Here is a 115,343-nt window from a genome sequence, read left to right as displayed (position 1 = left end):
GGTTCCGAAAGGTCCAGATTCAGTTGATTTTACGCTAGTGAATGCGCTTTCAAAATACGATATTGTCATTACACAGGATTACGGTTTAGCAGCTATGGTTTTGGCAAGAGGCGGTTATCCAATCGATCAAAATGGACGAGAGATGTCTAATGAAAATATCGAACGTTTGCTCGATATGCGCCATGTTGGACAAAAAATTAGACGTGCTGGTGGACGTACGAGAGGACCTAAAAAACGAACACAAGAAAACAATATTTCATTCGAATTGAAATTTCGACAAATTTGTGAACGAGCAATTTTAACTCAAAAAATGGAGGAATCTGAAGGTGGAAAATGAGCGTAAACACGAACTATTTAATCAATTTCCGAGACTAAATGAGTTAGCAAATCATAATACTGTACTTTGGGAAAATACAAATCGAGAAAAAAAGGCGCAAACAAATCTTTTTTCAATAGAGGAAGTTGAGGAGGCAGAAGAAACACTTAAACGCTTTTCTTCCTATTTAACTTTAGCATTTCCGGAGCTTTTGGAAAGCAAAGGGCTTATTGAATCATCTTTACTAGATATACCTTTCATGAAGAAAGCTCTTGAAAAGGAATTTAATGTTTTAATACCAGGTCAATTTATCTTAAAATGCGATCATGCCTTGCCAATTTCCGGCTCTATTAAAGCCCGTGGTGGTATTTTTGAAGTATTAAGGCATGCAGAACGGCTTGCGATCGCTAGTGGCAAGCTAACAAAAGAGGATAGTTATGCCGTGTTGGCAACAGAGGACTTTCAATCGTTCTTTCAGCAATATACAATTGCCGTAGGTTCTACAGGTAATTTAGGATTGAGTATCGGCATTATGGGCAAAAAACTCGGCTTTAATGTCGTTGTACATATGTCGAGTGATGCAAAAGAGTGGAAAAAAGCATTGCTGCGTGAAAAAGGTGCGACAGTTATTGAATACGAAGCAGATTATAGCGTTGCTGTAGAACAAGGTCGTCAAGAGGCTGAACAAGATCCTATGTGTCATTTTATTGATGATGAAAATTCGAAGGACCTATTTGCCGGCTATGCAGTAGCGGCGAAGCGTTTAAAAGCACAGTTTGAAAAGACGAATATTACTGTGGATGCTGCCCATCCATTGTTCGTGTATTTACCCTGTGGTGTAGGTGGAGGACCGGGGGGAGTTGCGTACGGGATACGTGAAATTTTTGGAGAACATGCCCACATCTTCTTCGCTGAGCCCGTAGCATCCCCTTGTATGACAATTGGCTTGATGACAGGTTTACATGATGAGATCAGTGTAGAAGATATTGGATTAGACAATAAAACAGAAGCAGATGGTCTAGCAGTCGGGCGTGCGTCAAAATTTGTTGGCAAAGTGATGGAAACATATATTAGCGGCTGTTATACAGTGAAAGATGAAGAATTATTTACATCACTCGGTTTAGCGATGGAATCGGAAGATCTATTTTTAGAGCCATCTGCGCATGCAGGGATGTTCGGACCAATTCATTTAATGAAAAATGGTCAAAGTTATTTAGAAAAGTATGATTTAGTTAATAAGATGGAGCAAGCTACCCATCTTGTATGGGCAACAGGTGGAAGTATGGTGCCGGTGGAAATGCGTGAGGAATACCTGGCAAAGGTAGTGCAAGTAGCAAGAACTAATGATTAAGGTAGTTAGTTAATAAGAAAACGCAAGAATGCTATTTGGAATTAACATTCTTGCGTTTATTACTTTTAAAGTTATTTATATAAATAGTCTAACGCTTGATAATCTTGCTGATAGCGTCCACCGTCTGCTACTTCAGCGTGATATAGAGCTTTTAAAGCATAATTTTTTTGTAAATCCATTTCGGACATTAACTCTTTTAGGCGATCATGTAATTCACGGTTTTCTTTCACAAGTTGCTGCATTTGTGGTTTAAAATATTTCATTCTTTCTAACTCCTCAATTTATAACGTGCTTATTAGTATAACACTTTTAGCTTTTGAAAATGCACTCATATTCATAATTCTGGCTTTAAAAGATTATTCGGTCGATCATGCCGTGACTTATTATGCCATGATATATATTAATTGGTGTGAAAGCTGTGCGACTCCTGGCCCTCGTGAATGTAATCATAAAACCTCCAAATCATACATAGATTTGGAGGTTTTCCATTAGTTAAAGCTTTACAACTGCAATTGTTTTCGCTGAGCGGTTAAAAATACTTCCTGTGCTGCCCGTACACCTGCACCTGGCTCAAAGTCATATTCAAAGTCTTGAAGTGCAGCTTCCATTAAAGAAACGGCCTGTAAAATATCACTTGGGAAGCAGTAACCCATATGGCCGAATCTGAAAATTTTCCCTTGCAAATGACCGAGTCCTCCAGCGAAATCTAAATGATATTGTTGCTTTAAATGCGACAAGAAGTCACCGAGTGCAATCTCTTTTGGTGCCATAATCGCTGTAATGGTCGGAGAAGCATGCTCATCCGTAGTGAGAAGTTCAATATTAAGGGCATTCATTGCATGACGCACCATGTTTTTCATTAGTTCATGGCGGGCAACTGTATGTTCAAAGCCTCCTTCTTCCTCTATAAGTTTACAAACCTCATGCAGTCCAGAAATAAGTGTCACAGTAGGCGTGTTTGGAGTCATCCCTTTTTCTGCCCAGCTACGATAGCTTAATAAGTTTAAATAATAGGAAGGCGTATTATTTTCTTCAATAACGTTCCAAGCTCTATCACTAACGCTGACAAGAGAAAGTCCTGGAGGTAGCATCATCGCTTTTTGAGATCCAGTAACAAGAATATCGATTCCCCAGGCATCCATTTCTGCAGGAGCTCCACCTAGGCAACTTACACCATCGACAATACATAATGCATCCGTTTCCTCACGTACAACTTGTGCTAATTCAGCAATTGGGTTTAAGATACCAGTGGAAGTTTCATTGTATGTGACAAAAACAGCTTTAATATCTTTCAACGGCTGCAAGAATTCTCGTAACTCCTTAGCTGTGCAAGCTTGCCCCCATTCTTTTTCAAGCTTATGTACATGAAAGCCGTATTTCTCACAAATCGAAACGAAATAGTCTCCGAATGCTCCAACAGTGATGACAACTACATTTTCACCAGCAGAGACAGTGTTAACCGCCGCAGCCTCTAAAGCAGCTGTACCACCTGATGGAAGGAGTAAAATATCCTGCTTTGTCCCAAAAACAGGTTTTACTAATTCAATTGTTTCACGGTAAAGCTCTACAAATTCATTGCTTCGATGACTTATAATATCGCGACTCATCGCAAGCTGAACCTTTTTCGGAATTGGCGTAGGTCCTGGATGTCTTAAAATATTTTCATACACAATCATCAAACCCCTTTGTATTAAAAATTAGAAATTCGAAATTTTCTAACTATAATATAGCATATTTTTTCTGTTATCTAACTTCTTTTTCAAAATTTGATAGATCAAGTGTCGTAAGAGAGTAGAAAATACAACGAATAGTTCTCAATTTTTTAATATGGTAAAATTTTTATATAAGGGGGCTGAGTTATGGAATCGAAAGTAAATTATCCATATATTTATTTTTTATTGGAATCAAATATGGTTTTTGTCTATCGAATTAAAACACATCATTATCTGAACGCATCGGATTTGATAGATAGGAGTGAATGGGAGGCTTATGAATTACAGCATCATGATCAATTTGAAGCATTCAACCATGAAGAAAGTGAAGCAATTGAGGGGTGTGGGTTCTGGCTTGAGCAACATAAATTAAGCGACATAGTAGAAATTATCAATGATTGTATTCAAACACATCGTTCTGTGGACCATCGAATAACAACGCAGGCAGTTCATATTGTGAGCTCTGAATCTGCTGCTGGTTCAGTGAGAGTAGCACTACCACCACCTAAACATGTGATTGGATTCCCTGATTGCTTTTCAATTGGACCATTGTGGAAGCTAGAGGAGAAACGAGGTCAAACATTCCGAAATAATTGGTTATTTGAAAATATTAATGATGGACAGGAAGATGTTTATCAAAATAAGTTTATAAATACTTTGCGTGAAATAGAAGATATTTCTAATCATGTTCCAATCTATATTTGGTATGGTAATAATGGCGATGAACAATGTGGGCTTCGTTTTTTCCTCTATTTATTGCGAGATAAATCAAATGAGATTTTTCTCATTAATACAACAGAACATAGTAAGGCTAATTGTGCGACAAGTCATCTTAGTTCACAGCAATTAGCACAGCTTTTTATCAACATAGAAGAAAAAAAGCCATTAACTATCCATGACCGTCTTATTTTCCAAAATGAATGGGAAACATTATCGCAAACTAACGATATTCTGCGCTTATGGATCAATAATGAAATAAAAGGGGTTCCAGAAAATTATTTTGATCCACTTATTATAGAAACGATCGAAAGGCTACATAATGAACAAGCAACAAAAGATTTTATCAAGACAGGGACAGTGATTACGGAACTCTTACCTTTAATAGAAGAGATTCCTAGTGTCTTCTTTTTAGAATGTAGAATAAGATTTTTAGTCTATAGTGGGGTACTTGCATTAAAAGGTATTCCTAAGTCCATGAGACACTATAGTGTAAAATTACGTGAATAACTAGAAAACCTCTTTACACCTTTAAAAGTGTAAAGAGGTTTTTGTACTTGCATATGTATTATGCAACGAAAGGTTTATTCATTTTTATTAAGCCGTAAATAGCATAGAATAGTCCTAATGTGATGAACGATAAAATCGTATAAAGTACAGCTTTCCCAGTTCCGCCAGTCCAACGATAGAAGAGGCGATATGTGAAGTAGAAAATAAAGCCAAGAAGACCTATTGAAGCAATTATATCCAGAAACAGATACGGAATTAATGAAACAATTGTTAATACAGCGTAAATAATAACATTCTTTATTGCTGCTGAACGAATTGTTGCGTCATCATCACCCTTTGCTGTTAATAAGAAAAGGCTATAAACACCAGCAATTGGAATCCAAGCAATATAAGCTTGTTTGCTAAAGCCATTTGCTTTAGATGCCTGGTAATAAATAAGTGAATTAATTACATAGCTTGCGATACTTATCAATGCAATACAAATTAACATAATAAAGAGGAATGCCAAATCTAAATCATCGAAATCATTGTAATATGAAGAATCGTACATATAAAAACCTCCTTTCCAAAAAAATACTTCACAATAATAACAATACTAAAGTCATAAATCTACAGTTAATTATATCCGGAATTTAATGTTAATGATGTATTTGCACTATTTGAATAGATGTAAATATTGCATTAATGTTCATTTTTTGATAAATGATTGTTGGATCAAAAAAAGAGGTTGGCAAACTAGTAGCCAATTGTTGTAGACGTCACAAAAAATCAGTGCTTGAACAAGACAGCTTACAAATAAATTTAAATTCTACAAGAAACTATCTTGATGAATATTTGAGCACTAATGTAAAAAATGCTAAAAATATCCTCATAAGTATTGGTATAATAGTTTTAGGATTTTTGGCTTATATGAAGTAAAAGGAATAAGAGAGAGGAGAGTAAGTGATGCTAATTATAATTTTTATATTGATAGTAATAAGCTTTTACCTTATGGAAAAAAATTATCGGAAAAGTGTCTATTATAAACTGACAAAAAATAATTTCTTTGCAGTTAAACTCGATAAAGGGAGAAATGGTGAGTACTTAACATCGAAAATTATTGAGAGGCATGCCTTACAAAGTCATAGACAATTATTAAATGTATATATTCCCAAGAGAAATTCAGATGAATTAACGGAAATTGATTTGCTTTATATTGATCGAACTGGTCTATATGTGATTGAATCAAAAAACTATAGTGGCTGGATTTTTGGTAATGAAACACAACAGCAATGGACACAAACGATGCCGAATAAGAAAAAATATAAATTTTTCAATCCGATCAGGCAAAATGGTACGCATATCCGTGCAATTCAAGATTTTTTAGACCTTCCGAAAGAAGCAATTCATTCAGTCATTGTCTTTAGCGAACGCTGTACATTGAAAAAAGTGGGAGTTACTTCCCAAAATGTACATGTTATAAAACGAGAGGATTTAAGGCGTTTTATCCAAACGCAAAAGCAAACTGCAAAACAGTTTTTCTCACAAGAAGATATTCAAGCAATTTACAATAAGCTTGTACCTCAAATGCAAGTATCCAATGAAGTCAAAAAACAACATATTCAAACGATTCAGCAGAAATATGGAAAATAATCGTGTGTTAAAAGGGGGCAATAAGCATGCCAATATACAATAAATTAGTACGTGATTTAATTCCTCAAGTAATTGAAGAAGAGGGTAAAACATGTAGCATAAGAGTATTAGAACAAGGAGAACACTTAGAGGAAATAAAAGTGAAAATGCAAGAAGAAGCATTAGAATTTCTAGAGGCAGCCTCACCAAAAGAGGCCGTTGAGGAACTTGCGGATATTTTAGAATTAGTACATACAGCTATACAAATGTACGACGTGTCCTACGAACAATTAGAACAAATATGTACTCAGAAGAAGAGCCAACGCGGAGGATTTTCGAAAGGTATATATTTAATTGAGGTGAAGGAGTAGGGGGAAGCAGTATGTCGCATGATTTAAAGGTCGGTGAAATACGTGAACAATATGTAACTGAGGATCAGATTTGGCAACATCTGAATAATTTTTACTATCGTTCATCAGTCGCAACTTCTTATAAATATGTGTTTTTTAAAGCATTGCTTGAAAATTTATATAATGTAGACGAGAAGTTAGTACTCAGTTATGATCAAATATTTTATTCTTTCACAAATATATATTGGAATCTGGTAATTCATCACAAGTTAGCACAATCACCTAATAAAAATAAACCTGCTCGTGCCCAAACCATCTTACAGAAATATGCTAATGACAATGCTATCCCTCCAGAATGGCAATTCGATCAGCTTTTAGATTCGTTGCAACTAAAAATCGTCAATGAGGTGAAGCGTGATTGTAAGCAGAACGTTATCGGCGCATTTTACGGAGATACAGCAGGGGTATTCTATGAATTTGACATCAAACATGCACATTTTCGTTTCAACAATCCTGTCTATCAATTCATGAAAAAATACCAGCGGGTTTTAATAAATCTAACAAATTATCATTTAGCCAAATATCTTGAAAAAGTGAATGAAGTCACAAGTACAATGGCGTTGCTTTCGAAAGTAGAAGTGATTTCAAAGCGCAGTTCTTTAGAAACATTTTACAAGGTTCTTACACAATTTGAACAAAATCGATGCTTCTATTGTAATTGTGATTTATCAACTAATCGTCGAAAAACACACGTCGATCACTTCATTCCGTGGAGCTTTATTCAAAATGATAATTTATGGAATTTAGTGTTGGCGTGTAATGATTGTAACTTGCATAAAAGTGACAAAATCACAACTAGATTTTATTTAGAGTCCATGCTCGAAAGAAACTATAATTTAGTGTCAATTGTTAGAGAACCAACTTATTTTTATACATATGAAAATAGCAAACTTGTGGATTTATATGATTACTCAATAATGAACGGATATACGACGTTATGGGAGCCGAGGAAGGTACATAAGTTAAAAAATTAATTTGATTTTATTATGGAAGAACATAGAATAACTCTGACGGATTTTACGTTTCTTAGGAAGTGTAATTATTTCAAGTGTTGTCACGTTTGATTATCCTATTATTTCAAGATATAGTTCTTATTACAGATAAAATAAGGAGGAATAAATATGGCAGAAGTTAAATACGAAATTGTTGAAACAGTTGCGGTATTATCGGAAGGCAATAAAGGCTGGAAAAAAGAATTGAATTTAATTAGCTGGAATGGTCGTGAACCGAAATACGATATTAGAGATTGGTCGGAGGATCATACAAAGATGGGGAAGGGTGTTACGTTGTCACTGTCTGAGCTACAGCTTTTGAAAGAGTCATTAGCTAAATTGTCAGGCTTAGATTAATGTACAGAACTATTCTTTAGAGTTGTTTTAGAATAATTACGCAAATGAGTAGCAATTTTAAATTTTCTGAGGATTTTTCATAGAATATATTTCGTAAAATTGTTAGACTAACAATAGCAACAATTCATAATGCAGGTGGCGGCTGAACTCCCTTTTGAAAGGGGGTGAGGCGGATGACAGTATTTGAAGCATTCAGTTTGATTGTGCAGTGTAGCCTTTTGCTAATTGCGGTACTGACACTGATGCTTAGCATTATTGTCTCTCAAAATAAAAAGAAATAGCCACCCTGCCGGCTAAGTAAGGTGGCGATAGCTACAACTTTAACTTGGTCAGCCGCTATGATTGCGGCATGATTGTTGCTTTGACTGGATGTTGACGCATCCAGTCTTTTTTATTCTATATATAGTGTATCATATTTATTCGAAAAAGAACATTTTTCTTCATTCAGTAGGCATTTCAAGCCAAGCGTAATTGATACAGTCTTTCTCTCTCGATTAAATGAATTTTGCAATGTCATTTAGCGCTAAACGAGAAGAGCCATAAGCTGGTGATGCTGCTTTTCCGATGGCGATTAAGACGATCGGCACTAGATTATCTGTTAATTCAAAGTGCTTCGCAAAAGCCTCTTTATTGAAGCCACCCATTGTAACCGTATCATAGCCCATTTCTTTTGCTAAAAGCATGATTTGCATAGAAATTAAGCCTGCATCAAATGTAGCTATATTTTTTAGAACTTCTTTAGGAAGATTAGAATAAATCTTTAATGAATTTTCGATCATCATGTTTTTTGTTGCTTCATCCATATAGCCAAGATCGAAGTTTTTTGTATAGACTTCTTCAACATTATTGTACATTGCTGTATCGCCTAATACCGCAATGATGGCAGACGCAGTTTCTACTTGCTCCTGGTTATTAGCAATTAAACGTAGTTCTTTTTTTACTGCCTCATCTTGAATCACTAAAAAGCGCCAAGGTTGTAAATTACTTGATGATGGAGCGGTTGTTGCCTCCACAAGTAATTCCTCTAAATCTGATTGAGGAATTTTATAATTAGCTTCATATTTACGAACAGATTTGCGATCATGCATTACTTTATTTAAATAACTTTTTGTTGTAGTCATGTTAAAAAATCTCCTTTATTTTTAATGAGATTTTACTATACGATATACTCTTCAGAATTCCAAGTAAATTGCTCGAATTAGAGAGTTTTGATTAACTTCTTTCAGCGGGTATCCAATACCCGCTGAAAGAAGTTAAAGCCTCCGGCGGATGTCACGGAATCGGAAAGGAGTTCTTTGTGCGAGCACAAAGCCGATTCCGGACGCAATTATGCCGAGGCATAATTGATTATTATTACTTAAATTTAAATGCCTCGAAGTCAACGCTTATATCTTTATTGCGGGATTTCAATTGCTTGGCAAAATGTTTTAGCATTTTTTCAGGGCCACACATAAAAATACTTGTTTGAGGGGGCACTGCAAAATTTTTAAATGAAAGCCTGTCCATTTTGGTAGTATCAATAAAGTTCACTTTGAATTGTTGATTAGTTTCTGCATACTCCTGTAAAAAATCTTTATAGATAGCATTGTTTTGACCATGATAAGTGTAAAATAACTCAATATCACGATTTACGGGCTGTGATTGCAAATAAGATAAAAATGGAGTAATGCCTATACCACCAGCTATCCAAACTTGTTGTTGTGTTCCGTTTTCAAAGTTTAAATGACCATAAGGACCATCAAGTGTAACTGGTGTATTCAGCTGAACTGAATCATATACTTTTTTTGTGAAATCACCTATCGCCTTTATAGTGACAAATATTTTTTTTCCATCGCCACCTGAAATTGAAAAGGGATGAGGCGCCTTTTCTATGCCATCTTGCAAAATCTTGATAAAAATAAATTGTCCATGACGAAATGGTAATTTTTTATCAAGTGTTAGCTCCAGTTCAATAACATTGGAGCCCAATTTTTTAATCCTCGTAATGTTGCCGTTATATTTAAAAAACATATCCTGATACATCGTCAACATATATAATGCTGACATAAATCCAATTGTTGCAGTTATTGCTGTAAAAATTCCTAAAGGTGTAGGCTGCAATAAATCGTATCTGCTTGAAAAATAGGCATGATAAATTCCAAATGTATAAGGGATAAGCATTAACCGATGAAAGATCCGCCAGTGCTCATATTTTAGAAATTTAGCAAAAAGCGCAATTACAATTAGCGCTATGAAACCATATTGCCCAAGTGATCCTAGTTCTTTCGCAAATTCACTGAGTGAAGTTCTTTGTACTTTATCCAAGTGGGGGACCAGACCTTGTAGTTGACCATGAATAACCACTAATACTAGAGAAAGTATTGCTAAATATTTATGATAAAAATAAACATTTTCTAGTCCATGAAACCAACGTTCAAAAATTTTCATTCTTGTTGCTAACAAAAAGACAAGAAAGAAGCCTGTAATGGCCATGCCTCCAATGATGTGACTGAGCCTGTTAACTGCCTGGATAGGTTCTATAGGTGTAGCAAAATACCACAGTAAAGCACTACTACTCATTATTAGTATGATAAACAAAATTCCTTTGATAGATTTCATAAATAACCTCCAATACTCATTTTTATCTCTAATTATTCTATATATACAATAAGAACCTGAAATGTTTCTGATATTTTTAATTTGATATGAAAGTTAATTTTGTTAATAAAAAAGGGATTATACGTTCGGAATATATGTTCCCTTTTAAGCTGAGGTGTGTTAAATTAAGAAGGATAAAAATATAGAGATATAAGGAGCGGAAGTAAATAATGCAAGGGAATACACATATTATCGGGGGCATCACTGCAAGCCTTGCTTTTGCACAAATTTCTAATGATAATCCGCTTGTTTTAGTAGGAGCGGGCGTTATCGGTGCGTTACTTCCAGATATTTGCCATGGAGGTAGTAAAATCGGGAGGAAGTTTCCCATCATATCAAAAACTGTGAATTCGCTGTTTGGACATCGTTCCTTTACACATAGTTTGCTTTTTTTATTTTTGATTTGGATGCTACTACATACATTTATACCGTACGAATCCATTTCACTAGGTATTTTAATAGGGATGGCAAGTCATGTTCTCCTTGATATGGGAACGAAAAAGGGTGTTAAGCTGTTCTTCCCAGTATCCATTTCAGTACGTCTACCTATTACTACAAAAACGGGTAGTAAAGCTGAAAAGGTAGTGTTTATGTTGTTAACGATGCTTTCAGTCTTTTTTAGTTATGAAATTATTTTTAAGTTAATTGAAACTGTGTAAGCAAAGGAACTCAATACGAGAGTGAGATGCTCCTTCTTAGGTAGACAGATAAAAAATCTGTTTATCTAAGGGGAGTATTTTTTTTATTCAGCAGTGAACGTAAAAGGGATATTCATTATAAATGATTTTTGGTAGAAATTTCACTGTTGAACGAATTGCTCAAAAAAACTCGTCGTATATGTAACTTTACTTCGCTAGAGTCCTTACTTACTGCTGCATTTTGCTGTATTTTTAGGGATAGTTTTTTCATTACCGAAAATTTAAATCAAGTTGTTGACCTTTGTGTAACACAAACCTTTATAGTCAATATCAACAGAAATCAGAATCTTTGGAAGATTTAAATTACAAAAGTGAATGGGGGAGCTATTATGAAACGACAAACATTAATGCGAACACTGACTTTGTCTCAAGTTGTATTTTTAGGGATTGCATGGAATAACCCGATGGTATTCTTCAATACATACGGAATAGCAACTGTCACTTCCCAAGGTGTCATTATGGGGGCGTATATTATCGCTTTTCTTGCAATCCTGTTCACTGCTTTTAGTTATGGAAAGATGGCAAAAGCATTTCCAATCGCGGGATCGGCTTATACATTCACACAAAAATCCATTAATCCACAACTTGGTTTTCTTATCGGTTGGACAATCATGTTGGATTATATGTTGACACCAATGGTCACTTGTTTAATGTCTACTGTCTTTTTAAATGCAATGTTCCCTGGAGTCCCTCACGCCCTGTGGATTACCCTATTAACTGCAACTATTGTAATACCTAGCATTTTGGGTGTTAAGTTCACCGCATCCACTGGTAAGATTTTTGTTATTGCACAAGTCGTATTTGTTGTCATCTTCTGGATTTTGACGATCAAAAGTTTAATGGCGGGTGTAGGAGCGGGTACACTTTTCTCCATTCAGCCTTTGTTCAATGCAGAAATCAAATTGCCAGTGATTTTGGCAGGAGCGTCAATTCTTTGTTTCAGTTTTCTTGGCTTCGACTCTCTTACTACATTGTCTGAAGAAACAATCAATCCTGAAAAAACAATTCCTAGAGCGATTATCATCATGTTGTTGACAATTGGTGTCCTCTATATCGGATCAGCCTATTTGGCACAATTGGTTCACCCCGGTTTTACCTTTGAAAACACAGATTCTGCAGCTATGGAAGTTGTCTATTTGGTCGGCGGGAATTTGTTCAAATCCTTATTTGTTACTGCTGTAATTTTAGGTAATTTCTCTTCTGGTGTGGCCTCTACAACAAGCGCGTCCCGCGTGTTGTATGCGATGGGGCGAGATTCTGTACTGCCAAAAAAAATATTTGGACATATCCATTCACGCTTTAAAACACCGTCCACTGGAATTATTGTAATTGGAATCATTTCATTGCTCGGTATCGTGCTGACACTCGATCAAGTCATTAAGTTTATTAACTTTGGAGCACTTATTGCTTTCGCGTCTGTTAATTTATCTGTTATCGCCCATTACTTTATTCGGGATCGTAAGCGCTCTTCTTTTAACGACTACATGCGTTATCTGGTTATGCCACTAATTGGTGCAGGATTTACGCTTTGGCTATGGTCTCACTTAGAGTTGGATGCATTGATTCTTGGAGGCATCTGGATGGCAATTGGCTTGGGGTATCTAATGTATATGACAAAGTTCTTCAAACAGGGACTGCCTGAATTCAGTTTCGATAAGGAGATTATTCCTGAAAATGTTCTTGCAGAAGACATAAAAATGTAAGGGCTTACAAAAGGTAAGACTTCTGTTATTTGCATGTAGTATATGCAATTGAAAGGGGTGAGGCTATTCACAGAAAGGTAGAATTTCGAAAATAAGAACAGCTTTATTCAAGGTTATGAAACTCCTACCACTTATTGTAATCTCTTGTAGGAGAGGTTAAATGTGCATTTAGATAAAATATGGCTAATTTTAAATGGGAGGCTAGTATAATGCTAAATTTGAAATTGTTTATTAATGGTAAATGGTCAGATTCTGTGAACGAGGAAAAACGTAATATTATCAACCCAGCAAACAACGAAGTGATTGCTGAGGCATCGAGAGCAAGTGTTGAAGAAACGCGGGATGCCATTGAAGCAGCACGTAATGCATTTGATTCAGGTATTTGGTCAGACATGCCGGCTTCTGAAAGAGCATCCTATTTATTCAAAATTGCAGATAAACTTGAGGTAAATGCATCTGAGCTGAGTACACTTGAAATGTTGAATACAGGAAAGCCTCTTAGGGAAGCGGAATTCGATATAGGGGATGCTGTGAATTGCTTCCGATATTATGGTGGGCTCATCACTAAACCAGACGGTCAAACGTATTCCGTTGCCGATCCGGTACAGGGGCTTATTGTCCGTGAACCTGTAGGTGTTTGTGGTTTGATTGCTCCTTGGAATTTCCCATTATTGACAGGAGCGTGGAAAATTGCGCCTGCGCTTGCTGCGGGAAATACGATTGTGTTCAAACCATCTGAATTGACGCCAATTACTACGATTAAGCTCTTCGAAATTCTTGAAGAAGTAGGGATTCCAGCAGGCGTTGCGAATTTGGTAACCGGAGGAGGTTCGACTGTCGGTAATGAATTGGCTGAAAGCGATAAAGTCGATATGGTTTCATTTACTGGCAGTACAACAGTAGGTAGATCAATCATGAAAGCGGCATCAGGAAATATTAAGAAAATCGCACTCGAATTAGGTGGTAAATCGCCAAATATCGTCTTCGCTGACGCAGATTTTGAAACAGCGGTCGACTATGCGCTTTATGGGATATTTATGAACGCGGGTCAAGTATGTAACTCAGGATCACGCTTGCTCATTGAAGAAAGTATCCATGACAAGTTCGTTGAAAGCTTGATTAGTAAAGCAAAACAAATACGTGTTGGTCGTGGTGATGATCCAGAGACTCAAATGGGTGCTCTTGTCGGTGAAGATCATATGAACACAGTGCTAAATTATATTCAAATCGGCATCGATGAAGGTGCGAATTTGATTTATGGCGGAAAACGGATTACAAGTGGTGGGCTAGGGCAGGGTTATTTTGTCGAGCCGACAATATTTGTAGATACAACGCCTGACATGGAAATTGTCCAAGAGGAGATATTCGGTCCTGTGCTAGTTGTCCAAAAGTTCAAAGATGAAGCGGAGGCTATCAAGCTCGCAAATGATACGCCATACGGTCTTGCAGCTGGGGTGTTCTCTCAAGATGGTGCTAAAGCTTTGCGGGTTATTAAAAAAATTAGAGCAGGTATTACTTACATTAATGCATACAATCTTGCTTACAATGAAGCCCCTTGGGGAGGGTATAAGCAGAGCGGACTCGGTCGTGGATTAGGCACTTTCGGTTTGGATGAATTTTCGGAAGTTAAACAAATAAATATCAATTTAGATGTCAGTCCAACTAATTGGTTTGAAAGTTAACAAACAAGACAAAGTAAACTCTTAAAAGAAATTTGTTAACATAAGGTCATTTGAAAAATTGAAAGGGGAAATGTTTGATGGTTTGGGATTTTAATTTTAATTTACCGACTTCTATTGAGTTTGGTAACGGGACAGTTAACAATGTAGGGAAAAGAGCGAAAGAGCTAGGTGGTAAAAAGGCGCTGATCATTACTGATAAAGGGCTTGCACAAACGGGGATTTTAAAGAAGGTAACAGATTCATTGGAACAGGAAGGGATTGCTTTTCTTGTATATGATGAAATTACACCGAATCCGAAAGACCTAGATTGCGTAAAAGCCTATGAACGATTTAAAGACGAAAATATCGATTTGTTGTTAGGTCTTGGTGGTGGAAGTTCAATGGATACTGCTAAAGCGATTGGGGTACTTTTTACACATGAAGGGGAGCTTAAAGATCGCTATGGTTTCAATCTGTTGGAGCGCGATATTACACCTCTTATTTGTATCCCAACCACTTCGGGTACTGGTAGTGAGGTAACGACAGGGTCTGTTATCACAGATACGATCACTAAACAGAAAGAAGCTATACTTGATATAAAATTAGCTCCGAAATTGGCGATTGTGGACCCTGAATTGACGCTGTCTTTGCCTAAATCAATTACCTCTGCTACTGGAATGGATGCATTGACGCATGCAATTGAAGCTTACACGAGCAATATTTCTGAACCGATTTCTGATGCACTCAGTCTTTATGCGATTGAAATCATTGTTAAGTATCTTCCGCTCGCTGTAGAAAACGGTAACAATTTAGAAGCAAGGCAAAACATGCTTGTAGGAAGCTTGATAGCAGGTATGGCGTTTACGCACGCCGACCTAGGTGCTGTGCATGCTATGGCTGAACCGCTTGGCGGGCTGTATGATACACCACATGGAGTGGCAAATTCCATCTTCCTCCCTCATGTATTTGAATATAATATTCCGTCCAATCCGGAAAAACATGCGACAGTTGCTTTGAAACTTGGAGCGACCGCGGAAGGGAAGACCTTGGAGGAAATTGCCCAAGAAGGTGTTGTATTGTTGCATGAACTTGCAAGTGAAATTGGCATTCCGCAATTCCGGGATTTAGATAATGTTAACCCTGATGATTTCGAATTTCTTGCTGAAGGGGCATTTAAACATTTGTGTACAATTACAAATTCTCGTCAATTATCGAAAGATGACTACTTGAAATTGTTCCAAAAAACTTATGAGATGACAATGAAACATTCATATCATTAACCTTACGAAATGCTAAAGGGCTCCAGGATATAACTTGAGATTAAATGATAGCAGGGGGAATAATCATGGCTAATCACGATGAGAAACAAATTTTGAATTTGCCATTTACAGGGATATGTACGTTTGGGAAATATCCGATTTGCACAGATTTGGACAAGCTGGATGCCGATGTAGCGGTCATAGGGGTACCGAATGATATGGGTACCCAATGGAAATCAGGTGCAAGAATGGGACCGAGGGGAATTAGGGAAGGATCCACGCTATACAGTTTTGGATTAGAAGGTGCTTATGACATTGAAAATGATATCATGTATCTCGGGCCAGATTGGAAAGTGGTGGACTGCGGCGATGTCGATATGGTACATGGAGATCTAATGCAATGTCACGAAAATACAGAAGAAGCGATCCGTAAAATTGTTTCGAAAGGAGCTATGCCAGTCATTCTAGGAGGAGACCATTCTATCACGGCTGCGGTAGGAAAGGGGCTAAAAGAATTAGGTCCATTTCATGTCATTCAAATTGATGCACATCTGGATTGGGCAGATCACCGCTCAGGAATGCGATATGGCCATGGTAACTGCATCCGCCGTTTATCAGAGATGGATCATGTACAGAAAATATTCCAATTAGGTATTCGTGGAATTAGTAGTAGTAAAAAAGAAGATGTTGATGCTGCAAGAGACTACGGTAGTGTGATCCTATCTCCACGCCAAATGAGAAAAATGGGAATTGAAGAAGTGCTGGAACAAATACCAGTTGGAGAAAGATATTATGTGACAATTGACATCGATGGATTGGATCCATCAATCGCTCCTGGTACGGGTACACCTTCCCCTGGCGGCCTTCTTTACGATGAAGTGAACGAAATATTGGAAGGGATTGCAAAAAGGGGAGAAGTGATTGGATTCGATTTAGTCGAAGTGGCGCCTCCCTATGATCCTACCGGCATCACCGGGCAAGTAGCGGCTCGCATTATGCTAGATTTGCTCAGCTATGTCTTAAAAGAGAAAGAGAATAGAAGGCTAGAATAATAGAATAAAGTACGTGAAATAGGTTGGATGATGAACTGAAATAAAGCATTCAGAATGGTACTTGACAAATAGTCAGAAAAGATAGCATAGTTTGAATTAGAGGTTCGTGAAAATTTTTAACTGAATATTCAATCGGATTAAGAAGGTATGCTATTTGGAGAAATAAAAGTAGGCGAAAAAATAATTCAGGATATAACGAATCACTTATTTTATAAAGTTTATTGAGTGTGTGGTAAACAAATCAAACCTGAAATTTTTTAAATTTGGTAAGTTTTTCTATACTCCTGCGATAAAAATTTTAGCAGTCTATAAATTTTTTAGGAGGTTAGCTGATTGAAAGAAAAACTGACTATCGGTGAAATGGCAAAATTACGAGGATTGACTTCGGAAACATTACGCCACTATGATCGGATTGACCTGTTCAAGCCACAATATATCGATTCACATTCCGGATATCGATACTACTCCATTTTTCAGTATGAAATTCTAGGTACCATTAAAGAACTAAGGCAACTTAGGATGACTACAGATGAGATTAAGGAATATCTTAACGAACGCAATTTCAGTAAATCGTTAGATATTATGAAAATCAAACACGCTGAACTCGTTTCAAATCTGAAAGAATTGAATGAAATGGAGGAAAATATCAGGGAGAAGATTGCCTATTTGGAACAGGTGGAAAGAGAAAATGAACTTCAGAAAGTCATATTCCGTGAAATGAAAAGTAGGCGATTACTTACCTTGCATGAAAAAATTAATAATAACTTCGAACTTTGTTATGGAGTCTTGAATTTAGAGAATATGCTTACGGAGAAGACACCCATTCTTGCTACCAACAGACTTGGCATTATTATCGAAGAAAAGAATCTTAAATTGGGACGTTTTGAGGAACCTTCCACTATTTTCATTGTGGCAAAAAATAAGGAAGATATTCCGAATACATATCAATTGACGATTCCAGGAGGATTATTTGCGTGCATCCGTTACAATGGAGAATTATTGTCGAGTCGTAGTGAAAGTTTAAGAAAAATACTTCATTATCTTAACAAAAACAGCTATCAGATCACTGGTGATGCATTGCAAATCATGCATCTCGATATTACGATTACGGATAAACCAAATGAAATCACCTTTGAAATTCAAGTTCCGGTCCGAAAACTGTGATAAAAGACAAATTCGTAAGAAGTTTATTTTAGCGAGAACGATTTGTGATTAACTTCATTTTGATTGATCTTTTTCAAATTGATTTCAGGACATTAAGCTGTTCTCCTAGTATTCATTTTGGTGTGTTTGCCACTACGAGTAGTAAAGCTGAAAAAGTAGTGTGTATGTTGTTAACGATGCTTCCAGTCTTTATTAGTTATGAAATGATTGTTAGTCTTGGCATGTCCGTATAACTAAAACAGCTGCAGTACGAGAGTTTCTCATACTGCGGCTGTTTTTTAATGGTGAAAGTTTTAGTCAGCCTGTACCTCTTCGACTGTTTGTTCTACTTCTGCTCTTGACATTTTTTCACGACCTTCTTGCATTGCCTTCAATGTTTTATGGGCTAATGCAAGTGGTAAACGACAGAATAATAATACCGTGCGTTTATTAATATCTTTCATATAAAGATCAGCTTTTGCGAGATTTTCCTCCGCATATGCAAATAAATCTTCACGAGTCCAACCATCAGGAACGAAACTTACTCCGCGCTCATCCATATCCTCATGCTGATTGCGTAAAATATTGACTGCTTGGAGACCGCGGCCATAGCCAATAGCTAAATCGCGATCTGTTTGAATGTCAGCACCCCACGCCCAAAGCTCGGACAGCATTGTCCCAACAAGCCCTGCAACGTAGTATGTATAATCATCTAAATCCTCTCGCGTATGCACCTGCCAGTTTGCTTTTGCCCATTTTGCCATCCCAAACGCCATTTCACTTGTTGAAGCTTGGACAATTTTACGTGAGCCTTCAGGACAAAACGTTAGCCAATCTGCTAAACGAAGAGATACTTCAGGTAGCTGATCTGCATATGGCGCTAATAATGCTTCATAAGCTTCAGCATTAAATGATTCCTTTAATAACTCGCTTGTTGCATTAAGTAAATCGAATTTCACGTCATTAGATAGGTTTTCATGATCCTCAATTTCGTCTATAGCACGCATTGCTAAATATGCGGCTGCCACAGACAATTTTAAATCATTTTTTAAAAAAGTAATCGGTATATAAAAAGTGCGACTAGTTTCCTTTAAAACTTGCATCGCTTCTTTATAAAGTTTTTTTTGATCTTTCACTTGTATTCCTCCGTTCAAATGGTAACACATCTATAGTATATCGTATCGTAAAAGTGATGAAAGATAAAACAGATTGTTCAATTTATATTCAACTATTTTCAATTGGTAAAGATTAAGACAAAGAGAGGGGAGATAATCGGGTTGCAATTTCACATGACATTTATCGGAACACTTTCAGCAATTATCGCCCAACTTTTAATTTTTAACGACACCCACTTGCTAGAATCGATGATGCATCGAGTAACATTGCATTTTCACTTCTTTTGTGTTTTTATAGTAGAATAATGTTAAAGTTATAAAAATGCGACGAAAATCGTGTGATTAATAGAAAAAAATTGATATTTTTCGTCTTTTTTTCATGAAAGTTTGCTAAGTTATTGCACATTTATTTCAACAGCGTTAAAGTTTAGGAAGGACAAAGATGCAACTTCACTTTTCGAGTAATTGTTGCTGCCGCTGCGCTTTCGCACAGAAAACATTTGCTGCTGACGCTTCGCTTTCGCGCAGAAGACATTTGTTGCTGCCGCTGCGCTTTCGCGCAGACGACATGTGTAGCTGTAGATTTGCTTTCGGTACTGAAATACAATTCACCGGATTTTGGCACAATAACTCCTTGCAAAATCCGTGACATTTGTGGAGGCATGAACGTTATTCAACAGGCTTCAAACGCCTCTTGAATAAAGCAAAATCTAGTATATATCTCACCTTCTGAAATAGAGATTATACGTAAAGTCAAAGGAGAATGGTATGCCAAAGGCTATAGGTATTGATGCAGGCGGAACATTGACAAAAGTTGCTTATTTAGATGAGCATAATGAGCTCGTTTTAATAACTTTCCCGTCAAATGATTTGCTAGCAGTGCAGAATTGGATTATTAATCATCCAGATATTGAGGATATTGGTGTTACGGGAGGGCGTACAGAACAATTACTGGATGTCATCAAAACAATGAAATCGATTCATTATATAGTAGAGTTTGAAGCCACATTGAAGGGCGTTCGATTTTTATTGCATAAAGAGGGCTACTTCTTCGAGAGAAGTATGATTACTAATATTGGTACTGGTACTTCAATTCATTATATGGAAGATAATACGCATATTCGTGTTGGTGGAACAGGTGTAGGTGGTGGAACGTTGATTGGATTGTCAGCGCTTACAACTGGCATCACGGATTATAATGAAATAAGAGAACTGGCCACTAAAGGTAATCGAGAAGAAATTGATTTACTAGTAAAGGATATTTATCAAGGGATGGACACACCTATTGATGGGCAATTGACAGCTAGTAATTTTGGGAAAGTTGGTATTACTGAATCTGTCAAACATCCAAAAGAAGATATAATTGCAACTGTACAAGGGCTTGTAGGTGAGGTTATTACAACACTTAGTATTCAATATGCTGAAGAAAAAAATGCTCAACATATCGTTTATATCGGTTCAACTTTAAGTAATAACGATCAACTTACACGTGTTATTGCCAATTACACACGTACGAAAAAACATACACCAGTCTTTATAAATGACCACGGTTTTTCAGGTGCAGTCGGTGCATTATTAAATATAACTGAATATACAATTGTCTAACTATAATGTACATTACTAATTAATATTAGTGATGTACATTTTTTTATACTGTAAAAGTTTTAGCAAAGTCTGTAGTAATCCCCAAAGCATAAAACCTTCTATCCTGAGCACATTACATGTAGGAGGTGAAGATCCGTGGCCAATAGAAACACCAATGGAAACAACAAAAACAACAATAAAACAATGAATGTTAGAACGCATAATCCCTTTGATACCTACAAAAAAATAGACCTCGATAAATCAAATAGTAATAACAATAACCCGAATGACAATCTCAATGAAGAATTCGCTGCAGAATTTGATGCGAAAGCAAAAAATAAAGATAATAAAACGAACCATAAGAAAAATCAGCAGTCCAACAAAAACAAATAACCGAAGTATGGAGGCTTAAATAATGGCAAAGAAGAATAAAACGAGCTTTAAAAAGAAAAAGAAAGAAGATACACATAAAAGAAATGATCGTGAAGAATATTCAGCAGAATTTAATCAAGTAATTCATAACAATCCTCAACAACCAAAACAATCCAGTAAAAAATAACAAAAACTGCTCCTTAAGGTTGAGAATACTTAAGGAGCACTTATTTTTTGCAGTTTTGGCTACTTTATACCAAAAGAATATGAAAGGTTGATTAACTTGCGGAAATTTTGTGTGAAACTTGGCATTTTTCTTGTATTGTTTGCTGCATTCATAAACACCCCAACAATTACTTATGCTCAACAGGGAATACCAGCCCATGCTCAATGGGGAAAAGTAGCGATAAAAGAGACACATGCAAAGTACCCTCAAGCAAAAATCCTCGATTATTTGCATGAGGGAAGCGAGGTTGTTGAAGACTCCACTATTGAAAAATTTAAACTTTGGCTAAAACAAAGTGACAAGGAATTCGGTGTACATGTTCGAATCAAATATGTAACCAATACAAATAAAGTAGTGAAAATTGAATTCCAAGAAACCACTCCATAAAATACGAGGATGCCTACTTTCGGGCATCCTCATTCCGTTAGCTTTCTAGCTTTTTAATAAATTCTCGCATTAATCCAGGTAAATCTGGCCATGCATGACCACTAATTAAATTGCCGTCTGTGTGAAGATGAGTATCGATATACGTCGCTCCAGCTACTTGAACTTCGGGCTTGCATGCAATATAGGCTGTTAGTTCACGTCCTTTCAGAACTTCTGGAATGGTCGCGAAAATTTGAGCTGCGTGACATACAGCAGCGATTGGTTTATTTGTTTCAAAGAAATGGCTCACTAGTGCTGGAACATGTTCATTTAAACGAATGTACTCTGGCGCTCGTCCACCAGGAATGATGAGCCCGTCAAATTGTGCTGGATCTACTTCTGCAAAGGATGCGTGTGCTTCTAAGCCATATGCTGTACGCTCGATGTATGTATCGACACCATCAACAAAATCGTGCAATACAGTCTGTAATTTCTTCGCGGATGGTGCTGCAATCGTTACATCATAGCCAGCCTCAAGACAACGGTAATAAGGATAAAAAATTTCTAAAGCTTCAACTGCGTCTCCTGCAAGTATTAATACCTTTTTCCCCATGCTTTCATCTCCTTTTATTTGTAATCTATTAGCTTAATTCGACACTTTCAAAAAATTCCCTTCTGATATTTAGTACGTCGGAGAGAATCGCTGATAATAATGAATCATACGACAGTCGGCTGAGGATCATTGCTCCTACAATGCACCTTCAAACAACTTGCTTTACAACGAAAAAAATGAAGAGTATAGTACTTATTTAGCTAGGTAAATAAATTAGGAGGTTGCTAACATGAATCCTATCTTTCATGCTTTATTCCAAAAAAGTCGTTATTTAACGAATTGTTTAAATGAAGTACTGAAACAGCACAACTTGTATAGCTCACAATGGGCTATTTTATATTGCTTACATAATCACGGGCCAATGACATTAACACAAATTTGGAAGTATTTAAACGTTGAGGCACCGAGTATAACTAGAGCAATTACTCGACTCGAGACACTAGGTTGGGTACTAAGAATTGATGGTGAAGATAAACGTGAAAAAATCGTTACCTTATCACCATATGCAGAGGAACATTTGCCTGCTATCACTAAAACGATCTTAGTTTTTGAGGAAGAAATGGTAGGGGCATTGACTGTCGAGGAACAACAGCAATTTATAATTTTATTGGAAAAAATGAAAGGTTGATAGACGTGCAGCAAGAGGGGAATACAAAAATATGGACGAAGCGGTTTATTAGTCTCTTTTTAACAAATATCTCGGTCTTTTTTGTTTTTTATGGATTGGTAACGACTTTGCCGCTATATGCGATTGGTGAGTTGCACCAGACAGACAAGGAAGCGGGATTGTTAATATCAGGATTTTTATTATCAGCCATTATCGTTCGTCCTTTTTCGGGTAAACTATTAGATGTTTTTGGGAAGAAAAAGCTTTTAGTTATTTCAATTATAGGATATTTTTTATGTACAGTTTTATATTTATTTATTCATCCTTTTGGACTTTTACTAGGACTACGTTTTATTCAAGGGATTTTCTTTAGTATTATTACAACAGCTGCTGGCTCTTTAGCTGCAGATATAGTGCCAGCCAATCGAAAAGGTACAGGTCTAGGCTATTTCGCAATGTCTACTAACTTAGCAGTAGTTATTGGACCATTTATCGGTTTGCTACTTATTCAATATAGTAGCTTCAATGTATTATTTATTGTGATGAGTATTTGTATATTAGCAGGGGGCATCCTAGCTGCAACGATAAAAACTGATGATTTATCCAAGCCTGAACATCAGGGTAAATTGACATTTAAATTTGATGATTTATTTGAACGTCGTGCACTTCCAGTTGCGGCGATTGCTAGTTTAGTAGCTTTTTCATATTCGAGTATTTTATCGTTTTTATCAGTCTACGCACAGCAAAAAGATTTAATGGCTGTAGCGAGTCTATTTTATGCAGTTTTTGCAGCAGCAATGCTTATTACACGTCCATATACAGGTAAACTTTATGATACAAAAGGGCCGCAGTTTGTTATTATACCTGGTATTATACTCTTTGCTATCGGTCTTGTTATGCTCGCATTTGTCTCAGGACCAGCATTATTTTTATTTGCAGCCATCTTTATTGGATTAGGCTATGGGGCAGTAACTACAAGCTTACAAGCATTAGCGATACAATCTACATCACATACACGCAGTGGTTATGCAACAGCAACGTTCTTTACGATGTTTGACCTTGGCATTGCGCTTGGCTCTTACATTTTAGGAATGGTGGCCGTGCAAGCAGGCTATTCTTCTGTTTATCTAACTGGAGCAGGCTTGCTAGTTGTAGTCTTTATCATTTATTTACTACGTTTAGCAAAAATAAAATCGAAAAAAGTAGCACATGTATAAAGAAAAAACAGTTGGGGAATCCCAACTGTTTTTTTATTCACTATATACGACCATATCCAGCAAAGTGTGTTTTCCAATAAGAGCTATTAATGTTAGCAATAGAAACACCACCGTCACTTGCGCTAATCATTTGACCATTTCCAATATAAATGCCTACATGTGAAATACCAGCTTTATATGTATTAGCGAAGAATACTAGATCACCTACTTGAGGTGAACTTACTTTTTTAGCTGTACTGTAAAAACCTGCTGCAGACTTACGAGCTGTCGAAATACCAGCATTATTATATACGTAAGTGACGTAGCCTGAGCAATCAAAACCTGTACTCGGTTTACTTCCACCAAATGTATATTTTACGCCTAATTGTTTTTTAGCAACTTGCACTAGGTTAGTTGTTGGTTTAGGTGTAACTGTTGGTTTAGCTGCAGCTGTTGGTTTAGGTGTAGGTGTTGATATTGTTGCTGATGTGAGTGGGGTATTGAGGTTTAACTTTTGTCCAACGCGAATTGTCGTAGAAGATAAGTTATTCCATTTCATCAATGTTTGATAAGTAACACCATACTGATTGGCAATCTTCCATAAAGAATCACCAGATTTTACTGTATAAGTTGCCGCTGATGCTGTGTCAATTGTTGAAAAAAGTACAGATGAACTTAAAGCCAATGTAGCTAATTTCAATCCCCATCTATACTTTTTATTCTTTTTCATAATATGTATCCTCCTAATAACTTTAAAAACTTAATACATATATGATATTAACATTGTAATATTACAATAGTATGTCAATAAAATAACATTGAGGATACAAATTATACTAATAATAATTGGAAAATATATTGATTTATGGCTTATCATCAAAAATCAGGGGAGATATTTATATATATATGCCAAGTATGTAAGTTAATTGGATGAGGACTTGGCGATTCCTTATGAGCATGGCATATATTTTGTTTATATATGAAAATGAAGATGATAAAAATTAAAATATTGGGGGATATTAAGTATCTGAATGAAGTGAAAGGAGGAGACCGACTCTTGGTAAGACAAGAGGCAGTCCCTATAAATTAATTTTTTTCATTTTGAATCGCTTTACGTGCAAGTGCATCTGCTGCTTTGTTTTGCGTATCTGGAACCCATTTGATGAAAAATAAATCGAAGCTACTCACAAGTGTAAGTGCCTGCTCAAGATAAGGTTTAAATTCCTCATTTTTCACATATTCTTTTTCCATAGAGGCAACAACAATTTTTGAATCTGAGCGCACTGAGACTAGGTTTGAACCAAGCTTTCGTGCTTCCTCAAGACCGCGAACTAAGGCAGTAAACTCGGCAATGTGGTTATTAGTTTGCCCTATATACTCACTGATTTGTATATGATTGCCTTCTCCTTTAATAAATATCCCAATACCACTTGGGCCAGGATTACCTGCACTAGCAGCATCTATATATACTTCTAACATAAAATCCCTACTTTTTGATTTAGATTATACATTAATTGTACATCAATAGTGCTTTTTCACAATATCTTAGTTGATGATCAATTATGCCTCGGCATAATTGCGTCCGGAATCGGCTTTGTCTTGCCTGCACGAGGGCCGACACGATGTCGGTCATTTCGGTAATGCCACAAGACGTAGCGTTTTTACCGATGCAGGTCAGTTAGCCGTTATCGCATGGATGCGATGGTTTTAGGCTAACATCCTCTAAGACTCCTTTCCGATTCCGTGACATCCGCCGGAGGCTTTGGATCACTGCTGAAAAGAAAAGTAGCTCAAATCCGCTTTTATCTCACTACCTATAGAGGTGGGGAACTTACTTACCTGTCGCTACAAAAGAGATTTGCTAAATGGTTAAACAAAATAGTTGCTTGTTCAAAATGTTCACTTCATAATAGTAAGAAGCGAAATTTGGACGTGAAAGGAGCGAGAGTTCAATTTGGATAAAGTGACGGTTATGAAAGATATTGATGAACTACATGATACGTATTGTGCTGATTGCTTAGTCATAAAGCAATTACGAAAAGATCGTGGTAAACCTGGAGCTCACCGTTTCTGTATTGAAGCTTGCACTGTAGGAGAGCGACTACAATTTCTCGGAGAAGAGCTCTTGAAGGTGTATAGTAAATAATGTTTTAAACCATTACAGAAATGTTTTACAACTATGGCAAAGTAATCATAGGAACTAAACAGACTATGTTTAAATAAAATAAAGCTTATTTCATTTTTGCTCAATAAATAATCATATTTACTAAATTCGATGCATAAATAACAATATGTTCGGAAATGATAGTGATGGTTGGTTACCGTGGAAAAAGCTACCTTTATTGTTGGCTCATTGCCGATAATAAAGGTAGCTTTTTTCTATGTAAACTAAAATGCGCAACACACTCTAAAATTGCATAGAGTGTGTTGCGCTATTTTAAGCATTATTTAGTTGCAGCATAGCTACTTAAGTCTTGGTAGTATTTTGTGAGAGAGGAAGCTGAAATATCGAACGTCGCCGCAATTTCTTTTACAGTCAGTGATAACGGCTCGAATAGCTCTTTTTCTTGACCATATCGAATTGCGCCGGCAGCAATGGCCGCCTCTTTGCGCGCAGATGGTTGTCCTTCAATTAAATAGTCCTCTAAAAGCTCTAACATAGGAGCTGTTTCACGCTCATTTTGCTCAAGGAAATCTTTTACCTGTGTGATTACATTGCTCTCAAAGTTCGTGAACTCCTCGCCTTTATAACCGTTTGACACAAGTAATTCCCAGAAGGATAAATGCTCTTCTTTTAAGAATGCTCCAGCCTTTTTCTCAGAAGCCTCAAAATTTTTCTTGAATTGCTCAAATACTTTAGCATGATCTTCTGGGAAGAAGATAAGCGTTGATACAGCTAAATAATGCTCTGATTTTTTTGTACCATCTGGTAAGATGAATGCAAAGACATGCATACCTTCAGGGATTGGTTTGTCATTTTCACGACGAATATTAATCTCTTCATTTGTTAACACATGTGTAGCCTTGAAATATTTTTCTTCTACAACTGACACGGAACCAACAAATAGACGAGGTTGTGACCAGCCTTCTAACACATTTACCGTAGAAGGTCTTACCGTTTTTTTCTTTGTTTTCTTTAAGTAACCTTTCCAAATAGAGGGTTCTTGGTGGAAGAAGAAGTCGTCTAACGCGATCGCCTCAATCAGCTCTCTTTGTAGTACGCTCTCTAATTTAGGTTGCCATGTACCTACATGCTCTATATAGGCACGAACATCTTTACGTTCAGGATATTCTAAGTAAAATGTTTGTAGTACACGCTCTAATTCTTCGATTGCTACAGCTTCTACGGTAACCTGTTGTTTACCTTCACAACATTTTTTATATTTTTTGCCGCTACCGCATGGGCATGGATCATTACGTTTTACCATAATTAGAAACACTTCCTTTGAAAATTGTTAGTAGAATTTTGCTAAATAAATTGCATACAATTAATAATAACGGTACATTTGTACGAAGAAAAATGATTGTCTATTTAGAAATATCAAAAAACATAGAAGGACGGCCTGATTCTAGTATATGTATGTATTTTCCTGCTTAGAACCTAAAAAAAAGAAAACCATCTACGCTTTAGAAATAGCGTAGATGGTTCTCGCTTTGTTTAGCCTTTGACAGCTTCCATTTCAGTCGTCAATCGTTCTAGTTCATCAATAAGTTGACCAATATAAGCAATCGTATCTCGTAGCGGCTGGTCTGTTGTAACATCGACACCTGCCATTTGAGCTAGCTCTACAGGTGATTTCGTACCTCCAGCTTGAAGGACTGCTAGCCATTCATCTACAGCAATCTTACCTTCTTTTAAGATACGCTTAGATACTTGTGTAGAAATTGTTAAGCCAGCGCTATATGTGTATGGATATAGGCCCATATAATAGTGCGGTTGACGCATCCAAGTAAGCTCTGCACCCTCAGTAATATCGACAGTGTCACCCCAGAAATCTTCTAATACAGAGCGTTTTAATTGATTTAAAACAGTAGCATTCACAGCTTCTCCAGCGTCGATTAATTCATATACTTTTCGTTGATAAGCTGCCTCAAGTAAATGTGTGACGAAGTTATGATAATACGTTTTGGATACAATATTTGAAATTACCCAACGTTTGAAGCGAAGATCATCGTTATGGGTTAATAAATAATTAGCTAGTAGCATTTCATTCATTGTTGATGGTGCCTCGATAAAGTATAACGAAGGACGACTGTTAAAATAAGATTGATTGGCATGTGCATTCACAAAATGCCCTGCGTGCCCAAGCTCATGAATTAAAGTAAATACCTCATTCATACGTTCATTCCAAGACATTAAGATATACGGATGACTACCATATGGACTTGAACAGAATGCCCCAGTCGATTTACCTTTGTTAGGTGCATAATCAATCCAGCGTTCGTTAAACGCCTTTTCGAGCATCTCTTTGTAATCTTCACCCAAAACGTCTAATGCTTTTTCAACATATTCTTTTGCTTCAGCCATTGTTAATTTCGGATCATAGTCTGAATCAAGGGCAATCTTTAAATCAGCAAATGTCATTTTTTCAATGCCGTTTGCTTGTTGAATAAGCTTTGCGTAGCGGCGCATATGCGGAGCAAGCTCTTTCGTAATCAGATCTATTTGACGATTATAAAGCGTACGATCAACATCTTGATCAAATAATAAATAGTCAATGACAGAATCAAAACCTCGTAAATCAGCCATAGTTTTTTCTTGTTGAATGTGAGTGTTATAAATTTTTGCAGTTGTGTGCTGATAATCGCGCAACTTATTCGAAAATGCTTGGAAAGCTGCACGGCGAACATTTGTATCAGCGTCAAACTCCCAATCATTTTCGTATAATACAAAACTAAGTGGATGTTTTTCGCCATTGGCCTCAAACTCTCCAAAATGCATATCTACAAGCTTTGTCGTATTATACGTTTCATATGGTGCATCAAAAGTAGAGCTAAATGCAGCTAGTGCTTTTTCTACCTCTGGATGTAGCTGATGAGGCTTTTGTTTTAATAATTCCTCTATATAGACTTTATATTTAGGGCTTAATGTAGCAGCTTCTTCTAAAATAGACTCATCTAGTGCTAGTAATTCACTGCGTACAAAAGAAATTGTACTACTTATTTTTCCGACTGCTGTACCATATTTTGCAGCACGCATTTGGGCTTCATTATCTGTATGATCAGCTTGATTATTTAAGCTTGCATAAGTACCAATAGGAACTATGCTTTCATATAGTGCTTCATAAGCTGTTAAAACATCAATTACCTTTTGAGCATCCGTAATTGTACCTTGATGCGTGCTTTCGAAATTTTTTGCATCTTCCACAAGCTTCGCTAGAGCAGGTTCAAAATCCGCGTCATTTTCAAGTAAAACTGTTAAATCCCATGTTTGTTCTACTGGTACATCTTTTCGTAATGGCAATACCTCCATTAATTAACACCCCTTTTTAGTAAGTGATTCCATTATAACGAAACTATTTCGGAAAGTGAAATAATTATAGAAAATAGTTTCAATGTTCTTAAAAATATAACAATAGAGTGGAAACTTTGTTCGTAATAGCTATAATAGATTTAAAGTTAAAGGGGGGATGTAGTTATAATGCAGCTAGTTTGGGAGAAACCAGATGTATATAAGCTTAGTCAAGTGAATCAAGATAATCTATGGAAGAAGTTAATTGCGGATTTGTTTGAAGATTTTTTGTTGTTCTTTTTGCCAGACTTACATGCAGAAGTTGATTTTTCTAAGCAAGTGGAGTTTTTACAGCAAGAGCTTTTCAAAGAAATTATTGAACATCGTCAAGGGCGCAAGGTAGCTGATCAAATTGCGAAGGTTCATCTAAAGAGTGGGGCAGAGCAATGGATTCTTGTCCATACAGAGATACAAGCAGTAGATGAAGTGCATTTTGCGAAGCGAATGTTTGAGTATTTTTATCGTATCAGTGATCGTTATGGTAAGAAGATTGTGGCCATTGCAATTTTTACAAATACGAGTACCAAAAGCACGAATCAGTATCATGAAAAGTATTATGGTACAGAAATAACTTATACATTTAACAAGTTTGTCGTGTCAGATTTTGATGAAGAAGAATTGAAAAAATCACCGAAGCTGTTTAGTAAAGCTTTACTAGCATCAATTTATTTAAATCAAACAAAAAACGAAATGAGCCATCGTAGTGCTTACAAAAGAGCATTACTAAGAGAAGTATGGTTATTAAGTAATGTTGAACGGACAGAGATACGTGCGCTTCTTTACTTCATTGATTATTTATTAAAGCTACCAAAATCTATGTCTGAGCAGCTTTTAAGAGATGTAAAAGACGAAATTAAAGGGGAGGAAGAAATTTTGCATCTAAATAAAGAAGGTTTACCGCCGACACTTGCTGGAGTTTTGGAATTAGAAAGACAGGAAGGAATTGAACAAGGAATTGAACAAATAATCAGGGGTTTGATTGAAACAGGTGCTGACGATGAATGGATTGCTGAAGTTTCAAAGCTTCCAGTGACAAAGATAAAAGCAATTCGTAAGGAACTGAAATAATTAAAAAGTATTAGATCTAGACACTATTGTTGAAAGACAAATGAAACTACAAAAAATATGTTTGAGAGCTTGTAAGAGCCGTAAAAGATGAAATTAAAGGGGATGAAGAAATTTTGCATCTAAATAAAGAAGATTTACCGCCGACACTTGCTGGAGTTTTGGAATTAGAAAGGCAGGAAGGAATCGAACAAGGAATTGAACAAACTATTAAACAAATAATCAGCGGTTTGATTGAAACGGGTGCTGACGATGAGTGGATTGCAAAAGTTTCAAAGCTTCCAATAACAAAGATAAAAGAAATTCGTAAGGAACTGAAGTAGTCAAATTGTATGATAATCTCTTATAGGTTTGTTGTGATTTTTAAACGTCCAATTAATGTAATCCATCTGTTTTTTAGGGCTGGCTATGTAGTGGAAAATGTTTTGGTTTTGTATTTTTTGTATCTACAGATGACCTTAGAATTTTTTTCAATGAAAAAATGTGTGTATAGCAAGCATACTTTGCAACGCATACTAAAGGCTAGAACAACTGGCACATTGGAGGAGAAATAATGTCACAAAACTTAAACAAACAATTGAATAAACTTGTCGCTACATGGTCTGTACTTTATACGAAATTGCACAATTATCATTGGTATGTAACGGGGAATGCTTTCTTTACACTACATGCAAAATTTGAAGAATTATATAATGAAACAACGTTAAATCTAGATGAAATTGCAGAACGTATTCTTTCGAAAGATGGAAAACCAGTTGCTACGTTAAAAGAACATCTTGAGCTGTCCTTTGTAGAGGAAGCAAAAGGGAATGAGAGGACAGAGGAAATGGTGGCTACAACCATTGCCGATTTCCAAACACTTATGAAAGCTTTAAATTCAACAATGGAGCTTGCGGCAGAAGAAGGGGACGATCGAACAGAGGATATACTAAATGCTATGTATCAGTCCCTAGAAAAGCATACATGGATGCTGAAAGCCTTCCTCGGACATTAATAACCACAAGTAAATGATAGGCGATGGGACTTCTTAATTCACTTCCGTTGCCTATTTTTTGATATTTGAAAGTTTAAGACCATTGTTTCAAAAGGTGAATATGTATTACAGAGATATTACAAATATTACAGTTCGTTAAAAGAATAGGTAAAAAGGTTTTTTTCTTGAATAGGAAGGGTAGATACCAAGTAAGCCATACAAATTAGGAGGAATTGAGCATGATAAATGAACAAAACCAAAAAATTGAAGTGGCCCATACAAGGGAAGAAATGCTTCATATTTTAGAAAGTATGCAATTAGATGCATATCAAATAGAGGATATTTACGTTATTGCAAAGGATCCAAGTAAATTTGAAGGTGTGAAATGGGATGCTAATGTTAAAACACATGAGGTTGGGAATTGGGTTGATCAAATTAAGTCTTGGTTTACCGGTGAATCGGCTGTAAAAGAAGGATTTAAGCGATTTGATCTTACGGAAGGTCAAACAGCTTACTATGCTCATCTCGTTGAACAGGGTGTCATCGTATTATTTGCTGAGCATTCAACTGAACCTATGACGACATAATGTATAGTAAGATGATTGTTATTCGTCTTGATTCACGTGTGACAGGGAGAGTTTCCTTTTGAACAATAAGTAAGTTATAAAATAAACAGAGTGAGTGCACATGCATCACTCTGTTTATTTGTGTTGTAAGAATTAATTTATAGCTTTTTCATGTTTTTTAATAAAGCGTAAAACATGGAGATGCTCTAATTGGGCAACAAGATTACCAATTAGAATAAAGCTACCACCAATTACTATTTTTACCGTTATTCCTTCACCAATAAACATCATGGCAAACATCGCTGCGAAAATTGGCTCTAAGGAAAATATTAGTCCTGTATGTGTAGCAGAGGTAAACTGTTGTGCAACAGTTTGACCTACGAAGCAAAATGCACTACAAATGACACCAAGTCCTATAATAGCAATCCAAGAAGTCGTTGTATTTGGAAGTGTTGGCGTTTCGAAAATGAATGTTAATACAAGTGCATAAAGTCCAGCAAAACCAAGCTGATAAATGCCATAAGAAATTGATTCAACGCTCCGTGTAAATGAACTGTTTAACAGTAAATAAAACGAATAACATAGTGCAGCGATGGCTATTAAAATATCCCCTTTTTGAAAGGCAAATGAACCATGTGCCGTTAAAACTGTAATCCCAATCATTGTACAAATAATCGCAAAGCTAACTGCTCTTGAAGGTAATTTCTTTTCAATAAAACTGCTGAAAATAGGCACTAAGATAACTGTTAGACTTAAAATAAAACCAGCATTTGATACCGATGTAGTTTCTAGTCCGAATAAACTTAGAACGAACACAATGAATAATAGAAACCCTTGTATAGCTGCATATTTTAATGTTTTAACATCGACTTTAATCATACGTTTATAAAAGATAATACCTGCTACGAAAAATGCGATGATACAACGCAATGCCACCACATTATAAACAGCCAATGTTTCAAGCCCCATTACCATAAAAGTATAAGATAAGCCCCAGAACATTGTCACTATAACCATCAATAAATTTGCTTTTCCTTGGATACTCATTATGCTCACCTACTATCTGTGTACTAAAACAGTTTTTATACTAAAATTTACTATATATCTTGTGTTGTGATTAGTAAAACGAATGTTTATAATGGTTAGTATTAAAAAAATTCATGTATATAGAGGACAAGGCGATGAGTTTAGTCAAATATGAGATTTTGAATAAAGTGGCTGAGGTAGCTAGCTTTACAAAAGCAGCGGAAGCATTGGGATTAACCCAATCTGCTGTAAGTCATGCTGTTTCAAGCTTAGAAAAGGAGTTCGGCTTTGCACTCATTCACAGAAGTCGAGCAGGTGTCACGTTAACAAGTGAAGGTAATGTAATGCTAAGAGCAATGAGACATGTCCTCGATGCACAAGAACTGTTACAGCAAGAAGCTGCACATATACTTGGCGTTACTCGAGGGAAAGTGAGAATTGGTGTAATTTCAAGTATTTCTTCAAACTGGATGCCGGAAATTGTTCGTATTATGGACAATCAATTTCCTGGTATCCAAGTCGAATTGCGCGAGGGAGATTATTATGAAATTGAACAATGGCTATTGAGTGGAGAGGTTGATGCGGGATTTTTAAATGGTCAAAAATCTAAGCAGTTTCAGTTTACCGAACTTCAGCAGGATCCATTGCTGTGTATTGTCTCCGATAAAAGTCCACTTTATAATAAAGCCGAAATTGATATTGTTGAACTAGAAGACATGCCATTTATCATGACTTCATATAAAGGCACTAATGATGTAAAAGAACTGTTAGAGCAATATCACGTAAAGCCAAATATTCGCTTTGAACTATCAGAAGAGGTAGGGATCATTTCGATGATTGCTCACCAGCTTGGAATTAGTATTTTACCGAAATTAGTGACGTATAACTTGCCTCCTACGATAAAAGCTATACCTTTAAAACAAGGTGGCTATCGCACAATAGGAATAGCTATGAAAAATCAGGCATCACCAGTGACCAAGAAATTTGCTGAGATATTAAGTTCCTGGTTAAAAGAGCAAAATATGAAATAGTATTAATTTAACTCCAACCTTATAAAAACAACATTGAAGCATAACATAGCATTACGTTAAAATAGTATTTGTATATTTATCTTCATTCAGCAGATCTTTTTTGTACCGAAAGCGTAGCGACAGGTACAGAAGATTCCCACCTCTAAAGGAGGTGAGATGAATGCAATTTTGATTACTTTTTCAGTGGGTGTCCAAACACCTACTGAAATAGAGGAACTCAGCCTAAGAAAGCCACGTCCTGTGGCAATTTATCTGTGCGAAAGCGCAGCGTCAGCAACAACACACGACTGAGTGACCAACATCATGCTGCTGACGCTGCGTTAGCACTGCGCTTTCGCACAGAAAACATTTGTTGGCCCAAAGCCTCCGGCGGATGTCACGGATTTTCAAAGGAATGAATATAAGGATGTTAGCCTAAAATCTTCGCATCCTGCGAAAACGGCTAACTGACCTGCATCGGTAAAAACGCCACGTCCTGTGGCATTACCGAAATGACCGACATCGTGTCGGTCCTCGTGCAGGCCTAGGCACAATTCAAAATCCGGTCGCATTGTTTATCTGTAGCGAAAGCAAAGCGACAGCTACAATTACGCCAAGGTGAAATTGATTAGAAAAAAGGTGAGTGTATGGGGACATTACGAGGTAAGACCGTACTCATTACAAGTGGGGGAACACTTGAAAAATGGGATCGTGTGCGTGGGCATACGAATTTATCGAAAGGGTCGATGGGCTGTTATTTAGCTGAAGCAGCACTAGAGGCTGGGGCAAACGTATTGTATATGCATGGTTATTTTGCACAGCTTCCTGAGAACAAAGATAAAATGCGTACCATTCGATTTGAAGGTATTGAAGATTTAGGTGAGAAAGTTCGACATGCTGTTCAGGAAGAACAAGTAGATATCGTTATTATGGCAGCTGCAGGTTCTGATTGGCTCATTGACAAAGTGTATGATCAATCTGGGAATTTAATGGAGGAAGCAGGTAAAATGCCATCTGATGAGCCACCTATCATTCACTTTAAAAAGGCACCTAAAGTATTAGGTCAAATTAAAGGGTGGCAGCCAAAAGTTACATTAGTGGGCTTTAAACTTGAGGCAACAGATGACGAGGAATTTTTACTGTCCCGTGCACGCCTACGAATGGAATCGGCCAACGCTCAGTTTATGGTAGCAAATAGCTCACAGTCTTTATATGGTGGAGATGAGCCACACTGGATTGTACCGGCTAAAGGCGAACCGATAAAGGTTATGGGCAAGCAAAAGACAGCGAAAGCATTAATGGATCTTTTATAAAATGATTAAAACAAAAACTGTGTAGAGGCAAATTGATCTGCGCAGTTTTTATTTTTTTCCCCTGTAAAGTCTATAGTGATACTTACTGGCACAACTATAGACATACTTCATATTCCTTTATTTCTTAGTAAACAACTAAGTTTTGTAATATTTATATTGACAATGGGTTTTCTGAATTATAGAATTATTTGCAAGAAACGAAATACCGGCAACTTGGCCTAAAAAGAAGCTTTGATAACAAATATTGTAGGTCAAATCCAACAGAGCTATCTAAGGGATAAGTGGGCTATGATTGACGAGTTGGCCTCAAAATATGTTAAAAGAAGGGGTGTATCGGATGACTCAACAGGTAAAGGTAGATGACAAAAAACTGGAGGCAATTGCAAAGGCGATTCAAAATTTGGAGTTTGGAGAAGTACACATTACGATTCAAGATGGTGTCATTGTGCAAATTAACAGACTTGAAAAGCAAAGATTTCCACAGAAAAAGTAAACTGTATAGGAGGCCACAAAAATTATTTCCTTCGTTTTATGTGGCCATTTTCGCAACAGCATAGGTTATTTTATAGAGTTAGCTATTTTAACGAATATGTGAGGTGTATCAGTGTTAGTTACCTCTTTATAAATACCTAGTAAATATTGCGAATTGTTTTTTTCAAAGACAAAAAAGTTAAATAGTTGGTCTTCAAAATAAATCGCTTTTGTATCACCTTGAAGAGTATATTCTTTACCTTTAAAGTTCAATTTGTCTTTGAAGTTTATTTTATTCTCTATTGATCGAATTTCAATTTTATAAATATTTTCTTTTATTTCTTTATTAACAAACATAAGACTCAATGCATCATTCATATTATATTTTTTATCTTCGTAAAATTTCCCAAATTGATGTGTGAAGGAAATCGGTGGCATAATTTGGGGTAACTTTACCGCACATTTACAATGATTTTCAAATTCCTTAACGGACTCTTCTACGGATTTATATCCACCTTCAGCGAATTTTTCCTCAAAGGAAGGAGGAGGGTTTTCGAAATTTGCAGTTACCCATTCATTTGTAGAAAATAAAAAAATAATAGATATCATGAAAAGGATTTTTTTAAACATTTGTAATACACCTCATCTCTTACTTTTTCATCAATCAAACTTATTATTTCGATAAAGAGCTGAAAGATACGTCAAAAAAACAGGATGATTACGACCAATCATCCTGTTTTTTGCGTATATATTTCTTGCCAAAGCCTAATCATAAAAACTATTTGGGATTTCACCAATATGTCTGCGATGGTAAAGTAAGGGTTCCTTCTGTGCATTCTCAATTTCTAGGACCTGCCCGATAAATATCGTATGATCTCCAGCATCGATTTGCTGAGATGTTTTGCATTGTAAAATGGCCGCAGTATCATGTAAAACCGGTAGACCTAAATCAGAGTTTGACCATTTAGCCTGGGCGAAACGATCTGGAATTTTACTTGAAAATAGCGTACATAAGTGTTCTTGATTGCTCGCTAAAATATTTACAGCAAACTTTTGAGCCACTGTAAAATATGGATGTAGCTGTGATTTTTTATCGAGCGACCATAAAATAAGGAGTGGATCTATGGAAACTGACGCAAAGGAATTGACAGTTAAGCCAATAGGTTCACCTATGTCATTACAAGCAGTGACAACTGTAACACCTGTTGGATAATTACCTAATGCTAGTTTAAAAGCAGCTACTTTGTCTGTCATTCTAATCACCTCTTCATTGATTTATGAAAATAAAAAATCTTTTTTGATGAACTACTAGCATCGAAATCCTTTTGTTGCCGAGCATTTTAAAAAAGATATCATAAAATATAGTAAGTTCTAATAATTATAATATTCTAAATTTTATTTTAAACCAACAAAACTAACAGGTAAAGTATATAATAGAGAAAAAAGGGGGTTCAGTCATGACTTTATATTTTGACCATCTAGTTCATCAAGTTCAATCACCAGAAAATACAAAGATTTTCTTAAATAAACGTAATATCCATACAGTTAACGGTGGTCAACATACAATGTGGGGGACATACAATACGTTAAGCTATTTTGGATTAAACTATATTGAGCAAATAGCAATTTATGATCGTAATTTATTTGAAAATGCAGTGAAATTACCTTATTCCTTACATTATACGTTTAAACGTGCTAACGAGCGCTATGGTTTTTCAAGAATTGCATTGCGTACAAAAAATATTGAAGAAGAGGCACAACGTTTACGTTCACTTGGATTTGAAGTATATGGACCAGATGCTTGTAGTCGTACAAGACCAGATGGCTCTGTAGTAGAATGGAAGCTATTGCATTTTGGGAAGCCAGAGCAGGCAATTGATTTTCCATTTTTGATTGAGTGGACTGATACAGATGAGGAACGTATTGCACAATTAAAAGCAAATGGAGCCATTGATACGAATCAAACTATATCGATGGAATCTGTCCAATTTTATGTGAAAGATGTGCAAGCAACAGTGAATTTATGGAGGAAAGTATTACAACTACCAGAGCCTGAACAACAAGAACAGTTTATCTCCTTACATTTACCAAATATTCGCCTGGATTTTTATGACAAAGTCGCTGCAGCTACTATGACACTAGGTCATTTAAATGAAGGGGCGTTTGGGGTAACACTTATGGATACTGACAGAACGAAGGAAACGCTAGTTTTTCCCGGAGCTTTTTATTGGATCAATCGCTGAAGTTATAGTGTTTATAGCGATAGTACATTTAAGAGCATTTGAAAAAAGGAGCCGTTCATCCATCGAACAGCTCCTTTGAGTTTATACTTTTACAACATTTGACGCCTGTGGCCCTCGATTGCCTTCCACCACTTCAAATGATACCTTTTGACCTTCTTCAAGTGTACGGAAGCCTTCCTCTTGGATTCCCGTAAAATGTACAAATACATCTTCTCCATCATCACATTCTATAAAGCCATAACCTTTTTCATTATTGAACCACTTTACGATTCCCTGTTGCATAAGCATTCGCCTCCCATGCGCTTGAATGTAGAATAAAATCAATTAAGTCGTGACATAAATTGTGAAAATGTGAAAAAATGCATTTTCATTTAGAACATACATGAATTGAGCAATGTTGTCAATTGATTGTCGAAATACTTGAATAACTTACTATGATTTTTTTCACAATAAAGTCTATAATGGAATTAACTTCTTTCAGCAAGAAGTTAAGGCCTCCGGCGGATGTCACAGAATCGGAAAGGAATTCTTTGTGTACGCACAAAGCCGATTCCAGACGCAATTATGCCGAGGCATAATTGATCGACATAGAAAGTAGGATGCCAAATGACAACGAAAAAACAACCTCTAACAGATCTAGAAATCGCGAATCAAGCGGTTATGCAACCTATTACTCAAATAGCGAAAGCTGCAGGTATTCCAGAGGATGCACTTGAACAGTATGGTCGCTACAAAGCAAAAATTGATCCATTAAAAATAACAGCACATGGTGAGGATGCAAAGGTTGTATTGGTAACAGCTATTAGTCCAACTCCAGCGGGTGAAGGGAAATCAACTGTAACGGTTGGGCTTGCTGATGCACTTCATCAATTAAATAAAAATGTTGTTGTTGCTTTACGTGAGCCATCACTCGGCCCTGTAATGGGTGTAAAAGGTGGAGCAACAGGTGGTGGATATGCACAGGTTGTGCCGATGGAAGATATTAACTTGCATTTCACTGGTGACCTTCACGCGATTACGACTGCGAATAATGCATTATCAGCCTTTATTGATAATCATATCCATCAAGGAAATGCTTTAAACATTGACCCTCGCCGTATAATTTGGAAGCGTGTAATGGATTTAAATGATCGCGCCCTTCGTAAAGTTGTTGTGGGTCTCGGTGGTCCTGTTCAAGGGATGCCACGTGAGGACGGCTTTGACATTACTGTTGCATCAGAAATAATGGCAGTTTTCTGTTTAGCTACAAGTATTGAAGATTTACGTGAACGTTTAGCAAGTATCGTAATCGGTTATACATTTGACCGTGAGCCTGTATTCGTGCGTGATCTTCAAGTGGAAGGGGCATTAACATTATTATTAAAAGATGCCTTCAAACCAAACTTAGTGCAAACGCTTGAGGGGACACCTGCCATTATTCACGGTGGACCATTTGCCAACATCGCACATGGCTGTAACTCGATTATGGCGACACAAACAGCTCGTAAGCTGGCAGATATCGTTGTGACAGAAGCGGGCTTTGGTTCAGATTTAGGCGCTGAAAAATTTATGAATATTAAAGCGCGTAAAGCAGGCTTTAAACCAAGTGCAGTTGTAATCGTAGCTACAATTCGTGCATTAAAAATGCATGGCGGTGTAGCGAAAACGTCACTAGTTGGGGAAAACGTTGATGCCCTTTTACAAGGAATCGAAAATTTAGCCAAACATGTTGAGACGATTCGTACATTTGGCGTTGAGCCGATTATTGCTTTAAATCGTTTTATTACGGACACAGAGGCTGAGTTAGAAGCAGTCCTGAATTGGTGTCAAGAAAATCATGTTCGTATCGCACGAACTAATGTCTGGGAGGAAGGCGGAAAAGGTGGTCTAGGCTTAGCTGAACAAGTGCTAGCTGTTCTTGATGAAGAAAACAATTTTTCTCCATTATATGACATAACAGAATCTATTGAGGAAAAAGTACGTACAATTGTGCAAAAAGTTTATGGTGGGAAAGATGTGCAATTTACCGATCAAGCGAAAAAACAAATTGCCCAAATTGAAAAATTCGGTTGGGATTCACTACCGATTTGTATGGCGAAAACGCAATATTCTTTATCAGACCAACCAAGTCTTTTAGGACGTCCAGAAGGCTTTACAATCACTATTCGCGAAGTCATTCCTAAACTTGGTGCTGGCTTCCTAGTTTGCTTAACTGGGGATATTATGACAATGCCAGGTTTACCAAAAGCACCAGCCGCTTTGCGTATGAATGTTGATAATGAAGGACATGCGGTAGGGTTGTTCTAGAGTAAGAAGTACAAAAGAATATATAAATGCAAAAGCTGTTCCTTTAAGTTATAAAGGGCAGCTTTTTTAACTTTTGTTATCGGATGTAACTGAACAATGCCGTAGCATATTAGTTATTGTGAAAAAAGGGGAAGAAAATTAATAGCCCCTATATTCACGAAGGAGAAAACTGGCTAACCATAAAAAAATTGCAATTCGAATGATTATATACATTGTATATTCAAAAAAAGAAAGTTTTCTTTCACGTTTTAAATTTTTTAAAAGTCTCACAGAAAAAATTGAACATAAGAGAAGGAATGCTATAGATATTTGATATATGTTTTCTAACAGGTTTACATTTTCTAATAGGCTTTTCAGCAAGATCATCCTTTCATACTAGAACGTATGAGTTGTCTTGTTTTAGTATGCTGATACTTTAGTTGATTACGAAGAAAAATTGGGAAATGTCATTCATCAGTTGAATGGGGTGCGCATTGTATCGGGTCTAGTGACTGATTACTTATTAGCAAAGGAAAATGGCTTTGATGTAGGTAAACAAGAAATTGGTGGCGAATACAAAGATGATAAGCAGTCAAGATTAGATATTGTTGTGAAAACGCAGGATCAGCAAATGATTAATATTGAAATTCAATTGTCTAATCAACACGATATGTTTAAGCGTACATTATTTTACTGGACTCAACTTTATACATCACAATTACAAAAGGGTATGGGGTATCATAAACTGCTACCGACGATTACTATTAATATATGTAATTTCACATTGTTTCCTCAAAGCGCATATTATCACAGTACCTTCCATTTATATGAGGATAAAACATTAAAGCGATTAGTTATACAAGATGATGCTTTGGAAGTGCACTTTATTGAAATGAATAAATTCCTTGAACAATGGCATAGGGGATTTCTTAAGCCACTGGATGATATTTAAGCACGTTGGTTATTGTTATTAGGAATGGTCGATGCACGAAAGAAAAAGGTCTATAAAAAATATATCGTGAAATGGAGGAACTAGCGATGAAGGACGAACATTTATTACAGGCATTTAATGTTTGGGAAGAGCTAAGTTTATCACAGGAAGATGTTATAGCTTATCAATCTCGCTTAAAGTATATCCTTGATGAAGAGGCAAAGTTGGAGGATGTAAAGCATATGGCAGAGCAACTGGGAATAGAGAAAGGAATCGAAAAAGAAAAAGAAGAAACCGCTAATAAACTTTTAGCGAATGGAATGGATATTGATTTTATTCATAAAATAACAGATTTATCTGTGGAGCGTATTGAAGAAATCAAAGAAAGGCTAATTCAAAGTCGTGAAGACAAATAACGAAAAGGTTAACAAAGCTCGTCATGACCCTAAGATCTCACGTGTTCAGAATTTCTTCCTTAGGAATATTTTAGAAGGGGAATAAGGGATAACAAGTAGCAAGGAAAAGGGAGATAGGAAATATATGTCTTTAAAATGGAAATTGAAGAAACAATAAAAGCTGCCATCATCTACAAAAAATAAGATGGGCAGCTTTTATTGTTTCTTCAGCGGGTTGGTATTACATAACATAACTATCGTTTCCTACTTCCTTCATAACTTAATACTTCAATTACGGCTTAAATAAAATTCGGAAAAATTGTTGCCTAAAAAAATTCTCTAGTTTTGTTAGCACGACTCTGGATGATTAGACTTTTCGCAAAATGGCAAGAAATTGGTATGCTATTTGCCATTAATGGGAGGAGTTACGTTCATACATATTCAAGATAATGAATAGAAGAAGGTAACATCGATTAATGATAAAAATATCACACGCTTGCGACATATGCTCAAAGCTTTCTAGGTCGTGATAAGCTTGTTTGTTCACTTATCTCGTCATGTACATTCACTATGCGGGTTAAAACAAAGAATTTCTAAGGGAAAGTGTTCACTTTTATTTGTTTAGATGATTGGTTTTCACTATACGCACGTCATCTTGCAACACAGTATTCAATTTTAAATCCCGCTGAAGTTGTTTAATCTGTTAAAACATAGTTCTTGTACATCACTGAAAAAGTGAGCCTACAGAACAAAAATAGTTGTTCTGTACATTTATCATACAATATTCAGAAAAATTAGTCAATTGAAATTAACTTCCCAAATTGATTTTTTTGTTAAATCTAGAGGTTACTTAATTACCAACAATTCTAAGCAATACCGTATAATAAAGGATGAAGGGACTGAACTAAGAATATGAACAATTTAATGGACAAAGTACGAGGGATTTACGAGCAATTTGATGCTAGTCATGATTTTCAACATATTGAACGTGTTTATCAAAATGCGTTAACGATATTACAAACAGAACCGGAAGCCGATGCAGAGGTCGTGGAAATTGCTGTGCTGTTGCATGATGTTAGTGATAAAAAGTATACCGATAGCAAGGAGCAAGAGAATAAGCTAATTGCCGAGCTGTCTTTAAGCGAGGAGAAGAAGCAACATATTCAAGATTGCATCGCACAAGTATCGTATAATGGTGGCAATGAGCTAGAAGCAACTTCTCTCGAAGCAAAAATAGTACGAGATGCAGATCGTTTAGATGCGATTGGAGCAATCGGTATTGCGCGCACATTTGCTTTTGGTGGAGCTAAGGGTCGAAAGCTTTACGACAAGGAAGAGAATGCACGTACGGATATGACAGAAGTGGAGTACCGCAATAAAAATACATCCTCAGTTACCCATTTTTATGAGAAGCTATTATTGCTGAAGGATTTAATGATTACTGACAAGGGCAAGCAAATGGCTGAAGAACGCCATCAATTTATGGTACAGTTTTTAGAGCAATTACAAAATGAAATAGGTGAGTAATACCTCACGCTACTAAAAAAATCCGTTGTCTATTTCAATAGACAACGGATTTTTAGGGTTAAATAATGTTGATTCATTCATTTGCTTCGGAAGGAGTATTTTTTGATTCAATTTTTTTACGTAAAATCTACTCAAATGTTATTGTGTGAAAATAAGGTTACCTATATTACATAAAAAACCGTTGCATCATCCTATAGCTCTGAAAATAGTAAGTGAGATAGCGTTGTGCAAATAAGCTTGGGATTTTTTTATATAAGACATTTTTTATTTTTGAATACTCTTTCGTTTGTTTGGATAACATATTTTTATCATAATATTATAATTAGTTTAATTTAAAATAGTAAAAGTAGTGAACATAGTCGAAAGGATTAAGGAAATTGCTCATTATGGACAGGTGTTCCTGTTGTAATTAGGCGAGGTCTTAGGAAATAAAACTAAAAATCTCTAGGCGACAGATGCAATGTGGGTAAAAACAATTTCAATAAATTTGGAGGAAGAAAATGATGACAAAAGATTTTTACACTACACTTAAAGAAAGACGTACTTACTACGGAATTAATAAAGAGGTAAAAATATCTGATGAAAGAATTAAAGAAATTGTAGAATTTGCTGTGAAATATACCCCGTCAGCATTCAATTCTCAAACTGCACGTATTGTTGTATTATCAGGTGAGGCACATAATAAATTGTGGGATATCACAACTGAAGTATTAAGAAAAGTAGTTGGAGATAGAGACTTTTCAGGAACTCAACAAAAAATGGATTCCTTTAAAGCAGGTTATGGTACAGTATTATTCTTAGAAGATGAAGCGGTAGTTAAATCACTTCAAGAGCAATTTGCCGCCTATGCTGAGAACTTTCCGATTTGGTCAAATCAAGCATCAGGTATGCACCAATTAGTTGTGTGGGCAGCGTTGGAAGCAGAGGGATTAGGAGCTTCTTTACAACATTATAATCCACTAATTGATGATGAAGTGAAAAAAGAATGGAATATCCCTAATAATTGGAAGCTTATTGCGCAAATGCCCTTTGGCAATCCAACGGTAACACCAGGCGAAAAAGAATTCCAACCACTTGAAGATCGAATAAAATTTCACAAATAATTATCTGCTATGTATATGATATACCAAGCAGTACGGCACTGAGTGTCATTTTTGAGACAGTAACCTTTTTACAGCCAGTTGAAGGTATTGAACCAACGACTGGTTGTTGTTTAATTTCGGCTTTTAATCCGGATTTCTGAGCGTTGTAAATCCGCATTTTTTTGACGGTACCTCTATATGCATCATTTTGCAATTACGTTAAAATACAATCTACAAAATGTAAGAAGAGTCCATTTTGAACAAATGTTCAAATGGATTCTTCTTTATTTTAGCTGTTTTCGTAAAGATTGTTGCTCTTCAACTAACGGTGCAGGATAGTTCAACAAGGAGCGATTGAAATACAATAAATATGGAGTTTTGGGAATAATGATACTAAACAAATTTAAGGAGAATCAGAAATGAAAAAATTGCTTTTTAGCCTTATCTTCGTTTTAGTAATTCTTCCTTCACAAACACACTCTGAGAATAAAATTGAAGAGTTGCCACCTTGTTCAGCAATACTTGAACCAACAAAAAACGTACCTAAAAATGCCAGAGGAGTAGCACTGATTTATAATATTGAAAGAAAGTTTAATGATGAACGAACAAGTCTCAGTGTTCACGCACTTCATTTACCAAAGCCATCTAGTTTTGGGGATTATGATGGTTATGAAGTATTAGCATATATTCCGAAAGAAATAAGTTGGATTTTCTCATTGTCTCCTTTAACTAAATATGGAGAAACTACTTGGGCTGGGAATTTGGATGAAGTTTCTCCTATGATGCGACCTACTCGTATCAAAGTTCGGACAGTCAATACAAAGACAAAGAAAACGGGTCCTATTGTACTTGAAAAAATACTAAAACCTTGTTGAATAAACGGGGGCTTTAGTTAAATATTCGATTTACGAAATATCAAACATAAATACAGAGTTGATTCTACACATTTTGTAGATTAACTCTTTTTTTATGCTTTAACAGCAACAATCTTTTAGAAAACAGCCTTATTTTAAAGTAACCTTTTATATATCAATGGTATAAAAGTTTTTGCTTCGTTCCATATTACTATTATGTTTTAAGCAGGTGGAAACCCGTATGGGCCGAGTTTTTTATCATAGGTGAGAAAAAGCAAAACGACAGCTTACAGCAATTTACTGTTGGAATTATGTTAGGGATGGCGAAAGTATAACGAGGAGGACCTTAAATGTATCCAGATTTAGAAGGGAAAGTTATTGTTATTACAGGTGCTTCAACAGGATTAGGAAAAGCAATGGCATTACGTTTTGGCGAGGAAAAAGCAAAAGTTATCGTGAATTTTCGCTCAAATGAAAAAGAGGCAAATGCTGTTGTTGAAGGAGTGAAAAAAGCAGGTGGGGAAGCGATAGCTGTAAAAGGAGATGTGTCAGTTGAAGGGGATGTCATCAACCTCGTCCAGACTGCCGTGAATAAGTTTGGAACTCTCGATGTAATGATTAATAACGCTGGAATAGAAAATCCAGTACCTTCACATGAAATGCCGCTTGAAGATTGGAATAAAGTAATCAATACGAATTTAACAGGTGCATTTTTAGGAAGTAGAGAAGCGATTAAGTACTTCGTCGAACATGATATTAAAGGGACAGTGATCAATATGTCCAGTGTTCACGAAGTTATTCCATGGCCTTTGTTTGTTCACTATGCGGCTAGTAAAGGAGGCATTAAACTGATGTCACAAACATTAGCATTAGAATATGCCCCAAAAGGAATTCGTATCAATAATATCGGGCCTGGTGCGATTAATACACCTATTAATGCTGAGAAATTTGCCGATCCCGAAAAACGTGCAGATGTGGAAAGTATGGTTCCAATGGGGTATATCGGAAAACCAGAGGAGATTGCAGCAACAGCAGCATGGCTTGCTTCATCCCAAGCTAGTTACGTAACAGGAATCACTCTATTTGCTGATGGTGGAATGACCTTATACCCTTCTTTTCAAGCAGGTCGTGGGTAAGTAACGGAAAATGGAAATGGGGTTATCTGCCCTGTTCAAAGTGGTTAAATTCTTATAATACTTCATTGTTGCGTTTGTTGATTTAATAAAAAATAGCATAAATAAAAACTGGCATTGGAACCTAACAGACATTTAACCCTCTTCCAATGCCTTTCTTTATTTTACATATACTGAATAAAAAATTAAGACAGTGTTTTCGAATTTCCTATATTGGATAAATTAAAGTAACTTAAATTATCACATTTTGTTAACGCATCTTTTTTAAGTTTGAATTAATAATCGATATTTGGTTAATCTGCTGGTCTTGGACCTCTTTCGCCCTGTGTATTTTCCAAGGTTAAAATAGGCCGAACTGTAATGTCTTCTATTACTCGAATTTGACAAGATAGCCGCAAACAGTCTTCATATAAATTCTCATCAATATTTTTAATAGAGAAGGCGTGTTTTTCTATTTTTGAAATATCCTTATATTCACCAGCTAATACCTCCACTCTACAAGTTGTGCATTTTGCTATTCCGCCACACTGATGAAAAATGTTTATATTATTATCTTCAAGAGCTAATACTAATTTTTTTCCTTCCTCTACTTCAAAGGTTTTTCCTCCAAATACGGTGACAAGTGGCATCTATGAATTCTCCTTTCAATTAATGGGGTTTTAACGCAGAAACTGTTACTATCAGTTTGGATTGATCCAGCTATTCTCATACAGTTTAAAAAGTTTTACCTAGCCCAGGAAGTTTGTATGGAGGGAAGCGGTTTGAAGGATAATCATATGGTGGGTAGCCATAGGAAGGGTTCCCAAGCATGAACTTGAAGGAGCGACTTGGGTAAAACCTAAAGACTTCGTGTATCTTATCAATGGATATTGCACATGCTAATCTTAAAGTAACTTTTTTCCAATAATATTAACAAAAAGGGAAATATTTCTGAACCGAGATCATTTTTTTCTTAGTAATGAGTTAAAAATCTTTTCATTCATTATATAAAACATATATAATTACTTATGTTTTTTCGACAATGGGGATCTTGAATTAGGTCTATTGTTCTTTCGAATATTAGATCGTGGGAGAAATCTCCTTTTAAATACATTGGGGTAATCGTCAAAGGAGTTTTAACATCATGAAAGAAGCAAAAAGCGCAGTCAAATGGATTCCTTTCCTCATTTCCCTTGCTGTTGGCGTGGCTATCTGGTTTTGTCCAGCGCCTTCAGGAGTAGATGAAAAAGCGTGGCATCTGTTCGCTATTTTTGTTGCGACCATTATAGGATTTATAACGAAACCGTTGCCAATGGGAGCAATATCATTTATTGCTATGGCTATGATTGCCATAACAAATACATTAACTATTGAAGAGACATTAAGCGGTTTTGGTAATTCAACGATTTGGCTAATCGTTATTGCCTTCTTTATTTCTCGAGGATTTATTAAAACGGGACTAGGGGAACGAATTGCCTATGTATTTGTTCGTCTTTTTGGGAAAAAAACTTTGAGTCTGTCCTACTCATTACTAGCAAGTGACTTAATATTAGCACCTGCTATTCCTAGTAATACAGCTCGTGCTGGTGGTGTTATATTCCCAATTATCCAGTCATTATCTCATACCTTCGGATCTAAACCAGAAGACGGGACAGAGCGTAAGATGGGTGCCTTTCTTTTGAAGGTAGGTTTTCAAGGGAATTTAATAACATCTGCTATGTTTATGACAGCCATGGCAGCGAATCCTTTAATTGTTAAGCTAGCAAGTGATTCAGCTGGAGTAACTATTACTTGGTTTGGTTGGGCAGTAGCCATGATTGTCCCGGGGCTAACCGCTTTAATCGTTGTTCCTTATGTTATTTATAAAATTTATCCGCCTGAAATCAAGGAAACACCAGAGGCAGCAGCTATCGCTAAAAAGAAGCTGGAAGAATTCGGTCCTCTGAAAAGTTCCGAAAAACGAATGATCGTAGTATTTGTTGCTGTGTTATCGTTATGGATTGGCGGAGACTACTTAGGCATTAGTGCTACTACAGCAGCTCTTATAGGACTTTCATTGCTGTTATTGTTAGATGTATTAACATGGGCAGATATTAAAAAGGAAGAAGGAGCATGGGACACACTAATTTGGTTTGCAACGCTATTTATGATGGCATCTTTTATGAACAAACTAGGGTTGATTCCGTGGTTTAGTAATGAAGTTGGTGGACTTGTATCTGGATATAGCTGGATATGGGCGGTTGTCATATTAGCTTTAGTCTATTTCTATTCTCATTATTTCTTTGCGAGTTCCACTGCGCATATTAGTGCGATGTATGCAGCATTTTTATCTGTTATGTTGCAAGCGGGAGCACCTGCTATGTTGGCAGCTATATTATTAGCGGCATTTAGTAATTTATTTGGCGCCACTACTCATTATGGTTCTGGTCCAGCACCGGTCTTCTTTGGTGCAGGCTATATTGACCAAAAGAAATGGTGGACAGTTGGATTTGTAGTTTCCGTAGTTACTATCCTGATTTTTGTTATAGTAGGAGGACTATGGTGGAAGCTTCTTGGTTATTGGTGAGTTAGCTTCTGTATCCGGATAGAAAATATTCTATCCGGATATTTTTTTGAGATTTTTAACGCTTCTTCATTTGGATTTAATGGAGAGGTGTTTTTTAGATAGGTAAGAAGAGTTTGTTGTCCTTTGTTTACCTGTCATTTGGTGTTATGATAAAAATGGATATCAATAATAAACTACATATAAAAGTAGTATGGACACTAAACAACACCTAAATGAAAGAGATGGACAAGTGTAATGAGTCATTTAATTGTACAAAATTTAACGAAAACAGTGGGCGATAAAACGCTCTTTCAAAATATTGAATTTACAATTTATGAAGGGGAGCGAGCTGGGCTAATTGGTATTAATGGTACTGGTAAATCCACATTGCTTTCTATTTTAGCAAATGAAATCGAAGCGGATTCAATGGAAGTTGACCGCCCAAATAAATATCGTGTTGCATATTTACCACAGGAGCCTACTTTTAATGGTGGTGAAACTGTGTTACAGGCAGTGTTTGCAGGGGATTCACCTATTCTAAAACTGAATCGTGAATATGAGGAAACGGTTGCTGCACTTGCATTAAATCCGACTTCAGAAAGTTTACAAAAAACGTTATTTAGCTTGCAACATCGTATGGATGAAGAGCAGGCATGGGATGTCAATGCACTTGCTAAGACAGCCCTTACGAAGCTTGGAATTGAAATGTTTGATAAAGAAGTATTAACACTGTCAGGCGGTCAACAAAAGCGCGTTGCTTTAGCTAAAGTTTTAATTGAGCCGGCAGATCTTTATTTATTAGACGAGCCTACCAACCATTTAGATGTGCAGTCAACAGAGTGGCTGCAGGAAATGGTGTTACGATTAAAGGGAGCAGTGATATTTATTACCCATGATCGTTATTTTTTAGATGAGCTGTCTACTCATATTTACGAGCTAGCTGATCAAACACTATACCGACATACTGGGAATTATGGGGATTATTTAGAAGCACGTGCTATTCGTGAAGAAATGAAAGCAGCCTCCGCACAAAAAGACCGCAACCGCTATCGCTCAGAATTAAAATGGATTCGTCGTGGAGCGAAAGCGCGTTCTACGAAGCAAAAGGCACGTATCCAGCGCTTCGAGCAGTTAGAGGATAACTTGGAACGTAAATCTGAGGATAATTCTCTTGAAATTGGCCTAGCAACAACTCGTCTTGGTCGAAAGGTTTTAGAGGCTGAAAATATTTCAAAGGCTTTTGGTGATCAAAAAATCCTCGAAAACTTTTCATTTTTACTACAGCAGGGCGATCGTATTGGAATTATCGGAGCCAATGGTGTAGGAAAATCAACATTATTGAACATGTTATCAGGAGAGCTTACACCTGATGTTGGTGAAATTCTTGTTGGTTCGACAGTGAAGTTAGCGCATTTTAAACAAACTTTACCAAAAATGAATGAAAATGAGCGCATGATTGAATATATCCGCGAAGCTTCCAATGATATTACAGATGCAGAGGGTGTACGCTATTCGGCTGCTCAAATGTTGGAGCGTTTCTTATTCCCACTTCATGCACACGGTACACCTATCGGTAAATTATCGGGTGGCGAGCGTAAACGTCTGCATTTATTACGATTATTAATGGAGCAACCAAACGTACTGTTACTAGATGAGCCTACAAATGATTTGGATATTGAAACATTAGGTGTACTAGAGGATTTCATTGAGCATTTCCCTGGAGTCGTTATTACTATATCCCACGATCGCTTTTTCTTAGATCGAATTGCGAAAAAGCTGTGGATTTTAGATGGTCTTGGGCATGTTAATGAGACGCTTGATATTTACAGTGAATATTTACAAAAGCGTGAACAGGAAGCCGCTGTAAAGGTAGAGTCGCCAAAAGTCGAAAAACCTAAGACTGAAAAGCCTAAATCGGACAAGAAAAAATTATCCTTTAAAGAGCAAAAAGAATGGGAAACGATTGCTGAAGAAATTGAAAAGACGGAAACAGCGATTATGGTGACAGAAGAAGGTATCGCCAACGCTGGTGCTGATTTTACAAAGCTACAGGAATTAACGGCGAAGCTAGATGAGTTAAATGCACAATATGAGCACCTTATTGAAAGATGGTCATATTTAGATGAAATCGTAAATGGATAAGGAGCGATAGACATGAAGATTATTACAATTGAACCGACACCAAGTCCTAATTCTATGAAGATTGTCGTTGATACAGAGTTACCTTTTGGCAAGAGCTATAATTTTACAAAAGATAATAAAGACGAAGCAACTGGTGAAGCAGCAGCGATTTTAGCAATCGAAGGTGTTAAAGGTGTTTATCATGTAGCAGACTTCTTCGCTGTTGAGCGTAACGCAAAGTATGCATGGGAAGGTATTTTAGCAAGCATTCGCCAAGTGTTAGGTGAAGACGTACAGGAAGTAAACAAAGAACAAGTAGCCAATGAATTTTATGGTGAAGTGTACGTTCATGTGCAATTTTATAAGCAAGTACCTCTTCAAGTAAAGGTATTTGATAACCAACGTGAGCACCGTGTAAGCTGTGGTGATCGCTTTGTGAAAGCTTTCAATAAAATTATTGAGACAGCAGTTGATGAAAATTATATTTTCCAACGTAAATGGATCGACTATGGCGTACGTTATGGAGAGCTCGAGGAAATTGCGGAAGCAGTAAAACAAGAAATCGATGTGACATATTCTGAGGAACGTTTAACGGAGATTGTAGCAACGATTAATGATTCTGAGAAAACTATTGAGAAGCCAGCTAAACTAAAAATTACTGTTGAACAGTTTAAGCAACCAGAATGGGAAAAACGTTTCCAATTGCTTGACCAAATGGCAGATCCAGAGCTAGATGATTTACCGCTTTTAGATTTGGCGTTACAAGATGAGCAAATGTCTATCCGTCGATTAGCAACCGTTTATTTAGGAATGATTGAAGATGTAGCAGTCGTGCCATATTTGGAAAAGGCATTACAGGATAAAAGTGCAGCGGTCCGTCGAACTGCAGGAGATTGTATGAGTGACCTCGGCTTCGTAGAATTTGAAGACGCGATGCAACAAGCATTACAGGATAAAAACAAACTTGTTCGTTGGCGTGCAGCTATGTACTTATATGAGGTAGGCACTGAGAACTCATTAGCAGCATTAAAGGCTGCTGCAGAAGATAAAGAGTTTGAAGTAAAGCTACAAGTAAAAATGGCGATTGCCCGCATCGAACAGGGTGAGGAAGCAAAAGGTTCTGTTTGGAAACAAATGACAGAGTCTCGCCAGCAATAATGAGAAACTTTAATCAGTGACCCGATAATGTGGATAAAAGAAATAAACCAGCTCTCTGATATGAATGTAGTTCAACAGAGACGCTGGTTTTCTTTTATTGTTGCTTTTTCTGAAAAGTAAAATCCCCCCTAAAATTCACTTTTCCAGCCGGCAAAATGTCGATAAGTCGCTTGCAAGACTACATTTCTTTAGGAAGTTCTAATTTGTCCTAAATCTTCAAATGCCGTAGCACAATGTTTTTAAAACTAGGCGGTTTTCTCAAAGTTTGTTACATCTGGTTTGGCTATCTTCTTCCTCAACTATAGTACCTCGATAGTTAAAGAAGGAAGTATTTAAAAATCAAAGTTTCGAACCACACCAAGGACAAAAATCAATGCTAATAATCGACATCCCACCATCATGTATTATCAAACCGTAGTCATTATTTTGTTCATAAAAAATGATTATTTTATCAGGACATTCAAACGGATTCTCATGTATTTCACACTTGAAATTTGCATGAAAAGTCATATCCTCACAACAATGTTTTTTCATAATTTCATTTCCCCGTATTTAAGTAAAGCTACTCGTTAGTTGAAGCAGTTTATAATTTCTGTCTTATTTTTAAAAATGACTAACTTGTTATTATAAGGAGTTAACATTTCAAAAATTTCTGACTTACTTTTTCATTCAAAAATAGAATTATAGTTATATAAATCTTTTAAAATTTTTAATGTTGGTTTATAGTTTGCTTTTTCAATTCCGATTTTTTGCATAAAAAACCTCTTAATTATCCTAATTCTTCTTGTAGTTATATTGGTATCTAAAAAAAATACCTACTCCGTTAGTTCAAGAAGCCATTGCTCACTATCTTTGTTTAAAGGTAATCAAATATATTTATATCAACTGAATCAATATAACCTATTTCCTCATTTAAATCCCAAAGCTTTATTTCTGATGTTTCCTCATTCTCTATAAATGGTTGTAGTTTTTCCATTGTAGTAAAGTACACAGGATTATATTTTATGTTGCCATCTAATGAATTTTCGGCTTTGATTAATCCTTTAAATTCTAAGTTTGTAACTAATTGTCCAGTTTCCTCGTAAAGTTCTCTAATGGCACATTCCTTTGACGTTTCGTTATTCTCTCTACCTCCAGAAGGTAGTTCCCATTGTTTACGCCAAGTGTTATAGCAAAGGAGAAACTTTCCTTCGCACTTTACTACGGCAAAAGAACCCGATAGAGGCTGGTATTTTTTTATATCTGTTTCTGGTATATTAATGAAATTTAGAAATTTAAATCCATTATTTTTCAAATAAGTCATAAGGAAGCCTCCTTTGATAAGCTTAATATTACTTCAATAAGCAGCATACAAATACCTTTATCTTAGTTTTTCTTGTTAAACTAACCTGCATCGTTACTAGAATAAGAAAAAAGAGCTGCCTGAACAGCTCTGCAATCTTGTACTAAAGCACCGTTTATTTAATAAGGATTATTCTAATATCAATGTTACATTTTCGTGATCAAGGATTATTTCTTTTATTGAGTCAAATATAGTTGGACCCTTGTTCATTTTCGCATCCTTTATTTCTTGTAGTATATATTTTTTATTACTTGGATGGCATCTTTCCAAATTTTCATTGAGTTTAATTATTGTTTCTTCATATCCTAAATCACTTTTAGATTTATCGGAATTTGTCCAAATAATTGTATAATCTTCATTAAATTCAATTTCACCAAAGCCACCACGCAAAATATCATTAAATGCAGCGAGGGTTCCGTTCCACTCAAACTTTCCAGAAAGAACAACTCTCGAAAACTCCTTACAAAATTCCTCGAAGCTTGAAAAATTATTCCCATCTACGACAAAAACTTTATTCATTTCATTTTAACCACCTTAAATGCATAGTATGTTTGATTTTATCATACTTCCTCGCTGCACTAACCTGCTCCGTCAGTTGAATAGCAACAATCTTTTCGGAAACAGCTTAAAACTAAAAGCTATTTATATTTTTATCACCTAAAAATGAGATGACATTTTGATAAAACCTATGCCATGCGAATAAGTTGATTGTGGTGAAAATCGGACGCTCCAGAAAAGCGCCCAGCCGGAACGAAAATCAATCCCACATTATGGTAAATGTTCAATCTTTTTATATCGAAAAACAACATAAGGTAGATAATTTTGTTGTTTTTTAGCTTTTTACTACTAAACAAAACGTTAATAGCATTCTATGTATTATTAACAAAGTGTCTAATACTTGTCTAATAGGACAATGTTAAAATGATTTAACTTCTTTTAGCAGATGTCCAAACACCTGCTAAAATAGAGGAACTCAGTCTAAGAACGCCACGTCCTGTGGCAACGACTGAGTGACCAACATCATGTTGTTGCTGCGCTTCGTTTCACTACGCTTTCGCACAGAATGAAGCCCTTTTGCTGCCGCTGCGTTAGCACTACGCTTTCGCACAAAAAACATCTGTTGGCCCAAAGTCTCCGGCGGATGTCATGGAATCGGAAAAGAGTTCTTAGAGGATGTTAGCCTAAAACCATCGCATCCATGCGATAAAGGCTAACTGACCTGCATCGGTGCTGTGTTGCTGTCGCTTCGCTTTCACACAGACAAAGACACGTTGCTGTCGCTTCGCTTTCGCGCAAAAAACATCTGCAGGCCCAAGACAAAGCCGATTCCGGACGCAATTATGCGGAGGCATAAATGATCTCTAGAATATTCTATAAAACAAGGAGGCATTTGAATGACAGTAACAAGTTTAAAGACAACGGAATCTTATATGCGCGACCGAGAAGCAGTTATTGAGCTTACACAAAAGCTAGTACGAATAGATAGCGTTTATCGAGAAGGTGATCCAAATGGCAATGAACAAGAAGTCGCGAATTTTGTCGCTCAATATTTACGTGAGATCGGGATAGAAACACATGTAGAGGAGGTTGTGCCAGGAAGGCCGAATGTTATTGGTATTATTGATTCGGGTAAGCCAGGAAAAACACTACTCTTTGAAGGACACACAGATGTCGTTACCGAAGGAAATCGTGAAGCATGGACGTACGATCCATTCGGTGCAGAAATTATTGATGGTCGAATGTATGGCCGAGGTACAAATGATACAAAAGGAAATCTTGCGTGTATGATTACAGCTTGTCAGTCGTTGTTACTGGATCAGGAGGAATTTACAGGCAAGATTATTTTATGTATTCCGTGCGATGAAGAAGGATTGATGCTTGGGATTAAACATTTTATAAAAAATGGCTGGGCAGATAATGTGGATGGGGCGATTATCTGTGAGCCAGAGGAAAACAATATCTGTATTGCACAGCGCGGGGCAATACGTTTGAAAGTAGATATCTTCGGTAAAATGGCGCACGGTGCAATTTCTTGGAGTGGCATTAATCCGAACTGGCGCATGGCACGTTTTATTGTAGAGCTTGAAAAATTAGAAAAAGAAGAGCAAGCACGATTAGGACGTGATCCGATGCTTAATTGGCCATCTATTACACCAACGATTTTACGAGCGCCTGTAAAAGGAGATGCACAAATTAATGTCATTCCTGATCATTGTATGACAACGCTTGATATTCGTACAGTCCCTGCACAGGATCATGATGAGCTTCTAGGTAAAATTGATGCCATTATTAAACGTCTGCAAGCAGATGATCCAGATTTTAAAGTGGAGCTAACAGTGCTTGATAACCGTCCTGCAACAGCAACAGCGAAGGAGAATCCTGTTGTACAAGCCATTTATGAGGCAGTCGCTGAAGTAACGGAAAAAGAACCGAAATATAACGGTGTACCAGGGGCTACGGATGGAACGTTCCTTCATGTGCATGGAGTACCAATCGTTACCGTTGGAGCGGGTGATCGTGATATTCCCCATCAAATTGATGAATATGTCGATATCGAAGAATTAGCAGAAACAACAGCCATTTACCGTTTGGCGGCATTAAAGTTTTTAGTAGGTGATGCACAATGACTCACACAAAAGTCGCAGTAATTCCTGGTGATGGCATTGGAAAGGAAGTTATGGAAGAAGCACTAAAGGTACTTAGTTCTCTTCAGGAACACGATTCGTCTTTACAAATAGAAACAACAATTTTTCCTTGGAGTTCAGATTATTACCTCAAGCACGGTCAAATGATGCCAGACAATGCATTAGACATATTAAAAGAATACGGTGCAATTTTATTCGGGGCTATTGGAGATGCTCGTGTTCCGGATGACGTGACAGTATGGGAATTAATTATGCCGATACGAAAAAGCTTCCAGCAATATGTTAATTTCCGTCCGATTAAATCACTACCTGGCATAGCCTCACCGCTTGCCAACGGAAGGGATATTGATTTTGTGATCTTCCGGGAAAACGCAGAGGGGGAATATTCCGATAGTGGTGGGCGAATTTATCATAATCAACCGCAGGAAATGACGATTCAAAATACGATTATGACACGGATCGGTATTGAAAAAATTGTCCAAGCGGCCTGTGATTATGCCTATAAAAATGGCAAAACAAAAATTACGAGTGCGACAAAATCGAATGCCATTATCCATTCAATGAAGTTCTGGGATGAGCATGCTAAGAGAATTCTAGCACAAAGCTCACCAGTACTAGAGTTAGAATCTATCTATATCGATGCTTTAGTAGCTTATTTTGTAGAGAGACCGCAAGATTTTCAGGTTGTAGTTGCCTCCAATTTATTCGGAGATATTTTATCAGATTTAGGGTCAGCTATTGTTGGTGGTCTTGGGTTGTCTCCATCAGCAAATTTAAATCCGGAAAAAGAATTCCCATCAATGTTTGAGCCTGTGCATGGGTCAGCACCAAATATCGCAGGAAAGGGCATAGCAAACCCAATCGCACAAATTTGGTCACTTGCTTTGTTACTTGGACATATCGGAAGACGGGATATAGAACAGCTAATTGTTCATGCGATTGAGACGGTGCTTCGAGAAGGTGTTGTGAAAACTGCAGATATTGGTGGACAGGCGACAACAGCACAAATGGGTGATGCGATTTGTCAGGAGATTATAAAACTGAATTTAGCGACAAGGGGTGTATAGCATGGCAGTAGAGCAACAGGTCGTCATCGTCACAGGTGCAGGGGGCGGTATGGGGAAAGCCATTATTCAGGAACAGCTTGCGAAGGGCAATATAGCAGTTGGGCTCGATTTATCAGTAGCTTCTTTAAGTGATTTAGTGCAGGGTACCTTTCAATGCTTTGAAGTTAATGCCTTGCAAGAGGAGCGCGTGAACGAAGTGTTCAAGCAGGTTTTTGACAAGTATGGACGTATTGATGGCCTTGTCAATGCACTAGGTATAGCGCAGTCAGCAACACCGCTTGAGCAAGTAACGATGGACGAGTGGAATCGATTAATGGATGTCAATGTTAAAAGTTTATTTATTACAACAAAGGCAGTCGTTCCATACATGAAAGAGCGACGCACAGGTTCAATTGTCACAATCGCTTCCATTTCTGCTGTACGTCCACGCCCAGGGTTACAAGCTTATATTGCTTCTAAAGGGGCTGCGGAGAGTTTTACACGTGCTTTGGCTATTGAACTAGCACCGTTTCAAATACGTGTTAATACGATTCACCCAGGGCCTGCTGATACACAGATGCTTGGTCAATTTACGGCACAAGGAGCAGATATCGAGCAAACAAAGCAAAGTGTCTTTGTTCAATCGGTCCCGCTTGGACGTTTAGTGAATCCATCGGACATTGCAGGAGCAGTAAGTTATTTACTCTCTGAAGCAGCTAGCGTGGTTACAGGAACGACCTTACATGTAGACGGTGGTCGCGGACTATAGGAGGGATAAGGGTGAAAAAAATTCCGATGTTTATAAATGGTGAATGGGTTTACGGTGCTATGGAAGAGGCCTTATTAGATGTTATGGACCCCTCTACTGGTGAAGTCATTGCCCAAATTACGAATGCAAGTAAAACGCATGTCGACGAAGCTGTATGTGCTGCGCGTGTAGCGTTTGAAAGTGAAGAGTGGCGGAAAATAAAGGCCTATGAACGGGGACAGCTACTTGTGGAACTTGCGCACTATATACGCAAGCATGCAGAGGAATGGAGTTTATTAGAATGTCGTGATGTAGGTAAGCCGTTAACACAAGCAAGAGCCGATATTGAAGCAGCAGCACGCTATTTTGAGTTTTATGGAGGAGCTGCTGATAAAGTAATGGGTGACACGATTCCTGTTGAAGACGGCATTTTAAATGCGGTAGTGTTAGAGCCTGTTGGAATTACCGTACATATCGTGCCTTGGAATTATCCTATTCAAATCACAGCGAGAAGTGTAGCAGCTGCAATTGCTACTGGCAATGCAGTAATTGTCAAAAGTGCGGAAGATACGCCATTGACTACTCATGCTATAACGGAATGGTTTGCGGATAAATTGCCGAGGGGTATTTTTCAGCATATTACAGGCTTAGGTCGTGATGTAGGACCCTATTTAACATCTCATCCTGATATCAATCATATTACGTTTACAGGCTCTGTTCCAACAGGCATAGCAGTGATGAAATCAGCTGCTGAAAATGTTGTACCTGTAACGTTAGAGCTTGGTGGGAAATCACCAAATATTGTTTTTGCGGACGCCAACATGGAGCAAGCACTTGATGGTGTTGTACGTGCCATTATTCAGAATGCCGGGCAAACATGCTCTGCAGGGGCTAGATTACTAATTGAAGAAAGTGCAAAAGAAAAATTCATTGCTCAATTAGTACAGAAATTTCAAGCTTTAAGAGTTGGTCCGGGTGAAGCAGACGTTGATATGGGTCCACTTCTAAATGAACGGCAATATACGAAGATTTCAACACTGTTGCAAAAAGCGAGGGAAAATGGTTTTGTGATTACTGGTGGTGAGACACTGACGATTGCGGGCTATGAAAAAGGATATTATGTTGAACCAACAATACTTGCAGGGGTAGAAGCTAACGATACACTTGCACAGGAGGAAATTTTCGGACCGGTGTTGACGGTATTGACATTTAAGACCGTTGAGGAAGCAATTGCCTTGGCAAATAATACAGACTACGGTTTAGTTGCAGGGGTTTGGTCGAAGGATTTAGATACTGCACATTATGTCGCAAGCCGTGTAAAAGCTGGACAAGTGTTTGTTAATAACTATGGAGCAGCAGGCGGAATTCAAATGCCGTTTGGTGGCTATAAAAAGAGCGGCATTGGTCGAGAAAAAGGTTTTGTCGCGTTGAGAAATTATACGCAAATGAAAAATATCGCGATACGCTATGCACCACCAAATCAAATGTGATAAACGGAGGGATGCATATGGATCAGCCAAAAGAAAATCAAGTGCTACTAGAGGTAAATCATTTAAAAATAAAATTCCATTTAAAAAATGGTAAAGAGGCAAAAGTTGTTGATGATGTGAGCTTTACGATCCGTAAGGGAGAAACGGTTGCGCTTGTAGGTGAATCTGGAAGTGGTAAAAGTATTACATCGCTATCCATTATACGGTTACTGCCCGTACCACCAGGAGAAATTTCAGCTGGTACGATTAAATTAAATGGTAAAAATCTCTTAGACTATAAAAATAAAGAGATGAGCAACATAAGAGGCAATGAAATTAGTATGATTTTTCAAGAGCCGATGACGTCATTAGATCCAGTTTTCACAATCGGTAATCAAATGATGGAAGGAATATGTAGACACCAAAAGATTTCAAAAAAAGAGGCATGGGAGAAATCTCTACAGCTGTTAAAAGAAGTTGGTATTGCCAATGCGGAAAAGGTTATTGCTGAATATCCGCACCAATTATCAGGTGGTATGCGCCAGCGTGTCATGATTGCAATAGCCATGTCTAATAACCCTCAGCTGCTGATTGCGGATGAGCCAACAACGGCACTTGATGTAACCGTACAAGCACAAATTTTAAAGCTTATGATGAAGATGAAGGAAGAACATCATTCGGCTATATTATTTATTACGCATGATATGAGCGTTGTAGCAGAAACGGCAGATCGCGTTATGGTCATGTATGCGGGACAAATCGTAGAAGAAGCACCAGTGCGAGAGCTTTTTATGAATCCAAAGCATCCATATACAACTGCTCTTTTAAAAACAATGCCTAATCTAGACACAGATGTTAAAAGGTTGCCGTCAATCCCAGGCACTGTTCCACCAGCTTATGCGTTACCAGAGGGCTGTCGCTTTGCACCGCGCTGTCCATTTGCGATGGAACAATGCCATGAGGTGCTACCAGAGGTAATCCATATTCAAGATGAACATAAAGTGCGCTGTCATTTATTTACGGAGAAGGGAGCGCTTGATCATGACGAAGAAAGAAGTTTTGCTTGAAATTAATCATTTAAAAGCCTACTTTCCTGTGAAACGTAAGTCGATGAAGGAAGAGAAAAAAGTCATTAAAGCAGTTGATGATATTTCACTTGAAATTTTCCGTGGCGAGACGCTTGGCATTGTAGGAGAATCCGGCTCCGGAAAATCGACGTTTGGCCGAACTATTTTAAAACTCGTCGAACCGACCGAGGGAGAAATTTTCTATAAAGGACAGCCCATTCAGCAGTTAAAGGGCAATAAGTTGCAAACTTTTCGCAATCAAATGCAAATGATTTTTCAGGATCCTTTTGCATCACTCAATCCTCGTATGCGCATAGGTACCATTATTGAAGAACCGATGAAGCTGCAATTAACATTAACGAAAGAGCAACGCAAAGAACGTGTGAAGGAGCTTTTAAAAAAGGTAGGTCTCCCAGAAGATGCTATGCAAAAGTTCCCTCATGAATTTTCCGGCGGTCAAAGACAACGAATCGGGATTGCGCGGGCGCTTGCTATTCATCCAGAGTTCATTATTGCGGATGAGCCTGTATCTGCACTAGATGTTTCGGTGCAGTCACAGGTCTTAAACTTAATGATGGATTTACAGGATGAATTTCATTTGACCTATTTATTTATTTCACATGATTTAAGTGTTGTGAAACATATTAGTGATCGGGTGGCTGTGTTGTATTTAGGGAGGGTAGTGGAAATTGGCACAAAGAAAGAATTATATGCGAATCCTCTGCATCCATATACGCAGGCGTTGCTATCAGCGATCCCAGTTATCAATTTTGATCAACCGAAACAAGAAATATCGTTACAGGTTGAATTGCCAAGCCCTATGAATCCTCCAGTAGGCTGTGTGTTTCATACACGTTGTCCCTATGTCATGGACAGATGTCATCAGGAACGGCCTGTGCTTCAGGAAGAAAATAACCATCAACGGGTAGCATGCTTTTTATATGATAATTAAACTGAAAATTAAGTCTTTTTTGTGGAGTGAGGTGTGTTTGATGTTTGGAAATATTACAGATGTGCCAGGAGTTAAAGTTGGGCATGCAGAAAATAGTGAAGGCATAACAGGCTGTACAGCGATTTTAGTGGAAAATGGTGCAGTTTGCGGTGTCGATGTAAGAGGCTCAGCACCAGGCACTCGAGAGACGGATGCACTTGATCCTATTAACGAAATTGATCATGTACATGGGATTTGCTTGTCCGGAGGAAGTGCTTTCGGATTGGATGCTGCGACCGGAGTCATGCAATTTTTAGAGGAACAGGGTATTGGTGTGGATGCAGGTATTGCTACCATTCCAATTGTTCCTAGTGCTGTGCTATTCGATTTATTTATCGGTGATCCAAAGACAAGACCTACTGCTCCAATGGGCTATGAAGCGGCTAAGAGTGCGGTTGTTGGTCCATTTGCAAATGGTAATACTGGAGCCGGTTATGGTGCGACTGTAGGGAAATTGGCAGGCCCTCAATTTTGTATGAAAGGGGGGCTAGGTAGTACCTCTATAGCTGGTAAAGAGGGTGTTGTAGTTGGGGCAATCGTTGCTGTCAACGCTGTTGGGGATGTAAAAGATCCAAATACGAGAGAAACGCTAGCAGGTGCAAGGAATCCGAAAACAGGGGAATGGATTGATTGCTGTACTTATTTAGAGGAGTATGTGCAATCGGAAGGGTTATCTGGTACGAATACGACAATCGGTGTCATTGCAGTGAATGCCAGGCTGACAAAAGCAGAGGCGAAAAAAATAGCCCAGCTTACACAAAATGCCCTCGCACGGACGATTTATCCTGTTCACACAATGCTGGATGGAGATACGATTTTCGTGCTAGGTACAGGAGATAAAACATATCCAGTTGACTATTTGGGCCATTTGGCTACAAGAGCTATGGAGGAAGCGATCATTGCTGGCATTAAAGCTGCTGATAAATTAGTTGAAGTAGAAAGCTATAAAAGCATTCAAATAATGAGCACATAGTGAATAGGGGGAAACGACATGAGACTGAAGAACAAGTGGTTGATGCTGTTGTTGACATTGATAGTAGTTTTACTAGTAAGTGCCTGTTCAAATGATGACAAAAAAGATGAAAGTTCTAAAGAGAAATCCGAAGCAGATTTACCTCAAGACATCGTGGTACGTATAAATGATGACCCAGATTTTTTAGATCCACATAAAGCAACAGCATCTATTTCGTACCAAATGATACTCAATATTTTTGAAGGACTAATGGCACCTGAAACAGATGGTACTTTAAAAGAAGGGCTAGCCGAAAGCTATCAAATATCTGACGATGGTTTAATCTATACATTTAAAATTCGTCCGGGTGTGAAATTTCATAATGGTGAGGATTTAACTATTGAGGATATTCAGTATTCATTTGATCGTTTAATGGGGAAAAACGGTGGCGAAAAGATGTCAAACAGTTTTGATAATGTTGCGTCAACGGAAGCACCAGATGCCAATACATTTGTGATTAAGCTAAAGGAGCCAAACTCTAACTTCTTATATTCATTAACTGCTCGACAATCAGCCATCTTACCAAAAAGCAATGATGGAAAACATAATGAAAACCCAATAGGTACTGGCCCATTTGCTTATGTAAAATACTCTCCAGGCTCTAATTTAGAATTGAAGAAAAATGAACACTACTGGAAGGAAGGGTTACCATACTTGAATAAAGTGACGTTTACCTTCCAATCGGATGATCAAGCTGCGATTATGAGTTTAATGGCCAATGAAGTCGATTTAACGAGTGTACCTTGGCAGCGCGTAAGTGAAGTAGAAAATAACTATAACTTATCTCATCAAAATAATAACTCATCATTAATCGTTACATTTAATGAAACGAAAGCTCCTTTTGATAATGTAAAGGTCCGTCAAGCAATTAACTACGCTATTAATAAGTCCGATATTATCGATTCAGTATTTGCAGGCTATGCTGTACCACTTGGTTCAAATATGAGTCCGGCGATGGGGGACTATCAAAAGAAAGGCTTAGAAAATATGTATAAGCGTGATGTGGAAAAAGCCAAAGCATTATTAGCAGAAGCGGGATATCCTAATGGCTTTAAAACGAAAATTACAGTGTCTTCGCATAATGATATGTATTCAAATATCGCGCAAATCGTAGCGGCTAATTTAAAGGAAATCGGTATTGATGTGGAAATTGAAGTAGTAGAGTGGGGCATTTGGCTAGACCGAGTTTACTTTGGTCGCGACTATCAAATGACAACGATCGATTTAACAGGTCGTGCCTCTGCCTATGATATTTTAAATGATTACATTTCATCAAATGATAGTGAAAACTTCTTCAAATTTAGAAATAATGAATACGACAAAATTATGGCAAATGTTTTAAAAGAAAGAGATCAGGCAAAACAAATTGACTATTACCATCGTGCACAGGAAATTTTAGCTGAGCAGGCAGCAGCGGTTTACATCGCAGATTATCAAATTGTTTGGGGTTCTAATAAAAAAGTTACTGGGTTAAAGAACTATCCATTCTGGTTCCATGATATGTCTGAGGTTAAATTTTCTAACTAGAAAGGGATGAGAGCTAGATGATGTATATATTACGTCGATTCATCCTGTTAATAACAACCATCCTTCTAGTGTCGATCATTACATTCGGTGTTTTTCAAATTTTACCTGGTGATCCGGTTCGGACAATGTTAGGCACTGAAGCGGATCCCACACAAATTGAAAATTTGCGATCAGAGCTTGGCTTGAATCGCCCCCTTTACGTGCAATATACAGATTGGATGAAGGGATTATTGACAGGGGAATTAGGAAATTCCATTCGTTTTTCAATGCCAGTAAAAGAATTACTGTTTGATAGACTACCTGTAACGATGTCATTGGCTGGGCTCACTCTCTTAATTGTGCTACTCATTTCCTTACCATTGGGTATGTTTGCAGCGAGAAGACAAAATAAGTTTAGTGATGTGTCGTTGTCGACAGTGACGCAAGTTGGCATGGCCATTCCTTCTTTCTGGCTTGGGATGATACTCATTTTGTATATTGGCATGCAGTTCAGCTTCTTTAAAATAAGTGGGTATATTCCGTGGACGCAAAGTGTAACAGGAGCGTTAAGTACACTCGTTCTGCCAGCGTTAACAATTGCGATTCCACAAATTGCGGTCAATTTCCGCTATGTGCGTACGGCTATTTTAGAGCAAGTTCAGCTCGATTATGTGCGTACCGTTCGTAGTAAAGGGATGTCTGAGCAAAATGTTATGTATAAGCATGTCTTAAAAAATTCGATGATTCCAATATTAACGGTATTTGGATTGATCATGGCTGAAGTTGTTGCAGGGACAATTATTGTGGAGCAAGTATTTGCACTACCGGGTGTCGGTCAACTCCTCATCACGGCAATTAGTAATCGTGACTTTCCATTAGTACAGGGAATCGTTATGTATATTACGGTAGCGGTGGTCATGATCAATTTTATGGTCGATATTTTATATTCTGTGTTAGATCCTAGAATCCGATTACGATGAGAGGTGGATACGATGAAGAATATACAAAGGTACATGAAAAATATCAATTTAATCATTGGTCTACTAGTCATTGTCGGTTTTCTAATCATAATGATTATCAGCTTTTTTTATACACCACATGATGTAAACTCGATGAATATACCTCAAAAATTACAAAGCCCAAGTAGTGATTATCTTTTTGGTACGGATGAATTTGGTCGTGATATTTTTAGCCGTATGATGAAAGGAACACAAACGGCCTTTGCAGTCGGTCTACTAACGGTATCTATCGGAACAATTTTTGGTATTTTAATTGGTGGTATAGCGGGGTATGTAGGTGGCTGGATCGATGAAATCTTTATGCGCATGATGGATGCACTAATGGCTTTTCCAGGAATAATATTAGCTTTAATGCTCGTAGCGGTATTTGGACCAGGGATTGTTAATACAGCTATTGCATTAGGCATTATAGCCATACCGGCCATTGCCAGGATTACACGTAGTGGTTTCGTCCAACATCGTGACAATGAATATGTCTTAGCTGCAAAGTTAATCGGCGTAAAACCTTATAGCATTATGTTTCGCCATATATTACCCAATATTTCATCGCAGATTATCGTCGCCGCAACTGTAACTTTTGCGACTGCGATGCTTGCTGAAGCGGCACTGAGTTATTTAGGGCTTGGCGTGCAGCCACCAAACCCTAGCTGGGGACGAATGTTAAAAGATTCACAAGCTTATTTAGTTGGAGCTCCTTGGTACACTTATGCGCCAGGGGGAGCCATTACAGTACTTGTATTAGGTTTGTATATGCTTAGCAATGCATTACGCGATTTTATGGATCCGCGTTCAAAAGCGTAAAATATCAGGTGCTGTTTTTTTCAATAATTCAAAGGTCTTCACCGCTATTTCTATATTGAGACGATGTGGGGCCTGTAAAAAATCAGCACCTAAAATATTTTCTAGTCGTTCAATTCGTTTATAGAGTGTTTGGCGGACAATGAATAATTGTTCAGCAGTATCATTTTTGGCACCATTGCATGCTAAATAAACACAGAGCGTTTGATAAAGGTCGTTACCATTCTTTTGATCAATCAATAGTATTTCTTGTAAATAATCTTTTACGTATTGCAAAAGGACAGCATGATCCTGATGTAATAACAATCTGTAAACACCTAAATCCTTGTAGTAAATAGAAGAAGTAAGTTCATTGTGTTGCATTTGAATGGTTGTTTTTGCCTCTTTATAGCCTTGTTGTACGCTATTTATGGGTTGATAAACATTGCTTATGCCAAAGGTAAGGGTTATTTGCTCGAAAAGCTGTGGTGTTTTTCGAACAATAATCTGCTGTATAGCTTGGTTGAAAGAGTCACGATTTTCCTCCATATTATCTGCTGCAATGTAAAATGCAAGGATAATAATTTCATGCTGTCGTACAGAAACGGTAGGGAAAAAGCCAAGTTTTTTTAGGATGGAACGAACAAACATAACATTTTGTAGCTGTATTTCTTGCCAATCTTCCTCTGAAAAGGTATTGGCATAATCAAGCATATTAAACACGACTACGCGATAAAATAGGTTGCGACTTTCCAGTGGCAAATAACTTTGATAATACTGAAGATCAATAGGTTCTCCTTGTATTAAGGCGAGGATAAATTCATCCTCACGACTTTGCTGCCGCTCCTGTAGCATTCGATTACGCATCAAAATTTGGGCAATCGACATCGTTGCACGTTCAAGATTTAACAATGTATAATCACTTGGCTTCGGCAGTGCAGAATGCATACATAAATAGCCCCATACTTGTCCTAGTCCATTGACTGGAATGATAACGAAATGATCTTTGTCAATGGATAGTCGTTGGATGGGTTCTTGTAATTCTAGTTGCTGACAATGCTCCTCCATAACTTGTAAATACTTTTTGGCTTCTATTGGATAATAGAAGCTTTTTGTATCTTCGGAGACAAATAAAAATAATGCATCGGTATCTTGATGAAGCACCTGTAAAATTTTTAATATACCATTTGGCATTAACGACAATTCCATAAAAGTCTTTGATATTGCATCTAGCTGTGTTAATGCTTGTTGGTGATGATTAATAATGTACGTATGTAGATCCTGCGTAATATCGATAAATCTTACAACCTCTTCAAAAATGATGATAGGAAAATCATGAGTATTAGCCATTGTAACCAGTTCTACAGGGACATAGTCAAAATAATCACCAATTTCAATACAAAGACCTGCAGCACCGTTACGGATAAGATTTTGTAAATAAGCAATTTGTGTTTCACGCTCTAACTGTAAACCTACACCAGTTGTTAAAATGAGCTCACCACCATTTATTAAAGTATCAAAATCTTTTATTTCTAAAATATGTGTCCATAGTACTTGTCGATTTAGGCCTTGTTGTCCTGCGATTAGCTTGGCAGATTCAAAATGCTTTCGCTTTAATACATCACGTACAAGTAGAGGATGTTTCGACATAATAAGCACCTACCCTTCGAATGTATAATAATTATGTTTGATTAATCAGAAAATTTCAACATTAATAGAATAAAAGAGTTAAGTCGGTGAATAAGGGATCTCGGGGATAGGGGGCGGACGGATGTATGGCGTGAAGCGATCATACTACACTTAAAGGCACTGAACGTAGGGGGAGGGAGCTCACTTCGACATTATTTATGATCGCTGTATATAAAAAGGGATTCTGATGCAAAGAAAGGCGTTTCCAAATGCTCAGAAGCGTATGGAATCACCTTTAATAATTTCGTGTATGACCTTTCTTTACATACTCCCAATCAGTTTCAATATTTTGACGAATACGAATTAATAAGTCGTGAATACTGTCAATTTCATTAGAAGAAAAACCATCTAATGCTCTAGCATTCGAATAGTCACCTTCTCGCTTTAACAATGGATAAATCTTGAGACTTTTCTCTGTCGGGAAAAGCTGTTTGTTTTTCTTATTGCCAATTTCATTACGCTTTTCTATAAAACCTTTTGTCTCCAACTTTTGAATCGCTCGGGAGGCGGTTGTGCGATCTACCTTCAATAGTTCAGCTACCTTTTCCTGAATAATACCAGGGTTTTCACAGATGCGGGTGACATACAAATATTGTCCCTTTGTTAAATCAAGTTCTTTAAACTCAATATTACTAATGGAATCAAGTGCCCTTGCAATCGCACCAATATCTCGCAAAATTTCCTTCATTGATTGCCTCCGAAAAAATTATTGTATTTGCAATAAAAAATGCTCTATACTATATATTATCATCCATGCAAGGAAATTTCACTTCTTATCTACAGGTGGAGGTTCTGCAAAGAGGTTCTAGTTGCGGAGTGGACGGCTTTAGCGGCGCAATAGACGGATTTACCGGCGGAAAAAGCGGCTTTAGCGGCGAAACAAGCAGATTTAGCGGCGAAGTAGACGGTTCTATCGCCGGAAAACAAAGTCTACCAACGGAGAGCACGCTCCGAAAAACAAGGAGGAATATTAAAATGAACACGAAAAAAATTACAGATGAACAAGATTTACAAACAGCATTTGCTATTCGCCAAAAAGTTTTTATAGAGGAACAAGAGGTTCCAGAGGAAGAAGAATTTGATGAATTCGATACACTAGATGCAGCATGTGATCATACTCTTGTGTACTATAACGAACAACCTGTTGGCACAGGCAGACTGCGAGTTGTTGATGGCTATGGCAAACTAGAGCGTATATGTATATTAATAGAATTCCGCAAATTTGGTTTAGGAAAAGTGATTATCCAAAGTTTAGAGGACATAGCACTTGAAAAAGGTTTAACAAAATATAAATTAAACGCACAATCCTATGCAGAAGGCTTTTATGAAAAATTAGGCTATAAGCGTGAAGGTGAAGAATTTATGGATTGTGGCATCCCACATATTTTAATGAAAAAACAATTTAATAGGGTGTAGTGGTATTTATTTTTCATTTTAAAAAATAGCAAACTAGGTTTAATGTTAGTTTGCTATTTTATTTTAATGCAATAGCGCTTTTATTTTTCCCCATAATGGCTTAATTTTTTCTTTATTCGGCACATTTTCAAAAATCCAATCTGATTCATTGTTGAAGGCGTTCACTAATTTCTTTACTGCCATCTCATGAGTTACAAGGCTCATACAATTCATGATATCTACTATTTCATGTAATGGGTCAGTGGGTAATGAATTAGACAACGTTTTAAGTCCAAGTAAAGCCCGCTCAGGACAATACTTATGCAGTAGTACTTTTGCGAAGTGTTCTAAACTATTCCGCAGTAAATGAACACTCCAAATCTCATTTCCACGTTGAGCACTCCAATAATATTGATACAAATACCAGACAGTATCATCTACAGCATCTTGAAATTCGAGTGGAGTTAATGACAAAGTAGTATTCTTTTGTTTTGCTGTAAGGATCCCATTTGGATCAAATAAAATTTTAATCGCATCGTTTTCACTTATTTCAGAGGAAGTTACTGTAAATAAATCGATATGAATCATATCTTCATATATGACTAATAGCTGAGGAGCAATAATATAGATATCATCTACAAAAATTGTTTTCTTATAAGCTTCAATATGTTGATTGCGGTTGGGCAAAAAAGCTTCGACGTTTTCTTCATTCACAACGCAATAAATATCGATATCTGAAAATTCATCATGCTCTTCTCTAGCCATCGATCCTCTTAAAAATACAGCTTCAATATATTGATCATCCTTTAGACTTTCAAGTAAAACCTCAACAACATGATCTAATTTCAAGTGTATCCTCTCCTTTTAATAAAACAGGCTACCCAAGTTATTTTTGAGTAGCCTTATTTTGCTAGATTTCCTTAACAATAGTGCCTGAGAAGCTATCGTGGGGAAGAAGTTGTCCATTTTGTTGTTCGAATGCTTTTGGATTTTTCAAGTAATCGAATGTGCTAATTGAGTCACGGTAAGCCATTCGTTTTATAATTTGGGAGGAAGTCACCCTAGTCCCATTTTTATTTTCGAGAACTAGTCCCATTTTTTTGTAGCCAACTGTTTGCCCTTTTTTACGTAATTGTGCTAATTCAAGTGACCACATAACGACTGTCGGTGTAACGATGGCATGAATCGCCTCGTTTTTCACCTTTTTTCGGAGGATATACTCCACGCCAGCTGTGACAGCCGACGAAATAGCAATATCGATTAGAAATGCTTTTGTTCGTTTTTTTGAAATAGAGTTCACCAGATCTCCTCCTCGTAATAAGTTGCGAAATATTTAAAAAAGCATATTATCTTTAAATGGCAATTCACGCTTAGCAAGGTAAGATGCAATGGCACCATGTTTTTCGGTCGAAGCTCCTGCATATCGATTTGCGAAAGTAAGAAGGGGAATAGCCTGCTCCTTACAAAATTCGACTAGATTGATCACTGTAATCTGTTTGCTCAGGAGAATAGCTAACAATGCACCAATAAAGGCATCGCCCGCTCCAGTGGTATCAATCGCATGAACTTTGTCAGCTGGCACCTTTACATGAAGCTTTTTAGTATAAAGACTTGCACCTTCTGCGCCACGAGTAATTATGATTACTTGTACTTTCCCTTGAAATAATGAATGGACTGCTGTTTCCTCATCCTCAATCGCTGTTAAAAATAAAAGCTCCTCCTCGGACAATTTAACGATATGGGCCTTTGGTAAAAAATCCAAAATGGTTTGACGACATGCCTTCTCATCATTCCACAGTGGCAAGCGAACATTGGGATCAAAAGATACAAGACTACCTGCCTGATGAGCCTGTTCAATCAATGACACATGTGCATGTTTCATAGGGCTTTCCACTAAATTAACTGAACAAAAATGAATAATATCTTTATCTGTTAATAGATTAGGTGGGAGTTGCTCTTTGTTGTAAAGTAAATCTGCTGCGTGTCGACGATAAAATAAGAAATCTCGGCCTCCATCACTTGTCAGGGAAACAAAAGCTAGACTCGTTTCACCCTTATCTGTTTGAACAATATAGTTCGTATCGACATCGGCTTTTTTTAACGTTTCTACGAGAAAATCTCCAAAAGCATCCTGACCTACCTGTGTAATGAGGGCAGCTTGTTGCCCGAGTTTTGCACAAACAGCTGCAACATTGGCAGGAGCCCCACCAGCATTTTTAGTAAATTGCTCAACTGTAGCAAGGGAAGCATTTTGTTCAGTAGGTGTAAAATCAATTAATAATTCACCAATTGCATAAAGTTTACTCACGGAATAATCTCCTTTAAATAAAATGTTGCTGTCGCTTTTCTTTCGCACAGAAAAATTGCCACATGACGTGGGCTTTCCATCACTAAGCGCTTTGCATCCGTCGCTCTGTTGGATCTTTCCGTCACAAAGCGCTTTACATCCGTCGCTCTGCCAGTCCGTTCCGTCACCTTCATTTCAATCCGTCGCTCTGCTGGATCTTTCCGTCACAAAGCGCTTTGTATCTGTCGTTCTGCCAGTCCGTTCCGTCGCCTTCATTTCAATCCGTCGCTTTTCTCGACCTTTCCGTCACCTTGCCCTTGGCGTTCTTAGACTGAGTTCCTCTATTCCAGTCTGTGTGAGAATATATACACTGAAAAGGGTGCACACCCACATTCATCTCTTCACCTTTAAAGGTGGGAGTCTTCTGTAGCTGACGCGTCGCTTTTGCCACAAAAAACATCCGCTGAATGAAGATAAATAAGGATTAAGTCTGAGGCACACGCTTTTTCTTCGGTACGTAAATTGTGTAAAAAATGCCACCAAAAATTAATACAATACCAACTGTTTGCATGAAGCTTGGCATAAAATCAAGCAACAGCATATCAAGCAATATAGCAACTACTGGGTCAACAAATACTAATACTGAAACTAGAATAGTAGAGAGGCTACGAATACTATCAAAAAATAAATAATAAACAAATCCTGTATGAATAAAGCCTGTTCCTAAAATATATAGCCAGTTTGATGTCGTTAAGCCATCAAATAACGAAAAATTAACAAATGGCAATAGTATGATAATTCCGACTGCAGTTTGGATATATGTTAAGGCATAAGAACTAAGCTTTGTGATTGTTTTACTTGTGAGCATCGTAAACGCGTAAAACAATGCAGACAGTAATGCCCAAATAAAACCTGATTTCATAAATTCAGAGAGTGTCATAAAATTATTTAAACCAATAATGAGCATACTGCCGATAAAGCAAGTAACTGTTGCTAGCAATGCTTGAATAGTCATCTTTTCTTTTAAAAACAATGCGCCAAATATTAATACGAATATTGGTGCTAAATTATAGATAGAAATGGCAATGGAAATGGACATTTCTTCAAAGGCTTTAAATAAAAATACCCAGTTTAAGACAATAAAGACACCGCATAGAAGCGTGCGTAATATTTCCTTTTTATCCCATATTTCCGTTTTGTGACCACCTGTGATCAGCCACATTCCTCCTAGAAAGAGGGTAGCACAAATACATCTAACAAATACTAGCTCGGTAGCAGGTACGCCAGTATGAACGGTAAAAAATCCAATAGAGCCAAAAAGGGCCATTGAAACAGTTAGTTTGATAATCGCTGAAATGTTCATCCAAAACCTTCTTTCTATAAAATTATTATAATTTTTGTCGCTTGTGAAAATAGGGGAAACTTAACGTTATTTCGCCCCGTTCTCAAAGTTATTCGCTCAGATAGAGTAAGGAACTGCTCGGCTAAGAGAAGAAATCGTTCAGGTAAAGGCTGGAACTGCTCGGCTAAGAAAAGAATCCGCTCAGGTAGAGTAAGGAACTGCTCGGCAAAGAGAAGAAATCGCTCAGGTAAAGGCATGAACCGCTCGACTAAGGGAAGAATTCGCACAGGTATAGTCTCGAACTACTCAGCTTGGAGAAGAATCCACCTAAGCATAGTCTAGAACCGTTCGGCTGATGAGAAGAATTCGTTCAGGTATAGTCTGAACCCGCTGAGTTAACAGTAGAATCTACTCAGATAGAAGACGCCCCAGCACCTTTACAAATCTATCAATCCTTAAGGTTCAAAATAAGGAAAGAAAGCCGACAGTTGACATACGCTGTCGGCTCTTCATTAATAGTTCTACAATTATTCTCGGATTTGTCCGTTACCGTGAATGTAATACTTTGTTGATGTTAATGCTGGTAAGCCCATTGGTCCCCGAGCGTGTAATTTTTGCGTACTAATGCCGATTTCTGCACCGTAGCCAAATTCAAAGCCGTCTGTGAAGCGAGTGGAGGCATTGTGATAAACAGCTGCAGCATCCACGCTATTTAAGAACGTATCTGCTACTAACTGATCCTCAGTCATGATGGCTTCAGAGTGGTTCGTGCCATATTTATTAATGTGTTCGATTGCTTCATAAACGTTTTCCACAATTTTAACGCTGATCTTTAAATCTAAATATTCAGTTGCATAGTCTTCAGCTGTTGCTAGTTGAGCGAATTCAAGAGCTTGACAAACGGTTTCATCACCAATAATTGTCACACCGGCTTGATGCATAGCACCTAGTAGCTGTTTGCCGTGCTCCTTAAACCAATCAGGATGAATAAGTAAGCTTTCGGCTGCATTACAAACCGATGGGCGTTGCGTTTTCGCATTGATACAAATTTTTTCTGTTTTTATGTAATCGGCCGTATGGTCCACATAAATATGACAGTTGCCAGCACCTGTCTCTAGTACTGGTACAGTGGCTTCATTTACTACTAAATCAATAAGTGCTTTTCCGCCACGAGGAATTAATACATCTAAGTATTCTTTTAAATGGAATAATTCTTTGACAGTTTCACGATTCGTATCTTCGATTAATTGTACAGCGTCTACAGGGATAGACGTTTTGCTAAGTGCACGATGAATACTTGCCACAAGTGCTACATTAGAAAATTTGGCAGAAGAGCTACCACGTAAAATGACTGCATTACCTGTTTTCAATGATAATGTTGCCGCATCCACTGTAACATTAGGTCGCGCCTCGTAAATCATCCCGATAACGCCAATTGGCACTAGACGCTTTTCAATCAATAGTCCATTATCTTTTTCTATTCGCTCTAAAAGACTACCTACTGGATCATTTAATTCAACAAGTAACTGAATAGCACTAGACATAGCTTCCACTCGTTCTTTGTTTAGCATGATGCGATCAAGTGTAGAAGCGGACATTCCTTGTTTTTCGCCATGAGCTAAATCCTTTGCATTTTCAGCAATAATAGTATCTTGGTCGATGATTAATTGCTCAGCAATTTTTGTGAGAGCCTCATTTTTTTCACAAGTTGTTTTAATATTTAAAATATAGCTGGCGGCTTTTGCTAGCTTTCCTTTTTGTTGAACTTCACTTGTCATTTGAATTCCTCCTTAATTTGTTTGAATTTTTAGCCATTTATCTCGGTGAATGGCCTCAATAGGATAGTTCGCTAACTCATCTGTACGTTTTCCCATCGCATGTGCTAACTCTAGGGAAGAATATAAGACCTCACCACGACCAAGCAGTCCATTGTCACTGTAGACCTCGACAACGTCTCCATTTGCGAAGTCACCTTCGACACGGTATACACCAGCGGGTAACAAGCTTTTCCCATTTGCCAATAGTGCATGCTCAGCACCGCTATCTATAAAAATTTTACCAGATACTTCCGTGAGTGCAATCCACTGTTTATTATTTGTTAAAACAGCAAGCGCATCATGCTCAACATACGTACCATCACCACGGCCTTCTAGTATGTCTACAAGCTTTTTAGCACCGTGGCCAGTTCCGATAAAAACTTTGACGCCTGCATTTAAAGCTGCTCGAGCTGCAAGTAATTTAGATTCCATACCACCTGTACCGACCTTCGAGCCTGCACCATCTGCAAAACCTAGCATTTCATCAGATACCTCTGTTAATCGATCAATGCGTTTGGCCTCTGGGTTTTTATTTGGATTGGCGTTATACAAGCCATTGATATCTGTTAAGATAATGAGCTGATCGGCATGAACGAGACCACTTACAAGAGCCGATAACATGTCGTTATCTCCAAAGGTTAATTCGCTAACAGATACCGTATCGTTTTCGTTAACGATTGGCAGTATAGAGCGCTCTATTAATTCTTCAAAAGTGGCATAGGCATTTTTATAGCGCTCCTTTTTTGAAAAATCAGTACGTGTTAATAAAATTTGAGCAGGTACAATATCATAAATACTAAATAAAGCATTGTAGGTTTGAATAAGTAAACTTTGCCCAACTGCCGCTGCAGCTTGCTTACCTTTTACTGTAACGGGTCGGGAAGGGTACCCTAGCTGTTTAAAGCCTGCTGCAACTGCACCTGATGAAACAAGCAATACTTCATGACCGTCTTTTTTTAATTCAGCTATCGCTTGAACATGGTCCATTAACCGTATTTTATCAATTTCACCTTTTGCATTTGTTAAGGAGCTACTCCCAATTTTGACGACGATTCTTTTTCTTTCCATTGCAATACCTCCAATTCGCCATTACATTTGCATTATGATTTAAACTTTAGCAGCTGCTATGATTCGCTAAAAATTAAAAATAAAAAGCCTTTTCATCCTAATAAATTAGGACGAAAAGGCCTGCTTTCCGTGGTACCACCTACATTGAACGTCATTGACATTCCACTTTACCTCATAACGCTTGAGACTGCGCCTAGTTTAGCTAGGACGTTTTACGAAGTAGGTTCTTTAGTCTTTCTTGTACAATGCCTTACAGCCAATGGGCATCGCTCTCTGATCAAGCAGTTTCTAGGTACTAGTCTTCGCCGCTGTTATTTTAATAATTGAATATCTTTTTGAATGATGTCTCATTCCTCAAAAAGTAATTGAATAAAGAATGCACTACTTTAGCAAGTCTGTCAAGCTGATTAGGAATGTTAATAAAAAGTTTCGAATAAATTAGTAGGTATACTGAACAATCGAGGGTACGTTGAGAGGGAAACACAACTTTTTTAATTGTACCACCAGATTGCGACTAATAGTGGGAGCATCGCTATAACAATTACGAAAAAGCTCCATAATATTTGTTTTCCTGAAGACATATTTTTTGGTTTTATACTCATTTGTTCATATAGTTCGTTGATGGCACGTTGTTCTTTAGCATAAAGCATGGTTTGAAATTCATTGTAATCTTGAATATAGCTTGAGGGAGGGCGAGGGCTAAAACGTAAACTTCGAATATCATCAGTAATCTCTTTTTCACCCATAAAATAAGTAATAACTGGTGCTAACCCTGAATTTTGTGCAGCTTGTACTTCGATATCATGTGTTTTCATTTTATAATAGACATTTCCTTGCTCGTCTTCATATTGCTTTACAATATCACTTACTGCCATCGACAAACACCTCTTTCTCCAAAACAATACGACTTTTACGTTATGATAATATTTATTATAATGTATTAAAGGAGAAAAGTGTTGCTTAAACGAGCATAATCGCTTAGAGATTTTTTGTAAAAATTTAGAAAAAGCAAATCACCATGTAGTATAATAGAAATAAAATCATATTATAATGGTTCTTTTCTAAAAGTAATTGTTCATTACCGAAAGTTGGGTGTGACATTTTGTAAAAACGTATGTTATGTTGATGAGCCTATTAAAAGTATGGAAAGAAGGGGTAGTATTGACGTTTTCAATGTTATTGGCGTTTTTAGGAGCAGCAATTATTTTAACATTAATGCCAGGACCAGATAATTTATTTGTTCTTGCGCAAAGCATTACACAGGATAAAAAGGCAGGTATAGCGACATCACTTGGTCTCTGTACAGGCTTGCTCGTTCATATAGGAGCGGCTGTTCTAGGAATCTCAGCTATTATTTATCAATCAACAGTTATTTTTTCAATTGTTAAGTTTGCAGGAGCAGCGTATTTATTGTATTTAGCTTGGCAATCGTTTCGCGCGAAAGGTGATCCATTCACGCTGGAACAGCAAAATGAACAAGCCTATATGACGTTATATCGAAAAGGTATTTTAATGAATATATTAAATCCAAAAGTTTCTTTATTTTTCTTAGCACTATTGCCACAGTTTGTAAATCCTTCTAATGGCCATGTAGGTTTACAGATGTTAATTTTGGGTATTGTATTTTTAGTACAAGCGCTTATACTATTTTCATTATTTAGCATTTTTGCCGGTAAAGTTAGAAAAGTAATTATTGGTAAGCCTGCAATTGCTAAACGATTAAATATGATTCAAGGCATACTTTTCACTTTTATTGGGATACAAATAGCGCTGAGTAAACAGTAAAATGGGGGATTTTCATGGCAATTTTACATATAACGTTTAGCTTATCTACACAGGGTTCGATAAAACACGCGATACGACAGCATCATTTACAACGAGATGAGTCAGTGCTTAGTGTCAATGAGATTTTCTCGATTGGTCCACTAAGCAGCCCAGAAGAACGAAAAAACTGGCTAGAAGCGCATATCTTTAGGGACAATGAAGAACGTGAATTGTACGAGGATCTTCAACAAGCATGGAAGAAAAAAATTGCAGGTTTACCGTGCGATGTTGATGTCTGGGTTTGGTACAGCCAAAGTACTCATGAAGAGATTGGGTTACGTTTTGTCATGAGCGAGTTGATTAATAAATGTAGTATGGTATATGGGATTGATGCTACAGAGGGCTTGAAACGTGTACAGCCAAATATGATGATTCGTCAATCAGGTGAACTTGCGTCAGACTTGCTAATGAAGCTCCGTTCTGAGGCTAAGCGGTTTTCTATTGATGAGTGTCAGGAACTTGCAAAGGAATGGGAAGAGCTAAAACAAAACCCTAGTACACTACGAATTTGGCAAGATGGAATTGTACATGTAGCGGAAGACGCATTGGATACTATCATTATGGAAAGTGCGGAAAGAGCACATGCCGAACTAAATGAAGAATGGCTTATACCGATGCGTATCATCGGTGAAACAATTGGTGCAATTGATGACTATATAAGTGAAGAATTTGTGGAAAAACGCTTGATGACCCTTGCAAAGCAGGGACTTTTTGAGATCGCTGGAAATACAACAGATATGTATTCGTATCAAGTGAAATATGTAGGAAAGTAATAATAAAATGCTTTGCAGTAACCACCTTTCGTATGAAGAAGGTGGTTTTTTGATGTTGAAGAAAATTGTCTTGTAGTGAACCTCAAAATGAGAAATTACTCATTAAAAATTTATTGAACTCTTAAAACATTCACCTAAACGTTTCATAACGACCTGTCAGAATAGGGACTGTAAGAAAACTTTACAATAATTTTTAGGAGGAACTCAAAATGATAAAGAAATTAATGATCCCAGTTTTAGCAGCAACATTTATTGGAGGCGCGTTTGCAGGTAATTTTGTTATCACTTCTGCATTTGCTAGCAGCGATAAAGTGGAGACAAGTCAGGTAGAAACTGAAAAGGATGACGATAACATTGCTGAACTGCAAGCAAAAGCAAAATTATCAATAGAAAAAGCTCAAGAGATTGCTCTTGATAATGTTACAGGAACAGTGCAAAAATCTGAATTAGAAGATGAAGACGGTGTTGTGGTCTACGGTTTTGAAATTAAAACTTCATCTGGCGATGTGAAAGATGTAAAAATCGATGCTGCTTCAGGTAAAGTAGTGAAAGTGGAAGCGGAAAATGAAGATGATGGAGCAGAAGAAAACGATTAATTGTATCAATGAAATGGGATGGGTGAAGACCCTTCCTTTTTTCTATTGCATTTTTTTAGTAAGCAGTTGCAATAAAATCTCTTTAAAATGGAGATTATAGGATGAAAAATATATAAACTTCTTATCTTTATTATGCAATGAGTGAGTTCACAAATCTTCGGGAATTGTTAGTTTTTCTATAATCCGGTAACATGTAAATAGTATAAATCCTAGGAGGGCTCATATTTGAAGAAAGTATTAATCATAGAGGACGAGGAAAGAATTACGGAATTTTTAGAATTAGAACTTACACACGAAGGCTTCGATGTGACGGTTATCCACGATGGGCGTGAAGGGCTGGAAACAGCACTGAATCAACATTTCGACCTTATTCTCTTAGATTTAATGCTACCTCATTTAAATGGTACTGAAATTTGTAGAAGAATTCGACTTGTGAAAGAAACGCCAATAATTATGCTTACTGCTAGAGATAGCATTATGGATCGTGTGATGGGTTTGGATGTAGGAGCTGACGATTATATGTCTAAGCCTTTCTCAATTGAAGAACTGTTAGCAAGAATGCGCGTGATTTTTCGTCGAAATGAACGATTTGAAAAAAATGTTATCAAGCATTTGAAATTTAAAGAAATACAAGTTGATACAATGTCTCGAACGGTTATGAAAGAGAGTGAAGAAATACCTTTGACAAAAAGAGAATATGAACTGCTCTTAATATTTTTACAAAATGTAAATCACGTACTTTCTCGGGAATTAATATTGGAAAAAATCTGGGGATATGAGACGGAAGTGGAAACGAATGTTGTAGATGTCTATGTTAGATATTTGCGCAATAAACTTCAAAATAATGAAGATCATTATATTCATTCGGTTCGTGGCGTCGGGTATGTAATGAAATGATGAAATCGTTGAAGCTAAAAACAAAAGTTGTTTTATGGACAACGGTAATGATGATTGGCTTATTCGTTTCTTATAATATATTGCAATATTTTGTGATGACTAGTTGGATGATTCATTATGAAGAACAGTCGGTTGAAAATAAGATGTTATCTATACAAAATCTTTATGGTAACCAAAAGCTTTCTAGCCAGTTTATTAAAGAAAATAAATCGTTCATTCATTCTATTAATGAAAAATCAGAGACCATTCGTATATTGGATGAAAATGGTGAAAGTATTATCGCTGTTAGTGAAGAAGAATTATTGCAAGTACCTTCTCACTCAGTTCAAAACGGACAATTTGAATTAATTAAAACAGGTGACGACCGACTGTTAGTGTATCGAGAGCCATTAAATGGTACAAATTTCGAAGTTGAAATTATTCGTAATATGGAGATCTTCGATAATTTATTAGCACAATTTGGGCTAGTTATGTTTTTGTCAGGGGTTGGTGCAGTCTTTTTAAGTTTAGTAGGTGCGCTATTCATTTCTAAACAAATCGTTAGGCCGATACAGGATATTTCCCAAACGCTTACTAGAATTAAAAAGTTTGGTTTAAAAGAAAGGGTGCAAGTACAGCCTGCGCAAGATGAAATTGCAGAATTAGCAAATCACTTTAATGAACTGATGGATCAATTAGAAACTTCATTTAATCAACAAAAACAGTTCGTGGAAGATGCTTCACATGAATTAAGAACGCCGATTTCGGTGTTGAATGGAAACTTAATGATGTTAAATCGTTGGGGAAAAAATGATCCTGAAGTATTAGATAAATCATTGAATTCATCTTTAAAAGAAGTAAATCGAATGGAAAAACTGGTAAAGGATTTATTAGAATTATCTAGACTAGATTCAGAAAAAATCAAGAATGTCTCAATTATATTGGAGAATCCTCAATATATTATTGAAAAAGTTATCAATGATTTTCAAATTACCCATCCAGATTTCTTTTTTTCGCTTCAAATAACTAAAGGTGAAGCATTAACAATAACAGAAGGGCATCTTGAACAAATACTTACAATATTAATCGATAACGCTATTAAGTATTCAAATGATGAAAAAAAAGTAATCATCTATTATCATCAGCATGAATTGACTGTGCAAGATTTTGGAATCGGTATTCCTGAAGAAGATATACCTTTTGTTACAAATCGTTTTTATCGAGTGGAAAAATCACGTAATCGAAAAAAGGGGGGATATGGAATTGGGTTATCCATTGCACAAAAATTGATGGACAACTATCATGGCAAATTATCTATTGAAAGTCAATTAGATGAGGGAACATCTGTTACATTGACTTTTCCAAAATCCATTTGAACATATCAATTTCGCCTTGGCGTAATTGTGTCCGGATTTTGAAATGTGCCCGTACAATTCATTCCTTTGAAAATCCGTGACATCCGCCGGAGGCTTTAGCCCAACGTGATGTTGGTCACTCAGTCGTTGCCACAGGACGTGGCGTTCTTAGACTGAGTTCCCCTATTTCAGTAGGTGTTTGGACACCCCCTGAAAAGTAACCACATCCGCATTCATCACGCCACATTAAGAGGTGGGAGTCTTCTGTACCTGACGCTCCGCTTTCGGTACATAAAACATTTGTACCTGACGCTCCGCTTTCGCTACAAAAACAATTTGCTGAATGAAGATAAAGAAAAGCGAGTAACAATGGTGAAATTATTACTCGCTTTTGTGTTTTAGCTCGTGTATTAATGAATGAAAGTGACTTCCCATTACTTTTCTTCGTAATAATCGAATACAAATTGTTGAAATTGCCGTGCTGAAGGTGGAAGATATCGATTTTCAATCCAAGCCATACCTATTATCCGTTCACAAACCATATCCTCTACACGAATTTTAGCTAATTTATTTGGATTCAAGTCTTCGTCAACAGGCAGTAACGACACGCCGAGGCCAGCACCTACAAAACCAGCTACGGTTGATACCTCATCACCTTCAAAAGTAATCTTCGGTTTGATACCTGCAGCATTTAATAATTTATCAGCTGTACGGCGCAATGCGTAACCCTTTTTCATCAGTACAAAATTCTCATGTTCAAGTTCTTTCATTTTAATGCTTGTCCGGTTAGCGAAGGGATGGTCAATCGGCACCATAATATAAAGCTCATCACGCCACAGCTCCTTCCAGCAAACAGGGGGCTCCGTGTCGATCGATGCAAGTAAACAAAGGTCTAACTCTCCCGCGAGTAATTGCTTCAATTGGGAATGTGAGTAATTTTGTGTAAAGTGAAAGCGTATATGCGGATGGTTCTGACGGAAAGCGCGGATCAGGTCAGGTACGATGCTAGTCCCAAGTGTATGTAAAAAGCCGAGTGATACATCTCCTAGCTCTGGATTATTGAGCTCCTGTAATTCTAGAACTGCTTTTTCATATTCCTTACGCATGCGTTGGACACGATACAAAAAAAGCTCGCCATATCGGTTGAGCATAATCGAACGTCCTTGTCGGTCGAACAAGGGTACTCCTAATTCCTCTTCAAGCTTTGAAATCGAACGACTTAATGCTGGTTGAGAAATTGCTAATGCTTCAGCTGCACGAGTCATATGCTCAAGCTTTGCTACTGCTACAAAATATTCTAATTGCTGCCACTCCATTTTTTCACCTCAATTCCCGTTATTTTGAGTTAACTGCATTATAACGGTAAAAGAGTAGGAAGTATAGGCACATCAAATGAAACTTTAATCAGTGGGGATTTTCCCGCTGATTATTAGTCTTCATCAATCGGATATTACGGGCAGTTCATCTCTTTACTTCGCTGAATTTTAGGTAGTACTCTTGTACCTGTCACTTCACTTTCCATACAGATAAATTACTGACTGTTAATGCGGGATGAAAAAATTTTTGAAAAATGAAAGCACGTAAAATGAGGAATGCAAAATAAAAGTAGCAGAAAGTGTGATATAACAGCCATTAACCTCACATCATTAATGCACAAAAGACATTAATATGATAAAAACTATAAATTGTACATTATGAATAAAGGGTGTTAAGATAGACACATAAATTACACAATTACAAGTTTCCGTGAAGGGGATATTATAAAATGAATTTATCAAAGCCACAACCTCTAACAATTGAGGGAGGCAAAAAAGCCGTACTATTACTGCATGGATTCACAGGTAGCACAAAAGATGTGAAAAAGCTAGGTGAATTTTTATCAAAACGTGGTTATACAGTTCATGCACCGATTTATAGTGGGCATGGTGTAGAACCAGAAGCATTACTTGAAACAAGACCAGAAGACTGGTGGAACGATGTTGTGGAAGGTTATAACTTCCTAAAAAGTAATGGTCATGAAGAAATCGCGGTAGTAGGAATTTCACTTGGCGGCGTATTTTCGTTAAAAGTAGCAGAGACGTTTCCTGTGAAAGCATGTGTTGCCATGTGTGCACCAATCACACGCGATAACTCAAAAGGCTTATTTACACGTTTATATCATTACGCTCGTTTATATAAACATTTTGAAAATAAATCAAAAGATCAAATTATTTCAGAATTACATGAATTACGTATTACACCTAAGGATTCATTAGATGGTGTGACACGTTTAACAACAGAAACACGTGATGACTTATCTACAATCAAAGCACCTACATTAGTATTACAAGGTTCATTAGATGATGAGCTTTATCAAGAAAGTGCGCCATTCATTTTAAATACTGTGGAAACTGATGATAAAGAGATTATTTGGTATGAAAATTCTGGCCATATTATTACATTAGATAAAGAGCGCGATAAAGTGTATGAGGACGTATTTAAGTTTTTAGATCATGTAGAGTGGTCTGTCGCAAACTAAGGAGCTGTCAACAGACAGCTCTTTTAGTTTTGTCTACTTAAAGCTAAGAACTGTACAATTAACGATTATAAAAGAAAAAACTATTGTTTTTAAAATAAATGCCTGATACCATAGTGGAATTGTAGAAAGAAATCACTTCGATTTAAATTATCGCAATAGATTAATTTCGCCTGTACCTGGCGCTACGCTTTCGGTACAAAAGACATTTGTAACTGACGTTTCACTTTCGCTACCAAAACACTTGTAGCTGACTTTGCTTTCTCTACAGAAAATAATTGCAGAAAGAAGTTAAATACATCTAAGGAGTACATCAAAATGCAACAGAAAATACCTTTTTCAACATATGCAGTCATTGGTACAATGCTTTTCGGACTGTATTTTGGAGCAGGGAATCTTATTTTTCCAATACAGCTTGGACAATTAGCAGGGACCAACTTTTGGTTTGGCCTAATTGGATTTTTAGTAACAGCTATCGGTTTACCGTTTCTAGGTATTTTAGCTATTGGTTTATCAGGTAGTAACGGTTTGCGTGACTTAGCGAGCCGTGTTCACCCATTATTCGGTGTCATCTTTTCATTAGCCCTCTATTTAACGATCGGTCCTTTTTTTGCGATTCCACGTACAGCGACAGTTCCGTTTGTTGTTGGCTTTGAACCTTATATACAAGCCGAGCATACAACACTTTTACTTGCTTTATTTAGCTTCGTATTTTTTGCCATCGTTTTTTATTTCTCATTGAATCCAGCGAAAATTATGGATTATATCGGAAAATATTTAACACCAGCATTTTTGATTGTGTTATTTATTTTAATTATTATTAGTATTGTAAAACCGATGGGGCATTTCCAACAGCCAATGGGAGATTATATTGATTCAGCATTTATGACAGGCTTTAAAGAAGGCTATAACACAATGGATGCATTAGCCTCATTAGCTTTTGGTATTGTCGTTATTAACGCAATTAAAAGCGCAGGAATATCAGATAGAAAGGAAATTGCTAAAGCGACGTGGAAATCTGGTATTTTTGCCATGGCATTAATGACGTTAATATACGGTTTAATAACGTATATGGGTGCATCGAGTATTGATGCTGTTGGTACATTTGATAACGGTGGCTTAATATTTGCTGCAGTGGCAGATCACTATTTTGGATCATACGGGGCTATTTTATTGGCAGTTATTATTGTCCTTGCTTGTTTAAAGACAAGTATTGGCTTAATCACATCTTGTAGTGAGTTTTTCCACGAAGTATTCCCGAAAATAAGCTATAAATGGTTTGTTTTCTTATTGTGCGTTGTGTCATTTACAATTGCCAACTTCGGATTAACGAATATTATTAAGTTTGCCATTCCAGTGCTAATGTTCTTATATCCGTTAGCAATTGTCTTAATTGTCCTTGCATTATGTTCATCACTATTTAAAAATAAGCAAACGGTCTATGCGATTGCAATGATCTTTACAATTTTTATTAGTATCATTGATGGTTATAAAGCGTTAGTGGGCAGCATTCCTGCAGCAAAATTAAGTATTTTTGATGCGATTGAAAAAGCTTATTCTAACTTTTTACCTTTTTACGACATGGGCTTAGGATGGATATTACCAGCGTTAATTGGTGCTTTAATAGGATGCTTATTCCCAGCAAGAAAAGCGTAAAAAATTAAAAATACCACAATCATTGGCTTGTGGTATTTTTGTTTTGAGATTTATTCACGTACTGACATAAAAACATATAATAGAAAGGCTGCAAATCCCATGTTATAGCAGTATGATCGGAGCCGCTCTATTTTGTGCATTCAGAAAGTTTGGTCATTGCTCGTATTCAACTTCGTATTCATAAAAAACACTCACAGTGTGCAATGGGCTCTGTGAGTGTTTTTTCCCTTAAATCAAAGTGTTTAACGATCCGCTAAAACATTATACTGGAATACTAGAAATACAAAGGAACTTTACAATAGAATCTGTTTTATTTATCCAATTATGAGGGGTGGTTGAATCAAGGAAAATACAATCATAAGGATTCAAATCATGCTCCTCGGTGTCGATGACAATAGTCAGCGTCCCTTCTAGAACGTAAAGAAATTCTTGCCCCGAGTGTGAATAAGAATCCTCTCGATTTGCACCTGGATTCAGCAATACTAAAATCGGATTAAAGAGTGGATTTTCAATGTTTCTTGCTAAATCTTTATAATAAAATTGGTTATGCATGGTGTTTGTCTTATTAATATTTCTCATAACTGTTGATGGTGCTGTCTGCTCATCGGATTCTGAAAAAAAGTAGCTTGGATTGACACCGAGTGCTTCAGAAATTTTTTTCAATGATTCGAGCGTTATGGATGATTTTGATCGTTCGACCTGAGATAAAAAGCTAATTGAAAGATTCGTTTGATCAGCAATTTGTTTCAATGTTAACTTTCGCTCTTTTCGTAAACTCTTCATTTTTGTTCCAATTAAATCATTCACTTTCCTCAACTCCTGTTACTGATATGTAAATAAAATTAGTTAAAATCTGTTGCCATAGATGTATGTTAATGATTTGTCCTTAATTTTTTTCAGAACAGCTAATTACTTTGTGATTCATAGTAACGAAGTTTGGTGTAAATCCCAAATATAAGGAGCTGCTGCGTGGATAAGGATAACATAAAAGCTCTAGATTACAAAAAATCGACTTGTATAAGTATAGTAAATTGTACCGTAATGACAAAATGAAAAGTGTCAATAAATGTTGAAGTACCACTTTAATAGTTCGGAAAAGAAAACTTTAAAATATTCAGAAAATTACATTTACAACGGAAATTTAATGTGTTATTATCATGGGTAATTGAAGTGGTACTTCAATTATGACTTTTTAAAATCAAATAATCTATCACAAATAAAGGAGAATGAAAATGAATTTTCATGGTATTTTGGTTCCGTTAGTAACCCCGTTTAAAGGTGATAAAAGCCTAGATGTAGATACTTTAAAGAAATTGACTAACACATTTATTGACAAAGGTGTTACTGGTTTAGTGGTGTGTGGGACAACAGGCGAATACTACGCCTTGAACGAAGCAGAACGTGAAATCGTTTTAAAAACAGTGGTAGAAGTTGCTAAAGGTCGCTTAACTTTAATTGCAGGTATCAATGATTTATCAACTGAAGGTGCGGTTAACCGTGCCAAACAGGCTAAAGATTTGGGTTATGAAGGCTTAATGTTATCACCCACACCTTATAGCCTGCCAGATCAAACTGGTTTGATTGCCCATTATGAAACTGTGGCAGCTGCAACGGATTTGCCTATTATCATGTACAACTTTCCAGCTCGCATCGGTATTGAAATTGAATACGATACAGTCGTGTATTTGGCTAAAAACCAGAATATTGTTGCTATTAAAGAAAGTAGTGGTGACTTTAGCCGCGCATTACGTTTGCTACAAACGCCATTTGAGAATTTTGAAGTGATTTGTGGCTGTGATGATCAACCTGTAGACTTTTTCTTCTGGGGTGCGAAAAGCTGGATTGCAGGTGCAGGTAATGTGTTCCCAGAAGAACAGGTAGCTATGTTCAATGCTGCGCAAGCTGGTGACTGGAATAAGGCTCGGCAAATCATGAGGGCTATCTACCCAGCAATTCACTCTATGGAGTCCGGTAACTATAACCAAAAAGCTAAATTAGGCTGCCTGAAAGGTGAAATCAATGTTGGTTCGGTACGCCTACCTTTATCTGATTTATCAGAAGAGGAAAAAGCAGAATTTTTGGCTTTTTTTAATAAATAAATCGGGAGGAGAGACAGATGATCGTATCAAAAGAACAAGTCTTTGCCCTTGCTAATGAAGGAAAGCTATGGGCAGGCAACTTAATTGATGGTTTTACGAGTGCAGCCAGCAAATTAGAAAACCGCACCCCTATCGACAACAGCATAATTGGCTATATTGCCGATGGAGATGCACGGGATGTAGATGCTGCTGTTAAAGTAGCCAGAGACACATTTGAAGCAGGTACTTGGAGTCAATTATCCCCAAGTGAGCGAAAAAAAGTAATGATTCGCTGGGCAAAATTATTAGAAGAACACAGTGAAGAATTGGCTGCTTTGGATTGTGTGGATGCAGGTAAACCTATTACCGAATGTTTAAATACCGACATGCCTGCGACCATTGATACATTTTATTGGTATGCAGAAGCCATTGATAAACTCTTTGGTAAAGTCGCACCTACGGGTAAAGATGCTTTAGGTTTGATTGTCACTGAACCCATTGGCGTGGTTGGAGCGGTATTACCTTGGAACTTCCCTGCGCAAATGTTTGCCTGGAAAGTCGCTCCTGCTTTAGCCGCAGGTAATTCTGTAATCGTAAAGCCAGCTGAATTAACTTCACTTAGCACTTTCCGTATGATTGAACTTGCTTATGAAGCAGGTGTGCCTAAAGGCGCTTTAAGCTTAGTATGTGGTTTGGGAGAAAAAGTAGGTGAACCCTTGGGGAGGCATATGGATGTGGACGTTGTCTCGTTCACGGGTTCTACCGAAGTGGGTAGGTATTTCTTAAAGTACTCAGCAGAAAGTAATCTTAAAGAAATTGTTTTAGAGTGCGGTGGCAAAAGCCCACAAGTGGTGTTTGAAGATGCTGATTTGGATACGGCTGTTCCACATATTTTATCAGCTGCCTTTTGGAACATGAGTGAAAACTGTAGCTGCGGTTCTAGATTAATCGTACATGAATCTATTAAAGAGGAATTATTAGAAAAACTAAAGTGCGGTTTAACAAGCTGGAAAGTTGGTAATCCGATGGATGAGTCGGTTGCTATTGGCCCCATGGTTGAAGAAGCACATTTTAATAAAGTGAAATCATTCTTGGACATTACTCCTCGAGAAGGTGGTCGCTTAGTTACTGGAGGCAACATTCACAGGAATTTGGGTAGCGGCTGGTATATAGAACCAACTATTTTTGATAATGTAACCGCTAACATGACCTTGTTTCAAAATGAAGTATTTGGTCCGATTTTAGCTGTTAGTACGTTCGAAACGGAAGAAGAAGCCATTGCACTTGCCAATAACACCTCTTATGGTTTGGCTGCTTCTTTTTATAGCCAAAACGTACAACGAACGATTCGCGTGGCACGTGCCATTAAAGCAGGAACCGTTTCTGTCAATGGCTTTAGCGAGGGCGATATTACCACACCATTTGGAGGCTTTAAGCAATCTGGTTTTGGCGGCAAAGACAATGGTTTAGAAGCATTTGAACAATATGTGCAGACAAAAGTAATTTGGTACGTTCATTCATAATAATTTGAATCGGATTCTTTGGGGGAGTATATATGGGGAAAACGGATAATAAACAGCTAAAAAAAGTTGTTGCTGCATCGATGATTGGATCTGTAGCTGAATGGTATGAATTTTTCTTATATGGTACCGCTTCTGCTCTCGTTTTCGGAGAATTGTTTTTCCAAAAAACAGGGAACGCCATTGACGGAATCCTAGCTGCATTTGCTCTCTATGCAGTAGGCTTTCTAGCTAGACCTATCGGCGGACTTGTTTTTGGTCATTATGGTGATAAAATTGGGCGTAAAAATTTATTACAAATTAGTTTGGTTATCGTTGGAATTACGACATTCCTAATGGGATGTATTCCAACATTCAACAGTATTGGCTATTGGGCTCCTATCTTACTCGTAACTTTACGTTTAATTCAAGGATTTGCTTTCGGCGGAGAGTGGGGAGGAGCAGTTATTTTAGTATCTGAGCACAGCCCTGACGATCGACGTGGTTATTGGGCAAGCTGGCCACAGGCGGGTGTGCCATTGGGTAATTTAATTGCTACAATTGTCCTTTTACTTTTATCTAAAAACTTAAGCCCTGAGCAATTTATGGACTGGGGTTGGCGTGTAGCATTTTGGTTCTCTGCAGTTGTCGTATTAATTGGCCTTTGGATTCGTAAAAGTGTAGATGATGCTCCTGTTTTCAAAGAAGCACAAGAAAAACAAGCGCAATTAGAAAAACAACAATTAGGTATTATAGAAGTCATTAAACACCATAAAAAAGAGATTATTGCTGGTATTGGAGCTCGTTTTGCAGAAAATATCTTATATTATATGGTTGTCACTTTCTCAATTAGTTATTTAAAACTTGTCGTCAATAAAGATACTTCACAAATTTTATTATTAATGTTTGGTGCCCATGCTATTCACTTTTTCTTCATACCATTAATGGGACACTTAAGTGATGTTTGGGGGAGGAAGTCAATCTATATTACAGGAGCCGTTTTAACTGCATTTTGGGGATTTATTGGGTTTCCAATGATGGATACAGGAAATGATTGGATTATAATGTCTGCCATTACGATTGGTTTATTCATACAATCAATGACATATTCACCATACTCCGCATTAATGACAGAGTTATTTCCAACTCATATCAGATATACAGCTTTGTCTTTATGTTATCAAGTAGCACCGATTTTAGCGGGCTCATTGGCTCCATTAATTTCATTAAGTCTTCTAAATAAATTTAATAGTTCCATCCCAATATCAATCTATTTGGTCATAGCAAGTATCATTTCTATTTCATGTATCATGCTAGTAAAAGAAACAAAAGGGAAGTCACTCACTTTTAAGAAAGCACAGTAAATATTTTCGTTTGCCATAGATAATCTATTAAGTAAGTCTAAAGTCAATTAGCAATAAAATAGCTTTATACTGTAAATTTACAATAAAATATGGTGAAAATGGTCTCTTGAGATTGCATGCTTCTAAGAGATCATTTTTTATTATGCAAGTGTCCTCCTAACCATTGATATGAATCAACTTTACAGATAAAATACAAAATGAGTTCGATACAATACCGAACTCATTTTAAACATGCTACCAAATGAAATAACCACAGATGTGCATAGAGAAACTTAGTAAGCTGTCCAACCACCATCAACAGCAATTACTTGTCCGTTAACAAAACTTGCTTCATCTGAGCCAAGGAATATAGCGAGCTGAGCAATTTCTTCAGGTTGTCCTGCACGTGGGTTAATAGCTAAACCAAGTGCTTGGCGAGCTGCACCTGTTTGACTCACATTTGTCATGGAAGAAGCAATGTTTGTGATAACTGCACCTGGTGCGATACCATTACAGCGAATATTTTTATCTGCATACATAAATGCTGTGTTTTTAGTGAGACCAACAACAGCATGCTTAGAAGCAGTGTAGGCAGCCCCAGCACGAGCGCCATATAGGCCACCAGCAGATATGTTGTTAACAAAGACACCATGTCCTTGAGCAAGGAAAATCTCTGTTGCCATACGCATCGAACGCATTACGGCAGTTGTATTTACTGCGAATACTTTGTCCCATCGTTCATCAGAAACTTCACCGACTGGCTCCATGCCATCCATAATACCAGCATTATTCACTAAAACATCTAATTTGCCATAAGCATTTTTTGTTTCATCAAATAAGCGCTGTAAGTCTTCTGTTGATGCAACATTTGTTTGAATAGCGATCGCTGAGCCACCAGCTGCTTCGATACCTTCAACAACAGCTTGTGCACCTTCTAAATTTAAGTCAGAAACTACGACCTTTGCTCCTTCTTTTGCATAGCCTTCTGCAATTGCTTTACCCATACCAGACGCTGCACCTGTTACGATGGCTACTTTACCTTCTAATCTCATCACAAAAACCTCCTAATAATTTATGTTTATTCACCAGAGTTTGTCCCAGTGATTTCGAGGATATAATATGTTAAATATTGAACATGTGTTCATTAAAATAATATAATAATTTTGTAAGCGATTTCAATGCGCAAAATACTAAGAACTGTTCAGTAATCAACACATTTAGAAAAATCTGTTTAGTAAGGGGGGAAAAATTTGAGCGCTAACGATTTAAGAGTTGTCAAAACGAAACAAGCATTACATAATGCTTTACTAACTTTATTAAGCGAGAAACCTTTAGAAAACATTACAATCGCAGAAATTTGTCGGGTGGCAAAGGTGAATAGAGGTACCTTCTACTTGCACTATGAGCAAAAGGAAGGGCTATTTGAGGAATACTTTCAGGAAATTATGGAGGATTTAAATAATTCCTATGAGGAACCGTACCGTGCAGTAACAACATTGGATAAAAACCAAATAGATCCAAATACTATTCGTATTTTTCATCATATTGAGCGCTTTAAAATGTTCTATCGTATTGTTTTTTCTAAAAATGTGCCACTGACATACTATTACATGTTATTTGATGGAATTTTCGCTCTGCTAAAAAGAGATATCACACTTCATAATAAAGTACATGATGAGATATCCATTGAGTATTATAGTGCTTATCAAGCAAACGCAATCATTGGCCTAATCATTCAATGGTATCGTCAAGATTTTGTGGATAGCGTAAGTACCTTGAATAAACAACTTGCGGCTATTTTGCGAATTGGTGAATAGTATTAAAGGACTCCTCGGCAAAGCGAGGGGGTGATTTCCGTTCCGACTGGACGCTTTGTTGCTGACGCTTCGCTGCAGGGTCTCATCTGTGACGCTAATCCCAAAGGCGTCGAATGATATAACCGAAAGTTAGTAATAGCGTCAGGACAAATGTTTACTATGCAACAATATAAGAGGAGGAGGTGGCTCGACTCTCACCCACGGGAAAGCGATAGCCTAGAACGGAAATCACCTTTATTTAAAGTGCCGCATCTTAGCGAAGGTATCTTCACTGTTTTATGATTTTACTACAAAAGCGATGTACCAACTCATCATTAGTACATCGCTTTTTTTGACAATATTATTGAGCCGTGGCAGGGGAAATTTGCTCGCTTTCACTCTTTACTTTTGATTTTTTTAAAGCAACGACCGTCGCAGAAATGCCCAGTGTTACAGCTATGATAATTCCTAACGAGCTACAATCACTCATTAAATTATCAGTGCTTCCACCAAAAATAATGATGAAATAGCCGTCAGCTCCATAAGTAGCTGGGAGAAGTGACGCTAGTTTATTGTAAAAATCAGATAGCATCGCTTGTGGAACAAGAGCACCTGAAGTAACAAGCTGCATAGAAAGAGCGCAAATATTAAAAATCATACCCAAGTTACCAAAAATGATGATAAAGGCTTGTGCTAGGGAGAGGAAAGCCCAGAACATTAATGCTTGAAAAAGGTATACTGTTAAAAAATTTACTTGACTTGAAATATTAAATAGATGCATTAAGCCAATCGTTAATAGCGGAAGGGCAAAGGCGACACCAATATTAATAAGCTGTCTTGCTAGGAACAATCGCCACTTCGAAATTGTATCTTGCACAAGTTGTGCAGCCTGCTGATGCTGCATAATCATTACCATTGCACCAACGAATGACGAAATAATAACCATCAATGGCACAAAATTCGCAGCAAACTCTTCAACATTATTTGTTTTAATAATAGTAGAATCTATCGCATGATCCTTTACACTCATAATTGTTGTAGCAACGGCTTCGTTAATTTGTTGTGCAGTATTTGGCTCCATTGGAAGCTGTGAGAACTTTTGAGAAAATGCCTCAATGGTTTTGCCTTGCTGTAAAGGATAAATATTATGGTTAATTTCCTCTGTTGCTTGTTTTGCTACTCCATCCATCATATTTTTTGCGATGCTTGCATTTGCTTGATTGATAGAGTAAATAATTTCAGCCTCTTTACCTGCTTGTAATTGACTCGTAAAGTTGCTTGGAATATGAATAATCATATGGATATTACGTTGATTTAATTCTTGCTCAGCTCTGTCTAGAGAGGAGTAATTTTCTATTGTAAAAGGTAGTTTTCCTTTTAGTTCATTTGCTACTTGTTGCCCCATCTCAGTATCTTCGCTAATTAGTCCGATCTTTAAATTTTCTGTTCTGTCATTTACACCATCATAGGCAGTCATCCATACGGAAAAGAAAATCACCTGGAATGCAATTGTAATGACAATGCCAATATAAGTTTCTCGAATTTTAAATAAAGCTTGTAACCCTTTCATAAAAGACCTCCTATAAAGTAAGTACTTACTTGCATTGTAAGGAAAAATTTTTTCTAGGGAGTCAATCCCCTAGAAAAAATTGAAATGCTCGTTTTTAACAATTCTTCAGTAGGCATATTAGAAACAATTGTTCCTAAGCGTGCCCGTGACATGAAATGACCAAAATTAATAGCGATAAGAGATAACGCTGCTGCTTCAAAATCAATCTCTCTAATTTTTCCTCTTTCATACATTTCCTGAAAATAATGAATTAGCTCATTTTTAATATGAAGAGGGATATTAGCAATCTCTTCATTAATTTCCGGAAACTGCATCGCTTCCTTAAAGCCAATCATTACAAAGTCTTTAATAGACATTAAAAAGTTAAAATGCTTTACAGAGAAATTTAGTAAATCCGTTTCTAAATCCCATGTAACATTTTTATTAATCTCTTGCTGTAGAAGAGGGAAATAGGAAAATTGCTCAATAATGGCCTTCAAAATGCCGCGCTTGTTGCCGAAATGGCGAAAAATTGTTACCTCATTGACCCCAGCTAATTCAGCAATTGCTTTAGTTGTTGCCGCAGTATAGCCCTTCTCACTAATGAGTTGTAAAGCAGCTTCAATGATTCGTTCTGCGGTGCTTTTTGTTGACAATAGAGTTCTTCCTTTCGTGCAAGTGATTACTTACATGCTAGCATAGAGGAATTTCGTATGCAATAAAAATATTAACAGACAATGGAAATCAGTAATGTTTGGATGATAAGAGGAACTGCTCGGATAACCAAGAGAAGAATAAGAACCTCTCGAGTAGCCGGGGAAATCTCAGATGAAACCAAAAATCACTCAAGGTGAATCAAAACAACAACATGGTGCTACACTGCTAGTATGAAAAGTTTTAATAACTTTTTATGGAAAAAATAACATTGACAACTATATCGTTGGCTGATATATTTTTAGTATATCGTATGGCGATATATTGTTAGACGATATAAAAAGGGGGATTTGTATGACTCAAGAACATCCGCCATTAACAGAAGGCGTTTATTATATTTTATTAGCTTTATTTGACACAAGACATGGTTACGGCATCATGCAACTAGTAGAGGAAATGAGTGATGGTCGTGTTCGGCTTGGAGCGGGGACGATTTATGGAGCTATCAAAACTTTACTCGAGCGAGGATGGATTGAGGCGCTAGATGGTGATGGACGAAAAAAGGAATACATCATTACAGAGAGTGGAAAAAGAGTGGTTGAATACGAAATTTTGAGATTAAGGGAACTTTTTGACAATGGCGTCCGTATAACGAAGGAGGATGGAACAAATGGATAAATATCGATTGGCCGTTAACCCGTATGATATTGAGAAATGGGTTAACGATATGGCAAGCCAAGGTTGGCATTTAAAAAAGTTCGCTTGGATACGTTTTACGTTCGAACGTGGAGAACCAGGTAGTTATATTTATCGGCCTGATGAAATGGAGCAAAATGGTGCCTCATATGAAGACGAATACTTAGATTTTCTGAGGTCCTCAGGAATTGAACAGGTAGATCGTTCTGGCAATCTCGTCTTCTTTAGGAAACCAGCAAATGATGGACCTTTTGAACTTTACTCTGATAAGAAAAATAAAATGAATAAGCTGTCCCAAAGAATTTCGCTGCTACTATCGCTTATCCTTCTTAATTTGGCTATAGGACTAATTGGTCTGAGTGGGATTTTTTCAGCACAGGCAATAGACTGGATTAAATTATCAATGAATATCACTAATATTCTTGTAGTCGTGTTATTTTCTATACCATTATTAAAACTTGTGCGTGTGCGCAATAAATTGAAGAAGGATTTGGATCTGTTCACAGATTAGTATAGGAGACTGTATGGCAGAAAAATGGTTGCATTTAATGCCAAAAAGAAAGCTACAGTATGGGATTTCATATTTGCTTCAAAATTATTTTCCGGGAAATCAGAAAAATCAATCAATAGCAAAACTATTATTAAGGCGTATATTTAACCAGGAGTTCGCATCAGTTTTATATGATTAATAGAATGGAGGTGGGACTTTATGAAAAAAAGAGTGTATCGTTTTTTTCTTGATTATGAAAAGGAAGAAGCATGGGTTAATGATATGGCGGAACAAGGTTGGCATCTAAAGCGTACAATGGTGGGATACTTTATTTTTGAAAAAGGGGAACCTGGTCAATACATATATCGCAATGAACTAGTTAAAGGTAAAAAGCAGGACTACTTTGATTTTTTAGAGACGATGAATATTGAGTTTGTTTCAAAATTTGGCGTATGGGCTTATTACCGCAAAAAGAAATCAGAAGGTCCATTTGAATTATTTTCAGATAGTTCTTCGAAAATAAAATATTTAACATTAATAAGCCGCCTTTTTATTGCCGCAACATTTCTTAATTTATTAATTGGATTTATCAATCTTTATATTTTACTTGGTGAATCAACAGAAAGAATCTTATACACGGGAGTACCATTCTTAAATTTTGTAGTCGTAATAATAATGTGTACACAAATTTTGAAGGTTGAAAGACGTAAAAAAGGACTACAACGAGAATTACATATATTTGAATCGTAGGAGGAAAAAAGATGACATTACAATTAGAGCATGTCACGAAGAAATACAAAGACTTCACAGCGGTCGACAACTTAAATTTCACCATTGAAAAAGGGGAGATTTTTGGGCTGATTGGACAAAACGGAGCCGGTAAAACAACGACATTCCGAATGATTTTAGATTTACAGGAGACAACAGCTGGTACAATTACTTGGGATGGCAAGCCGGTTAATGCTATCAACCGTGATGTACTTGGTTATTTACCAGAAGAACGAGGCATTTTTCCGACGATGAAGGTAGAGGATCAGCTTTACTTTTTCGGTGAGCTACGTGGCATGAAGAAGTCGGTGTTAAAGAAGGAGATTGACTATTGGATTAGTCGATTTGAGCTCGAAGAAAGACGGAAAGATAAGGCTGAAACTTTGTCAAAAGGGAATCAGCAAAAAGTACAATTGATTGCTAGCTTTATTCATAAGCCGCAGTTCTTAATACTAGACGAACCATTCAGTGGACTTGATCCTGTGAATAAAGATTTACTGAAGGATGCTATATTGCTTTTAAAAGAACAAGGCACTACGATTTTGTTCTCCAGTCACCAAATGGATAATGTAGAGGAACTATGCGATCATCTTTGTCTATTAAAACGTGGAGTCTCTTTATTTTCAGGTAGTCTACTAGATTTAAAGAAACAATACGGGAAAACAAGATTGGCAGTACGTACAGAGTGGTCTACAACTCAATTGATGGAACTTGAAGGTGTCAAAGATATTCGAGTAGAGAAAGAGCAAACAGTACTCACTCTAGAGGATGAGAGCTATGCGCAAAGCATTTTCGAAAAGCTTTCAAATGGCAAATATATTGAAAAGTTTAGTTTAGATTACTTATCGTTAGATGAGATCTTTAAAGATAAGGTAGGTGGCAACGTTGTCGAAGTTTAATTTATTAATGAAACAGCTATACAAATCAAAAATAAAATCAAAATCCTTTGTTGTAATGACATGCATTTATATACTTGGGATGTCTGTTGCAGTTTTCTGGTCGGATATTAAAGAGCTTTTTACAGGTGATGATCATACCCAACAAATTGCGATTATCAACGAAACAACAGCAGATTTAAGCGGCCTCTTTGTATCAAATGGCGATATGGAATTTATACAAAATGAGTCAAATATATCGGCGCTTGAGAAAAAGGTTAAGGATGAAAAGTTAGATGCAATCGTTAAAATAACAGATCAAAATGATCAGCTTCACGCTGAAATTTCCACTTTCACTCCATTGAAATTAAATGATCAAGGTGCGATAAATTCGATACTGCAACTTGCTGGCCAAAATTATGCTGTACAACAGTTATCACTAACACCAGAACAAGCAACTCAAATTATGGGTGCAAAAACGATAATCTCTAATAAAAACTTAAATACAGAGTCTAATGGTGGTAAAAGCGAAGAAGAAAAACAATCAGGGCTAGTTGTATCTTATGCAGTTGGAATTTTAATCTATTTCTTTATTTCTACATTCCTATCTATGATTACAACGGAAATTGCTACTGAAAAAGGTTCACGTGCAATGGAAATGCTACTGGTTAGTGTAAAGCCAGCTACCCATTTTAAAGCAAAAATTGCTGGTGTGCTTTTACTCGCATTAACACAGATGGGTATTATTACAGTTGTCTTCCTAATCTATGCGAAATTTGCGAAGAACGGTTTTGTTTGGGATATGGCAGCTAGCATTGTTAAAGAATTATCGATAGGTTATGTGATATACGCCATTCTATTCTTACTATTAACAATTATTCTTTACTTAATTGTAGGAGCATTATTCGGTTCTTTAGTGTCTAAAGTGGAAGAATCAGGTCAAGTATTAATGCCAGCCATGATGATTACTATCATTGGTTTCTATGTTATGATAACGGGAATGGGTAATCCAGATACACTTATCATTAAGGTATTCTCTTATATTCCATTTACGTCTGGAATGCTCATGCCGATGCGTATTGGGGGTACTGATATAGGCTTAATTGTACCACTTTTATCGTTAGGTATTTTAATCGCAACAATTATTGTGGCTTACTTATTCAGCATTTCATTCTATAAACGCAGCGTGCTAACTTATAGTTCAGGTGGCGTTATTAAGAAAATTAAAACTGTGCTAAAAGTGACAACATGATAATAAAAGCAGCTACACTCTTTAAGATTAAGTACAAGTAATTGTATTTTGAATTTACTTAACATTTTAAAAGCACATTACTAAAATGAAAAATTAGTAATGTGCTTTTTATTTTAAATGATTTATTAAGGGGTTATACATTTTATAATGACAGATTTTCCGAACGGGAAAGCCCCATCCGTAAGGTGTGGGATGAGAGTGAGAGCGGATACGGAGTGCCACTAAAAACTGAAAGGTTTAGCGAGATAAACAAAGCTAATTTCAGTGTGTTAAAAGTAGTCGAAATGTTAAGGGAAACATAAAAAAAGACCGCTAAATATAGAGGTTAGGGCGCTACTAATTCAACCTTAATTCTGTCCGGGTCTTCAAAATAAACTGCATAGTGTTCTTCCCCTCCTGCAAAGGGATGCTTATCAGTATAAAGAATTTTAATGCCTTTTTCTTTTAACTTTTTTGTCATATCGTCAATTTGTTGACGTGAACTTGTATGGAACGCCAAATGATTTAGACCTACTCGACATCTATGGTAAGGTATGTCCATAAATCGTTCATCTGTTTGAACGAAAACGATGTATGTTTCTCCAATCTTCCAACTTTGTCCACGATCCCATTCCTGAAATGGCTCATATCCCAATTCTTCTAATAACCACCCCCAAAAGGTAATTGACTTCTTTAAATCTGAAACATATATTTCAATGTGGTGTATTAGTCCCTGTGACAACGGATTACCTCCTTTTTACATGTTATTTTATCAGATAATTCCAGACTTTTAATTATTTATCCAGAAAACAACAATCTTCGAGAAATCAGCATTAATAATAAAAACAGAAGCAGCCTGTTTTTTTGATGGTTCTGCACTTTTAAATGTTTTATCTATTTTATTAACTAACGACTAAGCATATTGGAAATATGTTGACTTTTAATAAAACGAAAGTAGCTACTTTTTTGCTCATCTGACGACCTAGCCGGAACGGAAATCAACCCAACATTATAGGGGAAAGCCTCTGCTAATTTTAGAAAACAATGTAAAGTATTTCATTGATTCAGTCGAATTTCCTACTGAAACAAGCTATAATTTATGTAAGAGGGTGAAGATATGTTATCGCAAGCAAAGATTGAAGCATTATTAAAAAAATCACCAATTCAACGCCTTGCAACACAAGAGGAGAGAGAACAGTTCTTTGTGAAGCTTGAGCAGCAGCTACCTATGAGAAATGAATTGGCTGGAATTTTAAATAATCGTAAGCGATTAAAGCTTTTTGTCAATATTTCTAATACATCTCATTATAGCTTTCAACTAGAGCATCATGAGGCTTCATATATATTAAGTGACTCTTATTTTGTTAGACTTGATTAAAATGAAACTTTTTCAGCTTAGAATCGTATGTAAATAAAAGAGATAAATCGCAGGGGGTAAAACTTTTATGTCTGAATTCGACAACGACCTATTAAAATCAAAAGATCCATTTGCATCAGAAAATCCATTATTACAGCCTAATCCATTATTACAGGTGGAGCAAGAGCCAAAAAAACCAGTACTTGTTTCTGAGCAAGAGCTATCACAAATTGCTCAAAATCAACTTGCTTTAAAGCAAGATCCTGAGGTTCATGCATTAGCACAAAAAATTGATGTCAAAGACCAAATTGCTATGCTAGAGCTTGGAAAAGAAACTGCGAATGGTATTTCTACTTTTTCAGATAAAATGCTAGCAACGATGAAAACAAGTAAGCTTGAGGAATCAAGTGTATTATTAAATAATTTAAATAGAATTATGGATAAATTTGATCCTCAAGATTTTGCGGAGGATAAAAAAGGTGGCTTCCTTACTAAGCTGTTTAGTAAAGGAAAGGAACAATTAGAAAAGTTTCTATCCAAATATGACAGCATGAACAAGGAAGTGGATGTCATTTTCCGTGAGGTTCAAAAATACGAAGGTGAAATGAAACGTAATACAATTGATCTTGAAAATTTATATGATCAAAACTTAAATTACTTCCAAACTTTAAGTAAATTTATTGCGGCAATTGAAGTGAAAACAGATGAAGTACGTTCATCATTACCAGCACTTGAACAAAAAGCACAAACTGGTGATCAATTAGCGGCAATGGACTATGAAACGATGGTACGTGCCGTTGATTTACTAGAACAACGTCGTTATGATTTAGAAATGGCGCAACAAGTTTCATTCCAATCTGCTCCACAAATTCGATTAATGCAGCAAGGGAATAACCATTTAATCGCTAAAATTAACTCTGCGTTTGTGACGACAATTCCTATATTCAAGCAAGGGCTTATTCATGCGGTGACGTTAAAACGCCAAAAGCTTATTTCAGATTCAATGACTGAATTAGACCGTCGTACGAATGAAATGCTTGTACGAAATGCAGAAAATATAAGTAAAAATAGTGTTAATATCGCCCGTGCAGCTGGTAGCCCAAGTATTAAGATCGAAACCATTGAAACGACATGGCAAACAATTATGTCTGGTATTCAAGAAACGAAGCAAATTCAAGCAGAAACAGCTAAAAATCGTGAGGAAGGCCGTAAACGTATTGAACGTCTGCAGCTTGAATATGAGAAACTGAAAAAAATGTAATCGAAAAGCTTCTTGCATCTCTCTTCGCAAGAAGCTTTTTTACATTGACAAAATAGAAATTAATACGATAATTAGACCAATGAAAATTTTTTTCAAAGGAAGCGGAAAAATGTTAAACAAAGCTATGCCATTACACGAACTAATTAGTGATGGAGTGAAGAAAAATCTATGAACAAAATAAATCCAACTACATTATCGTGTGCAACGTTAAAAGATGGAACACTTTCTATTGATATAACAGAAACACTGATGCTGTTATCGCAAAGTCGCTATCAAGAATTGACACATATAGCTGAGCTATATAATGCTTTACATAAAGATTTAGATGAAAAGCATCATGTTCAGGAGCAGGAGCAAAAAAATTTAAAGAGACAAAATATACAGCTTATGGATGATATGCAAAAAATGAAGCAGCAAAATGCAGTCTTGCAAAAAAAGCTAATGGAATACAATTGTATCGTAGAAGAGCTGAAGGAGATCCGTAGACAAAATACAGAGCTATTAATTGAATTAAGTAAACATACTACTTTATCTAAGGAAAACCTGTCAGGTCCGTTAAAATCTATGATACGTGATATGCGGGAGCAGGGTGTTGGTATTAAAGAAATTCAGATTCGTATTAAACGTCAAATTAACCCTGATATTAGTTATAGTATGGTGCGTAAATATATTTCTGAGCTTGAATCTGAACATAAAGAGTAATGTCGATTTGTTAAAATTCGTCATTTACAGTTTCCAATCTAAGACCTATAATTAGTCTATTCTTCAAATGGAAATATAACGCAAAAACATATAGATTCAAAATAGAGTAGGAGAGTTAGAGGCAATGTCAAATGAGAAAAAAGGCGTTTTGGCGGCATTTTTAGCCTATGCTTTTTGGGGTGCATTTCCGCTTTATTGGAAATTGCTTGAGCATGTACCGAGTATGGAAATTTTATTATCGCGTGTCATTTGGTCTTTTGTCTTTACAGTACTAGCAGTAATAGTATTTAGAATGCGCAAAGATCTTATCGCAGACTTAAAATATTTGTGGTCACACCAAAAGCATTTTTGGCAGCTTGCGGGAGCTTCATTTGTTATTTCAATGAACTGGTATTTATATATTTGGGCAGTTACCCATAATCATTTAATTGAAACGAGCTTAGGCTATTATATTAATCCCTTACTGTCAGTTATTTTTGGGGTTATTTTCTTTAAAGAAGCACTTAGTCGTGCGCAATGGGCAGCTACAGGAATTGCCTTTATCGCTGTAATTATTTTAACGATTAATTATGGGTCAATCCCATGGGTAGCACTTCTTATTGCTTTATCCTTCGCCATTTACGGTGTTCTAAAAAAGAAAATTACGCTGGATGCGACAAGAGGTCTAGCCATTGAAACGTTATTTATTCTACCGTTTGCTTTAGGCTACTATATTTACCTTTTTACAACGAACCAAGCATCATTTTTACATGTTGATGTGAAAACAGACATCCTCATGATTGTGAGTGGTATAGTGACAGCAGTGCCATTAATTTTATTTGCGAAAGGTGCTCAAAATATTCCACTCTATTTATTAGGCTTTATTCAATACGTATCACCAACGATTGTGTTAGTTTTAGGGATCGTACTTTATAAAGAACCGTTTAGTCAAATAGAGCTATTAGCATTTAGTATTATTTGGGCAGCCTTACTACTGTTTTCAGGTTCGAAAATCATTGAAGTGAGAAGAGCTCATCATAAATCAGCCTAAAAAAGGACTTGTAGATATTTTCTACAGGTCCTTTTTGTATATTCCATAAAAATTAAGCTATTCTATCTTTAACTCAGATAAAAAATGTCACGAATGAATTTCGTTTACAATGAAAGAGGAGAAACTACTTTATGGATTTTCACTATACAGTCACATCAAATAAAACGATTGAAGAAACAATTTCAGCTATAGCATTAAATTTAAAAAAACATAAATTTGGCGTTTTATGGGAGCTCAACTTGACTGAAACGCTGCATAAAAAAGGCGTAGATAGTTTTAAAATGCCTTATAGAATTCTCGAGGTTTGTAATCCGGTAGAGGCTGCGAAGGTACTTGGTCATAATGCATTAGTTGGATACTTTCTGCCGTGTAAGATAACGGTTTATGAAGATGCAGAGAAAACGAAAATCGGCCTTCCAAAACCAACTGCGATGATAGGTTTGTTAAATGACCCAGAATTAAAATTAATTGCTGAAAAAATTGAAAAGATTTTAATTGATGTATTAGAGAAAAGCAAATGATGAATAGTAATAAGGAACTTTACTTTTCTGCCAGCATATAGTAATATTATGTCAATCAATTAGATAACAATGATGAATATTATAAATAAATGAGAGGTGCTTTTGATGAGTGCGGTAGGTTCTAAATAGGAACAACTTAATGAAGTAAATTTAATGACGACAGGGGATTTGTGTCATAAAGTGACCCCTTATTTAGTCGTGGATTTATTTCGATACCTATGAAGATACCTACAATACTTTATAAAGCGTGTAATGGTCTGAAAATGCTTCATTTTGATTGAAGTCTTTTTCACGATGCTTTTTACACATGCCTTGTAATGTAAAAGCTGTGGGATCCCCGCAGCTTTTTTGTTTTTTAATTGAATATAAAGGTTTTCAAACTATTTGTTGAGGTGTCCCTACAAAGGGAAGGACAGTTGTCGTAACCTTGGTGAGACTTCACCTAGTGCTTCACTCCAACATTAGATGTAGAACCAATTTAAAATCATTGCTATCTAATGAGTAGGTATCTTCATGAATGATTATGGAAAAATCATAGTGAGTAGAATTTAAAATGAATCATTCTACTTTTGAGAAGTTACAATACAATGAATTGAAGGATATCGTTAAATCATACTGTGTTAGTGGATTAGGTAAACAGTTATTAGATAAATTAACGCCGAGCCCAAATTTGACAGTTGTTAAAAATCGTTTGAATGAAACGACTGAGGCACGAGCGATTTTAGATGCGGAAGGTCATGTCCCGTTTTTAGGGGTATCCAATATTGACAACACGATTAAAAAACTTGAAAAAGGGATAATTTTAGACCCTAGTGAACTGGTTAGCATCTCTGACTTTTTAAGAGGCTGTAGAAAAATTAAAAAGTTTATGCTGGAGAAGGAATTTTTTGCACCAGTACTTGCATCCTATGCAAATTCGATGTCTGAATTTAAAAGTGTAGAAGAGGAGATTAACTTTGCTATTAAAGCAAATCGTGTTGATTCAGCTGCTAGTAGAGAGTTAAAGCGTATCCGAAATCATATCGAAACAACAGAGGAAAAAATTAAAGAGCGCCTAACTAAATTTTTAAATAATAGTGCCAATAAAACATATATCCAGGAATTTTTTATTAGTAAGAAGGATGATCGATACACGATTCCCATTAAGGCTTCCTATAAAAATCATGTGCAAGGGACAATAGTAGAGGTTTCATCTAAAGGTGCAACGGTCTTTATGGAGCCAAGTACAGTAGGTAAATTAAATGTGGAATTGGCCACTTTGAAAGCAGAGGAAGCGGTGGAGGAATATCAGATTTTGGCGACATTATCTGGGCTACTGATGGAAAATATCCGTGAAATCAACATCAACATGGAATTGATTAGCCAATATGATATGGTGTTTGCCAAAGCTAAGTTTAGCAAGCACATTGGAGGAGTTGAACCAAGCTTAAATGATTATGGCTATATTAAGCTCGTAAATTGTAAGCATCCACTGTTAACAGGGAAGGCGGTGCCACTTCATTTTGAAATTGGTAAAGACTATCGCAGCTTAATCATTACAGGACCGAATGCTGGTGGTAAAACCGTTGTCCTAAAAACCATTGGCTTGTTAACATTGGCTACTATGTCAGGCTTCCATATTGTTGCAGATAAAGGTACAGAAATAGCTGTATTCGATCATATTTTTGTAGACATTGGTGATAATCAAAGTATTGAAAATGCACTTAGTACGTTCTCATCCCATATGAAAAATCTTTCGGATATAATGAGGGCATCTAATAATAATACTCTTTTACTATTTGATGAAATAGGAAGCGGTACGGAACCGAATGAAGGAGCGGCACTGGCGATTTCTATTTTAGAGGAGTTCTATCATATGGGCTGTATGACAGTGGCAACTACTCACTATGGAGAAATTAAGCGTTTCTCTGAAATGCATAGTGATTTTATGAATGCGGCTATGCGTTTTAATAGTGAAACTTTAGAACCTTTGTATAAATTAGTTATCGGAACATCTGGAGAAAGTAATGCGCTATGGATTTCTAAGAAAATGAATATACGTGAAACAGTATTGCAAAGAGCGAAGGGCTATATTGACAATAAGGATTATCATCTAGAACAAGTAAATGACAGTAAAATCAGGAAGCCTAAGATTGAGCAAGAGAGAACCAAAGCAAAGTATGACTTTAAAAAGGGAGATCGTGTGAAGCTGTTAGATCATGATGACGTTGGAATTGTTTATCAAGAAATGGATAATTTCTATAATGTTGTTGTTTTCTACGAGGGAGAATTTATAAATGTAAATGTCAAGCGTTTGGCATTAGAGCTTCCGGCAACAGAATTATACCCAGAAGGATATGATGTAGAGACATTGTTTGTGGATTATAAAGAACGAAAGCTTCAGCATGACATAGAGCGCGGTTCGAGAAAAGCCCTTCGCAAGATTCAGAAGGAAATAAAGAGAGATAAATCGAGCTAATAATATGAAGGGATTACACATAAATTTTAAAGTGTGCAATCCCTTTTATTTATTGAACCGAGTTAATTTGTGCTTTTATTGAATAATAAGTTTCTTCAATTTTTTGTTTATAGGGTAGATCAATTAAATCCTGAGAATCCATATAGGCCATTTTGGCGATTTCGTAGGCAGTTGTTAATTCACCGAAGTGTGCATAGCAAAGAGCTTTATAAGAAAAACACTCATTAAAGACTAATATGTCAAATGGATGTAAGATGAATGGGGGAATGTTTGTTAAATGTTCAAATGCTTCTTTAGCCTCTTCATATCGGGCTAGCAAATATAAGGATTTTCCTTTTTCCGCATAGTAAAGATTTTTATCAAATTTAATCGATCCCATATCCATAAGTGGACGAAACCGCTCTATTTCCGCTAGTGCCTTTTCATAATCATGAGTGAAATTGTTATAATAATGCGCTCGTAATGTGAAAATAAAGGCATCTACTTCCACTTGTTCCGCAAAAACTCGATACTGCTCAAGTTTTTTTATCAAATGTTCTGCTTGCTCAAAATCGTTGTCAGCCATAGCACAAAACGCTGCAATACGATACATATCATCTATATAAGAGTAAAATTGATTTTTATGTGCATTGGCAATTGTCTCTTTAACGAGTTGTTTACCGGCTTCATGTTCTCCGACTGCTAATTGAAAAACACTAATATAATAAGCCATTTTTCCGGCATCTCGTGAATCTAATTGATAATTTTCTTGCTCAGCTTCTTCTTTAGCTTGTAAGATACAGGAATACGCCATTTTATAGTTTCGACCTTCTGTGAATATGGCCGACTGTAATATATAGGTTTCAAACCAATGGCTCAGTAAGTTAATTTCTTTAAACATGAAGCGTGCTTGTTGGAGTGGTGACTCCCATGTTGTTAATCCCATTTGATATTGTGCTGTTGCGTAAATATACAGTAAACGACCAGCTTCATAGCCAAGTGGAAGATCTTCTACATAAGGGTTAATCATCTCTATGATTTGCTGCAGATTTTCTGTATTACCTAGTTTTATTTCTGCATATATAGTCTCCACCTGCTCTAAAAGATGACGTATCGTAGAAGGTGCTATTTCTTCAAGTAATTCACTTGCTTTTACCTTTAAACGCTCCGCAATATATTCAAGACTTTCCATCGAAGGTTTGGCCTTATCATTTTCAATTTGACTTAACATACCTTTTGTTAGACGTTCACCAGCAAGTTCCTCTAATGTTAATTTTCGTTCTTTCCTTAATTTGCGAATTCGTGTGCCTAAAGAGTCCACTTCCTCGCCTCCTTTTTAAATCATGTCCTTTGTTTAATTATATTAAACTTTTTGTTGCGTGAAAAGTGGGAGGTATGTTATATTTTGTTTAATTAAATTAAACTTTTTAGTATAATTAAAAATACGGAGGGATTTTAGATGAGTGAAGAGCAAAAATATAAAAAGGCGACGTATCATTTATGGACATTCACAACCAGTAAAATGATCTCGTTGTTAGGGTCACATGTATTGTCATTTGGGATAGGTTTATATATTTTGGCACTGACAGGGTCAGCGATGAGTTTTGCGACAACTATGATATGTTCCATTTTGCCTCGTGCATTAGTCGCGCCTCTGGCAGGGTATGTAGCTGATAATTATTCAAAGAAACGCACGATTTTATTAGCACAAGCAGGAACGATCTTGACCGTTACTGGGCTACTACTTTATACAGAAATGGTCGGTTTGTCAGTTTATGCCATTTATATAGCAACTGTTTTTAATACAATATGCTCAGCCTTTTCAGGTGTAACATTTTCTTCCTCTATCGCAACACTAGTAAATCCAGAACGCCTACAGAAAGCAATGTCATTCAATCAAATGTCAGTGTCATTAGCAGCAATTGGTGGGCCAGTAATCGGGGGAATGATGTATGGATTTTTCTCCATGAAAGCATTTTTGCTTGTACACATGGTGGCCTATGTGATTGCATTTTGCTTAGAAGCAACAATGAATTTTACTCTCTATAGTACAAGAGATCAGGCTATAGAAAAGGAAAAAATGTGGGCTGGGCTTGTTAGTGGCTTTCGCTATATTAAGCTACAAAAAGTTGTTAAAACAGTAATGTGGCTTTCATTATGGATTAATTTGTTTTTCTCTGCCATTGTTATTGGGGGGACCTATATTATTATTGAATTACTAAAAGTAAAATCAACTCATTTTGGTTTTATTGAAGCTTCAGGTGCAGTAGGTATGCTTGTTGCTTCCCTCATTTTCGCTACACGGAAAGAGGTTAAGGCGCCACTACGTTTTTCTAAAATCAGCTTATTGCTGTTGGCTAGCATCTTAGGGCTGGCGGTTGTTCCATTAGTAACGAATTTATCCTATTTAGCTATTGTTATCTTTTATATTGTAATCTACTTTATTTTCGCTATTTTTGAGATGGGGATTAACATGCCAATTGGGGTTTATATGCAAAGGCTGATTTCAGAAGAATATCGTGGACGCGTATTGGGATTAATGGAAACAATGGCAATGTCAATGATGCCGATTGGTATGGTCGTTTACGGCATCTTGTACGATACATTCCCAGCAACGGTTATTTTACTTGTCACAAGTGTCATTATCGTGACGATATCACTAGTTATGCTACGAACATCTGTCTTAAAAGAAGCACATCCAGAGTTTTATGAACAAAAGAAGATAGTAACTGAGAGTGTTGCTAATTAATGTAACAGCGAAATTGCGCAGTTTTATCAGCGATTAATGGGAGTTTACCAGCTATAATAGCGGTTTTATCGGCGATTAGTGGGAGTTTATCAGCGATAATAGCAGTTTTATCAGCGATTAATGAGAGTTTATCAGCGGTAATAGCAGTTTTGTCAGCGGTTCGTAACCATCTATCAACGAGATTATATAGCAACATACAAAACCAGGCATTTCTTCAATGTTGAAGTATGCCTGGTTGATTGGTTTTACTGATCCTCAATCACAATATAAGTGGCTTTAATTGGTCCATGTACACCAACGATCAAAATCATTTCGATATCTGCCGAATTACTTGGTCCTGTTATAAAGTTAATGCAGGAAGCAATTTGTTCGCCATTTCTAACTTTTTCGCTAATCCAACGAGCCGCTTGTGTCATTCGTGGAACAATGGTACTTTTAGGAATTAAAATAATAGACTTCTCTGGTAAAAAGCTAACTGATCTACCTTTATCCTTATCACTAAAAAGTACAGCAGTTCCTGATTCTGCTAATGTAATTTCACTGATTGTAATGCCAATGTTAGCTTTTTCAGCTTGTCGAATATTTTCCTCTGGTTGCTCAGAATCCCATTCGTACAGTTGAATATTTTCTTGAGGCCATTGCTCGGTCATTAATTTTCCTAGACCATAGTTTTGGAAACGCTCATCTTTCCATGTTATAACAGATTGACCTCCATAATTTCCAATTACTTTTTGTAAATCTGCAGGAAGATTAGCTGTATTTGTAATGACAATATCCGTATGAATATTTTTGCATTGTTCAACTAAAACCTCTAGTAACTCAACTTTTGTCGCTTCATTTAGGACGCGATCTTGAGGGTTATATTGCCATGTAGGTCGTACGATTTCTATTTTTGGTGTACGTCCAAGCTGTTTCGCAATGTTTGCTAAAAATACATCTCTATTTTCAATAGTACCTGTCATCATTCATCGCCTCCTTTTTGGCGGTGTTTAAACCAGTCACGGAAATTATCTTTATTGGGGGCAGGAAAATCCCTTGCTTCCGTCCATGCTTTTAGTGGGCCTGGGCCTTTAGAAATTTTTTGATCTTTTGTAAATGGAGCCATTGCTGGTGAAGCCATTTTTGTCGCCATTTTATATAGGGCAGAGGAGGAAGCACCTAGACCAAAGGCCTTCATTAGTAACTTTTCCGATACAGGTGCCTTTCCTTCGTTTTCGACAATTACTTGCCGATGTCTATGAATAAGCTGATGTAATGGTATTTTGACAGGACAAGCATCTGTACAGGCGCCGCATAATGTGGAGGCATATGGCAACTCTTTAAAATCTTCATAGCCACCTAATAATGGTGAAAGAACGACACCTACTGGCCCAGAATAGATAGAACCATAAGCATGTCCGCCAACATGTCGATAAACAGGGCAAGCGTTAACACAAGCTGCACAGCGAATACATTGTAAAATAGGCTGGAATTCACTGCCTAAAATATCAGAACGTCCATTATCAACAATTACTAAATGGAATTCCTCTGGTCCATCTGTGTCACCTTCATCTTTGATCCCTGTTAATGTGGTAATATAGCTTGTTAGCTTTTGCCCAACTGCGCTTCTTGTTAATAAGCTTACTAGTACTTCCATCTCTTCAAATGTTGGAACAATTCTCTCCATTCCCATTACCGTAATTTGTGTTTTCGGCAAAGCTGTTACTAAATCTGCGTTCCCTTCATTTGTCACGAGCGTAATCGAGCCACTCTCTGCAATAGCAAAGTTACAGCCTGTAATGCCAATGTCTGCTGTTAAATATTCATTTCTTAATTTTTCACGTACATATAGAGCTAGTTCTTCAGGCTTTTCGGTTTTCTCATAACCTTGTTTTTCTTTAAAAACGTCACGAATCTGCTCCTTATTTTTATGCATAGCTGGAGCAATGATATGAGATGGTGGCTCATGATCATCTACTTGCAAAATGTACTCTCCAAGATCTGTTTCAATAACTTCACACCCGAGCTTTTCTAAAGCGGCGTTTAAATCAATTTCCTCCGTCACCATAGATTTTGATTTTACAATTTTAGCAGCATTCTTTTTTTTCGCGATACTTTGAATGTAGTCTGTCGCTTCTTTCGCTGTTTGCGCAAAGTAAACATGTCCACCTCTTTTAGAGACGTTTTCACTTAGCTGATATAAGTAATAATCTAAGTTCTCCAGCACATGCTTTCGAATTTCTTCGCCGTGAGAGCGCCATTCCTCCCAATGTCCGAGCTCATCAGCTTGTTTTAGCCGACGTGTTTGTAAGCGCTCCTGTGCGCTTGACACAGCTCCGCGCATAAACGTATTTTCTAATTCTTTCGTTACACGATGATTAAAGCGTTCATCACTTGTTTTCATGGACATTTCTTTTACCCCCTCTTAGTGACAATTTAATACTTCCGCAATATGCATGACTTTAATAGGCTTACCTTGTCGATTAATTCGACCACCAATATTGATTAAGCAACCTGCATCAGCTCCGATTAAAATGTCTGCACCTGTTTCTTCAACATTTTGTACTTTTTCATTAACCATTTCTCCAGAAATATTGCCCATTTTTACTGAAAATGTTCCGCCAAATCCACAGCATCTTTCTTTTCCTGGGAGTTCTACATACTGTAGTCCTTTAACTTGATTTAATAGTTTAAACGGTGCATCTGTAACTCCGAGTAGACGTGTCATATGACAGGAAGTATGATAAGTAGCCTGGCCCTCTAAATGTGCTCCTACATCCTCGACTTTTAATATATCTACGATAAACTCTGTAAATTCATATGTTTTATCTGCTAATGCTTGCGCTTTTGGCTCCCAAACAGGATCTCCCTTAAACACTTCTGGGTATTCCTTAAACATATAAGCGCAGGAACCAGAAGGGGAGACAACGTATTCGGCATGTTCAAACGCTGTAATCATTTTTTTTATAGCATTTTTAGATTCTTTTACATAGCCACTATTGTAGGCAGGCTGCCCACAGCAAATTTGATTTTCAGGAAAGTCTAGGTCACAACCGAGCCTTTCAAGAACTTCTACTACAGCTTTTCCTACATCACCTTGAAACATATCAACTAAACAAGTCGCAAAAAGTGTTACTTTCATGAGAATCGCTCCTTTTCATCTTTATTACCCGTAACTCAACAGGTCATCTGATGACTTTGTTTTTATATTACTACAATTGTACAGATGAATAAAAGGTGTTTATTATTAATTTTCGAAAAATTCAAAAACTGCCTATAATAAAAACTAGGCAGCTGCTGTTATTTCATCGATTCAGTTGTTTCGAAATATTGCATTAAGACCTTTTCCACATTACTTAAATGTGAAGCCATAGCATGTTTTGCGAGCTCTTCATTTTGCTGTTTAATCGCGAGGAAGATTTGCATATGTTCATCATACAGCTTTTCGCTCGTAATTTTTTTAGAGTACAACCAAATTCGACGTGTCTCTTTCATCGTTTCAATCATTAAACCTGAAACCTGGTCCAATATAGTTGTAAGTAGGGGGTTTTGAGATGCTGCAGAAATGGCCGCGTGAAATTGAAAATCCACTTTCTCTCCTAGCTCTCCATCTCCTTGTACTCGTTTCATCTCATCCAAAATTTGCAACATGGACTGTATGTCTTCTTCTGTTCGATGAATAGCTGCGCTAGCCGCTGTGCCTACTTCGATAATTTTACGTACTTCTAACAAATTTGAGATATCTTGCTTATTTGTTAAAATGGCAGTAGATAAGGGGAAATCGAGTTGATTGGATTGATTACTTTTAACAAATGTACCTGAGCCTTGTTTAATTTCAATAAGTCCCATTGCTTTTAAAGCGGAAAGAGCTTCTCGGATGGCAGATCTGCTTACTTGTAATTGTTCAGCAAGTTGTTCTACTGAATCAAGTCGGTCACCCGGCTTCAGTTCGCCAGCTCTAATTTTTTCATAGAGGATTTCAGATACTTCCTCATATATTTTTTTCGGTTTAATTTTTCTTAATTCCAAGGACTACACCTCATTTATCTCTATCAATGCTCTATTGTTTTTTAATTATACATGAAGAAAGTTAATTTACTAACTATTAACAGTAAATAAAAAAGGGTACTACAACTCTGCAAGGAGCGGTAGGTAACGGCTTTACAACAGCACTCCATAGCTCTGTAGCTAGTGCCTTTTGGATTCGTTTAGAAGGACATAACTTGAATTGCGGAATTATGGTGAATTTTGTTGACAGATAATATAAGGGGGCGCATAATGCAAAAGTACATTTGCAAATACACTTTGATTTAATAAGGTCTGAAAATTAAATAAGTATGATAATATGATGGAACTTCACTTTTTTAACACCTTTTTGCCATGAAACGTTCACAAACAAGAAGGGCGCAATTTACAGTGATTTTTGGTACGATGGAGACAGTAACTGTAAGGAGCGAGTGAGAAAATATGGGAACTGATATTAACGTATTTTTAGCTTTAGGTGCAGGGTTTTTAAGTTTTATTTCACCTTGTACTCTACCGCTGTATCCGGCATTTTTATCATACATAACAGGTATGTCATTAGATGAGCTAAAATCGGAACGAGGTATGATGCAAAAACGTGCAATTTTGCACACCCTGTTCTTTTTACTAGGATTTTCAATCATCTTTATTTTGATTGGTCTAAGTGCATCATTAGCAGCCGAGTTCTTCCTTAATTATAAAACATTATTACGTCAGGTTGGAGCCATTTTAATCGTTGTATTTGGATTAATGATTGTGGGATTACTGCAAATTGACTTTTTAATGAAGGACCGAAAATTCCAATTTAAAAACCGACCATCGGGTTATTTGGGATCGGTATTAATCGGAATAGCCTTTGCGGCTGGTTGGACGCCTTGTACAGGTCCAATTTTAGCATCGATTATTGCATTAGCAAGTGCAAATCCAACAGCAGGATTTAGCTATATGTTAGCTTATTATTTAGGTTTTGCGATTCCGTTCTTCGTGTTATCTTTCTTTATAGCACGTATGACTTGGATTCGTACACACAGCCAAAAAATCGTGAAAATCGGCGGTTATATTATGATTGTCGTTGGTGTATTGTTATTCTTTGACGGATTATCGTATTTAACACGCATTTTACAGCCTATTTTTGGTGGATTTACAGGCTTCTAATCTGCTAAACTAAAGAGGCAATACCGTACTTTAACGTGGAGGGAGATGAACATGTGCCTACAGTTTTAGTAGTGGATGATACGCTTTTTATGCGTGTTGCAATAAGTAATATGTTTACTGAATGGGGTTATGAGGTAGTCGGCAAGGCAGTGAATGGTAAAGAAGCTGTGGCGATGTATCGTGAGTTACAACCAGATCTAGTAACGATGGATGTAACAATGCCCGTTATGACAGGTATAGCAGCAGTAAAAGAAATCATCCCTGAATTTCCAGATGCAAAAATAATTATGATTACAGCTTTAGGACAACAAAAGTTAGTCGTGGAAGCAATTGAAAGTGGTGCAAAGGATTTTATGACAAAGCCTTTCGAGCCAGAAAGATTAAAAGCTGTAGTTGATCAATTACTTGGACAAAATTGTTAATGACATTAGAGGAGGAAATTTTATGTTTGACAATATCCCTTCTCAATATTATGTAATAGGTTCAACCATAATGGCCATTTTTATGGGTACCTTTGTCATGGTTATTCGTATGCGTGCATCTAAGAAACCGACAAATGAGAAGAAAATTATCATTCCACCTATTGCGATGTCTTCAGGTGCGTTAATGTTTTTATTCGAACAATTTCGAGTGCCATCCATGCAAATCCTTGAAGCGGCAGCAGTCGGCATGGTGTTCTCAACAATCTTAATTGCCACTTCTAAATTTGAAGTAAAAGGTCAAGATATTTATTTAAAACGTTCAAAAGCATTCGTTTTTATATTAATCGGACTGTTAGTATTCCGTGTAATTGCAAAAATGATATTAAGTAGCTCCATCGACGTTGGTGAATTAGCAGGAATGTTTTGGATTTTAGCGTTCGCTATGTTACTCCCTTGGCGAATCGCAATGCTTGTTCAATTTATTAAAATCAAAAAAACAGTTCCGCTAAAGAATATTTAATAGGAAGACTACACTAGAGATTTCATCTAGTGTAGTTTTTTTTTGCGCGTAGTTTGGCTGATGGATAGAGCGGTCCGAGCGATAGAGAGGCTTGGCAAAGTGAAGGATAGAAATCAGAGCGACGGATGGAGTTGCCAAATTGACGGATAGAAAGACAAAAGCGACGGAAAGAAGAGTCAAAGTGACGGATAGAAATTAGAACGACGGATAGGATTGCCGGAACGACGGAAAGAAAGACAGAAACGAAGGAAAGAAGAGCCAAAGTGACAGATAGAAATTAGAACGACGGATAAAGTTGCTGGAGCGACGGAAAGAATCGACCAAGCGACGGAAAGAAGAGTCGAAGTGGCGGATAGAAATTAGAACGACGGATAGGATTGCCGGAACGACGGAAAGAAAGACAGAAACGACGGAAAGAAGAGCCAAAGTGGCGGATAGAAATTAGAGCGACGGATGGAGTTGCTGGAGCGACGGAAAGAATCGACCAAGCGACGGAAAGAAGAGTCGAAGTGGCGGATAGAAATTAGAACGACGGATAGGATTGCCAAATTGACGGATAGAAAGTCAAAAGCGTCGGATGAAAGAGTGAAAGTGAAGGATAGAACTCAGAGCGACGGATAAAGTTGCCGGAACGACGGATAGGATTGCCGGAACGACGGAAAGAAAGACAGAAACGACGGAAAGAAGAGCCAAAGTGGCGGATAGAAATTAGAGCGACGGATGGAGTTGCTGGAGCGACGGAAAGAATCGACCAAGCGACGGAAAGAAGAGTCAAAGTGACGGATAGAAATTAGAACGACGGATAGGATTGCCGGAACGACGGAAAGAAAGACAGAAACGACGGAAAGAAGAGTCAAAGTGACGGATAGAAATTAGAGCGACGGATGGAGTTGCCGGAGCGACGGAAAGAAAGACAAAAGCGACGGAAAGAATCGACCAAGCGACGGAAAGAAGAGTCAAAGTGACGGATAGAAATTAGAACGACGGATAGGATTGCCGGAACGACGGAAAGAAAG

At 36.9% G+C, this 115,343-nt stretch carries 118 protein-coding genes (1 of these 118 running past the window's edge); 76 read left to right on the top strand and 42 right to left on the bottom strand.

Features of this window, described 5'->3' with window-relative positions; translation table 11 throughout:
* Positions 1–337, top strand: partial view of a YaiI/YqxD family protein gene (locus ACMZ42_RS01160; RefSeq protein WP_415730277.1) — the 3' portion only. Its footprint begins 137 nt before the window's first position; only the last 337 of its 474 coding nucleotides appear in the window; its start codon lies off the left edge, out of view; its stop codon occupies positions 335–337.
* A complete protein-coding gene (locus tag ACMZ42_RS01155) occupies positions 327–1,667 on the top strand; it encodes a D-serine ammonia-lyase (RefSeq protein WP_415730276.1) in 1,341 nt (446 codons plus the stop codon). The genes ACMZ42_RS01160 and ACMZ42_RS01155 overlap by 11 nt, the downstream gene beginning before the upstream one ends.
* Before the next feature lie 71 nt (positions 1,668–1,738).
* On the opposite strand, the gene ACMZ42_RS01150 is transcribed toward ACMZ42_RS01155, so the two are convergent.
* Together ACMZ42_RS01150 and ACMZ42_RS01145 are read right to left on the bottom strand one after the other, a co-directional pair.
* Positions 1,739–1,930, bottom strand: a complete 192-nt coding sequence (locus ACMZ42_RS01150) for a hypothetical protein (RefSeq protein ID WP_049666523.1) — start codon at positions 1,928–1,930, stop codon at positions 1,739–1,741.
* Positions 1,931–2,167: 237 nt separating this feature from the next.
* Complete coding sequence (locus ACMZ42_RS01145; protein ID WP_415730275.1) at positions 2,168–3,337, bottom strand: pyridoxal-phosphate-dependent aminotransferase family protein; 1,170 nt, start codon at positions 3,335–3,337, stop codon at positions 2,168–2,170.
* 189 nt (positions 3,338–3,526) lie between these two features.
* Here ACMZ42_RS01145 and ACMZ42_RS01140 point away from each other — a divergent pair, with 189 nt between their 5' ends.
* Positions 3,527–4,606 carry a DUF1835 domain-containing protein gene (locus ACMZ42_RS01140; RefSeq protein WP_415730274.1) on the top strand — a complete coding sequence of 360 codons (1,080 nt, stop codon included), beginning with the start codon at positions 3,527–3,529 and terminating at the stop codon, positions 4,604–4,606.
* A gap of 58 nt (positions 4,607–4,664) precedes the next feature.
* Here the strand turns inward: ACMZ42_RS01140 and ACMZ42_RS01135 are convergent, their stop codons facing one another.
* Positions 4,665–5,156 carry a hypothetical protein gene (locus tag ACMZ42_RS01135; protein WP_415730273.1) on the bottom strand — a complete coding sequence of 164 codons (492 nt, stop codon included), beginning with the start codon at positions 5,154–5,156 and terminating at the stop codon, positions 4,665–4,667.
* Positions 5,157–5,551: 395 nt separating this feature from the next.
* Here ACMZ42_RS01135 and ACMZ42_RS01130 point away from each other — a divergent pair, with 395 nt between their 5' ends.
* The 5 genes from ACMZ42_RS01130 to ACMZ42_RS01110 all read left to right on the top strand — a co-directional run bounded on the left by ACMZ42_RS01130 (position 5,552) and on the right by ACMZ42_RS01110 (position 8,257).
* Entirely contained in the window at positions 5,552–6,238 is a 687-nt protein-coding gene (locus ACMZ42_RS01130; protein ID WP_415730272.1) for an NERD domain-containing protein, read from the top strand.
* A gap of 26 nt (positions 6,239–6,264) precedes the next feature.
* A complete protein-coding gene (locus tag ACMZ42_RS01125; RefSeq protein ID WP_415730271.1) occupies positions 6,265–6,588 on the top strand; it encodes a phosphoribosyl-ATP pyrophosphohydrolase in 324 nt (107 codons plus the stop codon).
* Positions 6,589–6,599: 11 nt separating this feature from the next.
* Positions 6,600–7,601, top strand: coding sequence for an HNH endonuclease (locus ACMZ42_RS01120; protein WP_415730270.1), 1,002 nt, complete (start codon positions 6,600–6,602; stop codon positions 7,599–7,601).
* Between the two features lie 147 nt (positions 7,602–7,748).
* Complete coding sequence (locus ACMZ42_RS01115) at positions 7,749–7,976, top strand: YdbC family protein (RefSeq protein ID WP_370077388.1); 228 nt, start codon at positions 7,749–7,751, stop codon at positions 7,974–7,976.
* A 173-nt stretch (positions 7,977–8,149) separates the two neighbouring features.
* A complete protein-coding gene (locus tag ACMZ42_RS01110) occupies positions 8,150–8,257 on the top strand; it encodes a putative holin-like toxin (protein WP_220443510.1) in 108 nt (35 codons plus the stop codon).
* 213 nt (positions 8,258–8,470) lie between these two features.
* Here ACMZ42_RS01110 and ACMZ42_RS01105 read toward each other — a convergent pair whose 3' ends face one another.
* Entirely contained in the window at positions 8,471–9,097 is a 627-nt protein-coding gene (locus tag ACMZ42_RS01105) for a nitroreductase family protein (RefSeq protein WP_415730269.1), read from the bottom strand.
* 232 nt (positions 9,098–9,329) lie between these two features.
* Positions 9,330–10,574 carry a ferric reductase-like transmembrane domain-containing protein gene (locus ACMZ42_RS01100; protein WP_415730268.1) on the bottom strand — a complete coding sequence of 415 codons (1,245 nt, stop codon included), beginning with the start codon at positions 10,572–10,574 and terminating at the stop codon, positions 9,330–9,332.
* Between the two features lie 209 nt (positions 10,575–10,783).
* Between ACMZ42_RS01100 and ACMZ42_RS01095 the strand changes: the two genes are divergently transcribed.
* The 6 genes from ACMZ42_RS01095 to ACMZ42_RS01070 all read left to right on the top strand — a co-directional run bounded on the left by ACMZ42_RS01095 (position 10,784) and on the right by ACMZ42_RS01070 (position 18,150).
* A complete protein-coding gene (locus ACMZ42_RS01095) occupies positions 10,784–11,272 on the top strand; it encodes a metal-dependent hydrolase (RefSeq protein WP_415730267.1) in 489 nt (162 codons plus the stop codon).
* Positions 11,273–11,640: 368 nt separating this feature from the next.
* Positions 11,641–13,014 (top strand): APC family permease, encoded by a 1,374-nt coding sequence (locus tag ACMZ42_RS01090; protein WP_415730266.1) that lies wholly within the window; start codon positions 11,641–11,643, stop codon positions 13,012–13,014.
* Positions 13,015–13,223: 209 nt separating this feature from the next.
* On the top strand, positions 13,224–14,696 hold the full coding sequence (locus ACMZ42_RS01085; protein WP_415730265.1) for an aldehyde dehydrogenase family protein: 1,473 nt from the start codon (positions 13,224–13,226) through the stop codon (positions 14,694–14,696).
* 77 nt (positions 14,697–14,773) lie between these two features.
* The gene (locus tag ACMZ42_RS01080) at positions 14,774–15,955 is read left to right on the top strand and encodes an iron-containing alcohol dehydrogenase (RefSeq protein WP_415730264.1); all 1,182 of its coding nucleotides are present in this window, start codon (positions 14,774–14,776) and stop codon (positions 15,953–15,955) included.
* 65 nt (positions 15,956–16,020) lie between these two features.
* Entirely contained in the window at positions 16,021–16,986 is a 966-nt protein-coding gene (gene speB, locus ACMZ42_RS01075) for an agmatinase (protein WP_415730263.1), read from the top strand.
* Between the two features lie 333 nt (positions 16,987–17,319).
* Complete coding sequence (locus tag ACMZ42_RS01070) at positions 17,320–18,150, top strand: MerR family transcriptional regulator (RefSeq protein ID WP_415730262.1); 831 nt, start codon at positions 17,320–17,322, stop codon at positions 18,148–18,150.
* Between the two features lie 293 nt (positions 18,151–18,443).
* Here the strand turns inward: ACMZ42_RS01070 and ACMZ42_RS01065 are convergent, their stop codons facing one another.
* Positions 18,444–19,265, bottom strand: coding sequence for a squalene/phytoene synthase family protein (locus ACMZ42_RS01065; RefSeq protein ID WP_370077393.1), 822 nt, complete (start codon positions 19,263–19,265; stop codon positions 18,444–18,446).
* Between the two features lie 747 nt (positions 19,266–20,012).
* Between ACMZ42_RS01065 and coaW the strand changes: the two genes are divergently transcribed.
* From coaW to ACMZ42_RS01045, 4 genes are all read left to right on the top strand, one after another.
* On the top strand, positions 20,013–20,849 hold the full coding sequence (coaW, locus tag ACMZ42_RS01060) for a type II pantothenate kinase (protein WP_370077394.1): 837 nt from the start codon (positions 20,013–20,015) through the stop codon (positions 20,847–20,849).
* 135 nt (positions 20,850–20,984) lie between these two features.
* Positions 20,985–21,221, top strand: a complete 237-nt coding sequence (locus ACMZ42_RS01055; protein WP_415730261.1) for a hypothetical protein — start codon at positions 20,985–20,987, stop codon at positions 21,219–21,221.
* Positions 21,222–21,243: 22 nt separating this feature from the next.
* Positions 21,244–21,387, top strand: a complete 144-nt coding sequence (locus ACMZ42_RS01050; protein WP_323656514.1) for a hypothetical protein — start codon at positions 21,244–21,246, stop codon at positions 21,385–21,387.
* Between the two features lie 111 nt (positions 21,388–21,498).
* Positions 21,499–21,813, top strand: a complete 315-nt coding sequence (locus ACMZ42_RS01045; protein WP_402868980.1) for a DUF3889 domain-containing protein — start codon at positions 21,499–21,501, stop codon at positions 21,811–21,813.
* Positions 21,814–21,850: 37 nt separating this feature from the next.
* Here the strand turns inward: ACMZ42_RS01045 and ACMZ42_RS01040 are convergent, their stop codons facing one another.
* Entirely contained in the window at positions 21,851–22,405 is a 555-nt protein-coding gene (locus tag ACMZ42_RS01040) for a DJ-1/PfpI family protein (protein WP_415730260.1), read from the bottom strand.
* A 229-nt stretch (positions 22,406–22,634) separates the two neighbouring features.
* Here ACMZ42_RS01040 and ACMZ42_RS01035 point away from each other — a divergent pair, with 229 nt between their 5' ends.
* Positions 22,635–23,033: a MarR family winged helix-turn-helix transcriptional regulator gene (locus tag ACMZ42_RS01035; RefSeq protein WP_415730259.1), complete on the top strand. Its 399-nt coding sequence runs from the start codon at positions 22,635–22,637 to the stop codon at positions 23,031–23,033.
* Positions 23,033–24,229: an MFS transporter gene (locus tag ACMZ42_RS01030; RefSeq protein ID WP_415730427.1), complete on the top strand. Its 1,197-nt coding sequence runs from the start codon at positions 23,033–23,035 to the stop codon at positions 24,227–24,229. The genes ACMZ42_RS01035 and ACMZ42_RS01030 overlap by 1 nt, the downstream gene beginning before the upstream one ends.
* A gap of 40 nt (positions 24,230–24,269) precedes the next feature.
* Here the strand turns inward: ACMZ42_RS01030 and ACMZ42_RS01025 are convergent, their stop codons facing one another.
* Positions 24,270–24,938 (bottom strand): C40 family peptidase, encoded by a 669-nt coding sequence (locus ACMZ42_RS01025; RefSeq protein WP_370077403.1) that lies wholly within the window; start codon positions 24,936–24,938, stop codon positions 24,270–24,272.
* Between the two features lie 356 nt (positions 24,939–25,294).
* Complete coding sequence (locus tag ACMZ42_RS01020) at positions 25,295–25,687, bottom strand: ribonuclease HI family protein (protein WP_415730258.1); 393 nt, start codon at positions 25,685–25,687, stop codon at positions 25,295–25,297.
* A 475-nt stretch (positions 25,688–26,162) separates the two neighbouring features.
* On the opposite strand from ACMZ42_RS01020, the gene ACMZ42_RS01015 reads away from it, so the two are divergent.
* Positions 26,163–26,354, top strand: coding sequence for a zinc-finger domain-containing protein (locus tag ACMZ42_RS01015; RefSeq protein WP_132358910.1), 192 nt, complete (start codon positions 26,163–26,165; stop codon positions 26,352–26,354).
* A gap of 298 nt (positions 26,355–26,652) precedes the next feature.
* On the opposite strand, the gene ACMZ42_RS01010 is transcribed toward ACMZ42_RS01015, so the two are convergent.
* Together ACMZ42_RS01010 and pepF are read right to left on the bottom strand one after the other, a co-directional pair.
* Entirely contained in the window at positions 26,653–27,636 is a 984-nt protein-coding gene (locus tag ACMZ42_RS01010; protein WP_415730257.1) for an SEC-C domain-containing protein, read from the bottom strand.
* Between the two features lie 230 nt (positions 27,637–27,866).
* On the bottom strand, positions 27,867–29,681 hold the full coding sequence (pepF, locus tag ACMZ42_RS01005; RefSeq protein ID WP_415730256.1) for an oligoendopeptidase F: 1,815 nt from the start codon (positions 29,679–29,681) through the stop codon (positions 27,867–27,869).
* Positions 29,682–29,849: 168 nt separating this feature from the next.
* On the opposite strand from pepF, the gene ACMZ42_RS01000 reads away from it, so the two are divergent.
* From ACMZ42_RS01000 to ACMZ42_RS00985, 4 genes are all read left to right on the top strand, one after another.
* Entirely contained in the window at positions 29,850–30,788 is a 939-nt protein-coding gene (locus ACMZ42_RS01000) for a hypothetical protein (RefSeq protein WP_415730255.1), read from the top strand.
* A 113-nt stretch (positions 30,789–30,901) separates the two neighbouring features.
* Positions 30,902–31,108 carry a hypothetical protein gene (locus tag ACMZ42_RS00995; RefSeq protein WP_402868988.1) on the top strand — a complete coding sequence of 69 codons (207 nt, stop codon included), beginning with the start codon at positions 30,902–30,904 and terminating at the stop codon, positions 31,106–31,108.
* Positions 31,109–31,338: 230 nt separating this feature from the next.
* On the top strand, positions 31,339–31,779 hold the full coding sequence (locus ACMZ42_RS00990) for a Dps family protein (protein WP_415730254.1): 441 nt from the start codon (positions 31,339–31,341) through the stop codon (positions 31,777–31,779).
* Between the two features lie 218 nt (positions 31,780–31,997).
* Positions 31,998–32,345: a general stress protein gene (locus ACMZ42_RS00985; RefSeq protein WP_370077410.1), complete on the top strand. Its 348-nt coding sequence runs from the start codon at positions 31,998–32,000 to the stop codon at positions 32,343–32,345.
* Positions 32,346–32,477: 132 nt separating this feature from the next.
* Here the strand turns inward: ACMZ42_RS00985 and ACMZ42_RS00980 are convergent, their stop codons facing one another.
* Positions 32,478–33,371, bottom strand: coding sequence for a DMT family transporter (locus ACMZ42_RS00980; protein ID WP_415730253.1), 894 nt, complete (start codon positions 33,369–33,371; stop codon positions 32,478–32,480).
* A gap of 134 nt (positions 33,372–33,505) precedes the next feature.
* Between ACMZ42_RS00980 and ACMZ42_RS00975 the strand changes: the two genes are divergently transcribed.
* The 3 genes from ACMZ42_RS00975 to ACMZ42_RS00965 all read left to right on the top strand — a co-directional run bounded on the left by ACMZ42_RS00975 (position 33,506) and on the right by ACMZ42_RS00965 (position 36,166).
* Positions 33,506–34,381 (top strand): LysR family transcriptional regulator, encoded by an 876-nt coding sequence (locus ACMZ42_RS00975; protein WP_415730252.1) that lies wholly within the window; start codon positions 33,506–33,508, stop codon positions 34,379–34,381.
* Between the two features lie 626 nt (positions 34,382–35,007).
* The gene (locus tag ACMZ42_RS00970; RefSeq protein ID WP_402868994.1) at positions 35,008–35,673 is read left to right on the top strand and encodes a phosphopantothenoylcysteine decarboxylase; all 666 of its coding nucleotides are present in this window, start codon (positions 35,008–35,010) and stop codon (positions 35,671–35,673) included.
* 337 nt (positions 35,674–36,010) lie between these two features.
* Positions 36,011–36,166: a YezD family protein gene (locus ACMZ42_RS00965; RefSeq protein WP_370077414.1), complete on the top strand. Its 156-nt coding sequence runs from the start codon at positions 36,011–36,013 to the stop codon at positions 36,164–36,166.
* 65 nt (positions 36,167–36,231) lie between these two features.
* On the opposite strand, the gene ACMZ42_RS00960 is transcribed toward ACMZ42_RS00965, so the two are convergent.
* Both ACMZ42_RS00960 and ACMZ42_RS00955 read right to left on the bottom strand, forming a co-directional pair.
* A complete protein-coding gene (locus ACMZ42_RS00960) occupies positions 36,232–36,774 on the bottom strand; it encodes a carbon monoxide dehydrogenase (protein WP_402868996.1) in 543 nt (180 codons plus the stop codon).
* A gap of 135 nt (positions 36,775–36,909) precedes the next feature.
* Positions 36,910–37,398 (bottom strand): flavin reductase family protein, encoded by a 489-nt coding sequence (locus ACMZ42_RS00955; RefSeq protein ID WP_402868998.1) that lies wholly within the window; start codon positions 37,396–37,398, stop codon positions 36,910–36,912.
* A gap of 203 nt (positions 37,399–37,601) precedes the next feature.
* Here ACMZ42_RS00955 and ACMZ42_RS00950 point away from each other — a divergent pair, with 203 nt between their 5' ends.
* Positions 37,602–38,387, top strand: a complete 786-nt coding sequence (locus ACMZ42_RS00950) for a VOC family protein (RefSeq protein ID WP_415730251.1) — start codon at positions 37,602–37,604, stop codon at positions 38,385–38,387.
* Between the two features lie 81 nt (positions 38,388–38,468).
* On the opposite strand, the gene ACMZ42_RS00945 is transcribed toward ACMZ42_RS00950, so the two are convergent.
* Positions 38,469–38,669 (bottom strand): cold-shock protein, encoded by a 201-nt coding sequence (locus ACMZ42_RS00945; RefSeq protein WP_132358884.1) that lies wholly within the window; start codon positions 38,667–38,669, stop codon positions 38,469–38,471.
* A 324-nt stretch (positions 38,670–38,993) separates the two neighbouring features.
* On the opposite strand from ACMZ42_RS00945, the gene ACMZ42_RS00940 reads away from it, so the two are divergent.
* Positions 38,994–40,673, top strand: coding sequence for a formate--tetrahydrofolate ligase (locus ACMZ42_RS00940; RefSeq protein WP_402869002.1), 1,680 nt, complete (start codon positions 38,994–38,996; stop codon positions 40,671–40,673).
* A gap of 138 nt (positions 40,674–40,811) precedes the next feature.
* On the opposite strand, the gene ACMZ42_RS00935 is transcribed toward ACMZ42_RS00940, so the two are convergent.
* A complete protein-coding gene (locus ACMZ42_RS00935; RefSeq protein ID WP_402869004.1) occupies positions 40,812–41,033 on the bottom strand; it encodes a hypothetical protein in 222 nt (73 codons plus the stop codon).
* A gap of 76 nt (positions 41,034–41,109) precedes the next feature.
* On the opposite strand from ACMZ42_RS00935, the gene ACMZ42_RS00930 reads away from it, so the two are divergent.
* The 6 genes from ACMZ42_RS00930 (at position 41,110) to gdh (ending at position 46,577) form a co-directional block, all read left to right on the top strand.
* Positions 41,110–41,604, top strand: a complete 495-nt coding sequence (locus tag ACMZ42_RS00930; RefSeq protein WP_415730250.1) for an Rpn family recombination-promoting nuclease/putative transposase — start codon at positions 41,110–41,112, stop codon at positions 41,602–41,604.
* An 86-nt stretch (positions 41,605–41,690) separates the two neighbouring features.
* Positions 41,691–41,999: a hypothetical protein gene (locus ACMZ42_RS00925; RefSeq protein WP_415730249.1), complete on the top strand. Its 309-nt coding sequence runs from the start codon at positions 41,691–41,693 to the stop codon at positions 41,997–41,999.
* A gap of 891 nt (positions 42,000–42,890) precedes the next feature.
* Positions 42,891–43,505, top strand: a complete 615-nt coding sequence (locus tag ACMZ42_RS00920; RefSeq protein WP_415730248.1) for an HD domain-containing protein — start codon at positions 42,891–42,893, stop codon at positions 43,503–43,505.
* A gap of 503 nt (positions 43,506–44,008) precedes the next feature.
* Positions 44,009–44,608 (top strand): nitroreductase family protein, encoded by a 600-nt coding sequence (locus ACMZ42_RS00915; protein WP_415730247.1) that lies wholly within the window; start codon positions 44,009–44,011, stop codon positions 44,606–44,608.
* Positions 44,609–45,006: 398 nt separating this feature from the next.
* Positions 45,007–45,462, top strand: a complete 456-nt coding sequence (locus ACMZ42_RS00910) for a hypothetical protein (RefSeq protein ID WP_415730246.1) — start codon at positions 45,007–45,009, stop codon at positions 45,460–45,462.
* Positions 45,463–45,791: 329 nt separating this feature from the next.
* Positions 45,792–46,577: a glucose 1-dehydrogenase gene (gdh, locus tag ACMZ42_RS00905; protein WP_402869011.1), complete on the top strand. Its 786-nt coding sequence runs from the start codon at positions 45,792–45,794 to the stop codon at positions 46,575–46,577.
* Positions 46,578–46,867: 290 nt separating this feature from the next.
* Here gdh and ACMZ42_RS00900 read toward each other — a convergent pair whose 3' ends face one another.
* Entirely contained in the window at positions 46,868–47,203 is a 336-nt protein-coding gene (locus tag ACMZ42_RS00900) for a 2Fe-2S iron-sulfur cluster-binding protein (protein ID WP_370077423.1), read from the bottom strand.
* A 494-nt stretch (positions 47,204–47,697) separates the two neighbouring features.
* Here ACMZ42_RS00900 and ACMZ42_RS00895 point away from each other — a divergent pair, with 494 nt between their 5' ends.
* From ACMZ42_RS00895 to ACMZ42_RS00885, 3 genes are all read left to right on the top strand, one after another.
* Complete coding sequence (locus tag ACMZ42_RS00895; RefSeq protein ID WP_370077424.1) at positions 47,698–49,119, top strand: anion permease; 1,422 nt, start codon at positions 47,698–47,700, stop codon at positions 49,117–49,119.
* A gap of 234 nt (positions 49,120–49,353) precedes the next feature.
* Positions 49,354–51,240, top strand: a complete 1,887-nt coding sequence (locus ACMZ42_RS00890; RefSeq protein WP_415730245.1) for an ABC-F family ATP-binding cassette domain-containing protein — start codon at positions 49,354–49,356, stop codon at positions 51,238–51,240.
* 12 nt (positions 51,241–51,252) lie between these two features.
* Complete coding sequence (locus ACMZ42_RS00885) at positions 51,253–52,377, top strand: conserved virulence factor C family protein (RefSeq protein ID WP_402869015.1); 1,125 nt, start codon at positions 51,253–51,255, stop codon at positions 52,375–52,377.
* 339 nt (positions 52,378–52,716) lie between these two features.
* Here ACMZ42_RS00885 and ACMZ42_RS00880 read toward each other — a convergent pair whose 3' ends face one another.
* The 3 genes from ACMZ42_RS00880 to ACMZ42_RS00870 all read right to left on the bottom strand — a co-directional run bounded on the left by ACMZ42_RS00880 (position 52,717) and on the right by ACMZ42_RS00870 (position 54,238).
* Positions 52,717–52,911 carry a DUF6980 family protein gene (locus tag ACMZ42_RS00880; RefSeq protein WP_415730244.1) on the bottom strand — a complete coding sequence of 65 codons (195 nt, stop codon included), beginning with the start codon at positions 52,909–52,911 and terminating at the stop codon, positions 52,717–52,719.
* A 322-nt stretch (positions 52,912–53,233) separates the two neighbouring features.
* Positions 53,234–53,680, bottom strand: a complete 447-nt coding sequence (locus tag ACMZ42_RS00875; RefSeq protein ID WP_402869019.1) for an NUDIX domain-containing protein — start codon at positions 53,678–53,680, stop codon at positions 53,234–53,236.
* A gap of 168 nt (positions 53,681–53,848) precedes the next feature.
* The gene (locus tag ACMZ42_RS00870) at positions 53,849–54,238 is read right to left on the bottom strand and encodes a hypothetical protein (protein WP_402869021.1); all 390 of its coding nucleotides are present in this window, start codon (positions 54,236–54,238) and stop codon (positions 53,849–53,851) included.
* A gap of 875 nt (positions 54,239–55,113) precedes the next feature.
* Between ACMZ42_RS00870 and ACMZ42_RS00865 the strand changes: the two genes are divergently transcribed.
* Genes ACMZ42_RS00865 through ACMZ42_RS00820 form a run of 10 tightly spaced genes read left to right on the top strand, consistent with a single transcriptional unit; the run spans position 55,114 to position 66,023 of the window.
* Entirely contained in the window at positions 55,114–56,346 is a 1,233-nt protein-coding gene (locus tag ACMZ42_RS00865) for a M20 family metallopeptidase (protein ID WP_415730243.1), read from the top strand.
* Positions 56,343–57,431, top strand: coding sequence for a tartrate dehydrogenase (locus tag ACMZ42_RS00860; RefSeq protein ID WP_415730242.1), 1,089 nt, complete (start codon positions 56,343–56,345; stop codon positions 57,429–57,431). Before ACMZ42_RS00865 ends, ACMZ42_RS00860 begins: the two co-directional genes overlap by 4 nt.
* A gap of 1 nt (position 57,432) precedes the next feature.
* Entirely contained in the window at positions 57,433–58,179 is a 747-nt protein-coding gene (locus ACMZ42_RS00855) for an SDR family NAD(P)-dependent oxidoreductase (protein WP_415730241.1), read from the top strand.
* Between the two features lie 11 nt (positions 58,180–58,190).
* The gene (locus tag ACMZ42_RS00850; RefSeq protein ID WP_415730240.1) at positions 58,191–59,648 is read left to right on the top strand and encodes an aldehyde dehydrogenase family protein; all 1,458 of its coding nucleotides are present in this window, start codon (positions 58,191–58,193) and stop codon (positions 59,646–59,648) included.
* 17 nt (positions 59,649–59,665) lie between these two features.
* A complete protein-coding gene (locus ACMZ42_RS00845) occupies positions 59,666–60,694 on the top strand; it encodes an ABC transporter ATP-binding protein (RefSeq protein ID WP_415730239.1) in 1,029 nt (342 codons plus the stop codon).
* The gene (locus ACMZ42_RS00840; RefSeq protein ID WP_415730238.1) at positions 60,669–61,646 is read left to right on the top strand and encodes an ABC transporter ATP-binding protein; all 978 of its coding nucleotides are present in this window, start codon (positions 60,669–60,671) and stop codon (positions 61,644–61,646) included. Before ACMZ42_RS00845 ends, ACMZ42_RS00840 begins: the two co-directional genes overlap by 26 nt.
* A 40-nt stretch (positions 61,647–61,686) precedes the next feature.
* Positions 61,687–62,658: a P1 family peptidase gene (locus tag ACMZ42_RS00835; protein WP_370077443.1), complete on the top strand. Its 972-nt coding sequence runs from the start codon at positions 61,687–61,689 to the stop codon at positions 62,656–62,658.
* Between the two features lie 18 nt (positions 62,659–62,676).
* On the top strand, positions 62,677–64,224 hold the full coding sequence (locus ACMZ42_RS00830; protein WP_415730237.1) for an ABC transporter substrate-binding protein: 1,548 nt from the start codon (positions 62,677–62,679) through the stop codon (positions 64,222–64,224).
* 17 nt (positions 64,225–64,241) lie between these two features.
* Positions 64,242–65,183: an ABC transporter permease gene (locus ACMZ42_RS00825; protein ID WP_415730236.1), complete on the top strand. Its 942-nt coding sequence runs from the start codon at positions 64,242–64,244 to the stop codon at positions 65,181–65,183.
* A gap of 12 nt (positions 65,184–65,195) precedes the next feature.
* Positions 65,196–66,023 carry an ABC transporter permease gene (locus ACMZ42_RS00820; protein ID WP_370077449.1) on the top strand — a complete coding sequence of 276 codons (828 nt, stop codon included), beginning with the start codon at positions 65,196–65,198 and terminating at the stop codon, positions 66,021–66,023.
* On the opposite strand, the gene ACMZ42_RS00815 is transcribed toward ACMZ42_RS00820, so the two are convergent.
* Positions 66,012–67,649: a PucR family transcriptional regulator gene (locus ACMZ42_RS00815; protein WP_415730235.1), complete on the bottom strand. Its 1,638-nt coding sequence runs from the start codon at positions 67,647–67,649 to the stop codon at positions 66,012–66,014. The two genes, ACMZ42_RS00820 and ACMZ42_RS00815, sit on opposite strands and share 12 nt — an antisense overlap.
* Before the next feature lie 274 nt (positions 67,650–67,923).
* Complete coding sequence (locus tag ACMZ42_RS00810; protein WP_370077452.1) at positions 67,924–68,376, bottom strand: MarR family winged helix-turn-helix transcriptional regulator; 453 nt, start codon at positions 68,374–68,376, stop codon at positions 67,924–67,926.
* A gap of 287 nt (positions 68,377–68,663) precedes the next feature.
* Between ACMZ42_RS00810 and ACMZ42_RS00805 the strand changes: the two genes are divergently transcribed.
* On the top strand, positions 68,664–69,104 hold the full coding sequence (locus ACMZ42_RS00805; protein WP_370077454.1) for a GNAT family N-acetyltransferase: 441 nt from the start codon (positions 68,664–68,666) through the stop codon (positions 69,102–69,104).
* A gap of 63 nt (positions 69,105–69,167) precedes the next feature.
* On the opposite strand, the gene ACMZ42_RS00800 is transcribed toward ACMZ42_RS00805, so the two are convergent.
* The 7 genes from ACMZ42_RS00800 to ACMZ42_RS00770 form a co-directional block, all read right to left on the bottom strand.
* Entirely contained in the window at positions 69,168–69,932 is a 765-nt protein-coding gene (locus ACMZ42_RS00800) for an aminoglycoside 6-adenylyltransferase (protein ID WP_402869036.1), read from the bottom strand.
* Positions 69,933–69,993: 61 nt separating this feature from the next.
* Positions 69,994–70,383 (bottom strand): RDD family protein, encoded by a 390-nt coding sequence (locus ACMZ42_RS00795; RefSeq protein WP_415730234.1) that lies wholly within the window; start codon positions 70,381–70,383, stop codon positions 69,994–69,996.
* A gap of 33 nt (positions 70,384–70,416) precedes the next feature.
* Positions 70,417–71,391 (bottom strand): carbohydrate kinase family protein, encoded by a 975-nt coding sequence (locus ACMZ42_RS00790; protein ID WP_415730233.1) that lies wholly within the window; start codon positions 71,389–71,391, stop codon positions 70,417–70,419.
* Positions 71,392–71,854: 463 nt separating this feature from the next.
* The gene (locus ACMZ42_RS00785) at positions 71,855–72,733 is read right to left on the bottom strand and encodes a DMT family transporter (RefSeq protein WP_415730232.1); all 879 of its coding nucleotides are present in this window, start codon (positions 72,731–72,733) and stop codon (positions 71,855–71,857) included.
* 506 nt (positions 72,734–73,239) lie between these two features.
* Positions 73,240–74,490, bottom strand: a complete 1,251-nt coding sequence (locus tag ACMZ42_RS00780) for a glutamate-5-semialdehyde dehydrogenase (RefSeq protein WP_415730231.1) — start codon at positions 74,488–74,490, stop codon at positions 73,240–73,242.
* A 12-nt stretch (positions 74,491–74,502) separates the two neighbouring features.
* The gene (gene proB / locus ACMZ42_RS00775) at positions 74,503–75,597 is read right to left on the bottom strand and encodes a glutamate 5-kinase (protein WP_415730230.1); all 1,095 of its coding nucleotides are present in this window, start codon (positions 75,595–75,597) and stop codon (positions 74,503–74,505) included.
* Between the two features lie 491 nt (positions 75,598–76,088).
* Positions 76,089–76,472, bottom strand: a complete 384-nt coding sequence (locus tag ACMZ42_RS00770; RefSeq protein WP_415730229.1) for a sodium:proton antiporter — start codon at positions 76,470–76,472, stop codon at positions 76,089–76,091.
* A gap of 286 nt (positions 76,473–76,758) precedes the next feature.
* Between ACMZ42_RS00770 and ACMZ42_RS00765 the strand changes: the two genes are divergently transcribed.
* The 5 genes from ACMZ42_RS00765 to ACMZ42_RS00745 all read left to right on the top strand — a co-directional run bounded on the left by ACMZ42_RS00765 (position 76,759) and on the right by ACMZ42_RS00745 (position 81,042).
* Positions 76,759–77,382 (top strand): LysE family translocator, encoded by a 624-nt coding sequence (locus ACMZ42_RS00765; RefSeq protein ID WP_370077473.1) that lies wholly within the window; start codon positions 76,759–76,761, stop codon positions 77,380–77,382.
* 14 nt (positions 77,383–77,396) lie between these two features.
* Positions 77,397–78,194 (top strand): DUF3658 domain-containing protein, encoded by a 798-nt coding sequence (locus tag ACMZ42_RS00760; protein WP_415730228.1) that lies wholly within the window; start codon positions 77,397–77,399, stop codon positions 78,192–78,194.
* 209 nt (positions 78,195–78,403) lie between these two features.
* Positions 78,404–78,790 carry a PepSY domain-containing protein gene (locus tag ACMZ42_RS00755; protein WP_415730227.1) on the top strand — a complete coding sequence of 129 codons (387 nt, stop codon included), beginning with the start codon at positions 78,404–78,406 and terminating at the stop codon, positions 78,788–78,790.
* A gap of 225 nt (positions 78,791–79,015) precedes the next feature.
* The gene (locus ACMZ42_RS00750) at positions 79,016–79,687 is read left to right on the top strand and encodes a response regulator transcription factor (protein ID WP_415730226.1); all 672 of its coding nucleotides are present in this window, start codon (positions 79,016–79,018) and stop codon (positions 79,685–79,687) included.
* Positions 79,684–81,042: a sensor histidine kinase gene (locus tag ACMZ42_RS00745; protein ID WP_415730225.1), complete on the top strand. Its 1,359-nt coding sequence runs from the start codon at positions 79,684–79,686 to the stop codon at positions 81,040–81,042. Before ACMZ42_RS00750 ends, ACMZ42_RS00745 begins: the two co-directional genes overlap by 4 nt.
* Positions 81,043–81,455: 413 nt before the next feature.
* On the opposite strand, the gene ACMZ42_RS00740 is transcribed toward ACMZ42_RS00745, so the two are convergent.
* Positions 81,456–82,337 carry a LysR family transcriptional regulator gene (locus ACMZ42_RS00740; protein WP_415730224.1) on the bottom strand — a complete coding sequence of 294 codons (882 nt, stop codon included), beginning with the start codon at positions 82,335–82,337 and terminating at the stop codon, positions 81,456–81,458.
* Between the two features lie 449 nt (positions 82,338–82,786).
* On the opposite strand from ACMZ42_RS00740, the gene ACMZ42_RS00735 reads away from it, so the two are divergent.
* Both ACMZ42_RS00735 and brnQ read left to right on the top strand, forming a co-directional pair.
* Positions 82,787–83,539, top strand: coding sequence for an alpha/beta hydrolase (locus tag ACMZ42_RS00735; protein ID WP_370077479.1), 753 nt, complete (start codon positions 82,787–82,789; stop codon positions 83,537–83,539).
* A 315-nt stretch (positions 83,540–83,854) separates the two neighbouring features.
* Entirely contained in the window at positions 83,855–85,192 is a 1,338-nt protein-coding gene (brnQ, locus tag ACMZ42_RS00730) for a branched-chain amino acid transport system II carrier protein (RefSeq protein ID WP_415730223.1), read from the top strand.
* Positions 85,193–85,453: 261 nt separating this feature from the next.
* On the opposite strand, the gene ACMZ42_RS00725 is transcribed toward brnQ, so the two are convergent.
* The gene (locus ACMZ42_RS00725; RefSeq protein WP_415730222.1) at positions 85,454–85,999 is read right to left on the bottom strand and encodes a helix-turn-helix domain-containing protein; all 546 of its coding nucleotides are present in this window, start codon (positions 85,997–85,999) and stop codon (positions 85,454–85,456) included.
* 425 nt (positions 86,000–86,424) lie between these two features.
* On the opposite strand from ACMZ42_RS00725, the gene dapA reads away from it, so the two are divergent.
* The 3 genes from dapA to abaF are packed head-to-tail and all read left to right on the top strand — an operon-like array spanning position 86,425 to position 90,133.
* Positions 86,425–87,291, top strand: a complete 867-nt coding sequence (gene dapA, locus ACMZ42_RS00720) for a 4-hydroxy-tetrahydrodipicolinate synthase (protein ID WP_415730221.1) — start codon at positions 86,425–86,427, stop codon at positions 87,289–87,291.
* Between the two features lie 17 nt (positions 87,292–87,308).
* Entirely contained in the window at positions 87,309–88,793 is a 1,485-nt protein-coding gene (locus tag ACMZ42_RS00715; RefSeq protein WP_415730220.1) for an aldehyde dehydrogenase, read from the top strand.
* A 32-nt stretch (positions 88,794–88,825) separates the two neighbouring features.
* Entirely contained in the window at positions 88,826–90,133 is a 1,308-nt protein-coding gene (gene abaF, locus ACMZ42_RS00710; RefSeq protein ID WP_415730219.1) for a fosfomycin efflux MFS transporter AbaF, read from the top strand.
* Positions 90,134–90,405: 272 nt separating this feature from the next.
* Here the strand turns inward: abaF and ACMZ42_RS00705 are convergent, their stop codons facing one another.
* Positions 90,406–91,164, bottom strand: coding sequence for an SDR family oxidoreductase (locus ACMZ42_RS00705; protein ID WP_415730218.1), 759 nt, complete (start codon positions 91,162–91,164; stop codon positions 90,406–90,408).
* Positions 91,165–91,362: 198 nt separating this feature from the next.
* On the opposite strand from ACMZ42_RS00705, the gene ACMZ42_RS00700 reads away from it, so the two are divergent.
* Positions 91,363–91,929, top strand: a complete 567-nt coding sequence (locus tag ACMZ42_RS00700; RefSeq protein ID WP_415730217.1) for a TetR/AcrR family transcriptional regulator — start codon at positions 91,363–91,365, stop codon at positions 91,927–91,929.
* Between the two features lie 340 nt (positions 91,930–92,269).
* On the opposite strand, the gene ACMZ42_RS00695 is transcribed toward ACMZ42_RS00700, so the two are convergent.
* Both ACMZ42_RS00695 and ACMZ42_RS00690 read right to left on the bottom strand, forming a co-directional pair.
* Positions 92,270–93,478 carry a YhgE/Pip domain-containing protein gene (locus ACMZ42_RS00695; RefSeq protein ID WP_415730216.1) on the bottom strand — a complete coding sequence of 403 codons (1,209 nt, stop codon included), beginning with the start codon at positions 93,476–93,478 and terminating at the stop codon, positions 92,270–92,272.
* A 53-nt stretch (positions 93,479–93,531) separates the two neighbouring features.
* The gene (locus ACMZ42_RS00690; protein WP_415730215.1) at positions 93,532–94,113 is read right to left on the bottom strand and encodes a TetR/AcrR family transcriptional regulator; all 582 of its coding nucleotides are present in this window, start codon (positions 94,111–94,113) and stop codon (positions 93,532–93,534) included.
* A 352-nt stretch (positions 94,114–94,465) separates the two neighbouring features.
* Here ACMZ42_RS00690 and ACMZ42_RS00685 point away from each other — a divergent pair, with 352 nt between their 5' ends.
* The 5 genes from ACMZ42_RS00685 (at position 94,466) to ACMZ42_RS00665 (ending at position 98,192) form a co-directional block, all read left to right on the top strand.
* Entirely contained in the window at positions 94,466–94,789 is a 324-nt protein-coding gene (locus tag ACMZ42_RS00685) for a PadR family transcriptional regulator (RefSeq protein ID WP_402869048.1), read from the top strand.
* Positions 94,782–95,318, top strand: a complete 537-nt coding sequence (locus tag ACMZ42_RS00680) for a DUF2812 domain-containing protein (protein ID WP_415730214.1) — start codon at positions 94,782–94,784, stop codon at positions 95,316–95,318. Before ACMZ42_RS00685 ends, ACMZ42_RS00680 begins: the two co-directional genes overlap by 8 nt.
* 198 nt (positions 95,319–95,516) lie before the next feature.
* Positions 95,517–96,047, top strand: coding sequence for a DUF2812 domain-containing protein (locus ACMZ42_RS00675; RefSeq protein WP_402869052.1), 531 nt, complete (start codon positions 95,517–95,519; stop codon positions 96,045–96,047).
* Between the two features lie 11 nt (positions 96,048–96,058).
* Positions 96,059–96,964 carry an ABC transporter ATP-binding protein gene (locus tag ACMZ42_RS00670; RefSeq protein ID WP_370077499.1) on the top strand — a complete coding sequence of 302 codons (906 nt, stop codon included), beginning with the start codon at positions 96,059–96,061 and terminating at the stop codon, positions 96,962–96,964.
* Entirely contained in the window at positions 96,951–98,192 is a 1,242-nt protein-coding gene (locus tag ACMZ42_RS00665; RefSeq protein WP_415730213.1) for an ABC transporter permease, read from the top strand. Before ACMZ42_RS00670 ends, ACMZ42_RS00665 begins: the two co-directional genes overlap by 14 nt.
* 325 nt (positions 98,193–98,517) lie before the next feature.
* On the opposite strand, the gene ACMZ42_RS00660 is transcribed toward ACMZ42_RS00665, so the two are convergent.
* Positions 98,518–98,913: a VOC family protein gene (locus ACMZ42_RS00660; protein WP_370077502.1), complete on the bottom strand. Its 396-nt coding sequence runs from the start codon at positions 98,911–98,913 to the stop codon at positions 98,518–98,520.
* Positions 98,914–99,288: 375 nt separating this feature from the next.
* Between ACMZ42_RS00660 and ACMZ42_RS00655 the strand changes: the two genes are divergently transcribed.
* The 6 genes from ACMZ42_RS00655 (at position 99,289) to ACMZ42_RS00630 (ending at position 105,500) form a co-directional block, all read left to right on the top strand.
* Positions 99,289–99,549, top strand: a complete 261-nt coding sequence (locus ACMZ42_RS00655; RefSeq protein WP_370077504.1) for a hypothetical protein — start codon at positions 99,289–99,291, stop codon at positions 99,547–99,549.
* 67 nt (positions 99,550–99,616) lie between these two features.
* A complete protein-coding gene (locus ACMZ42_RS00650) occupies positions 99,617–100,789 on the top strand; it encodes a toxic anion resistance protein (RefSeq protein WP_370077506.1) in 1,173 nt (390 codons plus the stop codon).
* Positions 100,790–100,957: 168 nt separating this feature from the next.
* Positions 100,958–101,491 carry a hypothetical protein gene (locus ACMZ42_RS00645; protein ID WP_415730212.1) on the top strand — a complete coding sequence of 178 codons (534 nt, stop codon included), beginning with the start codon at positions 100,958–100,960 and terminating at the stop codon, positions 101,489–101,491.
* A gap of 124 nt (positions 101,492–101,615) precedes the next feature.
* A complete protein-coding gene (gene rarD / locus ACMZ42_RS00640) occupies positions 101,616–102,521 on the top strand; it encodes an EamA family transporter RarD (protein WP_370077510.1) in 906 nt (301 codons plus the stop codon).
* A gap of 131 nt (positions 102,522–102,652) precedes the next feature.
* The gene (locus tag ACMZ42_RS00635; RefSeq protein WP_415730211.1) at positions 102,653–103,042 is read left to right on the top strand and encodes a DUF302 domain-containing protein; all 390 of its coding nucleotides are present in this window, start codon (positions 102,653–102,655) and stop codon (positions 103,040–103,042) included.
* A gap of 553 nt (positions 103,043–103,595) precedes the next feature.
* On the top strand, positions 103,596–105,500 hold the full coding sequence (locus ACMZ42_RS00630; protein ID WP_415730210.1) for an endonuclease MutS2: 1,905 nt from the start codon (positions 103,596–103,598) through the stop codon (positions 105,498–105,500).
* A 49-nt stretch (positions 105,501–105,549) separates the two neighbouring features.
* Here the strand turns inward: ACMZ42_RS00630 and ACMZ42_RS00625 are convergent, their stop codons facing one another.
* Complete coding sequence (locus tag ACMZ42_RS00625) at positions 105,550–106,800, bottom strand: helix-turn-helix domain-containing protein (RefSeq protein ID WP_415730209.1); 1,251 nt, start codon at positions 106,798–106,800, stop codon at positions 105,550–105,552.
* Positions 106,801–106,938: 138 nt separating this feature from the next.
* Here ACMZ42_RS00625 and ACMZ42_RS00620 point away from each other — a divergent pair, with 138 nt between their 5' ends.
* The gene (locus ACMZ42_RS00620) at positions 106,939–108,228 is read left to right on the top strand and encodes an MFS transporter (protein ID WP_415730208.1); all 1,290 of its coding nucleotides are present in this window, start codon (positions 106,939–106,941) and stop codon (positions 108,226–108,228) included.
* Positions 108,229–108,473: 245 nt separating this feature from the next.
* Here ACMZ42_RS00620 and ACMZ42_RS00615 read toward each other — a convergent pair whose 3' ends face one another.
* The 4 genes from ACMZ42_RS00615 to ACMZ42_RS00600 form a co-directional block, all read right to left on the bottom strand.
* Complete coding sequence (locus ACMZ42_RS00615) at positions 108,474–109,190, bottom strand: LutC/YkgG family protein (RefSeq protein WP_415730426.1); 717 nt, start codon at positions 109,188–109,190, stop codon at positions 108,474–108,476.
* Positions 109,190–110,617, bottom strand: a complete 1,428-nt coding sequence (locus tag ACMZ42_RS00610) for a LutB/LldF family L-lactate oxidation iron-sulfur protein (RefSeq protein ID WP_415730207.1) — start codon at positions 110,615–110,617, stop codon at positions 109,190–109,192. Before ACMZ42_RS00610 ends, ACMZ42_RS00615 begins: the two co-directional genes overlap by 1 nt.
* Positions 110,618–110,632: 15 nt before the next feature.
* The gene (locus tag ACMZ42_RS00605; protein WP_415730206.1) at positions 110,633–111,349 is read right to left on the bottom strand and encodes a (Fe-S)-binding protein; all 717 of its coding nucleotides are present in this window, start codon (positions 111,347–111,349) and stop codon (positions 110,633–110,635) included.
* Positions 111,350–111,507: 158 nt separating this feature from the next.
* On the bottom strand, positions 111,508–112,236 hold the full coding sequence (locus ACMZ42_RS00600; protein WP_370077522.1) for a FadR/GntR family transcriptional regulator: 729 nt from the start codon (positions 112,234–112,236) through the stop codon (positions 111,508–111,510).
* A 438-nt stretch (positions 112,237–112,674) separates the two neighbouring features.
* Here ACMZ42_RS00600 and ACMZ42_RS00595 point away from each other — a divergent pair, with 438 nt between their 5' ends.
* Genes ACMZ42_RS00595 through ACMZ42_RS00585 form a run of 3 tightly spaced genes read left to right on the top strand, consistent with a single transcriptional unit; the run spans position 112,675 to position 114,327 of the window.
* Positions 112,675–113,385 (top strand): cytochrome c biogenesis CcdA family protein, encoded by a 711-nt coding sequence (locus ACMZ42_RS00595; RefSeq protein ID WP_370077524.1) that lies wholly within the window; start codon positions 112,675–112,677, stop codon positions 113,383–113,385.
* A gap of 53 nt (positions 113,386–113,438) precedes the next feature.
* Positions 113,439–113,807 (top strand): response regulator, encoded by a 369-nt coding sequence (locus ACMZ42_RS00590; protein WP_370077526.1) that lies wholly within the window; start codon positions 113,439–113,441, stop codon positions 113,805–113,807.
* 22 nt (positions 113,808–113,829) lie between these two features.
* On the top strand, positions 113,830–114,327 hold the full coding sequence (locus ACMZ42_RS00585) for a CcdC family protein (protein ID WP_415730205.1): 498 nt from the start codon (positions 113,830–113,832) through the stop codon (positions 114,325–114,327).
* A 22-nt stretch (positions 114,328–114,349) separates the two neighbouring features.
* Here ACMZ42_RS00585 and ACMZ42_RS00580 read toward each other — a convergent pair whose 3' ends face one another.
* Both ACMZ42_RS00580 and ACMZ42_RS00575 read right to left on the bottom strand, forming a co-directional pair.
* The gene (locus ACMZ42_RS00580) at positions 114,350–114,589 is read right to left on the bottom strand and encodes a hypothetical protein (RefSeq protein ID WP_415730204.1); all 240 of its coding nucleotides are present in this window, start codon (positions 114,587–114,589) and stop codon (positions 114,350–114,352) included.
* Between the two features lie 261 nt (positions 114,590–114,850).
* The gene (locus ACMZ42_RS00575; RefSeq protein ID WP_415730203.1) at positions 114,851–115,102 is read right to left on the bottom strand and encodes a hypothetical protein; all 252 of its coding nucleotides are present in this window, start codon (positions 115,100–115,102) and stop codon (positions 114,851–114,853) included.
* Positions 115,103–115,343: the final 241 nt, after the last annotated feature.

The sequence above is a fragment of the Lysinibacillus sp. NPDC056185 genome (genome assembly GCF_047737915.1).
Classification (GTDB): domain Bacteria; phylum Bacillota; class Bacilli; order Bacillales_A; family Planococcaceae; genus Lysinibacillus.
Note: the sequence above shows the minus strand (reverse complement) of the source record. Positions and strands in the feature narration are given on the sequence as shown.

Coding starts and splice junctions, on each gene's coding strand:
- ACMZ42_RS00960 (WP_402868996.1), bottom strand. CDS start 36,774: ATGTTTAAAAAAATCCTTTTCATGATATCTATTATTTTTTTATTTTCT.
- ACMZ42_RS00820 (WP_370077449.1), top strand. CDS start 65,196: ATGAAGAATATACAAAGGTACATGAAAAATATCAATTTAATCATTGGT.
- ACMZ42_RS00915 (WP_415730247.1), top strand. CDS start 44,009: ATGACAAAAGATTTTTACACTACACTTAAAGAAAGACGTACTTACTAC.
- ACMZ42_RS01100 (WP_415730268.1), bottom strand. CDS start 10,574: ATGAAATCTATCAAAGGAATTTTGTTTATCATACTAATAATGAGTAGT.
- ACMZ42_RS01140 (WP_415730274.1), top strand. CDS start 3,527: ATGGAATCGAAAGTAAATTATCCATATATTTATTTTTTATTGGAATCA.
- ACMZ42_RS00685 (WP_402869048.1), top strand. CDS start 94,466: ATGACTCAAGAACATCCGCCATTAACAGAAGGCGTTTATTATATTTTA.
- ACMZ42_RS01150 (WP_049666523.1), bottom strand. CDS start 1,930: ATGAAATATTTTAAACCACAAATGCAGCAACTTGTGAAAGAAAACCGT.
- ACMZ42_RS00845 (WP_415730239.1), top strand. CDS start 59,666: ATGGATCAGCCAAAAGAAAATCAAGTGCTACTAGAGGTAAATCATTTA.
- ACMZ42_RS01000 (WP_415730255.1), top strand. CDS start 29,850: ATGCAGCTAGTTTGGGAGAAACCAGATGTATATAAGCTTAGTCAAGTG.
- ACMZ42_RS01080 (WP_415730264.1), top strand. CDS start 14,774: ATGGTTTGGGATTTTAATTTTAATTTACCGACTTCTATTGAGTTTGGT.
- ACMZ42_RS01135 (WP_415730273.1), bottom strand. CDS start 5,156: ATGTACGATTCTTCATATTACAATGATTTCGATGATTTAGATTTGGCA.
- ACMZ42_RS00920 (WP_415730248.1), top strand. CDS start 42,891: ATGAACAATTTAATGGACAAAGTACGAGGGATTTACGAGCAATTTGAT.
- ACMZ42_RS00745 (WP_415730225.1), top strand. CDS start 79,684: ATGATGAAATCGTTGAAGCTAAAAACAAAAGTTGTTTTATGGACAACG.
- ACMZ42_RS00780 (WP_415730231.1), bottom strand. CDS start 74,490: ATGACAAGTGAAGTTCAACAAAAAGGAAAGCTAGCAAAAGCCGCCAGC.
- ACMZ42_RS00735 (WP_370077479.1), top strand. CDS start 82,787: ATGAATTTATCAAAGCCACAACCTCTAACAATTGAGGGAGGCAAAAAA.
- ACMZ42_RS00670 (WP_370077499.1), top strand. CDS start 96,059: ATGACATTACAATTAGAGCATGTCACGAAGAAATACAAAGACTTCACA.
- ACMZ42_RS00875 (WP_402869019.1), bottom strand. CDS start 53,680: ATGACTTATTTGAAAAATAATGGATTTAAATTTCTAAATTTCATTAAT.
- ACMZ42_RS00655 (WP_370077504.1), top strand. CDS start 99,289: ATGTTATCGCAAGCAAAGATTGAAGCATTATTAAAAAAATCACCAATT.
- ACMZ42_RS00630 (WP_415730210.1), top strand. CDS start 103,596: ATGAATCATTCTACTTTTGAGAAGTTACAATACAATGAATTGAAGGAT.
- ACMZ42_RS01020 (WP_415730258.1), bottom strand. CDS start 25,687: ATGTTAGAAGTATATATAGATGCTGCTAGTGCAGGTAATCCTGGCCCA.
- ACMZ42_RS01040 (WP_415730260.1), bottom strand. CDS start 22,405: ATGGGGAAAAAGGTATTAATACTTGCAGGAGACGCAGTTGAAGCTTTA.
- ACMZ42_RS00895 (WP_370077424.1), top strand. CDS start 47,698: ATGAAAGAAGCAAAAAGCGCAGTCAAATGGATTCCTTTCCTCATTTCC.
- dapA (WP_415730221.1), top strand. CDS start 86,425: ATGAATTTTCATGGTATTTTGGTTCCGTTAGTAACCCCGTTTAAAGGT.
- ACMZ42_RS00705 (WP_415730218.1), bottom strand. CDS start 91,164: ATGAGATTAGAAGGTAAAGTAGCCATCGTAACAGGTGCAGCGTCTGGT.
- ACMZ42_RS00650 (WP_370077506.1), top strand. CDS start 99,617: ATGTCTGAATTCGACAACGACCTATTAAAATCAAAAGATCCATTTGCA.
- proB (WP_415730230.1), bottom strand. CDS start 75,597: ATGGAAAGAAAAAGAATCGTCGTCAAAATTGGGAGTAGCTCCTTAACA.
- ACMZ42_RS00945 (WP_132358884.1), bottom strand. CDS start 38,669: ATGCAACAGGGAATCGTAAAGTGGTTCAATAATGAAAAAGGTTATGGC.
- ACMZ42_RS00585 (WP_415730205.1), top strand. CDS start 113,830: ATGTTTGACAATATCCCTTCTCAATATTATGTAATAGGTTCAACCATA.
- ACMZ42_RS00805 (WP_370077454.1), top strand. CDS start 68,664: ATGAACACGAAAAAAATTACAGATGAACAAGATTTACAAACAGCATTT.
- ACMZ42_RS00620 (WP_415730208.1), top strand. CDS start 106,939: ATGAGTGAAGAGCAAAAATATAAAAAGGCGACGTATCATTTATGGACA.
- rarD (WP_370077510.1), top strand. CDS start 101,616: ATGTCAAATGAGAAAAAAGGCGTTTTGGCGGCATTTTTAGCCTATGCT.
- ACMZ42_RS00695 (WP_415730216.1), bottom strand. CDS start 93,478: ATGAAAGGGTTACAAGCTTTATTTAAAATTCGAGAAACTTATATTGGC.
- ACMZ42_RS00830 (WP_415730237.1), top strand. CDS start 62,677: ATGAGACTGAAGAACAAGTGGTTGATGCTGTTGTTGACATTGATAGTA.
- ACMZ42_RS00835 (WP_370077443.1), top strand. CDS start 61,687: ATGTTTGGAAATATTACAGATGTGCCAGGAGTTAAAGTTGGGCATGCA.
- ACMZ42_RS01025 (WP_370077403.1), bottom strand. CDS start 24,938: ATGAAAAAGAATAAAAAGTATAGATGGGGATTGAAATTAGCTACATTG.
- ACMZ42_RS00925 (WP_415730249.1), top strand. CDS start 41,691: ATGAAGGACGAACATTTATTACAGGCATTTAATGTTTGGGAAGAGCTA.
- ACMZ42_RS00990 (WP_415730254.1), top strand. CDS start 31,339: ATGTCACAAAACTTAAACAAACAATTGAATAAACTTGTCGCTACATGG.
- ACMZ42_RS01115 (WP_370077388.1), top strand. CDS start 7,749: ATGGCAGAAGTTAAATACGAAATTGTTGAAACAGTTGCGGTATTATCG.
- ACMZ42_RS00880 (WP_415730244.1), bottom strand. CDS start 52,911: ATGAAAAAACATTGTTGTGAGGATATGACTTTTCATGCAAATTTCAAG.
- ACMZ42_RS01105 (WP_415730269.1), bottom strand. CDS start 9,097: ATGACTACAACAAAAAGTTATTTAAATAAAGTAATGCATGATCGCAAA.
- ACMZ42_RS00680 (WP_415730214.1), top strand. CDS start 94,782: ATGGATAAATATCGATTGGCCGTTAACCCGTATGATATTGAGAAATGG.
- ACMZ42_RS00950 (WP_415730251.1), top strand. CDS start 37,602: ATGACTTTATATTTTGACCATCTAGTTCATCAAGTTCAATCACCAGAA.
- ACMZ42_RS01010 (WP_415730257.1), bottom strand. CDS start 27,636: ATGGTAAAACGTAATGATCCATGCCCATGCGGTAGCGGCAAAAAATAT.
- ACMZ42_RS00825 (WP_415730236.1), top strand. CDS start 64,242: ATGATGTATATATTACGTCGATTCATCCTGTTAATAACAACCATCCTT.
- ACMZ42_RS01085 (WP_415730265.1), top strand. CDS start 13,224: ATGCTAAATTTGAAATTGTTTATTAATGGTAAATGGTCAGATTCTGTG.
- ACMZ42_RS00910 (WP_415730246.1), top strand. CDS start 45,007: ATGAAAAAATTGCTTTTTAGCCTTATCTTCGTTTTAGTAATTCTTCCT.
- ACMZ42_RS00635 (WP_415730211.1), top strand. CDS start 102,653: ATGGATTTTCACTATACAGTCACATCAAATAAAACGATTGAAGAAACA.
- ACMZ42_RS00940 (WP_402869002.1), top strand. CDS start 38,994: ATGACAACGAAAAAACAACCTCTAACAGATCTAGAAATCGCGAATCAA.
- ACMZ42_RS00755 (WP_415730227.1), top strand. CDS start 78,404: ATGATAAAGAAATTAATGATCCCAGTTTTAGCAGCAACATTTATTGGA.
- speB (WP_415730263.1), top strand. CDS start 16,021: ATGGCTAATCACGATGAGAAACAAATTTTGAATTTGCCATTTACAGGG.
- ACMZ42_RS00615 (WP_415730426.1), bottom strand. CDS start 109,190: ATGACAGGTACTATTGAAAATAGAGATGTATTTTTAGCAAACATTGCG.
- ACMZ42_RS00980 (WP_415730253.1), bottom strand. CDS start 33,371: ATGAGTATCCAAGGAAAAGCAAATTTATTGATGGTTATAGTGACAATG.
- ACMZ42_RS00815 (WP_415730235.1), bottom strand. CDS start 67,649: ATGTCGAAACATCCTCTACTTGTACGTGATGTATTAAAGCGAAAGCAT.
- ACMZ42_RS01125 (WP_415730271.1), top strand. CDS start 6,265: ATGCCAATATACAATAAATTAGTACGTGATTTAATTCCTCAAGTAATT.
- pepF (WP_415730256.1), bottom strand. CDS start 29,681: ATGGAGGTATTGCCATTACGAAAAGATGTACCAGTAGAACAAACATGG.
- ACMZ42_RS00810 (WP_370077452.1), bottom strand. CDS start 68,376: ATGAAGGAAATTTTGCGAGATATTGGTGCGATTGCAAGGGCACTTGAT.
- ACMZ42_RS01130 (WP_415730272.1), top strand. CDS start 5,552: ATGCTAATTATAATTTTTATATTGATAGTAATAAGCTTTTACCTTATG.
- gdh (WP_402869011.1), top strand. CDS start 45,792: ATGTATCCAGATTTAGAAGGGAAAGTTATTGTTATTACAGGTGCTTCA.
- ACMZ42_RS00715 (WP_415730220.1), top strand. CDS start 87,309: ATGATCGTATCAAAAGAACAAGTCTTTGCCCTTGCTAATGAAGGAAAG.
- ACMZ42_RS00840 (WP_415730238.1), top strand. CDS start 60,669: ATGACGAAGAAAGAAGTTTTGCTTGAAATTAATCATTTAAAAGCCTAC.
- ACMZ42_RS00855 (WP_415730241.1), top strand. CDS start 57,433: ATGGCAGTAGAGCAACAGGTCGTCATCGTCACAGGTGCAGGGGGCGGT.
- ACMZ42_RS00860 (WP_415730242.1), top strand. CDS start 56,343: ATGACTCACACAAAAGTCGCAGTAATTCCTGGTGATGGCATTGGAAAG.
- ACMZ42_RS00885 (WP_402869015.1), top strand. CDS start 51,253: ATGAAGATTATTACAATTGAACCGACACCAAGTCCTAATTCTATGAAG.
- ACMZ42_RS00985 (WP_370077410.1), top strand. CDS start 31,998: ATGATAAATGAACAAAACCAAAAAATTGAAGTGGCCCATACAAGGGAA.
- ACMZ42_RS00595 (WP_370077524.1), top strand. CDS start 112,675: ATGGGAACTGATATTAACGTATTTTTAGCTTTAGGTGCAGGGTTTTTA.
- ACMZ42_RS00610 (WP_415730207.1), bottom strand. CDS start 110,617: ATGTCCATGAAAACAAGTGATGAACGCTTTAATCATCGTGTAACGAAA.
- abaF (WP_415730219.1), top strand. CDS start 88,826: ATGGGGAAAACGGATAATAAACAGCTAAAAAAAGTTGTTGCTGCATCG.
- ACMZ42_RS00770 (WP_415730229.1), bottom strand. CDS start 76,472: ATGGCAGTAAGTGATATTGTAAAGCAATATGAAGACGAGCAAGGAAAT.
- ACMZ42_RS00675 (WP_402869052.1), top strand. CDS start 95,517: ATGAAAAAAAGAGTGTATCGTTTTTTTCTTGATTATGAAAAGGAAGAA.
- ACMZ42_RS00870 (WP_402869021.1), bottom strand. CDS start 54,238: ATGAATAAAGTTTTTGTCGTAGATGGGAATAATTTTTCAAGCTTCGAG.
- ACMZ42_RS00965 (WP_370077414.1), top strand. CDS start 36,011: ATGACTCAACAGGTAAAGGTAGATGACAAAAAACTGGAGGCAATTGCA.
- ACMZ42_RS00605 (WP_415730206.1), bottom strand. CDS start 111,349: ATGAAAGTAACACTTTTTGCGACTTGTTTAGTTGATATGTTTCAAGGT.
- ACMZ42_RS00900 (WP_370077423.1), bottom strand. CDS start 47,203: ATGCCACTTGTCACCGTATTTGGAGGAAAAACCTTTGAAGTAGAGGAA.
- ACMZ42_RS00740 (WP_415730224.1), bottom strand. CDS start 82,337: ATGGAGTGGCAGCAATTAGAATATTTTGTAGCAGTAGCAAAGCTTGAG.
- ACMZ42_RS00785 (WP_415730232.1), bottom strand. CDS start 72,733: ATGAACATTTCAGCGATTATCAAACTAACTGTTTCAATGGCCCTTTTT.
- ACMZ42_RS01090 (WP_415730266.1), top strand. CDS start 11,641: ATGAAACGACAAACATTAATGCGAACACTGACTTTGTCTCAAGTTGTA.
- ACMZ42_RS01110 (WP_220443510.1), top strand. CDS start 8,150: ATGACAGTATTTGAAGCATTCAGTTTGATTGTGCAGTGTAGCCTTTTG.
- ACMZ42_RS01095 (WP_415730267.1), top strand. CDS start 10,784: ATGCAAGGGAATACACATATTATCGGGGGCATCACTGCAAGCCTTGCT.
- ACMZ42_RS00760 (WP_415730228.1), top strand. CDS start 77,397: ATGGCAATTTTACATATAACGTTTAGCTTATCTACACAGGGTTCGATA.
- ACMZ42_RS00955 (WP_402868998.1), bottom strand. CDS start 37,398: ATGACAGACAAAGTAGCTGCTTTTAAACTAGCATTAGGTAATTATCCA.
- ACMZ42_RS00970 (WP_402868994.1), top strand. CDS start 35,008: ATGGGGACATTACGAGGTAAGACCGTACTCATTACAAGTGGGGGAACA.
- ACMZ42_RS00890 (WP_415730245.1), top strand. CDS start 49,354: ATGAGTCATTTAATTGTACAAAATTTAACGAAAACAGTGGGCGATAAA.
- coaW (WP_370077394.1), top strand. CDS start 20,013: ATGCCAAAGGCTATAGGTATTGATGCAGGCGGAACATTGACAAAAGTT.
- ACMZ42_RS00645 (WP_415730212.1), top strand. CDS start 100,958: ATGAACAAAATAAATCCAACTACATTATCGTGTGCAACGTTAAAAGAT.
- ACMZ42_RS01050 (WP_323656514.1), top strand. CDS start 21,244: ATGGCAAAGAAGAATAAAACGAGCTTTAAAAAGAAAAAGAAAGAAGAT.
- brnQ (WP_415730223.1), top strand. CDS start 83,855: ATGCAACAGAAAATACCTTTTTCAACATATGCAGTCATTGGTACAATG.
- ACMZ42_RS00975 (WP_415730252.1), top strand. CDS start 33,506: ATGAGTTTAGTCAAATATGAGATTTTGAATAAAGTGGCTGAGGTAGCT.
- ACMZ42_RS01120 (WP_415730270.1), top strand. CDS start 6,600: ATGTCGCATGATTTAAAGGTCGGTGAAATACGTGAACAATATGTAACT.
- ACMZ42_RS00865 (WP_415730243.1), top strand. CDS start 55,114: ATGACAGTAACAAGTTTAAAGACAACGGAATCTTATATGCGCGACCGA.
- ACMZ42_RS01035 (WP_415730259.1), top strand. CDS start 22,635: ATGAATCCTATCTTTCATGCTTTATTCCAAAAAAGTCGTTATTTAACG.